The 85003-nt window shown below is 71.1% G+C and carries 75 protein-coding genes and 1 riboswitch; of the genes, 49 read left to right on the top strand and 26 right to left on the bottom strand.

Annotation, left to right across the window (positions count from 1 at the left end):
• The gene (locus KXC43_RS33350; RefSeq protein WP_308129373.1) at positions 1–132 is read left to right on the top strand and encodes a CAP domain-containing protein; all 132 of its coding nucleotides are present in this window, start codon (positions 1–3) and stop codon (positions 130–132) included.
• Between the two features lie 44 nt (positions 133–176).
• Here KXC43_RS33350 and KXC43_RS33345 read toward each other — a convergent pair whose 3' ends face one another.
• Both KXC43_RS33345 and rfbA read right to left on the bottom strand, forming a co-directional pair.
• Entirely contained in the window at positions 177–1655 is a 1479-nt protein-coding gene (locus tag KXC43_RS33345) for a sugar transferase (protein WP_221380191.1), read from the bottom strand.
• Positions 1656–1959: 304 nt separating this feature from the next.
• Positions 1960–2877 (bottom strand): glucose-1-phosphate thymidylyltransferase RfbA, encoded by a 918-nt coding sequence (gene rfbA / locus KXC43_RS33340; protein WP_221380190.1) that lies wholly within the window; start codon positions 2875–2877, stop codon positions 1960–1962.
• A gap of 27 nt (positions 2878–2904) precedes the next feature.
• Between rfbA and KXC43_RS33335 the strand changes: the two genes are divergently transcribed.
• Both KXC43_RS33335 and KXC43_RS33330 read left to right on the top strand, forming a co-directional pair.
• On the top strand, positions 2905–3366 hold the full coding sequence (locus tag KXC43_RS33335; RefSeq protein WP_221380189.1) for a GDP-mannose 4,6-dehydratase: 462 nt from the start codon (positions 2905–2907) through the stop codon (positions 3364–3366).
• Between the two features lie 139 nt (positions 3367–3505).
• A complete protein-coding gene (locus KXC43_RS33330) occupies positions 3506–6676 on the top strand; it encodes a hypothetical protein (protein WP_221380188.1) in 3171 nt (1056 codons plus the stop codon).
• On the opposite strand, the gene KXC43_RS33325 is transcribed toward KXC43_RS33330, so the two are convergent.
• On the bottom strand, positions 6673–7266 hold the full coding sequence (locus KXC43_RS33325; protein ID WP_221380187.1) for a hypothetical protein: 594 nt from the start codon (positions 7264–7266) through the stop codon (positions 6673–6675). The genes KXC43_RS33330 and KXC43_RS33325 overlap by 4 nt on opposite strands.
• A 200-nt stretch (positions 7267–7466) precedes the next feature.
• On the opposite strand from KXC43_RS33325, the gene KXC43_RS33320 reads away from it, so the two are divergent.
• The gene (locus tag KXC43_RS33320; protein WP_221380186.1) at positions 7467–9800 is read left to right on the top strand and encodes an ATP-dependent Clp protease ATP-binding subunit; all 2334 of its coding nucleotides are present in this window, start codon (positions 7467–7469) and stop codon (positions 9798–9800) included.
• Positions 9801–9805: 5 nt separating this feature from the next.
• On the top strand, positions 9806–11116 hold the full coding sequence (locus tag KXC43_RS33315; protein WP_255645276.1) for a serine hydrolase domain-containing protein: 1311 nt from the start codon (positions 9806–9808) through the stop codon (positions 11114–11116).
• On the opposite strand, the gene KXC43_RS33310 is transcribed toward KXC43_RS33315, so the two are convergent.
• A complete protein-coding gene (locus KXC43_RS33310; RefSeq protein WP_221380185.1) occupies positions 11117–12031 on the bottom strand; it encodes an SDR family NAD(P)-dependent oxidoreductase in 915 nt (304 codons plus the stop codon).
• A gap of 100 nt (positions 12032–12131) precedes the next feature.
• Between KXC43_RS33310 and KXC43_RS33305 the strand changes: the two genes are divergently transcribed.
• From KXC43_RS33305 to KXC43_RS33290, 4 genes are all read left to right on the top strand, one after another.
• Positions 12132–12797 carry a TetR/AcrR family transcriptional regulator gene (locus KXC43_RS33305; protein WP_221380184.1) on the top strand — a complete coding sequence of 222 codons (666 nt, stop codon included), beginning with the start codon at positions 12132–12134 and terminating at the stop codon, positions 12795–12797.
• Between the two features lie 65 nt (positions 12798–12862).
• Entirely contained in the window at positions 12863–13360 is a 498-nt protein-coding gene (locus tag KXC43_RS33300; protein ID WP_221380183.1) for an NUDIX domain-containing protein, read from the top strand.
• A gap of 208 nt (positions 13361–13568) precedes the next feature.
• The gene (locus KXC43_RS33295; protein ID WP_221380182.1) at positions 13569–14135 is read left to right on the top strand and encodes a winged helix-turn-helix domain-containing protein; all 567 of its coding nucleotides are present in this window, start codon (positions 13569–13571) and stop codon (positions 14133–14135) included.
• On the top strand, positions 14132–15391 hold the full coding sequence (locus KXC43_RS33290) for an MFS transporter (RefSeq protein ID WP_221380181.1): 1260 nt from the start codon (positions 14132–14134) through the stop codon (positions 15389–15391). The genes KXC43_RS33295 and KXC43_RS33290 overlap by 4 nt, the downstream gene beginning before the upstream one ends.
• Before the next feature lie 247 nt (positions 15392–15638).
• Here KXC43_RS33290 and KXC43_RS33285 read toward each other — a convergent pair whose 3' ends face one another.
• Complete coding sequence (locus KXC43_RS33285; protein WP_221380180.1) at positions 15639–16280, bottom strand: response regulator transcription factor; 642 nt, start codon at positions 16278–16280, stop codon at positions 15639–15641.
• On the bottom strand, positions 16271–17524 hold the full coding sequence (locus tag KXC43_RS33280; RefSeq protein ID WP_221380179.1) for a sensor histidine kinase: 1254 nt from the start codon (positions 17522–17524) through the stop codon (positions 16271–16273). Before KXC43_RS33280 ends, KXC43_RS33285 begins: the two co-directional genes overlap by 10 nt.
• A 157-nt stretch (positions 17525–17681) precedes the next feature.
• Here KXC43_RS33280 and KXC43_RS33275 point away from each other — a divergent pair, with 157 nt between their 5' ends.
• Genes KXC43_RS33275 through KXC43_RS33265 form a run of 3 tightly spaced genes read left to right on the top strand, consistent with a single transcriptional unit; the run spans position 17682 to position 21077 of the window.
• Positions 17682–18605: an ABC transporter ATP-binding protein gene (locus KXC43_RS33275; protein WP_221380178.1), complete on the top strand. Its 924-nt coding sequence runs from the start codon at positions 17682–17684 to the stop codon at positions 18603–18605.
• Positions 18602–19405, top strand: coding sequence for an ABC transporter permease subunit (locus KXC43_RS33270; RefSeq protein ID WP_221380177.1), 804 nt, complete (start codon positions 18602–18604; stop codon positions 19403–19405). Before KXC43_RS33275 ends, KXC43_RS33270 begins: the two co-directional genes overlap by 4 nt.
• 13 nt (positions 19406–19418) lie before the next feature.
• Positions 19419–21077, top strand: a complete 1659-nt coding sequence (locus tag KXC43_RS33265) for an alpha/beta fold hydrolase (protein ID WP_221380176.1) — start codon at positions 19419–19421, stop codon at positions 21075–21077.
• On the opposite strand, the gene KXC43_RS33260 is transcribed toward KXC43_RS33265, so the two are convergent.
• Positions 21070–21849: an SDR family oxidoreductase gene (locus tag KXC43_RS33260; RefSeq protein ID WP_221380175.1), complete on the bottom strand. Its 780-nt coding sequence runs from the start codon at positions 21847–21849 to the stop codon at positions 21070–21072. The two genes, KXC43_RS33265 and KXC43_RS33260, sit on opposite strands and share 8 nt — an antisense overlap.
• Positions 21850–22036: 187 nt before the next feature.
• On the opposite strand from KXC43_RS33260, the gene KXC43_RS33255 reads away from it, so the two are divergent.
• Together KXC43_RS33255 and KXC43_RS33250 are read left to right on the top strand one after the other, a co-directional pair.
• Positions 22037–22648 carry a TetR/AcrR family transcriptional regulator gene (locus tag KXC43_RS33255; protein ID WP_221380174.1) on the top strand — a complete coding sequence of 204 codons (612 nt, stop codon included), beginning with the start codon at positions 22037–22039 and terminating at the stop codon, positions 22646–22648.
• A gap of 277 nt (positions 22649–22925) precedes the next feature.
• Positions 22926–23780 (top strand): AAA family ATPase, encoded by an 855-nt coding sequence (locus KXC43_RS33250; RefSeq protein ID WP_255645274.1) that lies wholly within the window; start codon positions 22926–22928, stop codon positions 23778–23780.
• A gap of 482 nt (positions 23781–24262) precedes the next feature.
• Here the strand turns inward: KXC43_RS33250 and KXC43_RS33245 are convergent, their stop codons facing one another.
• Genes KXC43_RS33245 through KXC43_RS33230 form a run of 4 tightly spaced genes read right to left on the bottom strand, consistent with a single transcriptional unit; the run spans position 24263 to position 30691 of the window.
• The gene (locus tag KXC43_RS33245) at positions 24263–25126 is read right to left on the bottom strand and encodes a patatin-like phospholipase family protein (protein WP_255645273.1); all 864 of its coding nucleotides are present in this window, start codon (positions 25124–25126) and stop codon (positions 24263–24265) included.
• A 9-nt stretch (positions 25127–25135) separates the two neighbouring features.
• Positions 25136–28255: an ATP-binding protein gene (locus KXC43_RS33240; RefSeq protein ID WP_221380173.1), complete on the bottom strand. Its 3120-nt coding sequence runs from the start codon at positions 28253–28255 to the stop codon at positions 25136–25138.
• The gene (locus KXC43_RS33235; RefSeq protein WP_221380172.1) at positions 28252–28845 is read right to left on the bottom strand and encodes a hypothetical protein; all 594 of its coding nucleotides are present in this window, start codon (positions 28843–28845) and stop codon (positions 28252–28254) included. The genes KXC43_RS33240 and KXC43_RS33235 overlap by 4 nt, the downstream gene beginning before the upstream one ends.
• A 10-nt stretch (positions 28846–28855) precedes the next feature.
• The gene (locus KXC43_RS33230) at positions 28856–30691 is read right to left on the bottom strand and encodes a hypothetical protein (protein WP_221380171.1); all 1836 of its coding nucleotides are present in this window, start codon (positions 30689–30691) and stop codon (positions 28856–28858) included.
• 226 nt (positions 30692–30917) lie between these two features.
• Between KXC43_RS33230 and KXC43_RS33225 the strand changes: the two genes are divergently transcribed.
• The 3 genes from KXC43_RS33225 (at position 30918) to KXC43_RS33215 (ending at position 39000) form a co-directional block, all read left to right on the top strand.
• Positions 30918–31892: a hypothetical protein gene (locus KXC43_RS33225; RefSeq protein WP_221380170.1), complete on the top strand. Its 975-nt coding sequence runs from the start codon at positions 30918–30920 to the stop codon at positions 31890–31892.
• Between the two features lie 186 nt (positions 31893–32078).
• Positions 32079–38108 carry a polymorphic toxin-type HINT domain-containing protein gene (locus KXC43_RS33220; protein WP_255645272.1) on the top strand — a complete coding sequence of 2010 codons (6030 nt, stop codon included), beginning with the start codon at positions 32079–32081 and terminating at the stop codon, positions 38106–38108.
• 10 nt (positions 38109–38118) lie between these two features.
• Entirely contained in the window at positions 38119–39000 is an 882-nt protein-coding gene (locus KXC43_RS33215; RefSeq protein WP_221380168.1) for a pentapeptide repeat-containing protein, read from the top strand.
• Here the strand turns inward: KXC43_RS33215 and KXC43_RS33210 are convergent, their stop codons facing one another.
• Entirely contained in the window at positions 39001–39447 is a 447-nt protein-coding gene (locus KXC43_RS33210; protein ID WP_221380167.1) for a hypothetical protein, read from the bottom strand.
• A 130-nt stretch (positions 39448–39577) separates the two neighbouring features.
• Between KXC43_RS33210 and KXC43_RS33205 the strand changes: the two genes are divergently transcribed.
• From KXC43_RS33205 to KXC43_RS33195, 3 genes are read left to right on the top strand one after another with little or no spacing between them, the layout of a single operon-like run.
• Entirely contained in the window at positions 39578–41248 is a 1671-nt protein-coding gene (locus tag KXC43_RS33205) for a SulP family inorganic anion transporter (protein ID WP_221380166.1), read from the top strand.
• Entirely contained in the window at positions 41245–42627 is a 1383-nt protein-coding gene (locus KXC43_RS33200; protein WP_221380165.1) for an alpha-amylase family protein, read from the top strand. The genes KXC43_RS33205 and KXC43_RS33200 overlap by 4 nt, the downstream gene beginning before the upstream one ends.
• Positions 42624–43673 carry an aminopeptidase P family protein gene (locus KXC43_RS33195; RefSeq protein WP_221380164.1) on the top strand — a complete coding sequence of 350 codons (1050 nt, stop codon included), beginning with the start codon at positions 42624–42626 and terminating at the stop codon, positions 43671–43673. The genes KXC43_RS33200 and KXC43_RS33195 overlap by 4 nt, the downstream gene beginning before the upstream one ends.
• 8 nt (positions 43674–43681) lie before the next feature.
• Here KXC43_RS33195 and KXC43_RS52900 read toward each other — a convergent pair whose 3' ends face one another.
• Complete coding sequence (locus KXC43_RS52900; protein ID WP_221380163.1) at positions 43682–44368, bottom strand: TetR/AcrR family transcriptional regulator; 687 nt, start codon at positions 44366–44368, stop codon at positions 43682–43684.
• Between the two features lie 90 nt (positions 44369–44458).
• Here KXC43_RS52900 and KXC43_RS33185 point away from each other — a divergent pair, with 90 nt between their 5' ends.
• The 12 genes from KXC43_RS33185 to KXC43_RS33130 all read left to right on the top strand — a co-directional run bounded on the left by KXC43_RS33185 (position 44459) and on the right by KXC43_RS33130 (position 55695).
• Positions 44459–45355, top strand: coding sequence for an aldo/keto reductase (locus KXC43_RS33185; RefSeq protein ID WP_221380162.1), 897 nt, complete (start codon positions 44459–44461; stop codon positions 45353–45355).
• A gap of 149 nt (positions 45356–45504) precedes the next feature.
• Positions 45505–46200, top strand: coding sequence for an alpha/beta fold hydrolase (locus KXC43_RS33180; protein ID WP_221380161.1), 696 nt, complete (start codon positions 45505–45507; stop codon positions 46198–46200).
• A gap of 47 nt (positions 46201–46247) precedes the next feature.
• Positions 46248–46526 carry a hypothetical protein gene (locus KXC43_RS33175; protein ID WP_221380160.1) on the top strand — a complete coding sequence of 93 codons (279 nt, stop codon included), beginning with the start codon at positions 46248–46250 and terminating at the stop codon, positions 46524–46526.
• Between the two features lie 9 nt (positions 46527–46535).
• A complete protein-coding gene (locus KXC43_RS33170; RefSeq protein WP_221380159.1) occupies positions 46536–47591 on the top strand; it encodes a winged helix DNA-binding domain-containing protein in 1056 nt (351 codons plus the stop codon).
• Positions 47592–47610: 19 nt separating this feature from the next.
• Positions 47611–48804, top strand: a complete 1194-nt coding sequence (locus KXC43_RS33165) for a cytochrome P450 family protein (RefSeq protein ID WP_221380158.1) — start codon at positions 47611–47613, stop codon at positions 48802–48804.
• Between the two features lie 34 nt (positions 48805–48838).
• Positions 48839–49186: a hypothetical protein gene (locus KXC43_RS33160; protein ID WP_221380157.1), complete on the top strand. Its 348-nt coding sequence runs from the start codon at positions 48839–48841 to the stop codon at positions 49184–49186.
• A 604-nt stretch (positions 49187–49790) separates the two neighbouring features.
• Positions 49791–50741, top strand: coding sequence for a glycosyltransferase family 2 protein (locus KXC43_RS33155; protein WP_221380156.1), 951 nt, complete (start codon positions 49791–49793; stop codon positions 50739–50741).
• A 67-nt stretch (positions 50742–50808) separates the two neighbouring features.
• Positions 50809–51996 (top strand): esterase-like activity of phytase family protein, encoded by a 1188-nt coding sequence (locus KXC43_RS33150; RefSeq protein ID WP_221380155.1) that lies wholly within the window; start codon positions 50809–50811, stop codon positions 51994–51996.
• A 218-nt stretch (positions 51997–52214) separates the two neighbouring features.
• Positions 52215–52775, top strand: coding sequence for a TetR/AcrR family transcriptional regulator (locus KXC43_RS33145; RefSeq protein ID WP_221380154.1), 561 nt, complete (start codon positions 52215–52217; stop codon positions 52773–52775).
• Positions 52776–52784: 9 nt separating this feature from the next.
• Complete coding sequence (locus KXC43_RS33140; RefSeq protein ID WP_221380153.1) at positions 52785–53363, top strand: hypothetical protein; 579 nt, start codon at positions 52785–52787, stop codon at positions 53361–53363.
• Complete coding sequence (locus tag KXC43_RS33135; RefSeq protein ID WP_221380152.1) at positions 53360–54685, top strand: AMP-binding protein; 1326 nt, start codon at positions 53360–53362, stop codon at positions 54683–54685. Before KXC43_RS33140 ends, KXC43_RS33135 begins: the two co-directional genes overlap by 4 nt.
• A gap of 101 nt (positions 54686–54786) precedes the next feature.
• The gene (locus KXC43_RS33130) at positions 54787–55695 is read left to right on the top strand and encodes an alpha/beta hydrolase (RefSeq protein ID WP_221380151.1); all 909 of its coding nucleotides are present in this window, start codon (positions 54787–54789) and stop codon (positions 55693–55695) included.
• An 11-nt stretch (positions 55696–55706) separates the two neighbouring features.
• Here the strand turns inward: KXC43_RS33130 and KXC43_RS33125 are convergent, their stop codons facing one another.
• A complete protein-coding gene (locus tag KXC43_RS33125; RefSeq protein ID WP_221380150.1) occupies positions 55707–56174 on the bottom strand; it encodes a C40 family peptidase in 468 nt (155 codons plus the stop codon).
• Positions 56175–56191: 17 nt separating this feature from the next.
• Positions 56192–56345: riboswitch (cyclic di-AMP (ydaO/yuaA leader) on the bottom strand.
• A 349-nt stretch (positions 56346–56694) separates the two neighbouring features.
• Here KXC43_RS33125 and KXC43_RS33120 point away from each other — a divergent pair.
• Genes KXC43_RS33120 through KXC43_RS33085 form a run of 8 tightly spaced genes read left to right on the top strand, consistent with a single transcriptional unit; the run spans position 56695 to position 64931 of the window.
• Positions 56695–57570 (top strand): FAD binding domain-containing protein, encoded by an 876-nt coding sequence (locus KXC43_RS33120; RefSeq protein ID WP_221380149.1) that lies wholly within the window; start codon positions 56695–56697, stop codon positions 57568–57570.
• A gap of 3 nt (positions 57571–57573) precedes the next feature.
• A complete protein-coding gene (locus tag KXC43_RS33115; protein WP_221380148.1) occupies positions 57574–58044 on the top strand; it encodes a (2Fe-2S)-binding protein in 471 nt (156 codons plus the stop codon).
• On the top strand, positions 58041–60434 hold the full coding sequence (locus tag KXC43_RS33110) for an aerobic carbon-monoxide dehydrogenase large subunit (RefSeq protein ID WP_221380147.1): 2394 nt from the start codon (positions 58041–58043) through the stop codon (positions 60432–60434). Before KXC43_RS33115 ends, KXC43_RS33110 begins: the two co-directional genes overlap by 4 nt.
• A 7-nt stretch (positions 60435–60441) precedes the next feature.
• Positions 60442–61326: an XdhC family protein gene (locus KXC43_RS33105; RefSeq protein WP_221380146.1), complete on the top strand. Its 885-nt coding sequence runs from the start codon at positions 60442–60444 to the stop codon at positions 61324–61326.
• A gap of 3 nt (positions 61327–61329) precedes the next feature.
• Entirely contained in the window at positions 61330–61902 is a 573-nt protein-coding gene (locus tag KXC43_RS33100; protein WP_221380145.1) for a nucleotidyltransferase family protein, read from the top strand.
• Positions 61899–62759 carry an AAA family ATPase gene (locus KXC43_RS33095; protein WP_221380144.1) on the top strand — a complete coding sequence of 287 codons (861 nt, stop codon included), beginning with the start codon at positions 61899–61901 and terminating at the stop codon, positions 62757–62759. Before KXC43_RS33100 ends, KXC43_RS33095 begins: the two co-directional genes overlap by 4 nt.
• Complete coding sequence (locus KXC43_RS33090) at positions 62756–63676, top strand: SRPBCC family protein (RefSeq protein ID WP_221380143.1); 921 nt, start codon at positions 62756–62758, stop codon at positions 63674–63676. The genes KXC43_RS33095 and KXC43_RS33090 overlap by 4 nt, the downstream gene beginning before the upstream one ends.
• The gene (locus KXC43_RS33085; RefSeq protein WP_255645269.1) at positions 63663–64931 is read left to right on the top strand and encodes a vWA domain-containing protein; all 1269 of its coding nucleotides are present in this window, start codon (positions 63663–63665) and stop codon (positions 64929–64931) included. Before KXC43_RS33090 ends, KXC43_RS33085 begins: the two co-directional genes overlap by 14 nt.
• Before the next feature lie 22 nt (positions 64932–64953).
• On the opposite strand, the gene KXC43_RS33080 is transcribed toward KXC43_RS33085, so the two are convergent.
• Entirely contained in the window at positions 64954–65535 is a 582-nt protein-coding gene (locus KXC43_RS33080; protein ID WP_221380142.1) for a TetR/AcrR family transcriptional regulator, read from the bottom strand.
• 52 nt (positions 65536–65587) lie between these two features.
• On the opposite strand from KXC43_RS33080, the gene KXC43_RS33075 reads away from it, so the two are divergent.
• Positions 65588–66223 carry a CPBP family intramembrane glutamic endopeptidase gene (locus KXC43_RS33075; protein ID WP_221380141.1) on the top strand — a complete coding sequence of 212 codons (636 nt, stop codon included), beginning with the start codon at positions 65588–65590 and terminating at the stop codon, positions 66221–66223.
• Positions 66224–66232: 9 nt separating this feature from the next.
• Here KXC43_RS33075 and KXC43_RS33070 read toward each other — a convergent pair whose 3' ends face one another.
• The gene (locus KXC43_RS33070) at positions 66233–67189 is read right to left on the bottom strand and encodes a LysR family transcriptional regulator (protein ID WP_221380140.1); all 957 of its coding nucleotides are present in this window, start codon (positions 67187–67189) and stop codon (positions 66233–66235) included.
• Between the two features lie 151 nt (positions 67190–67340).
• On the opposite strand from KXC43_RS33070, the gene KXC43_RS33065 reads away from it, so the two are divergent.
• Both KXC43_RS33065 and KXC43_RS33060 read left to right on the top strand, forming a co-directional pair.
• Complete coding sequence (locus KXC43_RS33065; protein WP_221380139.1) at positions 67341–67988, top strand: GntR family transcriptional regulator; 648 nt, start codon at positions 67341–67343, stop codon at positions 67986–67988.
• A complete protein-coding gene (locus tag KXC43_RS33060) occupies positions 67978–68994 on the top strand; it encodes a 1-aminocyclopropane-1-carboxylate deaminase (protein ID WP_221380138.1) in 1017 nt (338 codons plus the stop codon). The genes KXC43_RS33065 and KXC43_RS33060 overlap by 11 nt, the downstream gene beginning before the upstream one ends.
• On the opposite strand, the gene KXC43_RS33055 is transcribed toward KXC43_RS33060, so the two are convergent.
• Positions 68973–70751, bottom strand: a complete 1779-nt coding sequence (locus KXC43_RS33055; protein WP_308129372.1) for a sensor histidine kinase — start codon at positions 70749–70751, stop codon at positions 68973–68975. The genes KXC43_RS33060 and KXC43_RS33055 overlap by 22 nt on opposite strands.
• A gap of 32 nt (positions 70752–70783) precedes the next feature.
• Complete coding sequence (locus tag KXC43_RS33050) at positions 70784–71473, bottom strand: response regulator transcription factor (RefSeq protein ID WP_221380136.1); 690 nt, start codon at positions 71471–71473, stop codon at positions 70784–70786.
• 91 nt (positions 71474–71564) lie between these two features.
• Here KXC43_RS33050 and KXC43_RS33045 point away from each other — a divergent pair, with 91 nt between their 5' ends.
• From KXC43_RS33045 to KXC43_RS33035, 3 genes are read left to right on the top strand one after another with little or no spacing between them, the layout of a single operon-like run.
• A complete protein-coding gene (locus KXC43_RS33045) occupies positions 71565–72617 on the top strand; it encodes a peptidoglycan-binding protein (protein WP_221380135.1) in 1053 nt (350 codons plus the stop codon).
• A 32-nt stretch (positions 72618–72649) separates the two neighbouring features.
• Positions 72650–73303: an ABC transporter ATP-binding protein gene (locus tag KXC43_RS33040; protein WP_221380192.1), complete on the top strand. Its 654-nt coding sequence runs from the start codon at positions 72650–72652 to the stop codon at positions 73301–73303.
• Positions 73300–74478, top strand: a complete 1179-nt coding sequence (locus KXC43_RS33035) for an ABC transporter permease (protein WP_221380134.1) — start codon at positions 73300–73302, stop codon at positions 74476–74478. The genes KXC43_RS33040 and KXC43_RS33035 overlap by 4 nt, the downstream gene beginning before the upstream one ends.
• A 42-nt stretch (positions 74479–74520) precedes the next feature.
• On the opposite strand, the gene KXC43_RS33030 is transcribed toward KXC43_RS33035, so the two are convergent.
• The 3 genes from KXC43_RS33030 to KXC43_RS33020 form a co-directional block, all read right to left on the bottom strand.
• On the bottom strand, positions 74521–75078 hold the full coding sequence (locus tag KXC43_RS33030; protein WP_221380133.1) for a hypothetical protein: 558 nt from the start codon (positions 75076–75078) through the stop codon (positions 74521–74523).
• Positions 75079–75220: 142 nt separating this feature from the next.
• Entirely contained in the window at positions 75221–76534 is a 1314-nt protein-coding gene (locus tag KXC43_RS33025; protein ID WP_221380132.1) for a serine hydrolase domain-containing protein, read from the bottom strand.
• Position 76535: 1 nt separating this feature from the next.
• Positions 76536–76910, bottom strand: coding sequence for a nuclear transport factor 2 family protein (locus tag KXC43_RS33020; protein ID WP_221380131.1), 375 nt, complete (start codon positions 76908–76910; stop codon positions 76536–76538).
• A gap of 94 nt (positions 76911–77004) precedes the next feature.
• Between KXC43_RS33020 and KXC43_RS33015 the strand changes: the two genes are divergently transcribed.
• On the top strand, positions 77005–78339 hold the full coding sequence (locus KXC43_RS33015) for a GH1 family beta-glucosidase (RefSeq protein WP_221380130.1): 1335 nt from the start codon (positions 77005–77007) through the stop codon (positions 78337–78339).
• Here the strand turns inward: KXC43_RS33015 and KXC43_RS33010 are convergent.
• From KXC43_RS33010 to KXC43_RS33000, 3 genes are all read right to left on the bottom strand, one after another.
• Positions 78308–79078, bottom strand: a complete 771-nt coding sequence (locus KXC43_RS33010) for a SigB/SigF/SigG family RNA polymerase sigma factor (RefSeq protein ID WP_221380129.1) — start codon at positions 79076–79078, stop codon at positions 78308–78310. The genes KXC43_RS33015 and KXC43_RS33010 overlap by 32 nt on opposite strands.
• 256 nt (positions 79079–79334) lie before the next feature.
• The gene (locus tag KXC43_RS33005) at positions 79335–80111 is read right to left on the bottom strand and encodes an inositol monophosphatase family protein (RefSeq protein WP_221380128.1); all 777 of its coding nucleotides are present in this window, start codon (positions 80109–80111) and stop codon (positions 79335–79337) included.
• 154 nt (positions 80112–80265) lie between these two features.
• Positions 80266–81036 carry a COG4315 family predicted lipoprotein gene (locus KXC43_RS33000; RefSeq protein WP_221380127.1) on the bottom strand — a complete coding sequence of 257 codons (771 nt, stop codon included), beginning with the start codon at positions 81034–81036 and terminating at the stop codon, positions 80266–80268.
• 224 nt (positions 81037–81260) lie between these two features.
• On the opposite strand from KXC43_RS33000, the gene KXC43_RS32995 reads away from it, so the two are divergent.
• Positions 81261–81794, top strand: coding sequence for a sigma-70 family RNA polymerase sigma factor (locus tag KXC43_RS32995; RefSeq protein WP_221380126.1), 534 nt, complete (start codon positions 81261–81263; stop codon positions 81792–81794).
• Complete coding sequence (locus tag KXC43_RS32990) at positions 81791–82510, top strand: anti-sigma factor family protein (RefSeq protein ID WP_221380125.1); 720 nt, start codon at positions 81791–81793, stop codon at positions 82508–82510. The genes KXC43_RS32995 and KXC43_RS32990 overlap by 4 nt, the downstream gene beginning before the upstream one ends.
• A 73-nt stretch (positions 82511–82583) precedes the next feature.
• On the opposite strand, the gene KXC43_RS32985 is transcribed toward KXC43_RS32990, so the two are convergent.
• Together KXC43_RS32985 and KXC43_RS32980 are read right to left on the bottom strand one after the other, a co-directional pair.
• Positions 82584–83201: an NADPH-dependent F420 reductase gene (locus tag KXC43_RS32985; RefSeq protein WP_221380124.1), complete on the bottom strand. Its 618-nt coding sequence runs from the start codon at positions 83199–83201 to the stop codon at positions 82584–82586.
• Positions 83202–83444: 243 nt separating this feature from the next.
• Complete coding sequence (locus KXC43_RS32980; RefSeq protein WP_221380123.1) at positions 83445–84767, bottom strand: pectate lyase family protein; 1323 nt, start codon at positions 84765–84767, stop codon at positions 83445–83447.
• Between the last annotated feature and the right edge of the window lie 236 nt (positions 84768–85003).

Below are 85003 nucleotides of genomic sequence, written 5' to 3'. Positions count from 1 at the left end.
GTGGTCAACGCGTGGATGGCCAGCCCGGGCCACCGCGCCAACATCCTCAACTGCAAGGCGATCGCGGTCGGCGTCGGTGTCGCCTACGCGTCCAACGGCCTGCCCTACTTCACCCAGAACTTCGGCTACTGATTCTCCGCAGGGGCTTCACCCACAACGGGTGAGGCCCCTGCTTTTCAGTACGCGCCCGAGCTGCGGGCGACCGCGCTCACGGTCCGAGCCAGGATGGCCAGATCCATGGAGAGCGACCAGTTCTCGACGTAGGTCAGATCGAGCCGGATGGACTCCTCCCACGACAGGTCGGACCGGCCCGAGACCTGCCACAGCCCGGTCAGCCCGGGCTTGACCACGAGCCGCCGCAGCATGTCGGACGGGTAGCCGGCCACCTCCTTGGCCAGCGGCGGCCGCGGGCCGACGAGCGACATGTCGCCCTTCAGCACGTTCACCAGCTGCGGCAGCTCGTCGAGCGAGAACCGGCGCAGCCAGCGGCCGACCGGCGTGACCCGCGGATCCTTGCGCATCTTGAAGAGCTCGCCGTCGGTGTCGTTGAGGTTGCGCAGCTCGATGAGCCGGGCCTCGGCGTTGACCACCATCGTGCGGAACTTGTAGAGCGTGAACAGCTTGCCGTCCTTGCCGACCCGCTCCTGCCGGAAGACGGCGGGGCCGCGGCCGCCGGGCCCGAACATCACCAGCGCGGCCACGACGCAGAGCACCGGGAAACTGAGGGCCAGCAACCCGAAGGCGCCGATCCGGTCGAAGGCGGCCTTGACCAGCCGGGCGCTGCCCTTGAGACGCGGATGCTCGACGTGCAGCATGGGCAGGCCGTCGACCGGCCGGATCGTGGTGCGGTCGCCCGCGACGTCGATCAGGGTGCTGGCCACGATGAGGTCGATGTCGTCGCGCTCGAGCTGCCACGCGAGGCGCCGCAACGCGGAACCGTCGATCTCGGGGCACGAGAGCACGACCACGGTGTCGGCCTCAGCCCGCGCCACCGCGGCTGCGACGCCGTCGAAGGCGCCGAAGATGGGCGGCAGGCCGAGGGTGAAGCCGTCGCGGACCCGCCCCGGTGGCAGGCAGGCGCCGATGACGTCGAGACCGTGGTGGCGCTCGCGGCTGAGCCGCCGGGTCATGTCGGCGACGGCCCGTTCGTGCCCGACCAGGATCACCCGGTGCAGCTGCGCGCCGCGGGCCCAGCGCCGGTGCAGCTGCTGGCGGTAGACGTATCGGACGGCGAGGCTCACCGCGAGGGCGAGCGGAATCGCGATAACGATGTAACCGCGCGCCAAACGGAGGTTGAATGTGAACGAAATAATGGCCAGACCGGCGGTCAGGGCCAATCCGGAACGAAACACGCGGGCGTACTCGTCGGTACCGACGAACAGGTGGCGGGGCTCATATGCGCGGTTGAGGCCGAGGCACGTCAGCCAGGCCAGCGGAATTATGAACGTCAATAACAAATAATCACGGGCGAAGGGGTCCCGGTTCGGTGCGCCGAACCTCAGCAGCAGGGCCGAGACGGCCGCGCCGAGACCGACCATGAAGTCGAGGGCGTACAGGGTCAGCACGTACCGGCGCTGCCAGCCGGATCGGGTGCGTCCCGCCGCTGGAAGGTTGCTGAGCTGGGGTTTCCGGTCTCTGAGGTCAAGGGTCGACATCGCATCGACTGTCCGCACTCGGCGCCTCCGTCATCGACAACCGTAAATCCGCATGCCGGACGGGAGTCGGCTCGGCAGGCCGGCCCCCGTGGCGCGCGGTAACGCGCCGGACACACAAGGGAAAGACTGCTGAAGGGTCACCGGTCCGCGCTACGCCTTTCCGTGCGAGACCTGTGCCGGTTCGGATGAGGGCGGTTCAGAAACGGTGTCCAAAGTGGTCAGAATGGACCTTCGTCATTCTCGGCGCGCATCGCCGTGCACCGCCACAGAATTGCGCCGGACATAGCAACCGGGGAACCGGTGGTCAATAGTCCGATGAGGATGTCTCGATGTCCTGAACCCGACTGACCGGACGCGGGCCGCTTTGCAGAATCCGGAGCAGGTAATCGCCGTAGCCGCTCTTCAGCAGCGGCCCGGCCAGCGCGCGCACCTCGTCGTCGGAGATGAACCCCAACCGCCAGGCCGCCTCCTCGACACAGCCGATCTTCAGGCCCTGCCGCTCCTCGATGACCCGCACGTATTCCGACGCCTGCACCATGGACTGGAACGTTCCGGTGTCCAGCCACACCGTGCCCCGCTCGAGGACGGTCACGTCGAGCCGGCCCTGGCGCCGGTACTCCTCGTTGACCGCGGTGATCTCCAGTTCGCCTCGGGCGCTGGGCTGCAGCTTGTCGGCGATGGCGACCACGTCCGCGTCGTAGAAGTACAGGCCCGGCACCACGTACGTGCTCTTCGGCTTCTCCGGCTTCTCCTCGATCGAGACCACCCGGCCGTCGCCGTCGAACTCCACGACGCCGTACCGCTCGGGATCGGACACCGGGGTGGCGAAGATTCGGCCCCCGGCGGGCGCGCGGAAGCGGGCCAGCTGCCGGCCCAGGCCGACGCCGTGGAAGATGTTGTCGCCCAGGATCAGCGCGACCGGTTCGTCGCCGATGAAGTCGGCGCCGATCCGGAAGGCCTGCGCGATGCCGTTCGGCTCCGGCTGTTCCGCGTACGACAGCGAGAGCCCGAAGCTGCTGCCGTCGCCCAGCAGACGCCGGAACTGGGGCTGGTCCTCGGGCGTGGTGATGACCAGGATCTCGCGGATCCCGGCCGACACCAGGGTGGTCAGCGGGTAGTAGACCATCGGCTTGTCGAAGATGGGCATGAGTTGCTTCGACGTCGCGATGGTAAGGGGCCAGAGTCGCGAGCCGGTTCCCCCGGCGAGCAGAATTCCGCGCACCAGCGCAGGTTACGCAGCGCAGCCACCGTGTCTACACTCGCCAGACGTGCACATGTGGGTCGGTCGATTGCGGGGGCGATTCCCTTCGTACGCACAAATGTTCTCGGCACCCAGGTTCTGCTCGATGCGGCCCGGGATGCGGGGACTTCTCGGTTTGTGCACGTCTCCGACCACTGCCGCGGCATCCAGCTGGTGCTCGAGAAGGGCCGGGCCGGCGAGGTCTACAACATCGGCGGCGGCACCGAACTGAGCAACCGCGACCTGACCGGCCGCCTGCTCGAGGCGTGCGGCGCCGGCTGGGACATGGTGCGTCCGGTGGCCGACCGCAAGGGCCACGACCGGCGCTACTCGCTGGACATCACCAAAATCAGCGAAGAGCTCGGGTACGCCCCGCAGACCGGCCTCGACGAAGGCCTGGCGGCCACGGTGGCCTGCTACCGCGACAACCGGTCGTGGTGGGAGCCGCTGAAGGCGCGCGAGGTCGCCTGACGCCCAGGGCCGTCGGTCGTTCGGACGACCTCATGGTCGTCAGGCGGTCTTTTCCCGGGACCGTTCGGCGCATCCGGGTCACGGGCGCCCTCTCTAGGATCGAATTTTGCGGTCGGGCCAGGGGAGTGTGAGGGCAGTCGTGGCGGAGTCGGTGCAGCCCGCCCGCGACCCGTCGCTCGACACCGAGTTCGAGCTCGGGTGGCGGCTGGGCGATCAGGCGGTCCTGCTGGTCGGCGCGCAGCACGCCGTGCACGTGTCGCCGGCGGGGGAGCGGCGGCTCCTGCTTCCCGGCGCGCACGTTCAAGACCCTTCCCGCGTACGTCTGAGGGCCCTCGCTGCCCGCTTCGGTCTCCCGCCTTCGGCTGGTCTGGTGGCCGCAGCGGCCCCGGAGGCTGTGACCGAGGGCGCGCTGTGGGCCGATGTCGAGCAGCTGACGTGGTGGTCGACCCGACCGGCAACAGACAGCTCCGTCGACCCCGAGGCCGCCGCCGAGTTGCCTTCGATCGCCGGACCGTCCGTCGACCCCGCGGCCGCCGGCTCGCTTTCGATGGCTGGAACGGCCGTCGGCAGTGAGGACGACTTCGCCGATCTGCTCGCTGAGCTGCGGGCTGCCCACCCCGTTCCCGTGCCGCCCGCCGTCGCCGCTGTCTCGTTGACCGTGGTGCGCTGGATCGACCGCCAGTTCCATTACCGCGAGCTGTGGCACGACGGCGACGGTGGCTCGATGCCGGCCGGGTCGCAGCCGGTGGAGTGGGCCGCCGCCCAGCACGAACCGGTCGCCGGCGGGCGGGCAGTGGCCACCGGGCAGGCCGGTCCGGTGCGCATCGAGGTGGACGGGCTGCACCGTTCGTACCTGTGCCGGCTGAGCGACGGGTCCCGTACGGCGCAATGGTTCGTGCCCGGATTGCCGGGCGCCACGCCGCGGGCCGAGGACCAGCTCGCCCACCGCGCCGAGGACCCCGGCCGCGTGCTGGTGCGGCATCCCTGGCGGGCCACGAGCTCCCGGCTCGACTTCAGCACCCCGGTCCGCGGCACCGAGGTCAAGCGCCAGGTGTGGAAGCTGCCCCCGATCCTGCTGGCCGGCGGGACCGGCGAGCCGATGGTCAACGCGCTCTCCGGGGACGCCCTCCGGGAGGAGCTGCGCGAGGTGGACGTGGTCGCCGACGACCACCTGCTCGCCGCGCTCACCGCCCTCGACCGTCCGCTCGAGGCCGTGGCCCTGGCGGACTGCCTCGAGATCGAGGAGACGTGGCAGTCCCCGCACGGCAGCACCTCGCGGGCCTACCTGATCGCCCCCGGCTCACCGCTGAACAAGCCGGAGGGCCGGACCCCGCTCGCCCCCGACGCGCCCCTGTCGATCAGGCTGCCCAGCGGCGAGGTCCTCCACCGAGACGTCTCGGTCGACAGCCTCGGTCATTTCTTCGACATCAGCCGCGCAACCGGCTGCCCGGCCTGCGGCAGCGTCTACGGGCCGTGCTGCCGCGAGGTGGCCCGGCTCTTCGCGTGCACGACGTGCGACCGTCCGGCCTGCGCAGCGTGCCGCAACGGCGCCGAGGTGCCGCCGGCCCGGTGCGCCCGGTGCGGCGACGAGTCCTGCGGCGCCTGCTCCCGGGCGCTCGCGGTGGAACCCTGCCGGATCTGCGAGCGGGACATGTGCCGCTCCTGCCGCGAAGATTCGGTCTGCCTCACCTGCCGGTCCGCGGCCCCCGGTTCGGCCGGCGACCTTCCCGAGGAGCTGGGCGCGCACGGCCTGACCGCGCTGACCGCCACCGACGACGGCGGCACGGTCGTACGGCTGGCCGGGCCCCACCGCCGCGAGGTGGTGCTGCTGAACGGCTCGGCCATCGTGCGCTGGACGAGCGCGACCGACGACCCTCTGCTGCCGCTGCGGATCGCCGCGGCCCGCCTGGTCGGCGCCGGCGACGTGGACGTCCACGCCCTGCCCGAGCAGCACTGCCCGCCCGCGCCCCGCGACTGGCTCACGGTCGACCGCACCACCGGGACGACCCTGCACTGGGCGGTCATGGTCGGCGACACCCGTGCGGCGGGCACCTTCGATCCGCCATCGGCCAACGACGGCGGCACGCCGGATTCCGCCCTCCGCGCGGAATTGGCGGCGGCGCTGCCGGTCGAGCGGACGCCGTCCCCGGGCGGCCCGGCGGGAGAACCCGTGGACGCCGAACCGGCGGCGGCCCGGCTCGTGGCCTGCCGCATGCGGACGGAAGACCTGGTCGCGGTGGACGCGCGCGGTCTCGTACACCGGACCGCTTCCGGCCCCACCACCTCGGAGACGGTCGCCGAGTGGGAGGCGCCCGAAGGAACTGTGTGGTGGGCCGAGGCCGACTGGAACCCCCAGCCCGAGGTGGTCGCGCGAACCCGGCTCGGCGAGTGGGAGGCGGTGCTGGCCCGGGTCGGCGCCCACGCGCTGCTGGGCCTGCGGCACGACGCCCAGGACCCGGTGTGGCACGAGATCTCGGCCGAGCCCGGCGACCTGACCCGCGCCTTGGTCGGCGCGGCCCTCGTCGCACCCGGCGTCACCGCCACGGTCACCGCACTGACCACCGCCGACGACTTCACCGGCATCACCATCGCCGGCGCGTCCCGAATGCAAAGGCGTCTCTGGTACGTCGGAGTGGTGCAGCCGCCGCAGGCCGAGTCGGTGCCACCCGCCCGCGCCCAGGCCGCGGTCGCCCCCGGCGAACCGGGCGCCGCCCCCTCAGCGACGGCCGACCTGCCCGAGCCGCTGATCGCCGAGCTGAGCAAGCGCCTGGCGGCCCACCCGACCAGACAGGCCCACGTCGCGATCGGCCTGGAGGTCGAGGAGGTCTGGTCGCTGCCCGACGGCCCCCAGCTCCAGATCACGTACGAGGTGAAAGCCGGCGAGCTGGAGGGCCACGTGCCGGACGCGGTCACCGGAGACCCGCTGACCGAGGCCTACGTGTGCCGCAGCCACCACCTGGCCGCGAGCGTCCGAACCTGCGCGACCTGCCTGACCAGCACCTGCCGCGCCTGCGAGGACGGCGTGGCCCCGTGCCCCCTCTGCGGCGGCCCGGTCTGCCGCCGCTGCACCGCAACCCCCGACGGCCGCTGCCGCGCGTGCGCGAGCGTGGCCCGAATCAGCGCGCTCTCCCGATCCCGCTACGGCGCCGGCCGAGGCGACGCCGTCTGGCACGGCGAGGCCCCCAACGTCCAGGTGACGATCCGCCGCCTCCACGACGAGTGGACCCTGGAACGCCAGGACCACGAGGGCACCGTGACTTTCCCCCTCACCGAGCCCGCCCTGACGCACGTCCGCACCCTGCTGCCCTAGACCACCAGCAAGGCGTCGAGGGTTCGGCGGGCGGCCGGGAGGGCGCTGCGCAGACTCACCGTGCGCAGCTCGCGGCCGAGCAGCCGGGCCGCGTCGCGGATGCGGGGGTCGGCGTTGAGGTCGCCGGCGGTGAGGGCGGCCTCGATGCGGTTCCACAGGTGCCAGGTGTCGTCGTCGAGGAGCAGGCGGGCGGCCTGGTCGAGGGCTCCGCAGGTGATGTCGACGGCGGCCTCCTCGCCCAGGTCGGCCACCCACGACAGTTCCTCGGGGGCCGGCTTCAGGGCCGGCGCCTCGTGTTCGACCGTCGCGTAGAGCATGGCCAGCACCGTGCGCAGGCGCGGCTCGCCGGTCTTGAAGCGGGTGGCCAGGTGGGCCGCGCGACCCAGGGGCAGGTCGACCGCCTCGCGGGTGTCGCGGACCCGGGCGTGGAACGGGCGCTGTTCGCGCTGGGCGAACACCACCGGGCGCCGGCCCTCGGCGAGCATCCGGGCGGCGACCGAATAAGGCACTCCGAGCTGGGCGGCGAGAGCCCGTACGGCGCGGCGGCGGGCGCGGTCGGGGACGGGGTGTCGGTGCTTCGTTCCGGTCATCGCGGGCCTCCCTGAACGCCATCGTAGGACGGCCGGCGTTATGGTGAGGGGGCAGCGCGCCTGCACGAGCGTTGCGCGGCTCCCCACGCGGGCCGCGTGATCACGCCAAGAGGCTTCGACTCAGCGCATCTCACCCGTCGCGCGATGACACGCGTCTATCGGTGAGGTGCGTGGGCCCTCGCCGCGAGGACGTGATTGTCGTGTTCGAACGATTCACCGACCGTGCCCGCCGAGTGGTCGTCCTGGCTCAGGAAGAGGCCCGGCTGCTCAACCACAGCTACATCGGCACCGAGCATCTGCTGCTGGGACTGCTGCGCGAGGGCGAGGGCCTGGCCGCGCGGGCGCTCGGCAGCCAGGGGGTCACCCTTTCCGCCGTACGGGAAAAGGTCGAGGACAAGGTTGGCCTGGGCGCCTCCTCGCCGGGCGGGCACATCCCGTTCACTCCGCGCGCCAAGAAGGTGCTCGAATTGGCGTTGCGCGAGTCCCTGCAGCTCGGCCACAACTACATCGGCGCCGAGCACCTCCTGCTCGGGCTGATCCGCGAGGGCGAGGGTGTCGCGATGCAGGTGCTGGGGGCAGACCCTTCCCGCGTACGCGAACAAGTGCTCACCCTGCTGTCGGCCTCAGCCTCGGCCGAACCCGAGCCGGTGTCGCCGGCCGCCTCGACGCTGCTCGACCAGTTCGGCGAGAACCTGACCGGCCGCGCCCGCGAAGGCAGGCTCGATCCGGTCGTCGGCCGCGAGCACGAGATCGACCGCGTCCTGGTCGTGCTGTCGTGCCGGACCAAGAACAATCCGGTGCTGCTGGGCGAGCCCGGCGTGGGCAAGACCGCGGTCGTCGACGGCCTGGCCCAGCGCATCGTCCGCGGCGAGGTGCCGGATTCGCTGCGGGACAAGCAGGTCTACACGCTCGACATCAGCTCGCTGGTCGCCGGCTCCCGTTATCGCGGCGACTTCGAGGAGCGGCTCAAGAAGGTGGTCAGGGAGTGCCGCACCCGCGGTGACATCATCCTGTTCATCGATGAGATCCACCAGCTCGTGGGTGCGGGCGCGGCCGAGGGCGCGATCGACGCAGCCAGCATCCTCAAGCCGATGCTGGCCCGCGGCGAGCTGCAGACCATCGGGGCCACGACCACCACCGAGTACCGCAAGTACTTCGAGAAGGACGCGGCCCTGGCCCGCCGCTTCCAGGCGGTGTCGATCGAGGAGCCCACGAACGCCGAGACGATCGAGATTCTCAAGGGCCTGCGCGACAAGTACGAGGCCCACCACCGCGTCTCCTACAGTGACGAGGCCCTGGTCACGGCGGTGACGCTGGCTGACCGGTACGTCCCCGACCGGTTCCTGCCGGACAAGGCGATCGACCTGATCGACGAGGCCGGCGCCCGCTCGCGGATCCGCCGGCTGACCGAGCCCGGCCGGAACGCCGAGCTGGCCGGCCTGCGCCGCGCCAAGGAGTCCGCGATCGACGCCCAGGACTTCGAACGGGCGGCCCACCTGCGCGACCAGGAGAAGCAAGCGGGCAGCGACGGTCTCATCGAGATCGGCCGCGACCACATCGCCGAAGTGCTGGCAACGTGGACCGGGGTGCCGGTGCATCGGCTGACCGAGCAGGAGGCGACCCGGCTGCTCGGCATGGAGGACGAACTGCACAAGCGGGTCGTCGGCCAGGACGCGGCGGTGGCCGCGGTTTCGCGCGCCCTCCGGCGTACGCGGGCCGGGTTGAAAGATCCTCGGCGGCCCTCAGGAAGTTTCATCTTCGCGGGCCCGAGCGGCGTCGGAAAGACCTCCCTGGCCCGGGCGCTGGCCGAGTTCCTGTTCGGCTCGGAGGACGCGCTCATCCAGCTGGACATGTCGGAGTTCCAGGAGACCCACACGATCTCCCGGCTCGTCGGCGCGCCTCCCGGCTACGTGGGCCACGACGACGGCGGCCAGCTGACCGAGAAGGTGCGGCGCAAGCCGTTCTCGGTGGTGCTGTTCGACGAGATCGAGAAGGCCCACCCGGACGTCTTCAACGCGCTGCTGCAGATCCTCGAGGACGGCCGCCTGACCGACGGCCAGGGCCGCGTGGTCGATTTCAAGAACACGATCATCATCCTGACCAGCAACCTGGGCACCGGCCGGGCGGCGGCGGTCGGCTTCGGCAGCCGCCGCGAGCACCGGGTGACCGAGGCGCTGACCGAGCACTTCCGCCCCGAGTTCCTCAACCGCATCGACGAGACGATCGTCTTCCCGCAGCTGAGCCAGGACGAGGTGCTGCGCATCGTGGACGTGATGATGGCCCGGGTCTCGTCCCAGTTGCGGGCCAAGGACATCACGGCCGAGCTGACCGCGGCCGCCCGCGAGTATCTGGCCCGCCGGGGCTTCGATCCGGCGATGGGCGCGCGGCCGTTGCGTCGCACCATCCAGCGCGAGGTCGAGGACGCCCTGGCCGAACGGATCCTGGTCGACACCCTGCGCCCCGGTGACCGCGTGGTCATCGACGCCGGCGACGACGGGCTATCCTTCCGAAAACTTCTGGAGGTCGTGCACTGAAAGCTTTGCTGCCCCGGTCGAAGGGTTCGGTGGCCGCGTTGTTCGACCGTCTGGACGAGCAGGGCGTCGAATGCCATTCCCTCATGGTCGTGCACCACCGTCACGTCGTGGCCGAGGGCTGGTGGGCGCCCTATTCGGCCGACCGCCCCCACCTGCTTTACTCGCTGACCAAGTCGTTCACCTCGATCGCCGTGGGCCTGGCGATCGCGGACGGCCTGCTCGCGCTGGATGACCGGGTGGTGGACGTGTTGCCCGACCATGTTCCGGCCGGCCTGCCGGAGCAGGGCCGCCGCATCACCGTCCACCACCTGCTCTCCATGACAGCCGGCCACGACACCGACAGCCTCACCGAGGCGTGGCAGCACGAACCGGACGATCTGGTGAAGGGTTTCCTCCGCGTGCCGTTCGCGCACGCGGAGGGAACCCGCCACACCTACGACAACGCGACGACGTACGTGCTGGCCCGGATGGTCGAACGGGTCACCGGCCGGGGACTGCCGGAGTTCCTCGACGACCGCCTCTTCCACCCGATGGGCATCGAGCACGCCGAATGGGACAGGGTGGCGAGCGGCGCCGCCTTCGGCTTTCACGGCCTGCACCTGACGACCGAGGCCGTCGCCGCCTTCGGCGAACTGCTGCTGCGCGGCGGCCGCTGGGGCGACCGGCAACTCGTCCCACCTGAATGGGTGCGGCTGGCGACGAGCCGCCACATCGATACTTTCCCGGCCGAGGTCGGAGCGGGTGGCGCCGACTACACACAGGGCTACGGCTACCAGTTCTGGATCTCCCGCCACGGCTTCCACGGCGACGGCGCCTTCGGCCAGTTGTGCGTGGTCGTCCCGTCCCACGACCTGGTGGTCGCCACGACCGGCGCCCACCACCAGGCGCAGGCCGTGCTCGACGCGATCTGGGACTGTCTGCTGCCCGGCTTGGACGCTACGCCCGACAACCGATCGCTGGCCCTCGCTCCCGGCGGTCCCGTCGCGAGCCCGGCTCTGCCCGACGGAACCAAGGCCGTCGTCGAGCCGATTTCCCGCGGGTGGCTGGTCCACATCGGAGATTCCCTCACCATCGAGGTCGGCCACGGCGAATGGCGCGAAAGCTCCCCGCTCGGCCGCCCCGTCGTCGCTGCCGGCGCCTGGCAGGGCGACACGTTCGTCGCCGACCTCTGTGTCATCACCACCCCGCACCGGGTCCGGCTGGTCGTCGACGCCGACGGCACAGCCACCGCGACGTGGAACATCGACCCCCTGACCACCCGCGATCTCACCCTGCACCTGCGCTCGCCCCTGATGACCCGCCCCGACGTCGCGTAGTCACGCCGCGGCGGCGACCTGGCCCACGGGGAAACGGACGCCGGTCAGGTCCTCCGAGACGGCCCAGAGCCGTTGCTGCACGGTCACGTCGTACGAATCGGGGCTGGACGTGACCAGCTTCGGGTTGCCGCGCGCCTCGGCCAGGCCGTCGGGACCGTAGTACTGCCCGCCCAGTACGGACGGGTCGGTGGCGGCGCGCAGGGTGGGCAGCGCGCCCGCCGCCGCGGGCTGCGCGAGCAGCGGGGTGAGCCAGCTGAACGATCGGCGGAAAATCGCCGGGGCGTTGCGGACCAGTTCGGTGCTGGAGATGCCAGGGTGTGCGGCCACTGCGGCAGTGGTGCCGTGCGGGGCGAGCCGCCGCTGCAGCTCGTAGGTGAACATGAGGTTGGCGAGCTTCGACTGGCCGTAGGCGGCGGCCCGGCCGTACGACCGCTCCCACTGCAGATCGTCGAAGTGGATGTCGGCCCGGATGCGGTGGCCGGTGCTGCTGACCGTCACCACCCGCGAGCCGGGCACCGGCAGCAGCAGGTCGAGCAGCAGCCCGGTGAGCGCGAAGTGGCCCAGGTGGTTCGTACCGAACTGCATCTCGAAGCCGTCGCGGGTGTTCTGCTTCGGGGTGTACATCACGCCGGCGTTGTTGATCAGCAGGTCGATCCGCGGGTGGCTGGCGTGCAGCCCGGCCGCGGCGGCCCGCACCGATTCCAGCGAGGTCAGATCCAGCTCCCGTACGGAGACATCGCCGTTCATCCGGGCGGCGGCCTGCTTGCCCTTAGCCGTGTCGCGCACGGCCAGCACCACCGAGGCTCCGTGTTCGGCGAGCTGCCGGGCCGTCTCGAAGCCCAGCCCCGTGTTGGCGCCGGTGACCACGGCCACCCGGCCGTCCTGGCGCGGAATCTGCTGCTCGGTCCACTTCATCGCGTTCTCCCCAATGTACCGCCGGTAAGTTATGTCTGAACGCTAATGTACCGCCGGTACGCTGTCAAGAGACCGCCGGTACCTAAGCTAAGGTGGGATCATGACGTTCCAGCGGGCCCGCAGTGAGGAGCAGCGCGAAGCCCGGCGCCAGGCGATCCTGCAGACGACTTCGGCGATGCTCGACGAGATGCCGGTGGCCGAGGTGACCCTGAACGAGCTGAGCCGGCGGGTCGGCCTGGCCAAGACGGCGGTGCTGCGCTATTTCGAGTCCCGCGAGGCGGTGCTGCTCGACCTGATGGACGACCGGACCAAGACCTGGCTGGCCGAGCTGGAACCGGAGCTGATCCGAAGCGTCGATGGGGCCCGGTCCGCCGTGGAACGGGGAGAGCAGCTGGCCGACGTGCTCAGCCGCTCACTCGCCGCCCAGACGGTGCTCTGCGACCTCTACGGCGCGCAGGGCGGGGTGCTCGAGCACAACGTCTCGGTCGAGGTGGTCCGCCGGCACAAGCGGGCCTCGCTGGCCAACCTCGCGGTGATGGCCGGCCTCATCCGGCAGCACCTGCCCGAGGTGGGCGACCAGGCCGAGCTCTTCTGCCTGAACGTCCTGATCGTGGGGGGCGCGCTGTCCGCCTACACCTCGCCGCCGCCGAGCCTGGTCGCCGTCTACGAGTCCGAGCCGGCGCTCGCCGTCCACCGCATCGACCTGCGCACAGCCCTGCGACTCGCCATCAGCACGTCGCTCGTGGGCCTGCTGCCGCGCCCCTGAGCCCGAAGCACGGCGGCGTCCCCGGCCGATGGCCGATCGGTCGCTCCAGATCTAGCATGTTCTCCATGGGCGACGTCAAGGCCGATGAGTTACCCGAGCTGACGTTCGCACTCCCGACCATCCCGGCCTCGGCCGGCGCTCTGGTCCGTGCTCGCAACGACCGACTACTCATCCTGAAGCCGACGTACAAGGGCGGCTGGACGATCCCGGGCGGGATTGTCGAGATCGGCGAGTCACCCTGGGACGCATGTCGCCGCGAAACCAGGGAGGAATGCGGCATCGACGTCACCACGGGGCGGCTCAAGTGCGTTGACTTCCGCCGGCCACGGCATGACCGGCCGGGTGGTATGCGCTTCCTTTTCGACTGCGGCGTCTTCGACGACGACGTCTTGGACACGGTGGTCCTCCAGCCGGTCGAGATTGCCGAAAGCAGGATCCTGCCGATCGACGCGGCGCTGCCCTTGCTCAGCGGACCCGTCCGGCGTCGGGTTCGCGCCGCCTGGAAAACAAAGCGGGTGCGCTATCTGGAGGACGGCCGCACGGTGCAGGGGGTCGGCCCTTAGCGGTCGAGAACTGACGACCGCGCATCGGGGACTCGATGCACCGGGGCGGCCCCGATGGTTACGTTGCCGTCGGCCGGTCTGCCCGAGCGGCGCGGCCCGGACAGCCGGTGACGCCCCCGGTGCCGAAACGGGCGATCTGAAAGAGTCTTGCAGGTTTCCCGGGACGCGCCTACGATCTGAAAACGTCTTTCAGATCTAGGGAGTTGCCGTGCCGGAGCGTCGACCCAGCTTTGCCGATCCTGCTGTCCTCGACGCGCTGGCGCATCCGGTCCGCCTCGACGTCCTCGGCTATCTGATGTCGGCCGGCCCCGCCACTGCCTCCGCCTGTGCGCGTGCCGTCGGGGACACCCCGTCGAACTGCAGCTATCACCTCCGGGTGCTCGCCGCGCACGGGCTGGTCGAGCCGGACGACTCCGGTGACGGGCGGTCGCGACCGTGGCGCACCACCCTTACCGGGTTCACGGTCGACAACACCGGCGAGGGCGCGGCCGGGGCGACCGCGGTGCTGGCGGCCGCGATCGAACTCGACCACCACCTGGCCCGCGAATACCTGCGTCGTCGCGCCGAGTTCCCGCGGCACTGGCGAGAGCAGGAACCGCACGCCTCCTACGGCCTCGCGGTGTCGCCCGAAGAGCTGATCGACGTGCTGCAGCGCATCGATGCGGTGGTCCGCCCCTATCTGCACCCCACCCGCGAGGACGCCCCGGCCGACGCCGAGCACGTGCACCTCTCGCTCATGGCCCTCCCACGTCCGGGTTTCGGGCGGCGGACGTGACCGCGCCGGGCCCGGCCGACCGGCGTCGTCCGGCGTCCGCCATGGCCGTGCCGGCCTTCCGCCGCCTGTGGATCGCCGGGATGGTCTCCGACGCCGGCGACTGGCTCATGTTCATCGCGCTGCCGCTCGTCGTCCTGCGGCTCACCGGGTCGCCCCTCGGCACCTCGATGGCCTTCATGCTCGCCCTGGCCCCGCCCGTCCTCCTCGCCCCGCTCGCCGGCCGCCTCGTCGACCGGCTTCCACGCCGTACGGTCATGGTCGCCGCGACACTGGCCCAGGCCGTGTCGCTGCTGCCGCTGCTCGTGGTGCGCGATCGCTCCGACCTGCCGCTGCTCTTCGGCGTCATCGTCGCCCAGGCCACGTTCGCCACCTTCTTCGAGCCCGCGAAGAACGCCCTGCTGCCCGCACTCGTCGGACCCGAACGCGCGATGTCGGCCAACGCGCTGGTCGGGCTGAACAACGATCTCGGACGCATCGTGGGCGGCCCGCTCGGCGGCGTGCTCCTCGCGGTGGTCGGGCTGAGCGGGGTCGCGCTCGTCGACGTCGCGACGTACCTGATCGCCGCGGCGCTGGTCGCGACCCTGCCCCGCGATCGAGCCGGAAGGGCGCCGGCCCGGTCCGGCCGGATCCTCCGCGCGCTGGTCGACCCGGCGATCCGCGCGCCGCTCACGGTCGCGTTCGTCGCCGCCGTCGCCCAGGGCTTGTTCGTGGTGCTGTTCGTCTTCTTCGTCACCGATGTCATCAACGGCTCCGAGGCGGACGTCGGCCTGCTGCGCGGGGTCCAGGCCATCGGTGCGATCGCGGCCGGCGCCCTGCTGGGCGTGCTCGGTGCCCGTCTCGACGTGGTGCGCCTGACGATTCTCGGAGCCGTCGGCTTCGCCGCGATCACCGCCCTGTCGTGGAACCTGTCCTTCGCCACGCACGCCGTGATCGCGTACGGGATCCTCTTCGCCATCGTCGGCGCGCCCGGCGTGCTCCTCGGCGCCGGCCTGACCAGCCTGCTGCAGCGCTCCTCGGCCGACGACCGGCGCGGCCGCACCTTCGCGGCGTTCGGTCTGGTGCAGGCGGCCGGCCAGGCCGTGGGCCTGCTCATGGCCGGCCTGCTGCAGGGCATCACGGGCACGCTGCCGCTCCTCGAGGTCCAGGCGGCCACCTATGCGCTGGCCGCCGTACTGGCCCTTCTGCTCCTGCCGCGACGGCTCCCCGGAACTCACGACAACGCGCGGGAGCTCGCGACGGCCGGTAACAGCTCGTGACGGTCGGCGGCAGCCGGAGGCGGCTCATGACGGTCCGCGGCCACTCGCGGCGGCTCACGACCGGTCGTGACGGCCCGCCGGCGGGCTTGGCGCGCGGGGATCGCCGTTTGCGCCACCTACGCCGCGATCGGCATGTTCCCCGTTGGCCCTCGCGTTTCACGGATCGTTCTGTGGAGGCGATCTCGGCTGATCCAGCGGGTTCCCCGTGTACCGGCGGCGCGAGTGTGCCGGCATTCATGATCACGGTTCAGGTACCGAGGTATTTGAGCACGGCCAGCACGCGGCGGTGGTCGGTGTCGGTGGGTGGAAGGTCGAGTTTGGCGAAGATGTTGGTGACGTATTTCTCGACGGCGCTGTGGCTGACGTCGAGTACCTCGGTGACGCCGGTGTTGGAGCGGCCCTCCGCCATGAGCTGGAGCACCGCACGCTCGCGGGCGGTGAGCCGCTGCATCGGGTTTTCGGTTCGGCGTACCAGCAACTGGGCGACGACCTCCGGGTCGAGTGCGGTGCCGCCGGCTGCGATCCGGCGCAGGGCGTCGAGGAAGTCGGAGACGTGCGCGACCCGATCTTTGAGCAGGTAGCCGACACCGCTGGTGCCGAGGGACAGCAGATCGGTGGCGTAACGCTCCTCGGCGTACTGCGACAGGACGCACACGGCGATCGAGGGGTGCTGCCGGCGGATGACGAGCGCGGCGCGGATGCCCTCGTCGGTGTGGGTCGGTGGCATCCGCACGTCGATGACTGCGACGTCGGGCCGGTGCTCGTCGACGGCGGTGAGCAGTTGCTGGGCGTCGGGGACCGCGGCGACGACCTCGAAGCCGCCGTCGTTGAGTAGCTTGGTGAGGCCGGCCCGTAGCAGGACTGAATCCTCGGCGAGGACTACGCGCATGGGATGGCCAGGGTAACGGTTGTCGGGCCACCGGAAGGGCTCACCACGGTCAGATTGCCGTCGACAGCTGCGGCCCGCTGCTGCAGTCCACGTAGGCCGGTGCCGATGCTGTCGATGGCGGCCCCGCCGCGGCCGTTGTCGATCACGGTCACGACGAGCCGGTCGCCGATCCGCTCGGCGACGACCTCGGCCCGGCTCGCCTGCGCGTGCTTGGCGACGTTGGCCAGTGCCTCGGAAACGGCGAAGTAGGCGATGGCCTCGGTGCTCGGTGAGCACCGGGGAGCGAGGGCGACCCGCAGCTCGACCGGCAGGGGAGCCCGGGCGGCGATGCCGGAGAGCGCGGCGTCGAGGCCGCGGTCGTCGAGGACGGCTGGGTGCAGGCCGCGGACGAAGTCGCGCAGTTCGGTCAGCGCGGCGGTGGCGTCGTCGTGCGCCGCGGCGAGGACCTCCAGGATCTCCGGCGATTCGTCGGTGAACGCGGCGCGGGCCATGCCGAGGTTCAGGGCGAGCGAGACGAGCCGCTGCTGTACGCCGTCGTGCAGGTCCCGCTCGATCCTGCGCCGTTCGGTGTCGGCCGCCTCTACCAGGTCGGCTCGGCTCTGGGCCAGCGACGCCACTCGTTCCGCGAGCCTCTCGGCGCGGCCGGGGCCGAGCATGCGCCGGGCCATTGCGGTGTCGGTGGCGGCGAATCCGTGTGCGGCCCACGGCGCGGCGAGGAGCAGGGCCCCGGCCCCGCCGAACCAGCCGGCATGGCCGGCGCCGGACGCCTGGTGCTCCCACAACGCCGTCAGCGGCAGCGCCGCCCAGCAGAGCAGGACCAAGGCCCCACCGGCTCCGCAGACCAGCGGGGCGAGCAGGTGATAGGCGAACTGACGCCAGGTCGACGTGGCCGTCCACGGACGCAGCAGGCGATGTCGGCCGGTGCCCGGGTCGTGCCGCGGCCCGGCGATCACGACGCCGAGCAGGGCCCGGAACCGTTCCCGCTGCAGGGCGCTGAAGAACCGCACGAACGGCAGCAGCACGAGCGGCCCGAACGCGACGACACCGAGGTAGAGCACCGGAAGCAGCGGGTGGCCCGTCGGCCCTTCGATGAGGCTGAGCAACGCCCCCCACCAGGCCACCACGACGAGCCAGATCACCAGGCCCGTGGTGACGCCCAGGAGCATCGCGGCGACTGCGTGGAAAGTCGTCCGCCAGGTCCGCGGCGCCATCAGGGGGCCGAACAGTCGTAGCCCTGCCTTCATGACCTTCACGGTAGGCAGCCGGACGCAAGTCGGCCATGAGGCAAACTCGCCCGCCGGGGTGTGGAAAACCCCACCATCGTCCGGCTGGCCACCCCAGTTACACCATCGCTGCGCGCTGGCACCGTCCTCGACAACGGACGAACGAGGGAGCACAGCGGTGATCGAGGCACGCGGGTTGACAAAGCGGTACGGCGACAAGCTCGCCGTCGACGGGCTGACGTTCACCGTCAATCCCGGGCTGGTGACCGGATTCCTGGGCCCGAACGGTGCGGGGAAGTCCACCACGATGCGGATGATCCTGGGCCTGGACTCGCCGACGAGCGGTTCGGTGCTGGTCAACGGCCGGCCGTACCGATCCCACAGCGCGCCGCTGCGGGAGGTCGGGGCGCTGCTGGAGGCACGGTCGATCCATCCGGGGCGCAGCGCCTACAACCACCTGCTGGCGCTCGCCCGCACGAGCGGCATCCACCGGTCGCGGGTCGACGAGGTGATCGACGCGGTCGGACTGACCGGTGCGGCACGGCGGCGGGCCGGGAAGTTCTCGCTCGGCATGGGCCAGCGGCTCGGCATCGCCACGGCGCTGCTCGGCGACCCGCGCACGGTGATCCTGGACGAGCCGCTCAACGGGCTGGACACGGAGGGCATCCGCTGGGTCCGGGCGTTGCTCCGCAGCCTCGCCGCCGAGGGCCGCACCGTGTTCGTGTCCTCGCACCTGATGAACGAGATGGCACTCGCCGCACAACACCTCATCGTGGTCGGCGCAGGCCGGCTGATCGCCGACACCAGCGTCACGGAGTTCGTCCGGCTGTACGGCCGCAGCGTGGTGAGGGTCCGGACCACCGAACCCGCCCGGCTCACCGCCCGGCTGGACTCTCCCGACGTCGAGGTGACCGCCGACGGTGCCGGGGCGTTGACCGTGGCCGGGCTGACCACCGACCAGATCGGCGCCGCCGCCGGTACGGCCGGCATCACTCTGCTCGAACTCACGGCCCAGCCGGCCTCGCTCGAGGAGGCCTTCATCGACCTGACCCACGACGCGGTCGAACACCACCCGACCATCACCGCCGGAGCGTCGTCATGACCGTCGTCCGCCTTCCCGCGTACGCCGCCGAACAGCACGTCAGCCAGGTCAGGGTCATCCGTTCGGAATGGACGAAACTCCGGTCGCTACCGTCCACGATCTGGTGCTTGCCGGCCACCGTCGTCCTCGTCGTCGGCGTCGGCGCCGGCTACGCCACGCTGCGCGTCGCCCGCCCTCCCACAGACCTGTCCGCGTTCGACGCCACCGCGATCAGTCTCGCCGGGGTGCAGCTGGCCCAGTTCGCGGTCGGGGTGCTCGGTGCGCTGTTCGTCAGCGGTGAGTACGCCACCGGCTCGATCCGGGTCAGCTTGACCGCCGTCCCGGCCCGGCTACCGCTGCTGTGGGGCAAGGCGATCGCGTTGGGTGTCGCCACGCTGCTGTCTGCCGTACCAGCCGTGCTAGTGGCATTTCTGGTGGGCCAGCGGATCCTCGCCGGTCGGCACCTGAACGTCGGCCTGGACGCGCCGGGTGTGGCGCGGGCGGTGCTCGGCGGCGCGCTGTTCCTGACCGCGGTGGGGCTGCTGGGGCTGGGGCTGGGCGCCTTGTTGCGGAACACCGCGGCTGGGGTCTCGGCGCTGTTCGGGCTGCTGCTCGGACCGCAGCTGGTGCTCGGGCTGATGCCGGAATCGGTGTCCGATGCCGCTTATCGCTACCTGCCGGCCCCGGCCGGCGCGGCCGTCAGCGCCGTTCACCAGGATGCGCTGTCGCTCAGCCCGTGGTCGGGCCTGGGCCTGCTCTGCCTCTACACCGCCGTTGTCCTCGGCCTGGCCGGGTGGATGCTGCACCGCCGTGACGTCTGAGGGAGCACCGCCGATGCGTTGGATCACCGTTCTTGTCGCCGCCCTGAGCACCACTGTCGCTGGATTCGCCGCCGCCGCCGCCACCACCACGGCGGACACCACACCGCCCATCGCCTGGAAGTCCTGCCGGCTCGGCTCCGACGACCACGAAGGCCGAACCCTCGACGAGGCCGGTGTGCGGTGCGCTGACATCCGGGTTCCGTTGGACTACAGCCGGCCCCGCGGCCGCAGCATCACGATCGCCATCGCCCGCAGCAAGGCCACCGACACCACGCGCTACGCCGGGCCCCTGCTGATCAACTTGGGCGGCCCGGCCAATCCGGTGCTCGCCACGGTGCCGGCCGCACGCGAGGCGATGGGGGCCACCGGCGCCATGTTCGACATCATCGGCATGGACGTGCGCTTCTCGGGCCGCAGCACGCCCCTCGACTGCGGGTGGCCGGCCAGCTGGCTGCCGCGATCTGCCGGTAGCGACCGGGAAAGCTTCGACCGCATGGTCGCCCTCGCCCAGAACCTCGCCGGCCGGTGCGCCCGCACCAACGCCGCCCTGCTGGCCCACGCCACCACCGCCGACGCCGCCCGCGACATGGACACCGTCCGGGCCGCACTCGGCGCACCGACACTGTCGTTCCTCGGCTACTCGCAGGGCAGCTACCTCGGCGCGCAGTACATCCAGCAGTTCCCGCAGCACGCCGGGCGCATCGTCCTCGACAGTGCCATCGACCCCGACCGTCCGGGCGTCACCGTCCTCAGGGACCGCATCAGCGCCCAACGCCGCGAAGCCGCCCTGCGCAAGTGGGCCGCCCGCACCGCCGCCCACGACGACCTGCTGCACCTCGGTGATACACCCGAGCAGGTCCTCGCCACGGTCCATCGGGTCTATCGCGCCGCCGCCCGCCGGCCGCTGCACATCGGCTCGTACCTGGTCGATGACACTGTGCTCCCCGGCATCATCGCCAACCTGCTCGTCGACGACCACGAGGACACCGCCCTGGAGCTGGCGGCCACCATCCGGGTCTTCGTCCGGGCGGCCGACACCGGCCGCGCCGAGCCGACCGAGGCGCTCGACGCCGGCCTGGCCGGGCAGCTGACCGGCGCACAGTCCGCGCAGCGCAGTGCCTCCACCGCCACGCAGTGCGGCGACGCCCCGGTATCCCGCGACGTCGAGACGTACTGGCGTGACGTCCAGGCTGCCCGGGCGACCGCACCGCTCTTCGGGCCGGTGGGCGCCACCATCACACCATGCGCGTTCTGGAAGGCTCCGGTACGGCGACCGGCCCTGATCCGCAACGGCGTGCCGGCCCTGGTCGTGCAGGCTGCCGGTGACGTCAACGCCGTCCTCGAGATGGGCCAGGCCATGCACAAGGACCTCCGGGCCTCCCGCATGATCACGTTGTCGGGCGCCCGCGACCACGGCGTCTACCTGTTCCGCGGTTCCACCTGCGTCGACACTGCCGTCAACGGCTACCTCAACACCGGTCGCCTTCCGGCCACCGACGTGACCTGCGCCGACGGGTGGTCGGAGGGCAGGGTCACCGCGGGACGTCTTCGCGGTCAGCCACCACGGCCGGGGATTCTTACGGAACTTCGTGCCATCCGCCAGGAACGAGACCTTCTCCGGCGGCGCGCCCAGGGATCGTTCACGCCGCTGATCGAACTCCCCGTCAGATGACGGGGAGTTCGCCGCCGTCGACGACCAGGGTCGCTCCGGTGACCCACTGTGCCCGGTCCGACACGAGGTAGGCGACGGCCTCGGCGATGTCGCGTGGGTCGCCGAGGCGGCCCAGCGGCACGCCCGCCGAGACGTCGGCGAGCGAGACGCCGATCCCGTCGGCGAGGTTCTGGCGGATCAGGTCGGCGCCAGGGGAGAGCACGTTGCCGGGGATGATCGTGGTGACGCGGATCCCGGCGGGCCCGAGCTCGTGAGCGAGCGCCTTGCCGTAGGTGTTGAGCGCGGCCTTGGCGGCGCCGTAGTGGGCCAGCGGCGCCGCGGGTGTGAGCGCCTGGCCGGTTGAGATGTTGACGATCGCGCCGCCCGTCCCGGCTTCTCGCAGCGCCGGCAGCAGCGCGTTGGTGACCCGTACGGCGGAAAGGTAGTTGAGGTTGAGAGCGTCGAGCCATTCCTCATCGGGGATGGAGGAGATGCCGCCGAGGTGGGCACGGGCCGCACCCGCGTTGTTGACCACTATGTCGACGCCGCCGAGTTCGTTGAGCGCCGCCGCGGCGAAAGCCTGTACGCCCGCGAGCGTGCTGATGTCTCCTTCGACGAAGGTGGCGGCCTTCGGCGTCTCATCGGTGGCGGTGCGAGCTGTGGTGACGACGGCCGCACCGCCGTCGAGCAGCCGTTGCGCGATGGCCGCGCCGATCCCGCGACTACCTCCCGTGACGACCGCACGCTTGCCGGCGAATTCGGTGGCATCTGGTGAAGCAAGGGTCTTGAACATTCGTCATCCTCGTAGTCGATGTTTTGATGTCGTCCGACATTAAAATAATGATGTCGTCCGACATCATTGAGTGTCAAGGCGGCATGCAGGCTCGGGGGCCTCTTTGATGTTGAGTAACATCACAACGGGGAGAGGCCTACCTCGACCCACCCGCAACGGGTGCCGTCGTGTCGAGGAGGTGGCCGAGGTGCCACGCATCACCCAAGGGCAGAAGAAGCTCAACCGCGAAAAGATCGTGAGAGCAGCCAGCGAAGGCTTCAAACTCCACGGCGTCGATGGCATCGGCATCCAGGAGCTGATGAAGGCGGCCGGCATGACGAACGGAGGGTTCTACAACCACTTCTCCTCGAAGGAAGACCTTGCCCTCGAGGTCTACCGGCAGGGCTTCACCGACTCACTCGCCGTCCTCGCCGCCATCCGCAAGGCGCATCCCCGCTCCGCCCGAGCAGCCCTGGACGACATGGTCGACGGATTCGTGACAGCCGCCCACCGCGATCACCCCGAAACCGGGTGCCCCTCGGCCGCCCTGGCAGTCGACGCCGGACGCCACGGCGCCGCGCCTCAGACCGAGTACCGGCGCGGGCTCGAGGAATACATCAGCGGAATCACCGAAATGATCCTCGAACGCGCACACCAAGCCGGCGCCGAACCAACCGCGGCAGAAGCCCGCGAACAGGCGGTGGCGCTGTTCTCCCAGATGGTCGGCGCGCTGATCGTCTCCCGCGCCGTCGCCGAAGCCGACCCCGCACTGTCCGACGAGATCCTGACAGCCAACCGCAGACAACTCAAAAAGCGGTAAAGGGTCAGCCCCAGGCAGATGGACTACACGCGGCGCAGACGCCGGCTTAACTGTCGGCACTATCGCCCGGACAGACACCGACCGGTCACCGGAACAAGGACGCAAGCCGCCTCCCAGGCTGCCAGCATGTCTACGGGCGGTACTGCTTCCACCCGCAATGCGCCACGGTAAGCGGGGACTACCGAAAACCCCGCCAGCCGAGTGCCCCGCAAGGCAGCAACAGTCTCCTCGAGCCCCGCCACGGTAGGTCCCGCCACCACCTCATGATCCGTCCTGGATGCCGCACCTGTCAGCTCTTCGTCGAGTCAGCCGCACCGAACGCGACTCACGTCCAGTTGTGTCAGCCCCGCAGAGTAGGGATGGTGGGGCGGTGACACATCCCAGGACTGTCGTGCTCAACGGCGATCTCGGCAGTGGCAAGACGACCGTGTCGGTGATGCTGGCGGATCGGCTGGGGGTGCGCCGGATCAGTATCGGTGACATCTACCGCCGAATGGCCGCGGAGCACGGCATGACCGCGCTGCAGTTCAACCTGCATTCGGAACTGGACGACAAGATCGACAACCATATCGACCAGCTGCAACACGACGTCGCGGCCTCCGGCGAGCGCCTGGTGGTCGACAGTCGGCTGGCCTGGCACTTCTTTACCGGCGCGCTGAAAGTACACCTCATCACGGACCCGGTCGTGGCGGCCCGGCGGGTGCTCGGCCGGACCGGGGATCCGGTCGAGAACTATCGCAGCGTCGAGGAGGCTCGTGACCACCTTGCCGGCCGCAGTGAAAGCGAACGCCAGCGATTCCTGTCCCGCTACGGCGTCGACAAGACCCGCCTCAGCAACTACGACGTGGTCTGCGACACCACGAGCGCAGCGCCGGAGCAGGTTGTGATGCGGATCGTCGAGGCGCTCGAGACTCCCACCGGCACCCCGTCAGCGCCGGTGTGCCACCTCGATCCCGGCCGCGTCCACTCGACGGCGGCGACGGACGAGGACGGCGAGATCGTCGTGCGCTACCAGGCGCCGTCCTTCGTCGCCGTACGCGGTAACCGACGGTTGAGCGCGGCGCTGCGCGCCGGTGAAACCCTTGTGCCCGTGGTTCTCGCCGACGAGGACCACGGGGCCGAGATCCGCTGACGGCGGTCAGCGCCTCGTCGGGTTGAGGTCCAAGCTCCGCTACCTCGTGCAGTGAACCTCGGGGAGGACGTCACAGCTAACGTACGAGTACTACTTGAAGTGGGCGAAGATGAGTCCTCCACGCGCGAAGTGGGAGACCGTTCAGCCGATCGACGTCACGAGCGTGGCGACTGCTGTCACTGACGCGAATGCCCGCAGCCTGGTGAACATGCGAGTGGCATCCTTGCTGGGGTGCCACAGCCGAGGCATCCGCGCTACGCAGACGAAGGAAAGAACTGGAGGAAGTGCTCGAGGATGACGGCTCCACGGCACAGGCGAGAGCGGAGAAGCAACTCTCGAAGGCGGTGACGAGGGAGGTCCACTCGCCGAGCACGCCATCTTATTGAAGCGAATCGCAGGTATGGGGCTCGGTTGACAGTGGTACGGCATTGCACCCCGCGATGAGCAGATGGAGCCGATTCGGTGTTCGCAACCGGAGCCGCTCAATACCCCGCGTCGTCCAGGGCCTTGGTGGTCAGGTCGCGGCCGAGGGCTACCAGCTCGGCGGCCCGGCTGAAGTCCATGACGCTGCTGGCGCTGACCGGCACGGCGATGTGGATGTCGGGTGGCAGGCCGGCCATCCGGTAGCGGGCGATCAGATCCTGCATCGCGTCCAGGGAGAGGCCCAGCACCTGGCCGATGCGCAGGTCGTCGAAGACGCCCGCCGCGGGTTTGCGGGTGTGGAAGCGCTGGCGGAGGCCCTCGACCCACTGCGGCGCCGCCGCTGCGCGTACGGGGCTGGTGGGCTCCTGTGGCGTCCGGGGCGCCTGCAGCGACACGGCGATGGTCAGGTCGGCGCCGGAGGCGGCCGTGGGCTCGATGGGGACCGGGTTGAGCAGGCCGCCGTCGGCCAGCAGGCGGCCGTCGATCACCACCGGCGTGATGACGCCGGGGATCGCGATCGACGCCCTGACCGCCGTACGCAACAGGCCTTTCTGGAACCACACCTCGCGGCGCGCCTCGATGTCGGTGGCCACCGCCGTGTAGGGGATCGGGAGTTTCTCGATCTCGATGTCGGTGAGGAACTCGTTCAGATGGGTCACCAGGCGGTCGGCGCCGATCGCGCCGGCGGCGGCCCACTTGGGGTCGAGCAGGCGCAGCACGTCGCGCTGCTTGAGTGAGACCGCCCAGTCGCGGAAATCTTTCAGGCGGCCGGCGGCCATCACGCCGCCGACCAGGGCGCCCATCGACGAACCGGCCACGGCGCTGACCTCGAACCCGCGTTCCTCGAGCACCTCGATGGCGCCGATGTGCGCGAAACCCCGCGCGCCACCGGAGCCCAGGGCCAGCGCCACCCGTCGTGACATGCTCCGATGCTAACGGAGGGCCCTGACCAGGACCTCCTCGTCGGTGAGCGGACTGGCCGGATGAAACGAAAGACACATCGGCGTACGGATCTTCTCGGGCGAGGATCCCTCGAGCGCGATGTAGAACTCGCCGGAGGTCAGGGCGCCCACGTCCGGCACGTCGCCGCCCTTGGCCTTGGCCATCTCGCGGGCAGCCTCGATCTGCACCGGCGCGGTGATGCGGCCGAAGAAGTGGGTGGCGGCGTTGCCGGGGATGCGGTTGTGCAGACCCTTGGGGGCCTGGGTGGCGAACAGCAGGCCGAGGCCGTACTTGCGGGCCTGGGAGGCGAGGGCCAGGGTGCTCTGCGTGCAGGCGGTCATCGCGCCCGAGGGGGCGAAGTCCTGCGCCTCGTCCATCACCAGCAGGCCGAGCAGCGGGCGGTCGCGGGCCGGGTTCTTCTTGACCCAGGCGAACAGGCTCATCTGCAGCTGGTTGACGAAGCTCTGCCGGGCCTCGTTCGCGCGCAGGCCGATCAGGCTGATCACCGAGACGCGGGCGCGCTTACCGGGCGACGGGGTCAGCAGGACGCCGGGGTCGACCGGGGTGCCGCCGCCGCCGAACATGGGGTCGTTGTCCATGGCCGCCCGGAGAGCCTGGGCGACGTCAGCGGCGATCTTGTCGGCCTGGCGCAGCTGGCTGACGCCGTCGGGCAGGTCGGCCAGGATGTCCACCAGCCCGTCCATGGAACCGCCGCCGCGACGCCCGTAGTGCTCCACCGCCTTGCGCAGGACGGCGATGCCGAGCTGGGCCCGGGTGGTCCGCCCGACCAGATTGGCCCGGGGCGCGAGCGCGGCCACCGCGGACTCCACGGCCTCGGAGAACTCGTCCGGTTCGTCGAGCACCGCCGCGAAGTCCGGCAGCGGCTGGAAACTCAGCGGGCGGCCCGCCTCCCGGCGCGGCGTCCAGACCACGACCTCGGTGCCGGCGTGGTAGTCATGGGCGCGTTCGAGGTCCTGCACCGACCACCTGTCCGGGGGAGTGGGCCACTCGTCGCCCAGGCGGGCCAGGTCGTTGTTCGGGTCGAGCACGATGGACGACACACCGAGCAGCGCGCATTCCTCGATCAGACGCCGGATCAGCACGGTCTTGCCCGAGCCGGACGCGGCGAAGATCGCCGCATGCTTGCGAAGGGCCTCAAGACTCAGAGGTACGGAATTCTGGTCGTCCGACATCCCGGCGGTGAACCCGGCCCGCTCTTCCCGCCTCGGAGTGATCTGCTCATCGGCGACGGCTTCCGCCAACGCCTCCTTGAACAGCGTCAGCTGCCCGGTCGGCCGGTATTTGACGAGCCAGGCATGCAGCTCAGCCGGATTCTCCTCCCGCAGGTCCCGCAGCGCCGCCAGCACACGCAGGTCCTCGTCGTCGATCGACAGCGTCACCCCGCCGTCCCGCCGCACGTCAGCCAGGATCTCCTGGGTGCGCGCCGACGACGAGTACTCCCCGTTCCGAATCAGGAACAGCTTCCGCTTGGCCACCTCCGGATTCAGCCCCGCCGCGGTCCGAGCGCGCCGGATCCGATTCAGCACCGCATTCCCGTGGTGGGTGTCGCTGATGGCCCGGAACGACCAGTGCATCTGATCCTCGGTGCGCGTCTGGTCGAGCGAGTTCTCACGCTCCTCCTCCGTACGCTCATCGAGATCCCGCCGCAGCCGCGCGTGCAGATCAGGCTTGGCACTGGGCGGCGGATCCACACTGAACGCAGCCCCGCGGTCGCCCCGCTCGACGATCCACGCGTGCAAGCCGGCCGACAACAGCGCCGGGAACAGCGAGTCCTCGGTGTCGTGCTCGAGCGGCGACGTCACATCGGCGTCCCGCTTGAGCTGCTCGTAGCGAGCCTCGATCCGCGCCAGGGCCTCGTCCGGGGCCGCCGGCGCAGTGACCGAGGGCGCGACTTCGCGGCTCTCCGCCGGAGCCTCGTCCAGCCGTACCAGCTCACGCACCTCATCGGCGATGAGGCAGGCCCGGACGTGGCGGTCGATGACCACGAGCAGCCGCCGCGGCGTGTAGTTGATGGCCTCGATGAGCGCCTCGGGCCGCACCGGCCAGGTGGGGTAGGGCGGCTTGAACCCGGTGTCGGCGTACCGGGAGGCGAACCGCTTCTCGATGATCTGCCGCGCGATCTCGACCGTGCGGATGCCCTGCAGGGACGGGCACCGCCGGAACCGGTCGGCGAACGAGGCCGTGGCCCGGCTCTCGATCTGTTCCCACGTCGAGGTGAGGGTGGCGACGACCGTCACGGTCCGCCGGGTCACCTCGCGCAGGTCGGTGAGACCGCCGGCGATGTTGATGAGCGGTTCGGCCTTCTGTGCCTCGCTCGCCTGCTGCGCCAGGTCTTCCCGCACGGCCAGCTGGGCGATGGCCGTGTCGATCTGGTCGAAGGCGATCACCGACGGGCCGGTCAGGGCCAGCAGCCACGAGATCTCCCGTACGACGTCCTGGGGCTGGTGCCGGCGGCGGATTCCCCACGCCCGGAGCGACTCGGTGATCGGCTCACCGTCGAAGTAGCTGTCCGCCACGTCCTGCTGGTCCTCGTCGTCTGAGGCCCGCAAGGCCAGTGCCCGCAACGTGTCCCGGCATTCGTGGGCCACAAAGCTGTCGTACGCGCTCAGCCCCTCGGCGAACTGGTCGAGCGCCTCCCGCGTCAGCTCGGTCTCGCCCATCACCGCGCGGCGGGCCAGCCGGGGCGCGCCGATCTTCGACGAGAGCCGGCGCAGCAACAGCCGCAACTGGCTCTCGCTGCCCGGGACCGGCCGGGTCAGCCCGCTGAGCAGGAACACCAGCATGCCGTCCCAGAACGCCCGCCCGTCGAGCAGCCCGATCAGGAAGAAGTAGCCGCCCTGCTGCTGCACCTGTTCGCGCACCCAGCCCAGCAGGTGTGTCTTGCCCGAGCCGTGCCGGCCCTCCAGCACCAGGCCGATCGGGTTGGTGTCGGGGCTGAACCCGGCCTCGGCCAGGCTGTCGAGCACGTCCCGGACGACCGCCGGATGCAGCCCGTCGACGTGGAACGGCGAGGGCCGCCACACGTCGTCCGCGGCCTGCGCCCAGCTGAAGCGCAGCGCGGCCAGGGCAGCCCGTTCCTCCTCGGTCATCGCACGCCGATCGCCAGCTTGTGCCGTTCTTCCCCGCCGATACGAACGGCGGCGGCACGGTCCTCGTCGCCGAGGCGGTGCCGGTGCGGTTCGGGCTCGAGGCGCACGTCGTCCGATTCGAGCAGGCGCACCAGCGCGCGGTCCTGCTCGGCGCGCGAGACGCCGGCGAGCAGCGGCCGCAACTGCGCCAGGCCGATCCACTGCCCGGGCTTCGCGCTCAGGTCCGTGTACGCGCGACGGACGCGGTCCTCGACCGACACGGAAGTCGAGACCGACTGCCGGTTGAAGGTGCTCACGAGGGCGGCCCACAGCGCCTTCTCCGCGGGCGACCGCTTGGCCTTCGGCTCGACGACGTCGCTGTCGATCGACAGCTGCTGGTCGAGCAGTTTCCGGCCGTCCTCGGTCAGGTGATGCCGGTAGGGCCGGCGGGTGGTGTCCGAATCGACGTAGCCGGTGCCGTTCAGGCGCATGCAGGCCGCGCCGATCAGCGTCACACCGTACTGCCTGTTCAGTTCGGTGTTGGAGACCTGCCGGCCCTCGTTCTTGAGCAGGATCAGGAAGGCGTGGTCGGCCGAGCTCAGGTCGGGCATGAGAATCCCTTCACGGATGGATGGCTTGGACGTTCCGGCCGTCGGCGTGCAGGCCGAAGCCCCGAAGCTGGACCAGCCGCTCGGGGGTCGTGCTCTCGCCGGCCATGTAGAGGGCGACGAGCCGATCGGCGGCCCCCGCGGTCCCGGCGTTCAGCTCCGCTTTGAGTCGCGCCTCGTCGCGCAGCTCGAACAGCAGCGCGCACAGTTGCGGCCCGGCTTCCGGGTGGCCGTCGTCCGCCGCCGCCCGCAGTTCGGCCAGTTCCGTCTCGGCGCTCCCCTGACGCGGATGCACCTTGGACAGGCGAAGCTGCGCGGCCGTGTCCCCGGCCTGGGCGCGCGCTTCGAGCAGATCCCGCTCGCCCCAGGCCACGTACAGGTCGCACAGAGCCTCGGCCGCGTAAAGGTCACCCAGCTCGGCCCGCTTGCGGATCTCTCGTACGCAGCCCCGCGCTACCAGCAGGTCGACCAGGCGCTCGGCGGCCGGACGGTCACCGCGCTGGGCCCGCAGGCGCAGGTCGTCGCACTCGCCGCCGTCGAGCAGGATGTCGGCCAGCCGTTCCCGGGCCGCATGGTCGCCGGCGATCGCCCGGGGCCGGATCGCGTCCACCCGCCGGCGCAATTCGCGCGTACGGACCAATTGGCTCCGGGTCTGCTCGTCGGACCACTCCGCATCGAGCACGGCGACCGCGTCGGCGAACCGCCCCTGCCGGACGAACAGGTCAGCCAACCGCGAGGCGGCGCGGGAGTCGCGGAACTCGTCGACCAGTCGCCGCAACGCCCCTTCGGCGTACCGGCAGCGCAGCCGGGCGAGGGCACTCTCGGCCACATGCCACAGATCCGTCGAGCGGCTCAGCCGGGTCACCAGCGCCTGCCAGGCCTCGTGCGGCACAGTCTCGACGCGACGCACCCGGCGCAGATGCTGGGCGAGATAGTCGGCCACCGTATAACCGGCGAGCCGTCCCGGACGGCCACCGTCGGCCGGCGTCAACGCGGAAACCTCACCGAATTGCGGCCGGGTCGCATGCGGCAGCGCCTCGGGCAGCCACTCACCGGGCGACCGCACCCGTTGCCGCCCCTGCAGATACCCGGCCATCGCCTCGACCAGCAGCGACTCGGTCAGCGGCGACTGCACGCCCAGGCGGTGCGCGTCGGCCGCCGCGGTGATGATGGCTTTGACGTAAGGATTCACGGGTTGTTCCCAGCACATCACCAGCGCCGGACCGCCCGCGAGAGCCTGCGTCAGCCCGGTGTCACGGGTCTTCAACGCCCGCCGGATGCGGCTGTCCCGCCCGGCGACGGCCTCGGCTTCCTGCTCCTCCTGGTCGGTCAGGTCGTCCGGCACAGGGATGACGGTCGCCGCCTTGACGAGCCGGTGCACGTCATCGTGCCCGGCCGTCCAGGTGGCGTACTGATCGGGCCACAGCGTGCCGACAACCAGATTGCCGGCCCGGATAAGCGCGCGCACACACTCGGACGACAGCGGCGGCTCAGCCCCCAGATAGCGCTGCAACTCATCGAGCCACACCACACTCCGGCGCGGCGGGGCCCCCTTGAGAAAGAGCAGCTCCGCCGCGTCGGCCGGCTGCACCAGGGCCCACGTCGGCACCAGTTCGTAGACAGCCTCGTACAGCGACCGCGTCTTGCCCGTGGACGACCCACCCACCATGACCACGAACGCCCCCCGGTCGACCCCGTTCACCCCCAGCGCGTTACGCAGCCGAAAGTCGAAGTCCCGTGGCACATAGACCGGAAGGTCGTCGTCCCCCTCATCCCCCGGAATGGCACTGTGGATCCCCAGATCCCGCGGCGGCGCCTCGTCGACGCGGAACACCCCGCCCGTTTCCATCGCTCTCCAACCCCGGCCCGTTTCGCGGAGGGACGGCCAAACCCGAAAGCGACTACATCCTTCAGAGGAGATCTACCGCTTTCCTACCGCCGCCTTCACCAGCGCCGGGACCGCCGCAAGAGCACGCCGTCTCCCTGCTGGGCGTCAACTAACCTCGGATGATCGGTGGGCGGGACCGTCCGAAGTGACCACTGCGTTGCGGAACGTGGGGCCCTACGGTCTGCCGATGGCTGTTGCGTTCGAGTTGTGGGGGCAGCGTGGCTACCCGCACGCGAACATCGTCGGGGAGTCGCACTACGGTCCCGCCATCCGATCTCTGTTCGGGCAGGACTTCAAGGCGCAGGGCAGTGAGCTGACGCGGCCGGCCGTGTTGATGCCCGAATCGGGGAACTCGCACGACCGTCATGCCATCGGTGTGTGGGTCGACGGGCACCAGGTCGGGTATCTGGCGCGGGGGGACGCGGTGCGTTACTACCCGGTTCTCGTCGTGTTGCTGACCGGTGGGTGGGCGCCGCAGGTGAACGCTCGAGTGTGGGGCGCCGAGTGGGACGACAACGACGGTCGGGGTGCGACCTTCCGGGGATCGGTGCGGCTTGATCTGGCCGATCCGCACATGATCGTGCCGGCCAACCTGCCGCCGTCCGAGGGGCATCGGTTGTTGCCGTCGGGTCGCGCCATTCAGGTCACGGGGGAGAACAAGCATCTTCCCGAGCTGACGCCGTATCTGCGGCCCGAGGGGGAGTGCTGGGTTCACGCCACCCTGCACGAGATCGTGGAGCGGAGCGCCCGCACCACGCACTCGCTGGTCGAGGCGCGGCTCGACGGGATGCGGGTGGGTCAGCTGACCCCCAAGATGAGCGGCGAGCTGCTTCCGGCCGTCCAGCACCTCGCTGGACAAGGCCTGACCACCGCCGCCCGGGCGATCGTCAAGGGCAACCGCATCAAGGCCGAGGTTGTCCTCTACGTCGCCCGGGCCCACGAGCTGCCCGACAGCTGGCTCGGCGTCGCGCCGGCGGCCACCATCGAGGAGCGCCACGAGCACGGTCCCATCCCGCCGCCGCCCACGGGCGTGCGCTTCGCGGTGCCGCCGGGGTGGCCGACGCCGCCGGAAGGCTGGGTGCCGCCCGCCGGATGGCGGCCCGACCCGACCTGGAAGCCGGCACCGGAGAACTGGCAGTGGTGGGAGCTGGTATGGGAATGACCCGGCTGGGATGCATCCTCTACCTAGGGCGTTCAGGGGAGAGTTAAGGCTATTCGATCCATTGATTGACATGTGTCAATGGCGGAAGTGTGAGGCGCACTGCCATCGCTTCCACGGGGGAATGCCATGCGTGTGCCGCAGCGTCTCAGGCTGTGTTATTTACTGATTCCTATTCTCACGGCGGCCATGCTGGCCGCGCCGCCGCCGTCCGCCGCTTCCGCCGCTGAAGGGCAACCTGTTGCTCCGGCCGGGGCGGGGCCGGTCGACCGGGGGCTCCCGGCCTCCGCCGCCAAGAACCACGGGTTGCCGGCGGGACAGGTAGCGGAACCCGTCCCGCCGGCCACCGAGGCCGCGGGCGCGCCCAAGAAGGCCGCCGCCACGGCCAAGGCCGATCGGCGCGAGACCACGGTCAAGACCCTGCGCCTCAACGCCGAGCTCGCGCCGCCCACCCAGCCCATCGTGCGGCCCGGCTACCTGCTCGGCGACACCTCGCTGGTCGTCTACTTCAACGCCGAGATCGGGCCCACCGACCGCTGGTGGGCCACCGTCCGTGACGTCCAGTCGGGCGCCGAGCAGCGGTCGGTCGACCTGGGCCAGGCCGATCTGAACATCTGCTCGTTCCCGGCGACCTACTGCCGCAGCTTCGGCGCCGCCGAGGGCTGGGTCCTCGATCCTGCCCGCACCTACACGGTGACGGTTACTGTGGCCACGGCCGAGGGCGAGCTGAGCAGCCCGGAATCACAGCCGGCGAAGCCGCGCAAGGTGGAGACGCCGCCATCGGTTCCGGCCAGTCAGGCTGTCGGTTGTGGCTGCGCCACCGTGCTGGGCACCACCGTGCGGGCGCAGGCCTTCCGGGGTCAGATGGTCAACACCGGCACCGGGGCGTACAACCGGGTCGAGCAGGACTTCGCGATGCCGTCGTTCGGTATTCCGTTCCGGCTGGCTCGCTACTACTCGTCCGGGAACACCGCACGGGGGCTGTTCGGGCTGGGCTGGAGCTCGTCGTACGACGTGCGCATCGTGGCCGCCGACGGGGGCGCCGCTCGGGTGCGGGCCGAGGACGGGGCCGAGGCGGTCTACACCGGGGGCGCCGACGGCACGTACGCCGCGCCTGCGGGCGTACGGGCCAAGCTTTCCAAGGTTGACAGCGGGTGGCAGCTGGTGCCGCCGGACCGGCGGGTGCTGCGGTTCGATGCGGCGGGCAAGCTCGTGTCGGTCAAGAACCCGCGCGGGGACGGCGTGACGCTGACCTACACCGCGGCCGGGGCGCTCGACCGGGTCACCGACCCCAGCGGGCGTGTCGTCAAGTTCGAGGTGCGGGCCGACCTGGGCCTGATCACGAAGGTGACGATGCCCGACGGCCGCAGCGCGCAGTTCGACTACCAGGACGGGCGGCTGCTCAAGACGCAGGACGCCCGCCGCAGCGTGACCAGCTACGGCTACGACGCCGCCGGGCGGCTGACCACGGTGCACGACCCGCGCGGCACGCGTCAGCTGCTCAACGAGTACGACGCGACCGGCCGCGTGGGCCGGCAGACCGACGCGCTGGGCGGGGTCACCACCTTCGCCTGGGACGCCGCTCAGCAGCGGGCCACCACCACCGACCCGGACGGCGTCGTGGTGGTGGACGGCTACCGCGACAACGTGTTGCTGTTCAGCCGCAACGCCAACAACGACGTGGTCAACACGCGCTACGACGGCAAGCTGCAGAAGAGCCTCGTGGTCGACCCGAAGGGCAACCAGGAGGAGACGGCGTTCGACGAGAACGGCAACCCCCGGACGCGTACGGCGCCCGAGCCCTTCTCGTTCACGCAGACCAGCGACTTCGACGACCGCGGCAACCAGACCACCTACACCGACGGCCGCGGCCAGAAGTGGGTCTACACCTACAACGAGTTCAACGAGCTCACCAGCCAGCGCAACCCGGAGCAGAAGACCGGTTACAAGTACGAGTACGACAGCAAGGGCCAGGTGGTCAAGCGCACCGACCCGCGCGACAAGGCCACTGTCTACACGTACGACGCCGACGGCAACCGCACTTCCGAGACCACTCCGACCGGGCGCAAGACCGTCATGACGTACGACCGGACGGGCCGGATGAGCTCGGTCGTCGACCCGCGGGGCACGGTTTCCGGCGCCGACCCGGACAAGTTCCGGACCCGGTACGAGTACGACGCCGAGAATCAGGTCGTCGAGATGCGCGAGCCGGGCAAGCTGCTGCCGCACCGCTGGACCTTCGACGAGCTCGGTCAGCTCGCCGTGGAGACCGATCCGCTGGCCGGCAACACGATCTACACGTACGACAAGTCGGGCCGCCCGGTCCTCACCAAGGACCCCGTCGGCAACGTCAGCGCCACCGAGTACACCCCGGCCGGCCGGCGCCGGTCGATGACGCTCGACCCGGGCGGGCTCAACCTCACCACGAGCTGGACCTACGACCCCAACGGCCGGGTGGCGACCGAGGTCGCGCCCAAGGGCAACGCCGACGCGGCCCAGAAGGCGCTGTTCACCAGCACGTTCCACTACGACTTCAACGGCAACCTGGTGCAGGCCGACCGGCCGTACGGGTCGGGCGCGACCCGGGTCAAGGTGGACACCGCGTTCGACTCGCTGGACCGGCCGAACGAGCAGGTCGACCAGCTCGGCAACAGCACGGCGGTGCGCTACGACAACAACGGCAACGTCGTCGGCATGACCGACGAGAACGGCGAGTCGCTGACGAGCACGTTCGACGGGGCCAACCGGCGTACCGGAAGCGCCTCCTCGGGCGGCGGCGGCAACGCCGGCATCGAGTACGACGAGGTGGGCAACCCGACCCGGCAGACCACCCCGACCGGCGGCGTGATCACCTGGAAGTACGACGACGACGGCCGGCCCACCGAGATCACCGAGCCGCGCGGCAACGCCGAGGGCAACAACGCGGCCGACTACACCACGAAGTACGGCTACGACCAGGCCGGCAACCAGATCTCGGTGACCGACCCGCTCGGCAACATCACCAAGCAGTCCTTCGACGCCAACGACCGCGTGACCGCGGTGACCGACGCCAACAACCACACCACGAAGTACGGGTACAACGACAACGACTGGCTCACCTCGGTCACCGGGCCGGACGCCACGATCCTGTCGACGACCTTCCAGTACAACGCGAACGGCCAGGAGATCCGGCGCACCGACCCGTTGCTGCGCTCGACCTACATCGAGTACGACCGGGCCGGGCGCACCGAGGCGACCACCGATCAGCTCGGTCGCCGGCGGGAGCTGGTCTACGACGCCAATTCGCAGCTGGTCCAGGAGCGCACCGCGCGGTTGCTGCCGAGCCGGCCCGATCCGGACGGCACGATCTTCTACGGCTACGACAACGTGGGCCGGCTGACCAGTAAGAAGCTCGGCGAGAAGGGCACCCTCTACACGTACGGCTACGACGCCAAGAACAAGCTCACCGCGGCGGCCGATCCGACCGGCGTGCAGTCCTACCAGTACGACAAGACCGAACGGCTCACCGAGGTGGCCCGCGGGGACCAGGTCTTCGGTTACACGTACGACGCCGAGGACCGCATCGTCAACCGCAGCTACCCGGACGGCACCAGGATCGCCGCCGACTACGACGACGGTGACCGGGTCACGGCGCTGACCAGCAGCAAGGGCGGCACGAGCGCGCGCTACGAGTTCGGGTACGACGTCGCCGACAACCTGATCAAGACGACCTACCCGGCGTCCACCGGCGTGGTCGAGAACCGCGAGTACGACCGGGCCGGCCGCATGACGGGCATCGAGGCCACCAAGGGCGACACCACGCTCTCGGCCTTCGACCTGGTGCTCGACAAGGTGGGCAACCCGACCCGGATCACCGAGACCAAGGGGGAGCCGGGCCAGCCGACCAGCACCGAGGCGACCGCCTACACCTACGACGAGGCCGACCGGCTGACCGCCGAGTGCTTCGGGGCGCAGGCGTGCTCCGGCTCCAGCGCCTCGCGGACCGACTACACGTACGACCTGGTCGGCAACCGGACCACCAAGAAGGTGGCCGCGCCGGGCGACAACACGCTCACCAAGTACACGTACGACGCCGCCAACCAGCTCGTCGCCGAGGCGACCGCCGGCTCGCGGACCAGTCTGCGGACCTTCGCGTACGACGAGGAGGGCAACCAGACACGGGCCGGCTCGGACCAGTTCACCTACTCCCTCGACGCCCGGATGACCTCGGCCACCGTCAACGGCAAGGTCACCAACTACACGTTCGACGCGGTCGGCAACCGGATCCAGGCGGTCACCGGCGCCGGCGCCGAGCAGATCGTCCAGAAGTGGTCGTGGGACACCAACGGCCCGCGTGCCGTGCTGGCCGCGGAGTCGCAGACCAGCGGTGGCGCCACGCAACAGCGCAGCTACCTCTACAACCCCGGCGGTCAGGCGCTCGGGCTCATGGCCGGAGCGGCCGCGCACTCGTACCTGCACGACTGGCTCGGCGGTGTGTCCGGGGTGGTGTCGTCCGACGGCGCCCCGCAATGGTCGTACGACTACGACGCCTTCGGGGTCACCGAGAGCTCGAAGCTGACCGACGACGCGCCGGTCAACCCGCTGCAGTACACCGGCGCCTACCAGGATGTGACCCAGGGCGACCGCTACTCGATGGGCGCCCGCAACTACGACCCGGGCACGGGCCGCTTCGACTCCACCGACCCGGTGGCCCAGCCGCAGTCCGACCCGTCGGTGTCCACGTACTCGTACACCAACGCCCGCCCGACCGTGCAGACCGACCCGACCGGCGAGGACCCGGACAGCGGCGGGGTGTTCTACGGCAGCGTCACCGCGGCCGAGCACCGGATGAACAACCCCGACGCGGGCGCCGCCACCACCGACGCGACCGTGCCCGACGGCGGCATGGTCGAGGTCGACAACCCGGAGTGGCTCAACGCCAAGAAGCTGGTCGACGAGGCCGACGGCTTCGTCAAGCAGATCGGCGACGAGATCGTCAATCTCATCCTCGATCTGGTCGGCTTCAACGACGCCAAGGCCTGTATCACCGAGGGTGACATCGTCGCCTGCATCTCCACCGCGCTGCAGGCCGTGCCGTGGGGCAAGATGTTCAAGGCCGCGAAGGTGGCCATCAAGGCCGTCGGCGTGGGTCGCCGCCTGATCGACGCCTACAGCAACCTCAAGGCCGCCCGTAAGGCGCTGACCTCGATCCCGCAACGGATCAAGAAGATGGTCGACGCCCCGGTGACGGCGGTGAAGTCCGGCGCCGCGAAACAGGTCGAGAATACGGTCAAGGCGGCCAAGGACATCGGCGGCAAGGCCAAGGCGACCGCGAAGAACGCCGCCAACAAGGTCAGGAACAAGGCCAAGTCCTCCACCGAGGAGAGTTGCAAGGTAGCCAAGGGCGCCGGCAAGCGGCTGTCCAACTCGTTCGTCGCCGGCACGCTCGTCCTGCTGGCCGACGGCACCAGCAAGCCGATCGAGAAGGTGGAGCCCGGCGACACGGTGAAGGCCACCGACGCCAGGACCGGCGTCAGCAAGCCGCAGCAGGTCGTCGCGTCGATCACCGGCAGCGGCGACAAGAGCCTGGTCGAGCTGACGTTGGTGGGCGCCGGGGGCGGTGGGCCGTCCAAGGTCACCGCGACCGCGGGTCACAAGTTCTACAGCCCCGGCAAGGGCTGGATCATCGCCGACGACCTGAAGGCCGGGGACAGGCTCCGGGACACCGGCCGGCGCACGGTCACAGTCAAGGCCACGCACGACTACAAGGCCCGGACCACCGTCTACAACCTCACCGTCGACAGCACCCACACGTACTACGTGGAGGCCGGCGACAACCGGGTCCTCGTGCACAACTGCATGACGACCCAGGCCATCACGGAACGCCTGCAGGAGCACGTCGACGCGGTCGTCAACGACTTCGAGACGGGCGTGATCGGCCTGAGCCCGGGCCAGCAGGGCGCGGTCAAACGCATCGGTGCGCGGGACGGCCGCGCGAGAGGGACCGCGTTCTACGAGATGTTCCGCGGCGACGTGATCGACGAGGCCGTCAAGAAGAGGGTCGCGCAGGACCCGAAGCTCAACAAGATCCTGCACATCTGCGGCCGGGGTCAGGAATGCCCCGACTTCCACGCACCGGACCGAAACGTATGGTGGGACATGACCACCGACGGTGACTGGAACGCACACAGCAAATACACGAAGTTGTTCGGCCGGGGCATCCACCTGCCCACACGATAGGAGTCCTGACGTGGCGCGCAGGGAGCTGATCGACCGCTGGCGTACCGGGAGTCTCCGCACGGAGGTCCTCCGGCGGCTGGCCGACGGCAGCTCCCTGCGTGACCTCGAACTACCCGTCGCCGACGGCCTGCTCGACCTCCGGGGCTTCCCGGCCGGCGGCCTCGACTCGCAGGCCGCCACGATCGCCGGCGTGGATTTCCGGTACGCCACGCTGGCCCACGCCCACCTCGAGGACGTCCGGTTCAGCGGTTGCCGCTTCGACGGGGCCGACCTCGCCCGGGCGGTGTTCACGGACGGATCGATCACTCAGTGCTCGATGGTGCGGGCGACGCTGACGGAAACCCTGCTCGCCCGCACCACGTGGCACTCGGTCGACCTGACCGGCGCGAAGATGAAGTACTTCTCGGCCGAGCGCACCCACTTCGCGGGGTGCACCTTCCCGGCGCTGCCCAAGGCCGAGTTCGCCGGTTGCACGATCGAGGATTCGTCGTTCACCGGCGCGCTGACCGAGACGCGCTTCCTGGGACGGGCCCACGACAGCGCGGTGCTGCGGCGGGTGACCTTCACCTCGGCCGACGTGACCTACCCCGAGTTCGACGGCGTCGACTTCGAGGAGGTCACCTTCCCGCCGGGTGACGCGCTGATCGTCGTCCCCCGGAACTTCCGGGCCGTGGCCGACCGGGCCGCCGAGCTCTCTTCGAGCCGCGGCGACCAGGTCGGCAAGGATCTGCGGCAGTTCCTCTCCCGCGAGTCGCGGCGGCCCGGCCTGCGGCCGACGGCCGGCTGGGCCACGGCCCGGCACGTCCTCACCGACGACTACCAGGACGGCGAGGAACTGGCGGACTTCGCCGCCACCACGCTGCGAGAGGCTGAGCTGCTGATCCGGGACTGATCAGTCCGACGATTCGGCGTCGCGCCAGGCGAACGTGGTGCCGGCTCCTGTTCCGGCCACGACCAGCCGCGGGTCGGTCATGAGCTGCTTGCGGATCGACGTCCAAGCGCCCCGGAAACGGGCGTCGTCGATACCGAAGCCGGTCAGCGCCAGCTTGAGCTCTTTCCCGGTCATGGTCGCGGCCGACTCCTGCAGGAAGCGCAAAGCGACGGCGGGCGGATCCTGTTCGAAGGCGACTCGCAGGCCGTCCGGATCCGTCAGCGACTGGAATTCGAGGGACTCACGGACGGTCACCTTCTCGTAGTCGCCGAGATGAACTTCCTGCTCAGCGCCGGTGTCGTCCCATTTGACGGTGTATAGGTCGTCTTCCTGTTTGATTACTGTGCCGACCTTGATAGGTCCGCCTGTCACATAAGGAAGCCGAACGATGGCGGGCAGCTGGTCCATGATGAAACTGTAGTGGTCGGCCCTCCCGGCGAACCGGAGGACCCGGCAACCCGGTGCCCGCAGCGTCCCTCACCAGCAGGTTCGCGCCGGCGATCGGGCGTTCGGGCCGCGCAGCCACTACGGTGACAGCGTGCGCGGCTCGCAGTGGGTTCCCGGGGTGGGGGCTGCTGCGACCTACGAGGCGCGATGGTTGCCGCGGGACGTCGTGGCCGGGCTGGTGCTCACCACCCTGCTCGTGCCGCAGGGCATGGCGTACGCGGAGCTGGCGGGGCTGCCGGCCATCACGGGGCTCTACACGTCGATTCTCTGCCTGGTGGCGTACGCGATCTTCGGGCCCTCCCGGGTGTTGGTGCTCGGGCCCGACTCGGCGCTGGGGCCGATGATCGCGGCCGTGGTCGTGCCGATCGTGCTGGCCGATGGTGATCCGGGCCGGGCCGTCGCCCTGGCCTCGGTGCTGGCCCTGCTGGTGGGGCTGTTCATGACGGTGGCGGCCGTCGCCCAGCTGGGGTTCGTGGCCGACCTGTTGTCGCATCCGACCCAGCTCGGCTACATCAACGGGCTGGCCGTCACGATCTTCTTCGGGCAGCTGCCCAAGCTCTTCGGCTTCTCCGTCGAGGGGGAGGGGCTGTTCGCCGACATCAGGGGCTTCGTCACCGGGCTGGACGCCACCGTGCCGGCGGCGGTGGGGATCGGCGCGGGCGGGCTCGCCGTCATTCTGGTGCTGCAGCGGTTCCTGCCCCGGGTGCCGGGCATCCTGGTGGCCGTGGTGGGGGCCATCGCGGCGGTCACGGTGCTCGGGCTCGACGACGTCGACGTGGTGGGGCCCCTGCCGCAGGGGTTTCCGCCGTTCACGATTCCCCTGGTCAGCCTGCAGGAGCTGGGCATGCTGGCCGCGGCGGCGGTCGGGATCACGCTGGTGTCGGCCACCGACACCATCTCGACGGCCTCGACGTTCGCGGCCCGGGCCGGACGCGAGGTGCACGGCAACCAGGAGATGGCCGGCATCGGCGCGGCCAACCTCGCGGCCGGGCTGTTCCAGGGTTTCCCGGTCAGCACGAGCGGCTCGCGCACCGCGGTGGCGGCCGCGGCCGGCGCCAAGTCGCAGCTCACCGGGCTGGTGGGCGCGGCTGCCATCACGCTCATGCTGCTGCTCGTCCCGGGCCTGCTCAAGGACATGCCGCAACCCATGCTGGCGGCCGTCGTCGTCGCCGCCTCGATCGGGCTGCTCGACATCGACGGCATGGTGCGGCTGTGGAAGCAGCGCCGCATCGAGTTCGCGCTCGCCACGGCGGCCTTCGTCGGGGTCGCCGTGCTCGGTGTGCTGCCCGGGATCGCCGTCGCGGTCGCGCTGTCCGTGCTCAACGTCTTCCGCCGGGCATGGTGGCCGTACCGGACGGTGCTCGTGAAGCCCGCCGGCGTCGACGGCTACCACGACCTCCACCAGTATCCGGACGGCGCGCGGATGGACGGCCTCGTCATCTTCCGGTTCGACGCGCCGCTCATCTTCGCCAACGCGCGCACCTTCCGGGAGGAGATCCGCCGCCTCGCCCAGCAGGAGCCGCGCTGGATCGTCATCGCCGCCGAGCCGATCACCGACGTCGACACCACCGCCGCCGACATGCTGGAGGAGCTGGACGAGGAGCTCAACGCCAAGGGCATCTCCCTGGTCTTCGCCGAGCTGAAGCACCCGGTCAAGGAGAAGATCGACCGGTACGAGCTGACCCGCACCATCGATCCGGCACACTTCTATCCGAGCCTGGACGACGCGGTCGCCGCCTATCGGGCAGGATTCGGCCCATGACGTCGGTCTACGAGATCAACACGTGGCCCTGGCTCGCCGGTCTGGGCGTGGCGAGCCTGGCCGACGTGCCGGGCGCGGTCTGGGACGAGCTGATCGGCTTCGATGCGGTCTGGCTCATGGGCGTCTGGGAACGCAGCCCGGCCGGCCTCGGCATCGCCCGGAGCAACGAGGGCCTGCAGCGGGAGTTCCACGCCGCCCTGCCCGATCTGACCGACCGGGACATCGTCGGATCGCCCTATTGCGTACGCCGATACGAAGTTGATCACCGTTTGGGCGGCCGCGCCGGATTGGCCGCGGCCCGGAGCGACCTGGCGCAGCGGGGGCTCAAGCTCATCCTCGACTACGTCCCCAACCATGTGGCCCCCGACCATCCGGCGATCACCGAGCATCCCGACTGGTTCATCAACGGCGCCCCCGAAGACCTGGCGAACGACCCCGGAAGCTGGTTCGCCGCCGGCGACCGCGTCATCGCCCGCGGCCGCGACCCGTACTTCCCGCCCTGGCCCGACGTCGCCCAGCTCAACGCCTTCCACCCGGGCCTGCGCGCGGCCACCCTGAGCACCCTGCGCGACATCGCCGCCCAGTGCGACGGCGTGCGCTGCGACATGGCCATGCTCGTCTTCAACGACATCTTCGCCGGCACCTGGGGTGACCGCGCCGGCCCGCGGCCCGCCGAGGAGTTCTGGCCGGCGATCATCGCCGAGCTGAAGGACGAGCTGCTGTTCGTCGCCGAGGCGTACTGGGACACCGAGTGGGAGCTTCAGCAGCAGGGCTTCGACCTCTGCTACGACAAGCGCCTGTACGACCGGCTGGTCCACGAAGACGCCGCCGCCGTGCGCGGTCACCTGCGCGCCGGCCTCGACTATCAGAACAAGCTCCTGCGCTTCATCGAGAACCACGACGAGCCGCGCGCCGCCACCGCCCTGCCCGGCCCGCGCGGACGGGCCGCCGCGGTCGCCCTCGCCACCCTGCCGGGCTCGACGCTCTGGCACGACGGCCAGTTCGAGGGCCGCCGGGTCAAGCTGCCCGTGTTCCTGGGCCGCTTCCCGGACGAGCCCGTCGACGAGGGGCTGCGCGACTTCTACGACCGCCTGGTCGTCCTCCGGGACGCGGGGCAGTGGCGGTTGCTCGACACCCCGGACGTGCTCGCCTGGACCTGGGAGGGCAGCGCCACCCGCCACCTGGTGGTGATCAACTTCAGCCGGGAGCCGATCTGGACCCGCGTACGGCTGCCCTGGCCCACCGCCGGCAGGCAGTGGCGCCTGACCGACCTGCTCGACGGCCGCGTCTTCGACCGCGACGGTGACGAGCTGGCCGCCGGTGGCCTGGTCGTCGGCCTGCCCGCCTGGGGCTTCCACGTGCTGGAGACGCGCCGATGAACGCCCGCCTCGACCGGCCGCTGCCCGCCGGCCTCGACGGCCTGCTCGTCACACCCGGCCCCGACCTCGTCTACTTCACCGGTCTGCGGCCCCCGGTCACCGAGCGGCTCACGATGCTCGTCCTGCCGGCGAGGGTGCTGGTCGTGCCCGCGCTCGAGCACCCGGGCGAGCTGCCCGGCCTCGAGGTCGTGCCGTGGCGGGACGGCGAGGATCCGTACGCCGTGGTGGCCGCCCTTCTCGAGCCGGGCGGCCGCTACGCCATCTCGGATTCCGCCTGGGCCATGCACGTCATCGCTCTGCAGGAGGCGGCGCCGCGCACGCGCTGGACCAGCATGACCGGCTCGCTGCCGATGCTGCGGGCGGTCAAGGACGCCGCCGAGGTCGAGTTGCTCGCCGCGGCCGGGGCCGCCGCCGACGCGACGTACGAGCAGATTCTCTCCGTACGCTTCGCGGGGCGCACCGAGGTGCAGGTCGCCGCCGACCTGGCCCGCCTGCTGCGCGAGCACGGCCACGAGCAGGTCGACTTCACGATCGTCGCCGCCGGCCCGAACGGCGCCGACCCGCACCACGACATCGGCGACCGGGTCATCCGCGAGGGCGACATGGTGGTGCTCGACTTCGGCGGCCTCAAGGACGGCTACGGCTCCGACACGACGCGCACCGTCCACGTCGGCGCGCCCACACCGTACGAACAGCGGGTCTTCGACGTCGTGCGGGCCGCCCAGCAGGCCGCCTTCGAAGCCGTACGCCCGGGTGTCGCCGGTCAGGAGATCGACCGGGTCGCCCGCGACATCATCGAGGACGCCGGGTTCGGGGAGTTCTTCATCCACCGCACCGGGCACGGCATCGGCCTGACCACACACGAGCCCCCTTATCTCGTACGAGGTGAGGAGCAGCCGCTCGTGCCGGGCATGTGCTTCTCGATCGAGCCCGGCATCTATCTGCCCGGCCGCTTCGGCGTCCGCATCGAGGACATCGTGACGGTGACCGGGACCGGCGGCCGGCGGCTCAACACCACCGACCACGCCCTGGCCGTCGTGAGCTGAAGCGCCGGTCAGCGGGCCAGGCGGTCGAGCCAGTCGCGCAGCAGGGCGGTCTCGGTGGGGCGCAGGGGGAGGGTGCCCGCGGTGGCGACTGCGGCGTCGAGGGCGAGGGCGCGTGACGCCAGACCGGGGTCCGCGGCCGGGGCCGGGTCGGTGACGATCGAGTCGATCAAGGTGTCTCGCATCCGGGCGGACAGCGTCGGGTCGCGGTCGTCGGCGGGCAGGCCGATCAAGGTCAGCGTGACGCCGATGATCGCGGCGGTGGCGAGGGACGCGGCAACGTCGGGCGGGACGCGGAGCCGGCCCACGGCGGCGACGCGGTCGAGGAAGGTGAGCAGCAGCCGGTCGGCCTCGGCGGCGGCCGGTGGGCGGCGTCCGGGCCGGTCGGTGCCGAACATCAAGAGGTAGAGCGCGGGGTGGCGCAGGCCGAAGTCGACGTGCATGTCCCAGCCCCGGCGCATGTCCGCCACCGGGTCGTCGGTCGGCTCGAGCGTGTGCTTCTCGGACAGGTAGAGGTCGAACGCGTGGACGGCCAGCGCGGCGAGCAGACCGTCCTTGTCGCCGAAGAGCTGGTAGAGCGAGGCGGCACGGATGCCGGCGGCCGCGGCGACCGAACGGGTCGAGACCGCCTGGGCCCCCTCCCGCTCCAGGATCTCGCCCGCCACCTCGAGGATCGCCCGGGTCTTCGCATCGGTCACGTTGCAATGCTACGGCATTTGGCGTATCACTGGAACGTAGCACTGCTACGCATGTGGGCGTGGCAGTGATACGGCCGAGGAGAGAGAACCATGAACCGAGTGGGATACGGCGCCATGCAACTGGCCGGCCCGAACGTGCTGGGCCTGCCGGCGGACCCCGAGGCGGCGCGTGGCGTGCTGCGCCTGGCTGTCGAGCTGGGCGTGACCTTCTTCGACACCGCCAACGCGTACGGGCCGCGGACGGTGAATCAGTTGATCGGGCAGGCGCTGCCCAAGGAGGGGCTGATCGTCGGCAACAAGGTCGGCGCGGGCCGGGGACCGAACGGCGAGTGGCTCGTCACCGACCACCCGGACACGGTCCGCCGGCAGGTGCACGAGGCACTCGAAGACCTGGGGGTGGAGGTCAGCGAGCTCACCTACCTGCGGCTCGACGGTGACTATCGCGGTATGGCGAGCGACGTTCCGCTCGAGGACTCGCTCGGGGTGCTCGTCGAGCTGCGGGAGCAGGGCCTGATCCGGCGCATCGGGCTGTCCGGCGCGTCACCGGAGATGCTGGCCCGGGCCCAGAAGCTGACGCCGATCGCGGCCGTGCAGAACCGCTTCAACCTCCTCGACCGCAGCGGTGTGCAGGTGCTCGCCGACTGCGAGGCGCAGGACATCATGTTCGTGCCGTACTACCCGCTGGCTTCCGGGCGGCTCACCGGTTACGCCGAACTGACCGGCCCGGCGCAGCGCCTCGGTGTGTCCCCGGCCCAGGTCGCCCTGGCCTGGCTGCTGCGCCGCTCGCCGGCGATGGTCGTCATCCCCGGCACGGGCAACGCCGGCCATCTGCGGGCCAACGTGGCCGCGTCCGAGGTGGCCCGGGATCTGACCGAGGCCGAGGTGGCCCGCCTGACCGGCCTGGTCGACGAGTCACAGGCCGTGCTCGATCAACCGGACCGGTCCACTCTCGACGCCTTGGCCGCGGCGGCAGCAACCGTGGCCTGACCGGGGTCACGTGACGCTCCTCTCAGACAGGTGTACGCAGGTCGAATACCCGGGCTTTACGTCGACAACCAGTCGAATTACTGATCCCCTGTCGCCGGTGGCGGGGCAGGGTGAGGAGGAACCGATCCGCGGAACCTGGGGGAGAGCACATGAAACCGACCATCGTCCTCGTGCACGGCGCGTTCGCCGAGTCGGCCAGCTGGGACGGCGTCATCAAGCTGCTGCGGGCGGACGGCTACCCGGCGGTGGCCGTGGCCAACCCGCTGCGCGGCGTCAAGTACGACTCGGACTACCTGCGGGCCACGCTCGCCTCCATCGAGGGCGACATCGTGCTGGTCGGCCACTCGTACGGGGGCATGCTCATCACCAACGCCGCCACCGGTGCCGCCAACGTGAAGTCGCTGGTCTACGTGGGCGCCTTCGCGGCCGACGCGGGGGAGAGCGCCGCCGCCCTGGCCGGCAAGTTCCCGGGCAGCTCGCTGGGCGAGACGCTCAACCCGGTCAAGCTGCCGGACGGCAGCACCGACCTCTACATCCGGCAGGACGCCTACCACCACCAGTTCGCGGCCGACTCGCCGGCCGAGGACGCCGCTGTCTGGGCCGTGACCCAGCGGCCGATCACCGAGGGCGCGCTCAACGAGGCGTCCGGCGACCCGGCCTGGAAGTCCATCCCGTCCTGGTTCCTGTTCGGCAGCGACGACCTCAACATCCCGGTCGCCGCGCACCGCTTCATGGCCGAGCGGGCCGGCTCGCGCCGCACGGTCGAACTGGCCGGCGGCTCGCACACCGTCGCCATTCCCGAGGCGGCCACGCTGGTCGACCTCATCCGCGAGGCCGCCGCGTAGCCCGTCCGATGCTGGGTAGCCATGCCGTCACCTGAGGAGGTGGCGGCATGGCGGACGAGCGGACGGTCTCCGACCTGGTGGTGGAGCGCCGGGCGGCGTGCGCCTACCAGCAGGAGATCGACCTGCAGCGCCTGTTCGGCGACGTGTGCGCCCAGATCTTGCAGACGGCGCACGCCCCCGAGCAGCTGCCCCTGCTGCCGCCGAACCAGCCGTACGAGAAAGTGCGGGGCATGTACGAGGGCCTGGCCGCCGAAGAGGGACCGATGGCCCGCCGCGCCGAATCCCATCTGCGGCGGGAGCGCGCCGACGAAGGGTTCGACGACTAGCTTCCTCTCATGGACGTGCTCGACAACCGTGCGCTCAACCGGGCACTGCTCGCCCGCCAGATGCTCGACCGCCGGCACACCGCGCCGGCGGTCGACGTCGTCCGGCACCTCGTCGGGTTGCAGGCCCAGGAACCGCACGAGCCGTACGTGGGCCTGTGGAGCCGTCTCGACGGGTTCCGGCCGGACGAGCTGGTCGAGCTGCTGGAGAGCCGCCAGGTCGTGCGCACCCTGCTCATGCGGCGCACGATCCACCTGGTCACGGCGGACGACTGCCTGGGGTTGCGGGGGCTGCACCAGCCGATGCTCGAGGCGCGGGCCCGGGCCGTGCTGCGCCGCGACCTCGAAGGCGTCGACCTGGCCGAGCTGGCGGCGGCCGGGCAACCCCACTTCGAGCGGACGCCGAGCACGTTGCCCGAGGTGGGCCGGGCCGTCGGCGGGCGGTGGCCGTCGGTGCCGGCCCGCGTGCTCGGGGACGCGCTCAGCTCGTACGTGCCGCTGGTGCAGGTGCCGCCGCGCGGGGTCTGGGGTCAGTCGGCGCCCGCCCGCAACACGACCATCGAGACGTGGCTGGGCCGCCCGGTGCCCCCGGCCGGCCTCGCCGACGAGCTGGTGCTGCGGTATCTGCGGGCGTTCGGACCGGCGTCGTCGTCCGACATCCGGGCCTGGTCGGGGCTGAGCGGCCTGCGGGAATCGATCAAGCGACTGCGGCCGCGACTACGCAGCTTCCGCGACGTCCGGGGCCGCGAGCTGCTCGACGTGCTCGACGGGCCGCTGCCCGATCCGGATCAGCCGGTGCCGCCGCGCTTCCTGCCCGCCTTCGACAACGTGGTGCTCGGCTTCGACGACCGCAGCCGGATCATCGACCACGCGTACCGCGGGCTCAGCGTCGAGGGCGCGCGGTTCGTGCTGGTCGACGGCCGGGTGGCCGGGAAGTGGGCCATCACCGGCGACACCCTGCGGGCCACCATGTTCCACCCGGTGGACGTCGAACCGATCGTCGCCGAGGCCGAAAATCTGCTCGCCTGGCACGGCATACCGGGGCGTACTGTCGTGGATGTCCACTGACGACGGGGGAGACGCAGGCATGTCGGAGAGCGTCCGGGACGATCTGGCCGACCCGCGGTTCCACGCCGACCCGCATCCCTTCTATGCGCAGTGGCGGCGCGAGGGCCCGGTGCGGCAGGTCCGGATCGCCAGCGGCGCCGTCGTCTGGTTGGTGACCCGCTACGACGACGCCCGGCAGGCGTTGACCGACCCCCGGTTCTCGAAGTCGGGCCGCAACGAGGGCCACCCGTCGGACGCGATCCAGCGGGCCCTGTCCCGTCACATGCTGGCCGTCGACCCGCCCGACCACACCCGCCTGCGCCGCCTCGTCTCGGCCGCCTTCACGGCCCGCCGCATCGAGGCCCTGCGCCCCCGCATCACCGAGATCACGACGTCACTGCTCGACGCCTTCCCCGTCCCGGGCGAGCCCTTCGACCTGATCGACGCGTTCGCCTTCCCGCTGCCGATCCAGGTGATCTGCGAGCTGCTCGGCATCCCGGCCGAGGACCGCGACTCCTTCCGCCGCTGGTCCAACATCATCGTCGGCGGCGTGGCCTACCAGGCCGAGTTCCCCGGCGCCGCGCAGGCGATGGTCGCCTACATCCGCGGCCTGCTGGCCGCGCGCCGCGCCCAGCCCGGCGACGACCTGCTCTCCGGCCTGATCGAGGTGCGCGACAGCGAGGACAGGCTCGACGAGGACGAGCTCATGTCGATGGTCTTCCTGCTGCTCATCGCCGGCCACGAGACGACCGTCAACCTGATCGGCAACGGCGCCGCCCTGCTGCTCACCGACCGCGACCGCTGGGAGCGCCTGCGCGCCGACCCCGGGCTGCTGCCCACCGCGGTCGAAGAGTTCCTGCGGTACGAGTCCCCGGTCGAGACCGCCACGTTCCGCATCACCACCGAGCCCGTCACCCTGGGCGGCCGGCAGATCCCCGCGTACGCCCCGGTGGTGATCGGCCTGCTGTCGGCCAACCGCGACGAGTCCCGCTTCCCCGACCCCGACGAGGTGCATCTCGACCGGGCCCAGAACCCCCACCTGGCCTTCGGCCACGGCATCCACTACTGCCTGGGCGCCCCGCTGGCCCGCCTCGAGGCTCAGATCGCGTTCGCCGCCCTGATCGACCGCGTGCCCACCCTGCGCCTGGCCGTCCCGCCGCCCGAGCTGACCTGGCGGCCCGGACTGCTGCTGCGCGGCCTGTTCACGTTGCCGGTGATCTCGGCCCCCGAGTGACGGGCGTGGCCGCGGCTTTGGCAAGCTTCCGGGCGTGGAAGCACTCCGGCTGATCCTGCTCTTCATTCACCTGGTCGGCTTCGCGCTGCTGCTCGGCGGCGCGATCGCCCAGTTCCTCACCGGCAAGTTCCGGATCAACCCGGCCGTGCTGTGGGGCTCGGTGATCCAGCTGCTGTCGGGCCTGGCCCTGGCCGCCCCCCTGCGCGGCGGCGGTGACTACGAACCCAGCCCGATCAAGCTGGGCGTCAAGCTCCTGCTGGCCATCCTGATCTTCATCATGGTCTTCATCCCGCGCAAGCGCGAGGCCGTGAACAAGGGCCACTTCATCGGCATCATCGTGCTGACCCTGGCCAACGCCGCGGTCGCCGTCTTCTGGCGCTGACCCCACCGAACCGACCACACCCGAGCCGCTGCTCCCGCGTGGGCAACGATCGGCTCCCGTGCATGGTTCCCGGCCGACACGATCCCGTCGCCGGGCGGGGGGAGCCTCGCAGCACAATGAGAACGCGCCTGACCCGGCTCCGTAACGAACGCTTTCATTACTTTGAGTACTGCTTATTCGCACCGTCCGATGATTCGCGCGACCATGCCAGGCGCGCCATTTCTGTGCCCATCCGGCGTTGTTCACGGTTGTGCCGGAACTGGCATCGGGCGAACGGATGATCTCGGTCGAGACCATTGGCCCTTAACGCTTTTCCGGCAGCAAGTGTTGGCGCCGGGTCGGCGTCAATTCGTCGCGCGGACACGCTGAGCTGTTGAAACACGGCGGACATGTGCGCGTAGGAGTGCGTTACGCCACAGCTGTGGGTTAAGGAACGCGCCGAAATAGGGGGCATTGCCCGGAGCGGTTGCTTGGCCGAAACAATGGTGTCGGAACTGTCAATCATCGCCGGTCACACTCATATGGGAATCATAGATTCGCTGTGTATGGTCCCGATCGCAGGTTGATCAACTTCGCTTCGCCACGCCATCAGGAGCGCCGCGCCATGACCGAGAGTATCGACGCCAGCGTCGTCGTCCCTACGCACAGCGAGCGCCGGTGGGCGTCGTTGCAGCGTACGGTCGCGTCCGTCCAAGCCCAGCGGGTGAGGCCGGCCGAGATCATCGTCGTGGTCGATCACAACCCGGACCTGTTCGAGCGCGTCAAGGCCGAGTTCCCCGAGGTCACCGTGCTCGAGAACGAGTCCGAGCGGGGCGCCTCGGGCAATCGCAACACCGGCGCCTTTTACGCCCGGTCGGAGCAGATCGCCTTTCTCGACGACGACACCGTCGCCCATCCCACCTGGCTCGAGCACCTGGCCGCTCCGTTCGGCGACCCGGCCGTGGTCGGCGCGGGCGGGCTGATCGTGCCGGCCTGGGAACGCCACCGCCCGTCGTGGCTGCCGGACGAGTTGCTGTGGACGGTCGGGGTTTCGTACGCGGGAATGCCCACCTCGATCGCCGAGATCCGCAACGTGTGGTCGGCCAGCATGATGATCCGCCGCGAGGCGTTCGTGCGGGTGGGCGGGTTCCGGGTCGGCTTCGGCAAGCTCGGGGACCAGAACCGGCCCGAGGACACCGAGCTCTGCCTGCGGATCAGCGCCGAGACCGGCGGCCATTGGATGTATGTGCCGGACTCGGTCATCGAGCACGACGTGCCGCTCGACCGTTCGACGTTCCGGTTCTTCCTGCGCCGCTGCTACGCCGAGGGTCGCGGCAAGGTGCAGATGGCCGGCCTGCTGCCGCGCGAACAGAAGCTCGGCGCCGAGCAGGATTACCTGCGCCGCACCCTGCCGCGCGCGGTCGCGCACAACCTGAAGGCGGCCACTCTGGGCCGCGGCAGCTTCCACGCGCTGCGGGCGGTCACGGTGATCGCCGCGGTGGCCGCGGCCGGCTTCGGCGGGGGCGTGGAGACGCTGGCCGGGATGCACGAGTCGGACACCGCCACCCGGGTTTGATCTTCTGCGCGCGGTGCCGCAAGCCATTGGTCGGTCCCGATCAACCCGGATTCCGTAGCCTGCGGGCATGCGAAAGATCGTCCGCAACCTTCTCGCCGGAGCCGGCGTCCTGGCGCTCACCCTGTCGTTGGCCGGCACCGCGTCGTACGCCGGAGGTCACCAGGTCTCCCGGCCCACGCTGACCGGCTGGGCCGCGCTGCCCGCCGGCACCTTCGTCCCGGGCAGCGAGCAGTCCGGCGCGCTCGCCACCGGCAACCTCAACGGCTTCGTCGTGCCCTTCGCGGACCAGCCGATCCAGGGCTTCTCGGGGATCGCCGACAACGGCGACGGCACCTTCGACGTGCTGTCCGACAACGGGTACGGCAACCAGGCCAACTCGGGCGACTTCCTGCTGCGCGTCCAGCGGCTGGCCCCGGTCTTCCGGACCGGGCAGGTCGACGTGCTCGGCGGCGTCAACCTGACCGACCCGAAGGGACTGGTCCCGTGGGCCCTCACCCGCGCCGACCGGGTCCTCACGGGCGCCGACTTCGACCCCGAGTCGATCCAGAAGGTGGCCGACGGCACCTACTGGATCGGTGACGAGTTCGGCCCGTACCTGCTGCACTTCGACCGCGCGGGCCGGCTGCTCGACGCCCCGGTCACGCTCGACGGCGTGATCGCGCCCGAGACGGCCACGCGCACCGGCGCCACCGCGACCGCCCGCAGTAGCAAGGGTTTCGAGGGTCTGGCCCAGTCGCCCGACGGCCGGTACCTCTACGCGCTGCTCGAGGGCTCGATCACCGGTGACCCGGCCGGCGCGCTGCGGCTGAACGAGTTCGACGTTGGCGCGAAGAAGTACACCGGCAAGCGCTGGACCTACCAGCTCGACAACCCGGACTTCGCGATCGGCGACGCGATCGCGGTCGACCGCAACCGCTTCCTGATCATCGAGCGCGACAACGGCCAGGGCGCCACCGCGGTCGTCAAGCGGATCTACCTCGCCACCCAGCGCGGCGGCCGCCTGGACAAGACGCTGCTGGTCGACCTGATGAACGTGGCCAACCCGCGCCGGCTCGGCGGCTTCGGCACGACGTTCACGTTCCCCTTCCAGACCATCGAGGACGTCGTGATCCTGGACGACAGCACGATCGCCGTCCTCAACGACAACAACTTCCCGTTCTCGACCGGCCGCAGCGCCACCGCCGCCGACAACAACGAGTGGATCACCATCGCGCTGCCGAAGTCCCTCGACGTGGACAAGCGCCTGCTCAGGTAACGCAGCTCGTCCAACGAGCGCCCGGCCCTTCGGCCGGGCGCTCGTTTCGTTTGTGGATCTGTTTCGTTAACCACACTCCCGAGCCGACTGGTACCTAGCCTCCTAGGATGGCGTAGTGAGTGTCTAAAGTGGAGTGATCACTCCGTTACAAAGGGGACGCTAGGCTGATGAACGGTCAACCGGCGGCCAAAGCAATAAATCGGACAGGAGTGTGAACCATGACCGCACGCGCGCCGCGTGCTGATGCGTTGCGTAATCGGTCCCGCGTTCTGGCCGCGGCCGAGCAAGTGTTCGTGGCGCGAGGCACGGCGGTCTCCACGGAAGCGGTCGCCCGGGCGGCCGGGGTCGGCATCGGCACCGTCTTCCGGCACTTCCCGACCAAGGCGGCGCTCATCGAGGCGGTCTTCCGCGAACGGCTGCGACGCTTCGGCGAGGAGGCCGAGGAACTGGTCGGGGCCGAGGACGCGGGCGAGGCGATCTGGGTCTTCCTGAGCCGGGTGGCCGAGGTGGCCGCGGGCAAGCAGGCCTGGGCCGACGCCTTCGCGGCGAGCAACCTGCGCGATGCGCTCACCCCGGCCCGCGAGCAGCTGCCGCGGGCCCTGGGGTCGCTGCTGTCCCGGGCCCAGGCCGAGGGCGCGATCCGTGCCGACGTCACCGTTCCGGAGCTGGTCGCGCTGATGCTCGCCGTCTCGCGGGTCCCCGAGCTGGACACCGACGGCGCCGCCCTGCGATCCCGGGTCCTGGCCATAGTCTTCGACGGCCTCCGACCCCAGCCTTAAGGTGAGCGGATGGCTCCGCTGACCTTCGCCTGGATCGATCATCACTACGACCGGGAGAACGCGGGGCTGGGACGCAGCCGGTTCGCCGAGCACGTCTGGGTGCACGCCAAGGAGTTCGGCGACTGCTGGGGTGACATCTCGCCGGTCGGCTTCGCCTGTGTGGCGTGGCGGCTGGCCACCCCGCCCCACCTCGATCCGGGCTTCGTGCGCCTGCATCGCCGGGTGCTGCGGGCCACCTGCCGGCGCAACACCTGGGACGGCTCGCTCACCGTCACCGCCGAACTGGTCGCGCCGTGGCCGGCCGAGCTGACCGGTTCGCGGGCGTGGACGCAGGACCGGGGCTGGCGGGGGTGGCCCGAGACGTTCGGCCAGTTCCTCGCGCCCTCGGCCGAGGAGCTCAGCCGCGTCCCGCACCTGCGTTCCACCCTGACCGCCGAGGCGCCCCTGCCGCTGGCCGACCTTCCCCGGATCCCCGAGGACGCCGGTCCGGAGCTGCCCGACCTGGCCGAGCGCACGGTCACGGTGCTCGTCCGGGAGCTCAACGACCTGCTCGCCCCGCTGGTCACCCAGCTCGGGGAGGCCCGATGACCCGCCTGCTGGGCGCCCTGCACGACGACGCCGACCAGGCCGATGCCGTACGCGACCCGCAGTCGGCGCTCTCGCGGCACGAGCTGCTGGGACGAGCGTCCGCGCTGGCCGCCGAGATCACCGGCCGCCGGATGGTGGCCGTGCGGGCCACGCCCACCGTCGACACCGTCGTCGTGATCACCGCCGCGCTGCTGGCCGGCGTGCCCGTCGTGCCCGTGCCGCCCGACGCCGGCGAGCTGGAGCAGGCCCACATCCTCGGGGACTCCGGGGCCGAGCTGATCGAGGCCCACCCCACCGGCGCCGATGACGGTGTTCCGGACGAGCCCGATCCCGACGCGCCGGCCCTGGTTCTGTACACCAGCGGCACGACCGGCCCACCCAAGGGCGCCGTGATTTCGCGCCGCGCCCTCGCCGCCGACCTCGACGCCCTCGCGCAGGTCTGGCAGTGGACCGCCGGCGACACTCTCGTGCACGGCCTCCCGCTCTTCCACGTGCACGGCCTGGTGCTGGGCGTGCTCGGCCCACTGCGGATCGGCTCCCGCCTGGCGCACACCGGCCGACCCACACCCCAGGCGTACGCGGGCACGCCCGGCACGATGTACTTCGGCGTCCCCACCGTCTGGTCCCGGGTCTGCGCCGCCCCGACCGAGGCCCGCGCCCTGCGCCCGGCCCGCCTGCTCGTCTCCGGCAGCGCGCCCCTGCCCGCCCCGGTCTTCGACGAGCTCCGCACCCTGACCGGCCAGGCGCCGGTCGAGCGCTACGGCATGACCGAGACCCTGATCACGGTGAGCGCCCGGGCCGACGGCGAACGCCGCCCGGGGCAGGTCGGCCTCCCGATCCCCGGCGTCGAGACCCGCCTGGTCGGCGACGCCGGCGACCCCCTCGACGAGCCGGACACGATCGGCCACCTGCAGGTGCGCGGGGCCACCCTGTTCGACGGCTACCTGGGCCGGGCGAGACCCGAGGGGTGGTTCGTCACCGGCGACGTCGCGACGATCGGCGCCGACGGCTGGCACCGCATCGTCGGCCGCGCCTCGACCGACCTCATCAAGACCGGCGGCTACCGCGTCGGCGCCGGTGAGGTCGAGGACGCGCTGCTGCTGCACCCCGCGGTGCGGGAGGCGGCCGTCGTCGGCACACCCCACCCAGACCTCGGAGAGCAGATCACCGCGTACGTAGTCGCCGAAGGCGTCACCGAGCGCGACCTGATCGCCTGGGTCGCCGGCCGCCTGGCCGCCCACAAGCGCCCCCGGGCCGTGCGCCTGCTCGACGCCTTGCCGCGCAACGCGATGGGCAAGGTCCAGAAGGGAGCCCTCCGGTGAGCCCTCAGCCGGCCCTGCGCGTCCTGAGCACGACCGCTTGACCATGTTCCGGGAACACGGTGTCTCCTGAACCTCCGCACCCGCTCGAAAGGCCCATTCCGATGCACCTCACCATCCCGCGCGGGCCGATCGAGCTCGCGGCCGAACTGCACCTGCCCGCCGACTTCGACGAGAGCGGAGCGCTGAGCGCCGTCGTGCTGTCCACGCCGGGCAGCAGCGTCAAGGAACAGATCGGCGCCAACTACGCCTCCCGCCTCGCCGCCCGCAACATCGCCGCGCTGGTCTTCGACCCCGCCCATCAGGGCCAGAGCGGCGGCGAACCCCGCGACCTGGAAGACCCCTACCGGCGCAGCGAGGACATCTCGTACGCCATCGACGCCCTCGCCGCGGTCCCCGGGATCGACCCGCACCGCATCGGCGTCCTCGGCATCTGCGCCGGCGGCGGCTACGCGATTTTCACCGCCCGCACCGACCACCGCATCAAAGCAGTCGGCGTGGTCGACCCGGGCGACATGGGTGCGTCATTCCGTGGCTTCCAGCCGGACGGCCCGGCGGCCGCGCTCGACGCGATGGCCGGAGCGCGCCTCGAAGAGGTTCGCACCGGTGTGCTCACCCGTGAGAACTGGCTGCCCGACACCCTGGCGGACGCCGAGGCCGCCGGCGTGACCGACGTCGACCTGCTCCAGGCGATCACCTATTACCGCACCGACCGCGGCCGCAACGAGCACTCGACCAACCGCCGCCTGTCCCGCGGGGACTCCCTGCTGATCGGCTTCGACTCCTTCCACCTCGTCGACCAGCTCCTGACCCAGCCACTGCAACTCGTCCTGGCCGAGCACCTGGACGGCACCGGCTTCGACACCGCCGCCGAACGGCTCTGGAAACTGGCGCCGAACCCGGTCGACCGCCTGGTCATCCCCGGCGCCCGCCACTACGAGATGTATGACGTCCCCGAATACGTCGAACCCGCCGTCGAGCGGCTTGTCACGTTCTACGAGAACCACCTCTGACGGCCGGCCCGTCAGCCGGCGACGCGGGCGAAGCGGACCTGTTTCCAGTTCCAGATCTTGGCCAGTTTGACGCGGTCGCCGGGCTTGGGTGCGTGCCAGACCTGGCCGGCGCCCGCGTAGACGGCCACGTGGTAGGCGCGGCTGCCCGAGACCCAGAAGACCAGGTCGCCGGGGCGGGCCGCCGCGCTGGTGATCCTGCGGGCGGCTCGGTACTGGGCCTGCGCCGTGCGAGGCAGTCTCTTACCGGCCTTGGCGTACGCGAAACCGGCGAGCCCGGAGCAGTCGAACGCGCTCGGTCCCTGAGCGCCGTACCGGTAGGGCTTGCCGTTCTGGGCCCGGGCGAAGGCGACGACCTTGAGCCCGCGGGCGGCGACGACCGCTGAGGCTGTGGGTGCCGCCGAGGCCGCCGAGGGGCAGACGAGCGTGGTGGTGGCGATGACTGCCGCCGCGGCGATGAGCAGCAGGCGGCGCAGCGTCATGGGGAAAGACAAGACGATCCTCGGTCCTTCAACCGCCTGCGAGGTTAGCTGTCGGATTAGGCCTGAAGGCGGCCCGTCGCTCGCGCGACCTCACCCCGAGCCGGTCCGTGGACCGGCGATGTGGTTCCCCCGTTCCCGCCCACTGAAGTTTCCTGTCGGTGTCAGGTCGGGCCGCCCACAGGTGGGCGGGACTCGGCGTCCCGGGGCGGCACAGGATGACGATCGGCCGCGGTCGGCGAATCTGACCCTTTCGCAGCCGTCCCGGTGGCAACAGTTGTCACGGATCGGAATCCCCGTCCGAAGTCGTTCCGGACATCGGGCATCAGCAGGGAGTGACCGGCGCGATTTCCGGCGGGCCAACGGGTGAGCCTCGTCACCCAATTCGTGCGGATCGCCGACGATTCCGGGCCGACCGGGCACCCCCGAGCGACTACGCAGAGCAACCTAAGGCATCTCTTAGGTAGCTGTTGACATTGGACCGGCCTCAGGAAAGATGCTCGGCAATCGCAGGAGGTGCAGGGTGCAGGTGCCGGCTCCGTTCGAGTACGAGCGTGCCACCAGTGTGGACCAGGCCATCGGTCTGCTGGAACGTCTGGGCAGCTCAGCGCGTCTGGTCGCGGGCGGTCACAGCCTGCTGCCGATGATGAAGCTGCGGCTGGCGAACTTCGACTATCTGATCGACATCAACCCGTTGCACGCCGAGCTGGGCTACATCCGGCTCACCGGCGACGAGGTACGCATAGGTGCGCTGACCCGTCACCGCGAGCTGCTCGAGTCCGACGAGCTGGCGGCCGCGTTCCCGATCTTCCGCGACGCCGAGCGCGTGATCGCCGACCCCGTCGTCCGCAACCGCGGCACGCTGGGCGGCTCGCTGTGCCAGGCCGACCCGTCGGAAGACCTGTCGGCGGTGTGCACGACGCTCGACGCGAGCTGCGTCATCCGCGGGCCGGGCGGCTCGGAGCGGGTCGTGACGATGGAGGAGTTCCACGTCGGCCCGTACGAGACGGCGGTCGGCGACGACGAGATGCTGACCGAGATCCGTCTGCCGCTGCGGCCGGGTGGCGGCAGCGCGTACGAGAAGGTCGAGCGCCGCGCCGGCGACTGGGCCGTGGTCTCGGCCGGCGCCGCGGTGTGGCTGACCGCCGACGGCACGATCGCCGACGCCCGGGTGGGGCTGGCAGCCGTCGGTCCCAACACCACCGGCATCCCGGAGCTCTCGGCCGCGCTGCGGGGCCGCGAGCCCGCCGAGGATCTGTACGAGCAGGCCGGCGCGATCGCGGCACGCAGCTGCGACCCGGCCACCGACCAGCGGGGCAGCGCCGACTACAAGCGCCACCTCGCCGACGAGTTGACCAGGCGGACGCTGCGCACCGCCGTGGCCCGGGCGAGGAGCTGAATCATGCAGGTCACGATGACCGTCAACGACGTCGAGGTCACAGCCGAGATCGAGGGCCGGCTGCTGCTCGTGCACTTCCTGCGCGACACGCTGAGCCTGACCGGCACGCACTGGGGCTGCGACACGAGCAACTGCGGCACGTGCGTGGTCTGGCTCGACGGAGAACCCGTCAAGTCGTGCACCGTGCTCGCCGCCATGGCCGACGGGCACGCCGTCCGTACGGTCGAAGGCCTGGCCAGAGGGGCCGAGCTCGACCCGATCCAAGAGGGCTTCATGCAGTGCCACGGCCTGCAGTGCGGGTTCTGCACCCCGGGCATGATGATGACCTGCCGGGCCCTGCTCGACAAGAATCCCGACCCGACCGACGCCGAGATCCGCGAGGCCATCAGCGGGCAGATCTGCCGGTGCACGGGCTATTCGACGATCGTGCGCTCGGTGCGCTGGGCGTCGGTTCACGAGGCGGCGAACAAATGACGACAGTCGAAGAGCCGAAGACCACAACATTCGACGACAACGACCAGAAGCCGGTCGGCTTCGGCCGCATGTTGCGCAAGGAAGACCCGCGGCTGCTGCGCGGGCGCGGCCGCTTCACCGACGACGTGCAACTGCCCGGCATGCTGCACCTCGCGATCCTGCGCTCGCCGTTCGCCCACGCCCGGGTCGTCAGCGTCGACACCAGCGCCGCCGAGGCCGCGCCGGGCGTCAAGGCCGTCGTCACCGGCGAGACCCTCAAGGGGCTGGGCCTGGCCTGGATGCCGACGCTCTCCAACGACGTGCAGGCCGTGCTGGCCACCGACAAGGTGCGTTTCCAGGGGCAGGAGGTCGCGTTCGTCGTCGCCGAGGACCGGTACGCCGCCCGCGACGCGCTCGAACTGATCGACGTCGAGTACGAGGTGCTCGACCCGGTCATCGATGTGCGGCAGGCGCTCGCGCCGGACGCGCCGCTGATCCGCGACGACCTCGAGGGCAAGGCCGACAACCACTGCTTCGACTGGGAGACCGGCGACGCCGACGAGACCGAGGCCGTCTTCGCCCGCGCCGACGTCGTCGTCCAGCAGGACATCGTCTACCCGCGCGTGCACCCGGCCCCGATGGAGACCTGCGGCGCGGTCGCCGACTTCGACGCGGTCGAGGGCAAGCTCAAGCTGTGGTCGACCACCCAGGCCCCGCACGCCCACCGCACGCTCTACGCCATCGTGGCCGGCCTGCCCGAACACAAGATCCAGGTGATCGCGCCGGACATCGGCGGTGGCTTCGGCAACAAGGTGCCGATCTACCCCGGCTACGTCTGCGCGATCGTCGGCTCCATCGTCACCGGCAAGCCGGTGAAGTGGATGGAGGACCGCTCGGAAAACCTGATCAGCACCGGCTTCGCCCGCGACTACATCATGCGCGGCGAGATCGCGGCCACCCGCGACGGCAAGATTCTGGGCATCCGCACCAACGTGCTCGCCGACCACGGCGCGTTCAACGGCACGGCGGCGCCGGTGAAATACCCGGCCGGCTTCTTCGGCGTCTTCACCGGCAGCTACGACATCGAGGCCGCCTACTGCAAGATGACCGCCGTCTACACCAACAAGGCGCCGGGCGGCGTCGCGTACGCCTGCAGCTTCCGCATCACCGAGGCGGTGTACCTGGTCGAGCGCATCGTCGACTGCCTGGCCGCCGAGCTCGACATGGACCCGGCCGAGCTGCGCCTGAAGAACTTCATCCAGCCCGACCAGTTCCCGTACACGACGAAGACCGGCTGGGTCTACGACTCGGGCAACTACGAGCCCACGATGCGCCTGGCCATGGACATCGCCGGCTACGCCGACCTGCGCCGCGAACAGGAAGAGAAGCGGGCCCGCGGCGAGCTGATGGGCATCGGCATCTCGTTCTTCACCGAGGCCGTCGGGGCCGGGCCGCGCAAGAACATGGACATCCTGGGCCTGGGCATGGCCGACGGCTGCGAGCTCCGGGTGCATCCGACCGGCAAGGCCGTCGTACGGCTGTCGGTGAAGACGCAGGGGCAGGGCCACGAGACGACATTCGCGCAGATCGTCGCGGAGGAGATCGGCATCCCGCCGGCCGACATCGAGGTCGTGCACGGGGACACCGACCAGACGCCGTTCGGCCTGGGCACGTACGGAAGCCGCTCGACCCCGGTCTCGGGCGCGGCCGCCGCCCTGGTCGCCCGCAAGGTGCGCGACAAGGCGCAGCTGATCGCCTCGGCGATGCTCGAGGTGACCGTGGCCGACCTGGACTGGGTGAAGGGCTCGTTCCAGGTCAAGGGCGACCCGGCCAAGGCGGTCACCATCCAGCAGATCGCGATGCGCGCCCACGGCGCGGGCGACCTGCCCGAGGGCGTCGAGGGCGGGCTCGAGGCCCAGATCTGCTACAACCCGTCCAACCTGACCTACCCGCACGGCGCGTACATCTGCGTCGTCGACATCGACCCCGGCACCGCGCAGGTGAAGGTGCGGCGCTTCATCGCCGTCGACGACTGCGGCACCCGGATCAACCCGATGATCATCGAGGGGCAGATCCACGGCGGGCTCACCGACGGCGTCGGCATGGCCCTGATGGAGATGATCTCGTTCGACGAGGACGGCAACTGCCTCGGCGCCTCCCTCATGGACTACCTCATCCCGACCGCGCTCGAAGTGCCCGACTGGGAGACCGGCTACACGGTGACCCCGTCGCCGCACCACCCGATCGGGGCCAAGGGCGTGGGCGAATCGGCCACGGTGGGCTCACCGCCGGCCATCGTCAACGCCGTGGTCGACGCCCTCAAGCCGTACGGGGTGCGCCACGCCGACATGCCGCTCACACCGTCCCGGGTCTGGGACGCCATGCGCGGCCGCGCCACCCCGCCGATCTGAGGTGCTCATGTCTTCTGTTGCTGAACGCGTCGCCGACCTGTCCCAGGCGCGCCGCCCGTTCGTGCACGCGACGGTCGTCCGCGCCCAGGAACCGACCTCGGCGCGGCCCGGCGACGACGCGGTGATCCTCGACGACGGCTCCATCGAGGGGTTCGTGGGCGGGGTGTGCGCCGAGAGCTCCGTACGGGCGGCGGCGCTCGACTCGCTGAAGGACGGCAACACGGTGCTGCTGCGCGTGCTGCCGGAAGACAACGCGGAGTTCCCGGAATCGCCCGGGGCGCTGGTCGTGGTCAACCCGTGCCATTCGGGCGGGGCGATCGAGATCTTCCTGCGCCCGGTGCTTCCCAGGCCGCTGCTCGGGGTGGTGGGCACCACGCCGATCTCCCGCGCGGTCGGCGACCTGGCTTCGTATCTGGATTTCGAAGTGGCGCCGGCGGCCTCTTTCGAGGGGGCGGTGGCCGTGGTGGTGGCCGGGCTCGGGCGCGACGAGGAGCGGGCGATCCGCGCAGCGCTGGACGCCGGGGTGCCGTACGTGGCCCTGGTGGCCAGCCACAAGCGGGGCGCCGTGGTGCTGGACGGGATGGGGCTCACCCCGGACGAGCGGACCCGGGTGCGCCCACACGCCGGGATCGACATCGGGGCCCGTACGCCCAAGGAGATCGCGCTCTCGATCCTGGCCGAGATCGTCCGCGAGCTGCGCGCCGATGCTGCGATGCCTTCGACCTCCGGGCCGGCACTCGTCACGATCTCGGCGGGCCCGCCTCGTCAAGCGATCGACCCCGTCTGCGGCATGACCGTCTTCATCGACGACGACACTCCGCACGCTGTCGTCGACGGGCAGGACTACTGGTTCTGCCGGGTGGGGTGCCGCGACAGCTTCGTGGCGGGCTAGCCGATGGGTGTCACCGGTCTGGTGCTCGCGGCGGGCGGCTCGCTGCGGCTGGGGGAGGCCAAGCAACTGCTTCCCTTCCACGGCCGTACTTTGCTCGACGCCACCCTCGACGTTGCGCGCTCCTGCGGCTTCGACCAGTTGCTGGTCACCGTCGGCGGGTCGGCCGCACAGGTACGCGACCGGGTCGATCTCGCCGGCTGCACGGTGATCGAGAACCCTTTGTACTCATCGGGGTGTGGATCTTCGGTGTCGTCGGCCATCCCGCGGGTGCGGGGTGGCTCGCTGGTGCTGCTGCTCGGCGACCAGCCCGGCGTACTCGCTTCGTCGGTGAAAGCAATGCTGGGCGCGCCGACACCGATCGCCGTGTGCCGCTACGACCACGGGCTCGGGCATCCTTTCCTGTTCCGCCGCAGCGTGTTCGGCGACCTCACGGAACTGCACGGCGACAAGGCGGTGTGGAAGCTGCTGCACTCCGGCGCGTACGCGGTGACCGAGGTGCCGGTGTCCGGGCCGGTGCCGATCGACGTGGACACGCGCGAGGACTACGCGCGTCTGCTGGCCGGTGAGGCTCGGTGAAGGACGCGTCCGACGTACGGGCCCGGCTCGACGCCGTGGATTATCTGGTCGACGACGGCCTGGCCATGGCGGTGTTCCTCGCGCTGCGGCTCGGCAAGCCGCTGCTGCTCGAAGGGGAGCCGGGCGTCGGCAAGACCGCTGCCGCCAAGGCGCTGGCGCTCGCCTTGCGGACGCCGTTCATCCGGTTGCAGTGTTACGAGGGGCTGACCGCCGGGGAGGCCCTCTACGAGTGGAACTACCAGCGGCAGCTGCTCGCGATCAGGCTGGCCGAGGCCAAACAGGAGAAGCTGTCCGACGCCGACCTGTTCACCGCCGAGTTCCTGCAGGAAAGGCCCATTCTCCGAGCCGTACGCCATGCCGGGCCGACGCCGCCGGTGTTGCTCATCGACGAGATCGACCGGGCCGACGACGAGTTCGAGGCGTTGCTGTTCGAGTTCCTCGGCGAGGCCGCGATCACCGTGCCCGAACTGGGCACGTTCACCGCGCTGCGGCCGCCGGTCGTGGTGCTCACCTCCAACCGCAGCCGCGACCTGCACGACGCTCTGCGCCGCCGATGCCTGTACCACTGGATCGAATTCCCCGCCCCCGCCCGCGCCGCCGAGATCGTCCGGCGGTCCGTGCCCGGGGCCACGGAGCCGCTCATCCGCAGCGCCGCCGAGTTCATCGGGCGCGTACGCGGTCTCGAGCTCGACAAGGCGCCCGGCCTGGCCGAGACGATCGACTGGGTGTCGGCCCTGTCCGCGCTCGGCGTCACCGACCTGACCGACGCCGCGGTCATCGGCACCCTCGGCACGATCGCCAAGACCCCCGACGACCGGGCCGCCGTCGCTCTCGCCGTCCACCAGGAGACCCCATGAAGATCACCAATGAGTTCACCGTGCACACCCCGATCGACCGCGCATGGCAGGCGCTGACCGACCTTCCCGGGATCGCTCCGTGCCTGCCCGGCGCCCAGCTGACCGGGGTCGACGGCGACGTCTACCGGGGCCAGGTCAAGGTGAAGGTGGGCCCGGTGATCTCCGACTTCGCCGGCACGGCCCAGTTCACCGAGAAGGACGACGAGAAGTACCGCGCGGTGATCGACGCCAAGGGCCGCGACTCCCGGGCCGGCGGCAACGCCGCGGCCCTGGTCACCGCGGCGCTGACCCCCGCCGGCGACAGCACGCTCGTCACCGTCGACACCGACCTGAAGATCAGCGGCAAGCTGGCCCAGTTCGGCAGCGGCATGATCAAGGAGATCTCCAACAAGCTGCTGGCCCAGTTCGTGGCCAACCTCGAAGCCAAACTGGCCGCCGACCAGCCCGCCGCCGCGCCCGCCCGGGCCGAGTCGACGAATGGGGTCGCCCCGGCCGCCCCGTCGCCCACCACGGAGGCCCCCTCGGCCGCCGCGGTCGATACTGCCCCGGGAACGGCGGCGGTAGTGGCACCCGGCGTGCCCGGGCAGCGGCCCAGCGCCGAGGCTCCCAGCCCCGAGACGCTCACCGCGAACCTCGTTCCGGCCGATCCGGGCGCGGCCGAGCCGGCCACCCCCGCGGTCGCCGGCAGCGAGCCCTTGGCCGCCTCCACGACGACGGAACCGGCAGCGGTCACGGCTCCGCCCGCAACCACCACGCCACCCGCACCGACAACGACGCCGGCCGCCGCCGGCGTCGAGCCCGAGGCGCTGGATCTGCTGGCCGTGGCGGGCAGCTCGGTCTACAAGCGGCTGATCCCGCTCGGCGTCGTCGTGGCCGTCATCATCGCCGTCATCGCGTGGCTCCTTGGCCGGCGCTGAGCCTCCCTCCGGCGCGGCACCCCGGCACCCCGGCCCGGGAAGCCCGCCGCCGGCCCGGCCGGTGCTGCTCCGTGGCACCGACCGGGCCGCCCTCGCCGTGGCCCTGGTCGACCGCCTGCGCCGTGCCGGCCTGCCCACCGGCCTCACCGAGACCGGCGACTTCGTCCACGCGATCGAAGTGAGCCCGCCCCTCTCGGTGAACACGCTCTACTGGACGGCCCGGATAGCCCTGGTCCGCCGCCAGCCCGACCTGGCGGTCTTCGACGAGGTGTTCGCCGCGGTCTTCGCCGACGCCCCGCCCCTGCCCCTGACCCGCCAAGCCGGCAACACCCCCGCTCGCCGGGACGACGTACACGTCCCCGTCCCCGCCGACACCCAGCCGCCGGCCGACGGCCGCGGCCTGCCCTGGGCGACCCTGCCCCCGGCGGTGGCCCCGGCCGACCCCACCGACGCGACGCTGCACACGCCCGAACGCCGACCCAGCGCCCTGGCCGCCCTGGCCGAACTCCCCTTCGAGGACCTCGACGCCACCCAGACGGAACTGCTCGGCGAGGCCCTGCGAGCCACCCTCACCCGCTGGCCCACCCGTCGCACCCGCCGCCACGCGGCCGACCCCGCCGGCCGCCGCATCGCCCTGCGCCCGACGATCGCCCGCGCCCGCCGCACCGCGTGGGAGCCGGTGGCGCTGGTCCGTGAACGTCCCGTCCGCCGCCCCCGCCGAGCCGTCCTGCTGTGCGACGTGAGCGAATCCATGCGCGCCCAGGCGACCGCCTACCTGCACCTCATGCGCGCCTTCACCCTGGTGGCCGACGCCGAGGTGTTCGCCTTCGCCACCACCCTGACCCGCCTGACCCCCACCCTGCGCCACGCCTCAGCCGCAGAAGCCATCGCCCGAGCCGGCGCCCTGGTGACCGACCGCTTCGGCGGCACGAAGATCGCGACCAACCTCGCCGCAGTCCTGGATTCCCACCACGGCAACACCCTGCGCGGCGCCCTGGTGATAGTCGCCTCCGACGGCTGGGACAGCGACCCACCGGCCCGGATGGACGCCGCCATGTCCCGCCTGCGCCGCCGAGCCCACCGCATCCTCTGGCTGAACCCACGAGCGAGCGCTCCCGGCTTCCTCCCCACGGTCGCCGGCATGGCGGCAGCCCTGCCGTACTGCGACCGCCTGCTCCCCGCAGCCACGTTCCAGGACCTGACCCGAGCCGCTCACCTGCTCCAGCACCTGAACACCCCCGCCCCACGCCGCTGACACCCCGCCCCGCAACGCCTGCTCAGGACGGGATGAGGAGGGCGCGGACGGCTTCGACCGCGTCGCCGAGCAGGGCGTCGGGGGCGGTGGCGTGCTGGGCGGCGCCGTCGAGGAGCCACTGTGTATACCGGGCCAGGTGTTCGGGCGTGACGTCGGTTCTGATCTCGGAACGGGCGGACGCCTCGGAAAGGTGCCGGACGAGGAACGCCCTGATCAGCGTGGACTCGTCGTCGAGCACTGCGGCCACCTCGGGCAGCAGTTCGACGCCGGCGACGGCGTGGACGAAACCGCCGAAGTGCGGGTCGGCCATCTCGGTTTGCAAGCTGCCCGCGTACGCGAGAACTGCGCCCAGACCGGTGCCGTCGCTCTCGATCCGGGACAGCGCCTGGCGTGTCTGTTGCAGCCCGGCGGTGAGCACGCCGACCAGGGCATCGAGCTTCGTCGGGAAGTAGTGGAAGAACGTGCCCGACGAGATGCCGGCGCCACGACAGATCGACGCCGTGCTGGTGCGGTCGTAGCCCGAGACCGCGAACTGCCGGTAAGCCTCGCTCAGGATGGCATCGCGCCGTTCGGTGTGACGCCTCTCGTCGACGATGCGACCCATGGTGGTTTCCTTTCCAGTAGAGCGATCGCTCTAGAGCGGCTACTCTAGCAAAATGAAAGCCGCGGCCAGGATCCCCCTCGGCCTGGTTCTGGCCTACCTCCCGATGTGGTTGCCCCCGCTGGCGCGAGCGGCCGATGCCGGCATCGGTGTCACCGGCCCCGCTTCCTCGATCCTCTGGAACGCCCTTGCGGTCGTCCTGCTCGTCGCCTACATCTATGGCGTCGAGCGGCGGCGCCTGGATTCCATCCGCCTGGTCCGGCCCACCGGCAAAGATCTCGAGTGGGCGCTCATCCTCTTCGGCTGCCACATGGCCTGGGCCTGGCTGGTCCGCACCATCCGGCCCCCGCCGGACGACGACGGAACCGCCACCATCACTGCCATGCCCGTCCTCGCGGTGGTCGCCCTCGTCCTCTCGGCGGCAGTCTTCGAGGAGGTCCTCTACCGCGGCTATCCGATCGAGCGTCTCACCGAGCTCACCGGCCGCACCTGGCCGGCCCTGGCGATCACGGTTCCGCTGTTCGTGGCGCCGCACCTGGTCTTCTTCTCGCCGTCGTGGCTGCTCTACCAGGCCTCCGGCACGCTGGCGCTCTACGTTCTGTTCGTCTGGCGCCGCAACCTGATCGCCTGCATGCTCCTGCACCTGGCCATCAATCTGCCCATCCTGATCCCTACCGTCGCCGGTCGCTGAGCGGGCGTGTCAGCTCCAGAGGGTCACGTGGACGGACGGGCGGAAGTGGCCGGCCTTGGCGCCGGCGCCGCGCATCATGGCCTGGATGGCTCGGGGGGTGGAGGCGAAGCGGCACAGCTCGGCGGCGGGGGAGGGGACGCCCTGGTCGAGGCGGGTCAGGGCGTGCCAGCCGGCCTCGAGGACGGCGTGCGGGCTGGGCAGCTGGATCACGCTGCCGTTGCGGATGTCGGGGGCCACGGCGAACGACAGGGCGGGGGTCACTCCCTTGCCGCGCTTGGCTTCCTCGAGGGCGGCGGCGTTGCTCTGATAGATGTGCTGGCGTTCCTCGGGGACGCCCAGCCGGGCCAGCAGGTCGGGGATGGCGCCCGAGCCGGCGGTGGCCGACGGGCCGAGCAGCCACGTCTGGTCGCGCAGCTGGGCGGCCGACGGGCGCAGATGGACGATCGGGTTGTCGGGCCCGGTCACGACCACGACGCGGTAGTTCATGACCGGGCGGGCAGTGAGCGCGGGATCGAGCACCGCGGGCGGCGGGCCGATGGCGATGTCGATCGTGCGGCTCAGCAGCAGCGCCTCGAACGAGCCGGGGTCGCGGACGCTGAGTTCCAGATCGAGGTCGTCGGCGCGGGCGGCGAAGCGCTCGATCAGGCCGGGCGCCGCGTGCTCGGCGAACAGGCTCGAGGCGCCCACCCGCAGCAGACGGCGGCCGCGACCGGCCGCGCTCACTTCGAGCACCGTGATGTCCTGCAGGCCGAGCAGTTCGGTCGCGCGGCTGGCCAGTCGCAGGCCGCCGGGAGTGAAGGCCAGCCCGGCCGCCGTACGGGAGAAGAGCTGATCGCCGAGCTCGCGCCGCAGCTGGCCGATGTGCAGCGAGATCGCGGACTCGGAGACCGACAGGTGGGCCGCCGCCTGTTTGACCGAGCCCAGCCGGACGACGGCGGAGTAGGCGCGCAGCTGCGTCGGAGTCATCACCGGCGCTCACCCATGTTCCGCCCCCAAGGCCGTTCCCGAGTTCTTCTCGCAATCTAGCGCGGCAACCTGGGCTCGGGCTGCCCCGGAGATCCGCTTGAATTACGGGCGGAGCTAGCTTTCGCCACGTCTGACATCTAACATTTCAGTCGTGGAACGGGTGCACCGCAGGCTGCTGCGTGAGACGGCGTACGAAGCGATTCGCGACGCCGTGGTGCGCGGCGACCTCGCGCCGGGGGCAGCGGTGAACAGCGCCGAGCTGGCCGATCGGCTCGGCCTGTCGCGAGCCCCGGTGCGCGACGCTCTGGCCCGGCTGGCCGACGAGGGCCTGGTCGAGACGAAGCCGCAGAGCTACACGCGGGTGACCCGGGTTGCGCCGAGCGAGGTGCGCGACGCCGCCGCCGTGGTGCGGGCGATGCACGAGCTGGCCGCGTCGGCGACGGTCGGGGCTCTCGGCGCGGACGACATCGCGCGGATGCGAGCCGCCAACGAGCGCTTCGAGGCAGCCGCGCGCGCCGGTGACATCGACGCTGCCATGGCAGCCGACGACGACCTGCACGGTGTGCTGGTGCGCGCCAGCGGCAACCGCGCCCTGGCCGCCACCATCGAGCGCTACACCCCGCTGATCCGCCGCCTCGAACGTCTCCAGTTCGGCCGCGACCACGCCCGCCGCTCCGTCGAGCGGCACGACGACCTGATCGCCGCCTGCGCTGCCGGCGATGCCGCGACGGCAACCGAGATGACCGGCCTGATCTGGCGGTCGCTGGAAAACCTGGGAGACGACGACCATGGCCATTGATTTCGAGCGCTACCCGCTGCTGTTCGGCCCGTCCCCGGTGCACCGGCTCGACCGTCTCACGGCCCACCTGGGCGGCGCCGCCGTCTGGGCCAAGCGCGAGGACTGCAACTCCGGCATCGCCTACGGCGGCAACAAGACCCGCAAGCTCGAATACCTGGTCGCCGACGCGCTGGCCCAGGGCTGCGACACGCTGGTTTCGATCGGGGGCGTCCAGTCCAACCACACCCGTCAGGTCGCCGCGGTCGCCGCCCGGGCCGGCCTCAAGTGCGTGCTGGTGCAGGAGAGCTGGGTCGAGTGGCCCGACTCCGTCTACGACAAGGTCGGCAACATCCTGATCAGCCGCCTGGCCGGGGCCGAGGTGCGGCTGGTGCGCTCCGAGTTCGGCATCGGCTTCAAGGAGAGCTGGGAACAGGCGTTGCGCGACATCGAGGCGTCCGGCGGCAAGCCCTACGCGATCCCGGCCGGCGCTTCCGACCACCGGCTCGGCGGTCTCGGCTTCGCCAATTGGGCGTACGAGGTGGAGGTGCAGGAGGCCGAGCTGGGCGTCTTCTTCGACACCGTCATCGTCTGCTCGGTCACCGGCAGCACCCAGGCCGGCATGATCGCCGGGTTCGCCGCCCTGCGCGACGCCGGCTCCCGGCCCCGCCGCGTGCTGGGCATCGACGCCAGCGCCAAGCCCGCCGAGACCCACGCCCAGGTCGCCCGCATCGCCCGCGACACCGCGTCGCTGATCGGCGTGACCCGCGACCTGACGGACGACGAGATCCTGCTCGACGACCGCTACCACGCCGGCACCTACGGCATCCCCGACGAGGCGACCCTGGACGCCATGCGGCTGGCCGCCCGCACCGAGGGCATGGTCACCGACCCGGTCTACGAGGGCAAGTCGATGGCCGCCCTGATCGATCTGGTCTCGCGGGCCGAAATCCCCCGCGACTCCACTGTGCTCTATGCCCACCTCGGCGGCCAGCCCGCCCTGAACGGCTACAGCGCCCTGTTCTCCTGACCGGGCAGCCGGACGGTGAAGGTGGTTCCGGCGCCGGGAGTGCTGTCGGCGGTCAGTGTGCCGCCGTGGGCTTCGGCCAGCTTGCGGGCGATGGGCAAGCCCAGGCCGCTGCCGCCGGTGGCCCGGCTGCGCGAGGTGTCGGCCCGCCAGAAGCGGTCGAAGATCTTCGGTAGGTTGTCGGGGCTGATGCCCACCCCGGTGTCGCGGACGGTGATGGTGGAGCCGTGGGCCCGCACCGTCACCGAGCCGCCGGGCGGGGTGTAGCGGATCGCGTTCGAGACCAGGTTGCCCAGCAGCTGGCGCAGGCGCACCGGGTCGGCGCGGAGCACCGGATCGCCGTCGGTCGCGGTCTCCAGGCGTACGCCGGCGGTGTCCGCGGCGGCCCGGTGCGCCTCGGCCACCTGGGCCAGCAGGTCGCGCAGCACCGTGGGCGCCGGGTGCACCCGCAGCGTGCCGGCGTCGGCCGCGGCCAGGTCGCTCAGGTCGTCGATGATGTGCTGCAGCTGCACCGCCTCCTCGTGCAGCAGCGTGAGCAGCTGAGCGTCCGTCGGCGCCAGGTCGTCCTGGGCCGCCTCGAGCCAGCTGCGGATGTTGGTCAGCGGGGTCCGCAGCTCGTGGGCCACGTCGCTGACCATCGCCCGCCGCTGGGTCTCGGCCCGGTCCCGGCGTTCGGCCGAGTCGTGGAGGGCCCGGGCCAGCAGGCCGATCTCGTCCTGCCGGGAGACCGCGGCCGGCGTGTGCTGGTCGGCGGCCACGGTCAGCGCGCGCAGCGGTCGTACCAGGCGCCGGCCGACCAGCACGGTCACGACGATGGTGACCAGCAGCACGGCGCCGGTGGTGGCCACGATCCGGGCCGTGTTGGCCGGTGACAGCGTGAACCGGGTCCGGTCGGCGCCGGCGCCGGGGTCGGTGACGAACAGCAGGGCGGGCGGCGCCACGTACTTCCGCAGCATGGCGCGCCGCGAACTGTCGAGGCAGGTGCGGATGCGGGCGACGTCCTTCGTCCTCGTCGACTGGAACAGCGACTCGGACGGGACGATCTGGTCCTGGGGCCCGCCGCCGTCGATCCCGGACTTTCCCAGCACGGCCGAGAAGTCCGGGGCGACGTACACCGTGTAGTTCACCGGAATCTTCAGGCAGCGCGCGGTGGACCGGCCGAGCGTCCGCAGGGCCTTCGCCTCGCTCCTGGTCGTCAGGTCGCGCAGCGAGGACACGCAACCGGCGGCGGCGGGGTCGGGCGTGGCCAGGGTGATCGCCGGTCGGCCGCTGGGCAGCTGTTCCACCGTGGCCCCGATGCCGGTGCCGCGCACACAGGCCAACGCGTCGGAGGCCGCCTTCTGCAGCAGCGGTCGCTCGGCTGCCGGCACCCGGAACGGCCCGGCGGCCCGGGCGTCGATCCGCTCGTCGCCCCCGACGAGGCCCAGGTCGAGGGCGAGCGGGTCGACCAGAGCCGACGGCCGGGCCGTACGCAGGGAGGACCCGCCGCCCGAGTCGGCGATCACGGTCCGGTCGGGCGTCATCAGCGTGATCCGGCGACCCAGCTCGGCCGCCCGGGCGTCGATCAGGCCGCCCGCCCCGGACCAGTCGGCGTGCGTGGCCGCGTAGCCGGTCAGCAGGTCGTAGACGCCCTTCTCGGCGGTGAGCGAGCGGCCCTGTTCCTGGGTGATCGCGCGGGTGGCGGTGCGGGCCGCGAGCCACGCCGTCGCCACGGTGGCCGCGATCGCGATCAGCACCGAGGTGACCAGCAGCCGGGTCACGAGGCTGTGCCTCAGCGGCACCCGGGCCGCTCTCACGGCGTACCGGAAGAAAGCTTGTAGCCCACCCCGTAGACGGTGACCAATCGGGTGGGCTGCTGCGGATCGGACTCGATCTTGCGGCGCAGGTTGAGCACGTGCATGTCGATGGTGCGCTCGGTCGAGCTGCGGTCGATGCCGCGGGTGTGGTGCAGCAGCTGGGCGCGCGTGAACACCCGGTCCGGCTGGTCGGCCAGCGCGGCCAGGATGGCGAACTCGCCCCGGGTGCACTCGACCGGTTCGCCGTCGACCGTCACGTGGTGGCGGGCCAGATCCACGGCGAGCCGGCCGATCCGCCGCGGCCCGGGCCCGTCCGGCCCGGCCGGCGCCCGCCGCAGCAGCGTCCGCACCCGGGCCATCAGCTCGCGCGGGCTGTACGGCTTGGTCAGGTAGTCGTCCGCGCCGAGCTCCAGGCCGAGCAGCAGGTCGTCCTCGGTGGCCCGGGCGGTCAGCATCAGCACCAGCACGTCCGACTCCTGGCGCAGCGTGCGGCACACGCGCAGCCCGTCCAGGCCGGGCATCATCACGTCCAGCACCAGCAGGCCCGGCCGCCACCGCCGGGCCTCGTCGAGCGCGGCCCGCCCGTCGTGCACGACCAGCGTCTCGTGTCCCGCCGCGGTCAGGTAACGCCGCACGACCTCGGCCTGCCGGGGGTCGTCCTCGGCGACCAGCACCTTCGCGCACATGGCGGCGACTATAGGTCGGCCGGGAAAGGGCCGGCCCGGATCCGGCGATACCTGACAGGATCCTGACGATCGCCGGACACGCTGCTCAACCATGCCTTACCGCAAAATCACGACCGGCGTCCTGGCGGTGGTCGTCCTGGCCGCCGCGGCCGTCTTCGTCCTGACCCGTGACCGCGAAGCCGGCCGGACGCCGGTGGCCGAGCAGAGCGCGCAGGTCGCGACCGTGCGGGTCGAGCGCCGGGACCTGTCCACCACGACGTCGCTGCCCGGCCGCATCGGCTACGGCTCGGCCCGCCCGCTCGCCGGGCACACGACGGCCACGGTGACCTGGCTGCCGCCCGTGGGCAAGACGATCAAACGGGGTCGGCAGGTGTTCCGGGCCGACGACGCGCCGGTGGTGCTGTTCTACGGCGGGATGCCGCTCTACCGGCCCATCGCCACGCCGCTCATGTCGGGGCGGGACGTGCGGATCATCGCGGACAACCTGCGGGCGCTGGGCTACCGGGTCGGCCGCCGGCCCGCGAACACGCCGGCCGGCGAGAGCGTGTTGACCCCGGCCCTGACGGCCGCGATCAAGAGATGGCAGCGGGATCTCGGGCGGCCGGTCACCGGGACGGTCGCGGTGGGCGACGTCGAAGTGCAGGCCGGGGCCGTACGGGTGGAGTCGCTGACCGTGCAACCCGGCGTTCCCGCCGCCGCGGAGCTGATGACCGTCACCTCGACCCGCAAGGTGATCACCGTGGCGGCCGAGCTGGGCGACGCGGCCAAGCTGACGCGGGGCGCCCGGGTGAGCGTCGCGCTGCCCGACGACCGTACGGTCAGGGCCCGGGTCACCGCCGTGGGCCGCGACCTGACCGCCGGCGACGGCGAAGCGCCCAAGCTCACGGTCTCCGTGGTGGTCGACGATCCCCGGAGCATCGCGCGGCTGGACTCGGCCGAGGTCGAGGTCAGGTTCCCCGGGCGTACGGCGAAAAAGATCCTGGCCGTGCCGATCGAGGCGCTCGTGGCGCTCAGCGAGGGCGGTTACGCCGTGCAGGGACCGCAGGGTTTGGTCTCCGTCAAGACCGGCATGTTCGCCGGCGGCTGGGTGCAGGTGAGCGGCCCCGGCCTGACCGAGGACATGACCGTGGTCGTGGCCTCGTGAGCACGCCCGTCCTGTCCGTACGCGGGGCCGGGATGGTCTATCCGGGCGGCGTGACCGCGCTGGCCGGCGTGAGCCTCGACGTGGACGCGGGCGAGCTCGTGGCCATCGTGGGCCCGTCCGGCTCGGGCAAGTCGACCCTGCTGAACATCGCCGGCACGCTCGACCGGCCCACCACCGGCACCGTGCGGATCGCCGGGCGCGACGTCGCCACCCTGCGCGACCGCCACCTGTCCGCCCTGCGGGCCCGCGAGATCGGCTTCGTCTTCCAGCAGTTCCACCTGGCCGACGGGCTGAGCGCAGCCGAGAACGTCGCCACCGGCCTGCTGTACGCCGGAGTGCCGCGCCGCCACCGGCGGGAGCGCGCCCTGCACGCGCTGGACCGGGTCGGCCTGGCCCACCGGTCCTCGCACCGCCCGCAGCAGCTCTCAGGCGGCGAACGGCAGCGCGTCGCGATCGCCCGCGCGCTGGTCAACCGGCCCTCGCTCGTGCTGGCCGACGAACCCACCGGCGCTCTGGACAGTGCGAACGGGCACGCCGTCCTCGAACTGCTGCGCCGGCTCAACGAGGAGGGCACGACCATCGCGCTCATCACCCACGACCGGGACATCGCGGCCTCGATGCCCCGCCGGATCGAGATGCGCGACGGGCGGGTCGTCCGCGACGAGGTCACGGCGGCGCCGGCATGAGGCCGCTGGACCTGTTCGGCCTGGGCCTGCTCGGCCTGCGGACCCGGCCCGCCCGGGCGGCGTTGTCCGGGCTGGGCATCGCGATCGGCATCGCCACCATGCTCGTGGTGACCGGCATCCCGGCGTCCAGCCAGGCCGCGCTGGTCGAGGAGCTCGACGCGCTCGGCACCAACGCGTTGCAGGCGGTGGCGCGGCCCGACGTCGAACCGCCGGCCCCGCTGCCCGAGTCGGCGGTGGAGATGGTCCGCCGGATCGGCCCGGTCACGGCGGTCAGCGCGGTGGCCAACACCCACACCCTCGTACGCCGCAACGATCGCACCGACCCGGCCGACGGCCTGGGCCTGACCGTGCTGGCCAGCCGGCTCGACCTGCTGCCCACGATCGACGCGCGGATCCGGCGCGGCCGCTGGCTCACCCCGGCCACCGAGCGCTTCCCGGCCGTGGTACTCGGCTCGGTGGCGGCCTCCCGGCTCGGGATCACCGACCTGATCCCCGGCCGCCCGACACCCCAGGTGGTGATCGCCGACCGTGGGTTCACCGTGGTCGGGATCCTGGCCACCACCCCGCTCTCGCCCGACATCGACCGGTCGGTGCTGGTCGGCTGGCCCGCGGCCGAGGCCCACCTGGACTTCGACGGCAGCCCGACCGTCCTCTATGTGCAGTGCGACGAGCCCCAACTGGAAGCGGTGCGGGCCGTCCTGGCCGAGACGGTCTCCCCGGAACGGCCGGGCGCGGTGGTCGTCACCCGGCCCTCCGACGCGCTGGCGGCCAAGCGGGCCACCGAGAGCAGCTTCTCGGTGCTGTTCCTGGCGCTGGCCGTGGTGGCGCTGGTCATCGGCGGCATCGGGGTGGCCAACACGATGGTGGTGTCGGTGCTCGAACGGCGCTCGGAGATCGGCCTGCGGCGCGCGCTGGGCGCCACCCGGGGGCAGATCCGCGGCCAGTTCCTCACCGAGTCGGTGCTGCTGGCCACGGCCGGCGGTCTCGGCGGCACGACGCTGGGCCTGCTGGCCACCCTCGGCTACGCCCGCTGGCAGGACTGGCCGCTGGTCGTCCCGGCCGAGGCGGCGCTGGCCGGGGTGGGCGGCGCCGTGGTCATCGGCGTGCTGGCGGGCGTGTATCCCTGCGTACGGGCGGCTCGCCTGACCCCGACGCAAGCGCTCGCCACCGTCTGACAGCAGGATGCGGCGGCCGCTGACGGCCGCCGCACCCGAAACTCACTTCTTCGCGGCGACCTGGCGCTCGCACTCGGGCATCAGCTCCAGGCCCTTGCGGATCGAGCGCGAGTCGTTCTGCTCGCCGCCCAGCGCCACGCTGATGCCGTCGTCGGAGACCGCGACGAACTTGACGCCCTTGTCCTTCAGGCAGGCGACCACATCGCGCGCGAAGTCCCGGGCCTCCGGATTGGCCGGATCCTTCTCCCAGGGCGGCAGCGGCAGGAACTGCGGCTCGCAGATCCGGTTGGCCTCCTCGCTCTTGTCCATCTCGGCCTTCTCCGCGGGCCGCAGCTCGCTGCCCGAGCCGGCCCCGCCCTTCACAAAGCCGCCGTGCTCCTTCATGCACTTGTTGTAGGGCACGAGCATGGCCTCGTACTCCTCGGGCGTGGTGTCGAGCCGTTCCCGCGGCCGCTGCGGCTTGGCCGAGGCCTTTTCCGACGGTTCCGCAGCCGCGCTGGCGAGCGTGGCCACCTTGGCGCCCTGTTCCTTCGCCGGCTCGCCGCAGCCCGACAGCGCCACCAGCGCGATCGCGCTCGCCGCCCACAGGTGTCTGCGCATGGACTGTCCTCGCTTCCCGCCCGGGGCGCTGGTCGCTCCCGAGCTTCCCGCCCGGGTCGCCGGTCGCGCCCGAGCTTCTCGCTCGGGTGCTGGTCGCTCCCGGGCCGAGCGATCAGCCTGGCGAGCGGAAGTCAGGAAGCTGTCAGGTCGGCACGACCCGGCGGGCCAGCCGGCCGCCGAACAGATACCGGCCGTCGCCCAGGATCGTGAACGTGTCGAAGCATCCCTGGGACGGCTCGGTGCTGATGAACGTCGTGCCGGCCAGGGCGACGTAGCGGCGGGTGCCCGGGCTTTCGCCGGCCGCGGCGGCGAGTCCGCGCGGGCTGGCGGTCACCTCGAGGCCGTCGTCGGCCGGCACTATCTCGTACGAACCCAGGGGGAAGTCGTAGCGGCCGGCGAACCGCGCCGGGCCGGGCGCGTGCGGGCCGGCCGGCGGCACCGGGCGAGCCGGGATGGTCAGGCCGGTCCGCTCGCGCACGATGCCGGCGAGCAACTCGTCGAAGAAGCCGACCGATCCCGCGCCGGTGGCGCAGATGGCGACGACGAGGTCGTGATCCGGGACGACGCGCCACACGGTCGCCTGCCCGATCGTGTCGCCGTCGTGGCCGTACGCCGCGGCGCCGTCCCACTCGAACAGCGTGACACCCAGCCCACGATGCCCCGCGCCGTGCACGGGCACCCCGGGCAATGTGAGCTGCCGTGACGTCATGGCCGCGACCGAACCGGGCGAAAGCAGCGTCCCGCCGCCGTCGAGGAAGAGGCGGCCGAACCGTACGAGGTCACGTGGCGCTGCACAGGCGGTGGCGCCGGCCGGCGCGAGCGATCGGGGCATCTGCCAGGGCCGGGCCACCTCGCCGCGCACGTGACCGGCCGCGGCCCGGAACAGGATCGCCTCCTCGGCCAGCAGCGCCATGTGGCCGGCGCCCAGCGGCTCGATCAGCCGCTCGCGCAGCACCGACTCGAAGACGTCGCCGCGCAGGCTCGCCACCAGCGCCCCCAGCACGGCGTACCCCGAGTTGGAGTATGAATACAGCTCACCCGGTGGCGACACCTGCGTGGCGTGGTCACGCAGATACTCCAGATAGCGGTCGAGCGCCTCGTCGCCGCGGCCGGTGTCCTCGAACAGATCGCCGTCGAAGCCGCCGGTGTGCAGCAGCAACTGCCGGACGGTGACCGTCGCGCTCGCCTCCGGATCGACCACCGCGAAGGCCGGCAGATAGCGCCGCACCGGCTCGTCCAGCTCGACCAGCCCCTGGTCGACGAGCTGCATGACCAGCGCCGCCGTCCACACCTTGGTGACCGAGCCGATCTGGAACACGCTGTCGGCGGTGGCCTCGACCCCGGTGTCCCGGTTGAGCACCCCGGTCGCCGCCTCGATCAGCGTATCGCCGTGGCCCACCGCGACGGCCGCGCCCGGCACGTCGTAGCGGGCGACCAGCTCGTCGAGCAGCTCCACCTCAGGCCACCGGCGGGTCGAGCATCGTGTAGAGGTGGGTGATCCGGTCGTCCTCGACGATCGAGATGTCCAGGCCGGCGGCCACCGGCAGCTGTCCCTCGGGGCCGAGACGCCAGGCCAGCATGGCCAGGTTGCCGCTGGTCCGCACCGGGCCGGCCGCGCTGAACACGAAATCCGGCGCCTGGTCGAGCAGCCGTTGCGCCTTGGCGCCGAGCGCGTCGCGGCCCACCACGACCTCGTCGGGGTCGGAGAAGGTGACGTGCTCGGCGTAGATCTCGGCGATCACGGCCGCGCGTTTCTGCGGGTCGCGCTCGGCGAAGACGCCCAGCAGGTTGCGGTGCGCGAGCTCGGACAGACGTTCCCCGTCGACGGTCATGAGCCCAAGAACATCATGATTCAACCGGCAACGTCCAGGCGCTGGGCGCCGACCACCGCGAGCGGCAGCGCCGGCAGCTGATTAGGGTCAGCACATGGTGGATGCGCTGCCCCGCTTTCCCGACGGATTCGTCTTCGGCTGCTCGACGGCCTCGTACCAGATCGAGGGGGCCGTGCACTCCGACGGGCGCGGCCCTTCCATCTGGGACACGTTCTCGCACACCGAGGGCAGGACGCTCCACGGCGACACCGGCGACGTCGCCTGCGACCACTACCACCGCTATCCCGAGGACATCGCCCTGCTGGCCGATCTGGGCGTCGATGCGTACCGGTTCTCGATCGCCTGGCCCCGGGTGCAGCCGACCGGATCGGGCGTGCCCAACCGGGCCGGCCTCGACTTCTACGACCGAGTGGTCGACGCGCTGCTCGAAAAGGGCATCGTGCCGGTGCCGACGCTGTTCCACTGGGATCTGCCGCAGGCTCTGGAGGATCGGGGCGGCTGGCTGAACCGCGACACGGCCTCGTACTTCGCCGACTACGCCTCGCACGTGGTCACCCGCCTCGGCGACCGGGTCCGCCGGTGGATCACCCTCAACGAGCCGATCGTGCACATGGCCCAGGGGTACGCGTACGGCAGTCACGCCCCCGGCCGCACCCTCATGCTCGACGCGCTGCCCGTCGCGCACCACCAACTGCTCGGCCACGGGCTGGCCGCGCGGGCGTTGCGCGCGGCGGGCGCGTCCGAGGTGATGATCACCAACAACTGCACGCCGGTCCAGCCGGCCGGCGAGGACGCGGGTGACGTCACCGCCGCGGCCGTGTACGACGCCTTTCACAACCGGCTCTTCAACGATCCGGTGCTGCTCGGCTCGTACCCCGACTTCCTCGCCGACGCCCTGGGCGACCTCGTCCGCGACGGCGACCTGGCGGTGATCAGCACGCCGCTCGACGCGCTCGGCATCAACTACTACAACCCCACCCAGGTCGGCGCCCCGGGCGAGGATTCCCCGCTGCCGTTCGAGGTGCAACCGATCGAGGGCTACCCGACCACCGCGTTCGGCTGGCCGGTCGTCCCGTCCGGGCTGACCGACCTGCTGACCGGCCTGCGCGAGACGTACGGCGAGGCGCTGCCCCCGATCCACATCACCGAGAACGGCTGCTCGACCGCGCCCGGCGTCCACGACCAGTTCCGCGTCGACTACCTGGACGGCCACCTGCGGGCCGTGCACGACGCCATCGCCGCCGGGGTCGACGTGCGCGGGTATTTCGTCTGGTCCCTGCTCGACAACTTCGAGTGGGCCGAGGGCTACAGCCAGCGGTTCGGGCTCGTCGAGGTCGACTTCGACACCCAGGTCCGTACGCCGAGAGACTCGTACCGCTGGCTGCAGTCCGCCCTGATCACTGCTCGCCGAGGTGGCTCCGCAGCTTGACCAGGGCCCGGCTGAGCAGCCGGGACACGTGCATCTGGGAGATGCCGACCTGCTCGGCGATCTGGGTCTGCGTCAGGTTGCCGTAGAAGCGCAGGTGGACGATCCGCTGCTCGCGCTCGTTCAGGGTGGCCAGGGCGGGACCGAGCGCGACCCGGAACTCGGCCGCCTCGAACTCGCGGTCCTCGCCGCCGAGGGTGTCGCCGAGCTCGGTCGTGCCGTCGGCGCTGACCGGGGTGGAGAGGCTCGTGGCGTTGTAGGCGCGGGCGCCTTCCAGGCCCTCGAGCACCTCTTCCTCGGTGACCCCGAGGTGGGTGGCGATGTCGGCCACGGTGGCGGCCCGGCCCAGCTCGTTGCTGAGCGTCGCGTTGGCGGCGGTGATGGCGAGCCGCATCTCCTGCAGCCGCCGCGGCACCCGCACCGACCAGGTGCGGTCCCGGAAGTGCCGCTTGATCTCCCCGACGATGGTCGGGATCGCGTACCCCGCGAAGTCGACCCCGCGGTCGGCGTCCCACCGGTCGACCGCCTTGATCAGACCGACCACGGCCACCTGGAACAGGTCGTCCGCCGGCTCACCGCGCCCGGCGTACCGCTGCGCGAGGTGACGCCCCAGCGGCAGCCAGGCCTCGATCGCCCGGTCCCGCAGCTCGGCCCGCGACGGATGCCCGGCAGGCAGCGACGCCATCGCGGTGATCAGCTCACTCGCGGTGTCCGTGTCGGCTGAAGCGGTGAGGACAGACATGTACGAGGCTCCTTCTCCACGGGCGACCATCCCAGGCCACCGGCAACGCCCGCCTCACTTGCCCCCGCCACCCCCTTGTCCAAACTCACCCGAACGGGTGGGAGATCACGAAAACCGTCCCACTGCCGATCATCCGAACACCCCATATCCAAGGGCCGGATGTGGTGATGCTCAGGAACGCGTCGGGTGCCTCAGACGGGTGGGCAGTCGAGGGAGACGTCGCCGGCAACCGCGGCCGCAGTGTTGCCGGTCGGCCCTATGCCGCCGCGCGCACCCGCTCCGACAACGCCGGCCACAGCGCCGGAGCGGCACCCACGGTGAGGTCGGTCGTGAAGTCGTCGCCCCGGCCGCCGAGGACCACGCCCGCCTCGCGCGCGATCAGCGCGCCGGCGGCGATGTCCCACAAGTTCGTGTCGAGGGCCAGACCGCCGTCCAGCCGGCCGGCCGCCAGGTAGACCAGGTTCAGCGCGGCCGGCAGCCGGCGGATGTCGCCGCAGACCGGCAGCAGCTCCCGGATCACCTTGCCCGTGCGTTCCTTGGTCGCCGGATTGGGCTGGAAGCTGACGCCCACCAGCGCCTCGGCCAGCGGCGGCCCGCCCGACACGGTGATCTTCTCACCGTTCAGAAAGGCGCCGCCGCCGTCGATCGCGCTGAACGTCTCGTTCGCGACGGGCTCGTGCGCGACCGCCACCCGCGGCTCGTCACCCTCGTACAGCGCGACGCAGACCGACCAGGGTCCCGTACGGCTGATGTAGTTCCGGGTGCCGTCGAGCGGATCGATCACCCAGTTCCAGCCGCTGGCGCCGGCCCGGCTGCTGCCCTCCTCCGCCTGCACGGCGTCGTCGGGCCAGACCGCGTGAATCGCCTCGACGATCAGCCGCTCGCTGGCGATGTCGACGTCGCTGACGACGTCGTTGGCGTGTGCCTTGGGTGCCCCTACGCGCAGGGTGTCGCGCCGCTCGAGCTGCAACCGGCCGGCCCGCACGGCCAGGTCGGCGGCGAGATCGCGTACGCCGGAAAGATCTCGATCCATTCGGGCCACGTTATCGGGTTGCCTTCGCCGCCCGGGCCGGAGTGGCGGCGCGCGCTTCACCCGGGCCGGAGTGGCGGCGCGCGGGCAAAAACGCGCCCGGCGGTTGCTGAACCGCCGGGCGCGCCCCCGATGTGCGTTGCTGGCTTTGTCGGCTCTACTTGGTGCCGCTCGAGGCGAGTGGGCCGGGTGTCGCCGCGGTCTTGCCGCCGTCCGGCTTGATGGCGAACCACTTGCCGTTCAGGCCCTGGCCGCTGATGTCGCCCGCCTTGGCGTCGGCGACGAAGTAGTAGACCGGCCAGCCGTTGATCGTCACCTGGCACGTCCCGTCGCCGCGCTCGACGAAGCCGACGATCTCGGGGTCGACGCCGTCCGGGAAGATCTTGCCGGGGGAGCGGATGAGCAGCGGCGGCCAGGCGGTCGCGCAGTCACCCTTGCAGTTGGTCTTCGGCGGCTTGTTCGTGTCGTTGTCGAACCGGTAGAGCGTCCGCCCGGCCCCGTCGGTCACGTACGTGCCGATCTGCTCGTTGTCGGTGGTGTTCAGCTCGACCGTCTTGCTGCCGTCCGTCCGCGACTTCGGCGGGATGATGTCCTGCTGCGAGGGGCCGCTGAAGATCTTGACCCACCGCTGCTTCTTGGCGACCGTGGGCGACGCCGCGGGCTCCGGAGCGGCCTGTTCGTCCTCCTGCGCCTGTGCCTCCTCGGTGGCCGGGAGCGTCTCCTCGGCCACCGGCGGCTCGGCGCCCGCCAGTTCCGGCAGCTCACCCGGGCCCTGCGGGTTGAGCGGGGCTGCTGACTGCTGCACCGCCACCGGCACCGGCAGATCGGCCGCCGCGTCGGTCGGCGCGGCCTGGCTGCCGCACGCTGCGACACTCGCCAGAGCGGCCAGCATGGTTACGGCGTAGATCGTCCTGCTCCGCTTGATCATGGCTAGCTCCATCTCGTGCCGGTGGTGCCCGTCCAAAGGGGATGACCTCCACACGCCGGGCCTCTCGCAGCGGTTCACCGGGATGTGCCACTTTCTCGAGAATCTGATCCGCGGAGGCCCAGGGGCACGTATTCCCGGTAGCCGCAGCACAGTACTTTCATCGATGTCGTCACAAGCCTGCGAAGGAGACGGCACGGGAAAGAGTGCCGCGGGGAGAGAGACGGATGCCGTCGAGCAGACAGAGACCGCACCGGGAGGTGGCCGATGAGGCGCTGGTCAGATCGTTGTTCCAGGAACACGGACGAGCCATGCTCGCGTACGCCACGCAGCTGACCCGCGACCGCGCCGCCGCCGAGGACGTGGTCCAGGAGGCGCTGGTCCGCGCCTGGCGGCACCCCGACAGCCTCAACAACGGCAAGGGGTCCGTGCGGGGCTGGCTGCTCACGGTCTGCCGCAACATCGTCCTGGATCAGATCCGCGCCCGGAACCGCCGGCCCCCCGAGGTGGCCGAGAGCCCGCCCGACGCCGCGGTGGAGCAGGACCACTCCGACCAGGTGGTCACGTCGATGGTTGTCGTCGACGCGCTCAGCCGGCTCTCCACCGAGCACCGCGAGGTGCTCGAACAGGTGTATCTGAAAGGCAACACGGTGGCCGAGGCGGCCGAGGTGCTCGGCATCCCGCCGGGCACAGTGAAATCGCGGTCCTTCTATGCGTTGCGGGCCTTGCGCGAGGCCGGCACGGAACGGTTGGCATCATGACTACGCCGGAAAGGGCGAACCCGACCAACGACCACGTCGACCTGGCCGGCTACCTGCTGGAAATGCTCTCCGAGGACGAGAAGGCCGAGGCCGACGAGCACCTGGCCGGCTGCGCCGAGTGCCGCGCCGAGCGTGACTCGCTCCGCCAGTGGTCCGACCAGCTGGGCGGCGTCCCCGAGGAGATGCTGCTCGACGGCCCGCCCGACGACGCCGACCTGCTTCTGCAGCGCACGCTGCGCCAGGTGCGCCGCGAGTCGTCCGGTCGCCGCTACCGCCGGCTGGCCACGGTCACGTCCATCGCCGCCGCGGCCGTCGTCCTCGCAATCGGCGGCGGCGTGCTGGTCGGGCGGGGCACGGCCCCCGAGTCGACGCCGGTCGCCCAGCCCTCCGCGACCCTGTCGGTACCGGCCGGCGCCCAGCTCGGGTCGGGCACCGACGCGGCCACCGGCGCCCGGATGCAGGTGGCGGTGACGCCCGCGGCCGGCTGGGTACGGGTGACGGCCACCGTCGGTGGCATCCCGGCCGGTGAGAAGTGTGTGCTCGAAGTGGTCGGCCGCGACGGTTCGACGGCCTTCGCCGGCAGCTGGCTGGTCTCACCGGCCGGCGAGTCCGGGGGCACGACGCTCAACGGGAGCGCCCTCATCGACCCCGCACAGGTCCAATCCGTACGCGTGGTGAACACCAGCGGAAAGGCCTTCGTCACCGTCGACGTGTGACCCCTTCACGGTGCTGGAAGCGGCCGCCGGGGTGTTCGTCACCCCGGTCTGGGAGTGGCCGCATCGGCGGTTGTCACGGGCGCAGGGTGAGCGCCTCGGCCAGAACGTCCTTCGCGTGGAAGACGTCGACCTCGGTCTGCTGCAGCGGGCCGCCGGGCTCGAGGAGCCGGGCCGCCTGGGCGCCGCCCGCGTAGTAGGGCGCGAAGCCCATGTCGCGGATGATCGTGGCCGCGGCCTGGCGGGCGTCGCGCAGGTCGGTGCAGACGAACTCGGCCAGCAGCGGGTCGTGGCCGCGGCGGTGCTGCAGCACGTTGGTCGGCAGGGTGTTCAGCGCCTTCGCCCAGTGCGCCTGGGGCGCGAGCTGCATCAGCGACTCGAACCCGCTGGCCGCCCCGCCGGGCAGCGGTCCGACCGGGTTGGTCGCGTCGATGACGATCTTGCCGTTGAGGGCGGCGCCGGCCAGCTCGATCGCCTCGGGCGCGGACTCCCAGTTCGGCGCGAACAACACCACGTCGGCGAAGTCGACCGCCTCGGCCACCGGCAGCGCCGTACCGTGCCCGCCGAGATGGGTGACCACCGCGCCGAGCCGCTCCGGGTGCCGCGACGTCACGGCCACATCGTGGCCACCCTCCACGCACCACTCGGCGAGGGTCGCGCCGTGCTGTCCTGCCCCGATCACGCCGATCTGCATGCCCTCAGCGTGCCTGTTCACCACCTCGTCCGAGTGGCGAACAGCCATTTTCGCCCTCGCGCGATCCGGCCCCTGACCTGCGTCGTTTTGCTAAATTTCCCGGCCTCGCCGCGTCGATTGCCGCCCGCCGCCGCAGCCGCGTCCGGTCCGTGCGACGGCGCTGGACGGTGTGCGGCGGCAGCGCCCGATCCGTACGGCGGTGGTACTCGGTCCGTGCGGCGTGGTGGGCGGTCCGTGCCCGCCTCAGCGCAGGATGCGGCGGATGCCCACCCCGGCACTGACGACGGCCGGGACGGCGGCCGTGGGGTGGACCTGCGTGCGCAGGGTGGGGGTCCAGCCGGCGTCAGGGGCGAGGTCGGGGTCGTGGGCGGCGTTGTAGGCGGCGACCAGGTCGACCGGCTGGGGTGTGCGCCCCGAGATCTGCACCAGCGACCCGATCGCGGTGATCCGGGTGCCCTTCCAGTACGCGATGACGTCGGAGGCGGGCACGTCAGCGCTCAGCCGGAAGTAGTTGTTCTCGGCGTAGATGCTCGACTCGACGCCTGCACCGAGGGAGTAGCTGTACTCCTCGTCGGTGGCCACGTACAGGTTGTTGTAGACGTCGACCTGGCCGAACCGCACGCGCGGGGCCCGCTGGACGACATTGCCGAAGCGGTTGTGGTGCACGGTGACGCGCAGCTTGCCCACGTCCACGCCGGGTGTGTCGGTCGAGCCGATCAGCATGGTCTTGTCGTGGTCGTAGTAGTCGTTCCAGGAGACCGTGATCAGGTCCGAGCCGCGGATGAAGTCGGTCGCGCCGTCGTGCACCTGGTAGGGCCGGCCGAAGCGCAGCGGCTGGTCGGCGTCGTGGTTGTTGCCGTCGCTGAACGTGTTGTGGTCGAGCCACACGTTCGTCGCGCCGCTGAGCGAGACCAGGTCGTAGAGCGAGTTCCAGTTGCCGGCCGCCCCGTCGGTCGGATCCCACGCCGGGAAGCAATCCGCCGCGTCGGTGACCTCGAGATTCCGCACGATGATGTTGCTGACGTTGGTGAGCACCAGGCTGCCGTGATCGAGCCGCCCACCGTTGATCCCGACGATTGTCGTGTTGCTGCCGACGACCGCGCGGATCTGGTCGCCCTGGGCGCGCGCCGACCGGACTCGGGCGTCCTCGAGCGGCCCGGTCGGTTCGGCCGCCCGGCCCCAGACGGCCGGGTCGTACGCGGCCAGGAAAGCGTCCAGCGAGTAGTCCGGATCGGCGAAGTCGTCGCACGTCCGGCCCGCCCGCAGGTCGATCCGACCCGAGACGAGGACGATCTTCGGCGTGTTCCCGGCGACGGCCGCGACCAGCTCGTCCCGGCTGCGCACCACGAATACGTGCGCGTCGTCCGCGGCCGAGCCGCCCGTCGTGCCAGCGGCCGCCGACGCCCACCCGTCACCGGCGCCGATGCCCTGCCGCGCGAGCTGCAGAGCGGCCGGAGGCGCTCCGCCGGACGCACCCCCTACGTTCGTCGTCGGCGGCCCGGCAGCCGGCGGAGCGAACGCGAACAGCGCCGCGGTAGCCAGCGAGGCCACGGGGAAGAGAGGCATGGCAGTTCCTTCCGGCGGTCGGTGACACCGCTGTGACATGCGGGAAAGCGCTTGCCGCCCACGGTCACACGACCGCCGATGCTCGTCAATGAAATGAACAACGCAGGAAATTTGCAGCGGCCGCCGGCCAGCAGCTCGAGGCCTCGGCGGCGCCAGTCGCAGGGGCCCTGCTCGCAGATTGCAGAGCCCTGCTCGAAGGTCGCGGGCGCAGGGCGCGGTCGCGGGCCGCGGGTCGC

The organism is Paractinoplanes polyasparticus (assembly GCF_019710575.1).
Taxonomy (GTDB): domain Bacteria; phylum Actinomycetota; class Actinomycetes; order Mycobacteriales; family Micromonosporaceae; genus Actinoplanes; species Actinoplanes polyasparticus.
The sequence above is the reverse complement of the archived record's forward strand: the minus strand, read 5'-3'. Positions and strand labels throughout refer to the sequence as shown.

Bases quoted from the DNA above. Each gene is read 5' to 3' on its own strand.
- KXC43_RS33345 (WP_221380191.1), bottom strand. From the start codon at position 1,655: ATGTCGACCCTTGACCTCAGAGACCGGAAACCCCAGCTCAGCAACCTT.
- KXC43_RS33325 (WP_221380187.1), bottom strand. From the start codon at position 7,266: ATGACCGGAACGAAGCACCGACACCCCGTCCCCGACCGCGCCCGCCGC.
- KXC43_RS33310 (WP_221380185.1), bottom strand. From the start codon at position 12,031: ATGAAGTGGACCGAGCAGCAGATTCCGCGCCAGGACGGCCGGGTGGCC.
- KXC43_RS33305 (WP_221380184.1), top strand. From the start codon at position 12,132: ATGACGTTCCAGCGGGCCCGCAGTGAGGAGCAGCGCGAAGCCCGGCGC.
- KXC43_RS33300 (WP_221380183.1), top strand. From the start codon at position 12,863: ATGGGCGACGTCAAGGCCGATGAGTTACCCGAGCTGACGTTCGCACTC.
- KXC43_RS33285 (WP_221380180.1), bottom strand. From the start codon at position 16,280: ATGCGCGTAGTCCTCGCCGAGGATTCAGTCCTGCTACGGGCCGGCCTC.
- KXC43_RS33280 (WP_221380179.1), bottom strand. From the start codon at position 17,524: ATGAAGGCAGGGCTACGACTGTTCGGCCCCCTGATGGCGCCGCGGACC.
- KXC43_RS33270 (WP_221380177.1), top strand. From the start codon at position 18,602: ATGACCGTCGTCCGCCTTCCCGCGTACGCCGCCGAACAGCACGTCAGC.
- KXC43_RS33265 (WP_221380176.1), top strand. From the start codon at position 19,419: ATGCGTTGGATCACCGTTCTTGTCGCCGCCCTGAGCACCACTGTCGCT.
- KXC43_RS33260 (WP_221380175.1), bottom strand. From the start codon at position 21,849: ATGTTCAAGACCCTTGCTTCACCAGATGCCACCGAATTCGCCGGCAAG.
- KXC43_RS33250 (WP_255645274.1), top strand. From the start codon at position 22,926: ATGCCGCACCTGTCAGCTCTTCGTCGAGTCAGCCGCACCGAACGCGAC.
- KXC43_RS33245 (WP_255645273.1), bottom strand. From the start codon at position 25,126: ATGTCACGACGGGTGGCGCTGGCCCTGGGCTCCGGTGGCGCGCGGGGT.
- KXC43_RS33240 (WP_221380173.1), bottom strand. From the start codon at position 28,255: ATGACCGAGGAGGAACGGGCTGCCCTGGCCGCGCTGCGCTTCAGCTGG.
- KXC43_RS33235 (WP_221380172.1), bottom strand. From the start codon at position 28,845: ATGCCCGACCTGAGCTCGGCCGACCACGCCTTCCTGATCCTGCTCAAG.
- KXC43_RS33230 (WP_221380171.1), bottom strand. From the start codon at position 30,691: ATGGAAACGGGCGGGGTGTTCCGCGTCGACGAGGCGCCGCCGCGGGAT.
- KXC43_RS33225 (WP_221380170.1), top strand. From the start codon at position 30,918: ATGGCTGTTGCGTTCGAGTTGTGGGGGCAGCGTGGCTACCCGCACGCG.
- KXC43_RS33220 (WP_255645272.1), top strand. From the start codon at position 32,079: ATGCTGGCCGCGCCGCCGCCGTCCGCCGCTTCCGCCGCTGAAGGGCAA.
- KXC43_RS33210 (WP_221380167.1), bottom strand. From the start codon at position 39,447: ATGGACCAGCTGCCCGCCATCGTTCGGCTTCCTTATGTGACAGGCGGA.
- KXC43_RS33200 (WP_221380165.1), top strand. From the start codon at position 41,245: ATGACGTCGGTCTACGAGATCAACACGTGGCCCTGGCTCGCCGGTCTG.
- KXC43_RS33195 (WP_221380164.1), top strand. From the start codon at position 42,624: ATGAACGCCCGCCTCGACCGGCCGCTGCCCGCCGGCCTCGACGGCCTG.
- KXC43_RS33185 (WP_221380162.1), top strand. From the start codon at position 44,459: ATGAACCGAGTGGGATACGGCGCCATGCAACTGGCCGGCCCGAACGTG.
- KXC43_RS33180 (WP_221380161.1), top strand. From the start codon at position 45,505: ATGAAACCGACCATCGTCCTCGTGCACGGCGCGTTCGCCGAGTCGGCC.
- KXC43_RS33175 (WP_221380160.1), top strand. From the start codon at position 46,248: ATGGCGGACGAGCGGACGGTCTCCGACCTGGTGGTGGAGCGCCGGGCG.
- KXC43_RS33170 (WP_221380159.1), top strand. From the start codon at position 46,536: ATGGACGTGCTCGACAACCGTGCGCTCAACCGGGCACTGCTCGCCCGC.
- KXC43_RS33165 (WP_221380158.1), top strand. From the start codon at position 47,611: ATGTCGGAGAGCGTCCGGGACGATCTGGCCGACCCGCGGTTCCACGCC.
- KXC43_RS33155 (WP_221380156.1), top strand. From the start codon at position 49,791: ATGACCGAGAGTATCGACGCCAGCGTCGTCGTCCCTACGCACAGCGAG.
- KXC43_RS33150 (WP_221380155.1), top strand. From the start codon at position 50,809: ATGCGAAAGATCGTCCGCAACCTTCTCGCCGGAGCCGGCGTCCTGGCG.
- KXC43_RS33145 (WP_221380154.1), top strand. From the start codon at position 52,215: ATGACCGCACGCGCGCCGCGTGCTGATGCGTTGCGTAATCGGTCCCGC.
- KXC43_RS33140 (WP_221380153.1), top strand. From the start codon at position 52,785: ATGGCTCCGCTGACCTTCGCCTGGATCGATCATCACTACGACCGGGAG.
- KXC43_RS33135 (WP_221380152.1), top strand. From the start codon at position 53,360: ATGACCCGCCTGCTGGGCGCCCTGCACGACGACGCCGACCAGGCCGAT.
- KXC43_RS33130 (WP_221380151.1), top strand. From the start codon at position 54,787: ATGCACCTCACCATCCCGCGCGGGCCGATCGAGCTCGCGGCCGAACTG.
- KXC43_RS33125 (WP_221380150.1), bottom strand. From the start codon at position 56,174: ATGACGCTGCGCCGCCTGCTGCTCATCGCCGCGGCGGCAGTCATCGCC.
- KXC43_RS33115 (WP_221380148.1), top strand. From the start codon at position 57,574: ATGCAGGTCACGATGACCGTCAACGACGTCGAGGTCACAGCCGAGATC.
- KXC43_RS33110 (WP_221380147.1), top strand. From the start codon at position 58,041: ATGACGACAGTCGAAGAGCCGAAGACCACAACATTCGACGACAACGAC.
- KXC43_RS33105 (WP_221380146.1), top strand. From the start codon at position 60,442: ATGTCTTCTGTTGCTGAACGCGTCGCCGACCTGTCCCAGGCGCGCCGC.
- KXC43_RS33100 (WP_221380145.1), top strand. From the start codon at position 61,330: ATGGGTGTCACCGGTCTGGTGCTCGCGGCGGGCGGCTCGCTGCGGCTG.
- KXC43_RS33090 (WP_221380143.1), top strand. From the start codon at position 62,756: ATGAAGATCACCAATGAGTTCACCGTGCACACCCCGATCGACCGCGCA.
- KXC43_RS33080 (WP_221380142.1), bottom strand. From the start codon at position 65,535: ATGGGTCGCATCGTCGACGAGAGGCGTCACACCGAACGGCGCGATGCC.
- KXC43_RS33075 (WP_221380141.1), top strand. From the start codon at position 65,588: ATGAAAGCCGCGGCCAGGATCCCCCTCGGCCTGGTTCTGGCCTACCTC.
- KXC43_RS33070 (WP_221380140.1), bottom strand. From the start codon at position 67,189: ATGACTCCGACGCAGCTGCGCGCCTACTCCGCCGTCGTCCGGCTGGGC.
- KXC43_RS33060 (WP_221380138.1), top strand. From the start codon at position 67,978: ATGGCCATTGATTTCGAGCGCTACCCGCTGCTGTTCGGCCCGTCCCCG.
- KXC43_RS33050 (WP_221380136.1), bottom strand. From the start codon at position 71,473: ATGTGCGCGAAGGTGCTGGTCGCCGAGGACGACCCCCGGCAGGCCGAG.
- KXC43_RS33045 (WP_221380135.1), top strand. From the start codon at position 71,565: ATGCCTTACCGCAAAATCACGACCGGCGTCCTGGCGGTGGTCGTCCTG.
- KXC43_RS33040 (WP_221380192.1), top strand. From the start codon at position 72,650: ATGGTCTATCCGGGCGGCGTGACCGCGCTGGCCGGCGTGAGCCTCGAC.
- KXC43_RS33035 (WP_221380134.1), top strand. From the start codon at position 73,300: ATGAGGCCGCTGGACCTGTTCGGCCTGGGCCTGCTCGGCCTGCGGACC.
- KXC43_RS33030 (WP_221380133.1), bottom strand. From the start codon at position 75,078: ATGCGCAGACACCTGTGGGCGGCGAGCGCGATCGCGCTGGTGGCGCTG.
- KXC43_RS33020 (WP_221380131.1), bottom strand. From the start codon at position 76,910: ATGACCGTCGACGGGGAACGTCTGTCCGAGCTCGCGCACCGCAACCTG.
- KXC43_RS33015 (WP_221380130.1), top strand. From the start codon at position 77,005: ATGGTGGATGCGCTGCCCCGCTTTCCCGACGGATTCGTCTTCGGCTGC.
- KXC43_RS33010 (WP_221380129.1), bottom strand. From the start codon at position 79,078: ATGTCTGTCCTCACCGCTTCAGCCGACACGGACACCGCGAGTGAGCTG.
- KXC43_RS33005 (WP_221380128.1), bottom strand. From the start codon at position 80,111: ATGGATCGAGATCTTTCCGGCGTACGCGATCTCGCCGCCGACCTGGCC.
- KXC43_RS33000 (WP_221380127.1), bottom strand. From the start codon at position 81,036: ATGATCAAGCGGAGCAGGACGATCTACGCCGTAACCATGCTGGCCGCT.
- KXC43_RS32995 (WP_221380126.1), top strand. From the start codon at position 81,261: ATGCCGTCGAGCAGACAGAGACCGCACCGGGAGGTGGCCGATGAGGCG.
- KXC43_RS32990 (WP_221380125.1), top strand. From the start codon at position 81,791: ATGACTACGCCGGAAAGGGCGAACCCGACCAACGACCACGTCGACCTG.
- KXC43_RS32985 (WP_221380124.1), bottom strand. From the start codon at position 83,201: ATGCAGATCGGCGTGATCGGGGCAGGACAGCACGGCGCGACCCTCGCC.
- KXC43_RS32980 (WP_221380123.1), bottom strand. From the start codon at position 84,767: ATGCCTCTCTTCCCCGTGGCCTCGCTGGCTACCGCGGCGCTGTTCGCG.